The 115,343-nt window shown below is 64.3% G+C and carries 113 protein-coding genes (1 of these 113 running past the window's edge); 36 read left to right on the plus strand and 77 right to left on the minus strand.

Annotated features, from left to right (window positions below; all coding sequences use genetic code 11):
• Window positions 1-147 precede the first annotated feature (147 nt).
• On the minus strand, window positions 148-594 hold the full coding sequence (locus tag QM590_RS00005) for a hypothetical protein (protein ID WP_269593711.1): 447 nt from the start codon (window positions 592-594) through the stop codon (window positions 148-150).
• Between the two features lie 161 nt (window positions 595-755).
• Window positions 756-1,136: an HNH endonuclease gene (locus QM590_RS25890; RefSeq protein WP_411741273.1), complete on the minus strand. Its 381-nt coding sequence runs from the start codon at window positions 1,134-1,136 to the stop codon at window positions 756-758.
• Between the two features lie 102 nt (window positions 1,137-1,238).
• On the opposite strand from QM590_RS25890, the gene QM590_RS00010 reads away from it, so the two are divergent.
• Window positions 1,239-2,153, plus strand: a complete 915-nt coding sequence (locus QM590_RS00010; RefSeq protein ID WP_269593710.1) for a hypothetical protein — start codon at window positions 1,239-1,241, stop codon at window positions 2,151-2,153.
• Window positions 2,154-2,221: 68 nt separating this feature from the next.
• A complete protein-coding gene (locus tag QM590_RS00015) occupies window positions 2,222-3,244 on the plus strand; it encodes a hypothetical protein (RefSeq protein ID WP_269593709.1) in 1,023 nt (340 codons plus the stop codon).
• Between the two features lie 102 nt (window positions 3,245-3,346).
• Here the strand turns inward: QM590_RS00015 and QM590_RS00020 are convergent, their stop codons facing one another.
• The 3 genes from QM590_RS00020 to QM590_RS00030 form a co-directional block, all read right to left on the minus strand.
• A complete protein-coding gene (locus QM590_RS00020; protein ID WP_269593708.1) occupies window positions 3,347-3,553 on the minus strand; it encodes a hypothetical protein in 207 nt (68 codons plus the stop codon).
• A 1,695-nt stretch (window positions 3,554-5,248) separates the two neighbouring features.
• Entirely contained in the window at window positions 5,249-6,616 is a 1,368-nt protein-coding gene (locus QM590_RS00025; protein WP_269593707.1) for a recombinase family protein, read from the minus strand.
• A 21-nt stretch (window positions 6,617-6,637) separates the two neighbouring features.
• Window positions 6,638-7,183: a Pr6Pr family membrane protein gene (locus QM590_RS00030; protein ID WP_269593706.1), complete on the minus strand. Its 546-nt coding sequence runs from the start codon at window positions 7,181-7,183 to the stop codon at window positions 6,638-6,640.
• Between the two features lie 70 nt (window positions 7,184-7,253).
• Between QM590_RS00030 and hrpA the strand changes: the two genes are divergently transcribed.
• On the plus strand, window positions 7,254-11,150 hold the full coding sequence (hrpA, locus tag QM590_RS00035) for an ATP-dependent RNA helicase HrpA (RefSeq protein WP_269593705.1): 3,897 nt from the start codon (window positions 7,254-7,256) through the stop codon (window positions 11,148-11,150).
• 12 nt (window positions 11,151-11,162) lie between these two features.
• Here the strand turns inward: hrpA and nrdR are convergent, their stop codons facing one another.
• Window positions 11,163-11,627 carry a transcriptional regulator NrdR gene (gene nrdR / locus QM590_RS00040; protein WP_008716872.1) on the minus strand — a complete coding sequence of 155 codons (465 nt, stop codon included), beginning with the start codon at window positions 11,625-11,627 and terminating at the stop codon, window positions 11,163-11,165.
• Window positions 11,628-11,727: 100 nt separating this feature from the next.
• Window positions 11,728-12,141: a hypothetical protein gene (locus QM590_RS00045; protein ID WP_269593704.1), complete on the minus strand. Its 414-nt coding sequence runs from the start codon at window positions 12,139-12,141 to the stop codon at window positions 11,728-11,730.
• Window positions 12,142-12,526: 385 nt separating this feature from the next.
• On the opposite strand from QM590_RS00045, the gene lexA reads away from it, so the two are divergent.
• On the plus strand, window positions 12,527-13,210 hold the full coding sequence (gene lexA, locus QM590_RS00050; RefSeq protein ID WP_149406047.1) for a transcriptional repressor LexA: 684 nt from the start codon (window positions 12,527-12,529) through the stop codon (window positions 13,208-13,210).
• 75 nt (window positions 13,211-13,285) lie between these two features.
• On the opposite strand, the gene QM590_RS00055 is transcribed toward lexA, so the two are convergent.
• The 3 genes from QM590_RS00055 to ptsP form a co-directional block, all read right to left on the minus strand.
• The gene (locus tag QM590_RS00055) at window positions 13,286-14,428 is read right to left on the minus strand and encodes an acyl-CoA dehydrogenase family protein (protein ID WP_269593703.1); all 1,143 of its coding nucleotides are present in this window, start codon (window positions 14,426-14,428) and stop codon (window positions 13,286-13,288) included.
• A gap of 149 nt (window positions 14,429-14,577) precedes the next feature.
• Window positions 14,578-15,849, minus strand: a complete 1,272-nt coding sequence (locus QM590_RS00060; protein ID WP_269593702.1) for a uracil-xanthine permease family protein — start codon at window positions 15,847-15,849, stop codon at window positions 14,578-14,580.
• A gap of 22 nt (window positions 15,850-15,871) precedes the next feature.
• A complete protein-coding gene (gene ptsP / locus QM590_RS00065) occupies window positions 15,872-17,602 on the minus strand; it encodes a phosphoenolpyruvate--protein phosphotransferase (protein WP_269593701.1) in 1,731 nt (576 codons plus the stop codon).
• Window positions 17,603-17,773: 171 nt separating this feature from the next.
• Here ptsP and QM590_RS00070 point away from each other — a divergent pair, with 171 nt between their 5' ends.
• The 4 genes from QM590_RS00070 to QM590_RS00085 are packed head-to-tail and all read left to right on the plus strand — an operon-like array spanning window position 17,774 to window position 21,902.
• Window positions 17,774-18,541 carry a DeoR/GlpR family DNA-binding transcription regulator gene (locus QM590_RS00070; protein ID WP_068050675.1) on the plus strand — a complete coding sequence of 256 codons (768 nt, stop codon included), beginning with the start codon at window positions 17,774-17,776 and terminating at the stop codon, window positions 18,539-18,541.
• Window positions 18,538-19,548: a 1-phosphofructokinase family hexose kinase gene (locus QM590_RS00075; RefSeq protein WP_269593700.1), complete on the plus strand. Its 1,011-nt coding sequence runs from the start codon at window positions 18,538-18,540 to the stop codon at window positions 19,546-19,548. The genes QM590_RS00070 and QM590_RS00075 overlap by 4 nt, the downstream gene beginning before the upstream one ends.
• 9 nt (window positions 19,549-19,557) lie before the next feature.
• Entirely contained in the window at window positions 19,558-21,603 is a 2,046-nt protein-coding gene (locus QM590_RS00080) for a PTS fructose transporter subunit IIABC (RefSeq protein ID WP_269593699.1), read from the plus strand.
• A 41-nt stretch (window positions 21,604-21,644) separates the two neighbouring features.
• Window positions 21,645-21,902, plus strand: a complete 258-nt coding sequence (locus tag QM590_RS00085; protein ID WP_269593698.1) for an HPr family phosphocarrier protein — start codon at window positions 21,645-21,647, stop codon at window positions 21,900-21,902.
• A 64-nt stretch (window positions 21,903-21,966) separates the two neighbouring features.
• Here the strand turns inward: QM590_RS00085 and QM590_RS00090 are convergent, their stop codons facing one another.
• The 5 genes from QM590_RS00090 to QM590_RS00110 all read right to left on the minus strand — a co-directional run bounded on the left by QM590_RS00090 (window position 21,967) and on the right by QM590_RS00110 (window position 27,244).
• The gene (locus tag QM590_RS00090; protein WP_269593697.1) at window positions 21,967-23,070 is read right to left on the minus strand and encodes a hypothetical protein; all 1,104 of its coding nucleotides are present in this window, start codon (window positions 23,068-23,070) and stop codon (window positions 21,967-21,969) included.
• Between the two features lie 5 nt (window positions 23,071-23,075).
• Complete coding sequence (gene hflX, locus QM590_RS00095) at window positions 23,076-24,626, minus strand: GTPase HflX (RefSeq protein ID WP_411741272.1); 1,551 nt, start codon at window positions 24,624-24,626, stop codon at window positions 23,076-23,078.
• Between the two features lie 79 nt (window positions 24,627-24,705).
• Window positions 24,706-25,575 carry a diaminopimelate epimerase gene (gene dapF, locus QM590_RS00100; protein WP_269593696.1) on the minus strand — a complete coding sequence of 290 codons (870 nt, stop codon included), beginning with the start codon at window positions 25,573-25,575 and terminating at the stop codon, window positions 24,706-24,708.
• Window positions 25,576-25,599: 24 nt separating this feature from the next.
• A complete protein-coding gene (gene miaA / locus QM590_RS00105) occupies window positions 25,600-26,529 on the minus strand; it encodes a tRNA (adenosine(37)-N6)-dimethylallyltransferase MiaA (RefSeq protein ID WP_269593695.1) in 930 nt (309 codons plus the stop codon).
• Window positions 26,522-27,244 carry a class III extradiol dioxygenase subunit B-like domain-containing protein gene (locus QM590_RS00110; RefSeq protein ID WP_269593694.1) on the minus strand — a complete coding sequence of 241 codons (723 nt, stop codon included), beginning with the start codon at window positions 27,242-27,244 and terminating at the stop codon, window positions 26,522-26,524. Before QM590_RS00110 ends, miaA begins: the two co-directional genes overlap by 8 nt.
• Before the next feature lie 151 nt (window positions 27,245-27,395).
• Between QM590_RS00110 and QM590_RS00115 the strand changes: the two genes are divergently transcribed.
• The gene (locus QM590_RS00115; protein WP_269593693.1) at window positions 27,396-28,883 is read left to right on the plus strand and encodes a DUF349 domain-containing protein; all 1,488 of its coding nucleotides are present in this window, start codon (window positions 27,396-27,398) and stop codon (window positions 28,881-28,883) included.
• Window positions 28,884-28,926: 43 nt separating this feature from the next.
• Here the strand turns inward: QM590_RS00115 and QM590_RS00120 are convergent, their stop codons facing one another.
• Entirely contained in the window at window positions 28,927-29,514 is a 588-nt protein-coding gene (locus QM590_RS00120) for an Rv2732c family membrane protein (RefSeq protein ID WP_068050689.1), read from the minus strand.
• Entirely contained in the window at window positions 29,511-31,067 is a 1,557-nt protein-coding gene (miaB, locus tag QM590_RS00125) for a tRNA (N6-isopentenyl adenosine(37)-C2)-methylthiotransferase MiaB (protein ID WP_223145642.1), read from the minus strand. Before miaB ends, QM590_RS00120 begins: the two co-directional genes overlap by 4 nt.
• Before the next feature lie 243 nt (window positions 31,068-31,310).
• Between miaB and QM590_RS00130 the strand changes: the two genes are divergently transcribed.
• The 4 genes from QM590_RS00130 (at window position 31,311) to QM590_RS00145 (ending at window position 34,557) form a co-directional block, all read left to right on the plus strand.
• Entirely contained in the window at window positions 31,311-32,039 is a 729-nt protein-coding gene (locus QM590_RS00130; RefSeq protein WP_170944851.1) for an amino acid ABC transporter ATP-binding protein, read from the plus strand.
• 53 nt (window positions 32,040-32,092) lie between these two features.
• On the plus strand, window positions 32,093-32,923 hold the full coding sequence (locus tag QM590_RS00135; RefSeq protein ID WP_094688752.1) for a glutamate ABC transporter substrate-binding protein: 831 nt from the start codon (window positions 32,093-32,095) through the stop codon (window positions 32,921-32,923).
• A gap of 84 nt (window positions 32,924-33,007) precedes the next feature.
• Window positions 33,008-33,685, plus strand: coding sequence for an amino acid ABC transporter permease (locus QM590_RS00140; RefSeq protein WP_094688753.1), 678 nt, complete (start codon window positions 33,008-33,010; stop codon window positions 33,683-33,685).
• On the plus strand, window positions 33,685-34,557 hold the full coding sequence (locus tag QM590_RS00145) for an amino acid ABC transporter permease (protein ID WP_269593692.1): 873 nt from the start codon (window positions 33,685-33,687) through the stop codon (window positions 34,555-34,557). Before QM590_RS00140 ends, QM590_RS00145 begins: the two co-directional genes overlap by 1 nt.
• 107 nt (window positions 34,558-34,664) lie before the next feature.
• Here QM590_RS00145 and QM590_RS00150 read toward each other — a convergent pair whose 3' ends face one another.
• The 5 genes from QM590_RS00150 to QM590_RS00170 form a co-directional block, all read right to left on the minus strand.
• Window positions 34,665-35,216, minus strand: coding sequence for a regulatory protein RecX (locus QM590_RS00150; protein WP_269593691.1), 552 nt, complete (start codon window positions 35,214-35,216; stop codon window positions 34,665-34,667).
• A gap of 12 nt (window positions 35,217-35,228) precedes the next feature.
• Entirely contained in the window at window positions 35,229-36,266 is a 1,038-nt protein-coding gene (gene recA, locus QM590_RS00155; RefSeq protein ID WP_037189523.1) for a recombinase RecA, read from the minus strand.
• 197 nt (window positions 36,267-36,463) lie between these two features.
• A complete protein-coding gene (locus QM590_RS00160; protein ID WP_027496833.1) occupies window positions 36,464-36,655 on the minus strand; it encodes a DUF3046 domain-containing protein in 192 nt (63 codons plus the stop codon).
• Window positions 36,656-36,665: 10 nt separating this feature from the next.
• Entirely contained in the window at window positions 36,666-37,838 is a 1,173-nt protein-coding gene (locus QM590_RS00165; protein WP_269593690.1) for a glycosyltransferase, read from the minus strand.
• Window positions 37,839-37,928: 90 nt separating this feature from the next.
• Window positions 37,929-38,567, minus strand: coding sequence for a TetR/AcrR family transcriptional regulator (locus QM590_RS00170; protein ID WP_269593689.1), 639 nt, complete (start codon window positions 38,565-38,567; stop codon window positions 37,929-37,931).
• Window positions 38,568-38,790: 223 nt separating this feature from the next.
• Between QM590_RS00170 and QM590_RS00175 the strand changes: the two genes are divergently transcribed.
• Entirely contained in the window at window positions 38,791-39,687 is an 897-nt protein-coding gene (locus tag QM590_RS00175; RefSeq protein ID WP_269593688.1) for a diacylglycerol kinase, read from the plus strand.
• A 13-nt stretch (window positions 39,688-39,700) separates the two neighbouring features.
• Here the strand turns inward: QM590_RS00175 and QM590_RS00180 are convergent, their stop codons facing one another.
• The 5 genes from QM590_RS00180 to pgsA form a co-directional block, all read right to left on the minus strand.
• Complete coding sequence (locus tag QM590_RS00180; protein WP_179276638.1) at window positions 39,701-39,874, minus strand: hypothetical protein; 174 nt, start codon at window positions 39,872-39,874, stop codon at window positions 39,701-39,703.
• Between the two features lie 98 nt (window positions 39,875-39,972).
• On the minus strand, window positions 39,973-40,842 hold the full coding sequence (pspM, locus tag QM590_RS00185) for a phage shock envelope stress response protein PspM (RefSeq protein WP_269593687.1): 870 nt from the start codon (window positions 40,840-40,842) through the stop codon (window positions 39,973-39,975).
• Window positions 40,843-40,885: 43 nt separating this feature from the next.
• Window positions 40,886-41,695 carry a PspA/IM30 family protein gene (locus tag QM590_RS00190; protein ID WP_068050702.1) on the minus strand — a complete coding sequence of 270 codons (810 nt, stop codon included), beginning with the start codon at window positions 41,693-41,695 and terminating at the stop codon, window positions 40,886-40,888.
• 144 nt (window positions 41,696-41,839) lie between these two features.
• Window positions 41,840-42,181 carry a helix-turn-helix domain-containing protein gene (locus QM590_RS00195; protein ID WP_032397883.1) on the minus strand — a complete coding sequence of 114 codons (342 nt, stop codon included), beginning with the start codon at window positions 42,179-42,181 and terminating at the stop codon, window positions 41,840-41,842.
• A gap of 198 nt (window positions 42,182-42,379) precedes the next feature.
• Entirely contained in the window at window positions 42,380-43,069 is a 690-nt protein-coding gene (gene pgsA / locus QM590_RS00200; RefSeq protein ID WP_269593686.1) for a CDP-diacylglycerol--glycerol-3-phosphate 3-phosphatidyltransferase, read from the minus strand.
• A 140-nt stretch (window positions 43,070-43,209) separates the two neighbouring features.
• Between pgsA and QM590_RS00205 the strand changes: the two genes are divergently transcribed.
• Together QM590_RS00205 and QM590_RS00210 are read left to right on the plus strand one after the other, a co-directional pair.
• A complete protein-coding gene (locus QM590_RS00205) occupies window positions 43,210-43,797 on the plus strand; it encodes an amino-acid N-acetyltransferase (protein ID WP_262498345.1) in 588 nt (195 codons plus the stop codon).
• A 41-nt stretch (window positions 43,798-43,838) separates the two neighbouring features.
• On the plus strand, window positions 43,839-44,123 hold the full coding sequence (locus QM590_RS00210) for a YciI family protein (RefSeq protein ID WP_269593685.1): 285 nt from the start codon (window positions 43,839-43,841) through the stop codon (window positions 44,121-44,123).
• 86 nt (window positions 44,124-44,209) lie between these two features.
• Here the strand turns inward: QM590_RS00210 and QM590_RS00215 are convergent, their stop codons facing one another.
• On the minus strand, window positions 44,210-46,897 hold the full coding sequence (locus QM590_RS00215) for a DNA translocase FtsK (RefSeq protein ID WP_269593684.1): 2,688 nt from the start codon (window positions 46,895-46,897) through the stop codon (window positions 44,210-44,212).
• 69 nt (window positions 46,898-46,966) lie between these two features.
• Window positions 46,967-47,590: a TIGR03085 family metal-binding protein gene (locus QM590_RS00220; RefSeq protein WP_269593683.1), complete on the minus strand. Its 624-nt coding sequence runs from the start codon at window positions 47,588-47,590 to the stop codon at window positions 46,967-46,969.
• Window positions 47,591-47,685: 95 nt separating this feature from the next.
• Between QM590_RS00220 and QM590_RS00225 the strand changes: the two genes are divergently transcribed.
• Entirely contained in the window at window positions 47,686-48,465 is a 780-nt protein-coding gene (locus QM590_RS00225; RefSeq protein WP_094614466.1) for a sulfite exporter TauE/SafE family protein, read from the plus strand.
• 31 nt (window positions 48,466-48,496) lie between these two features.
• Here the strand turns inward: QM590_RS00225 and QM590_RS00230 are convergent, their stop codons facing one another.
• From QM590_RS00230 to thyX, 3 genes are all read right to left on the minus strand, one after another.
• The gene (locus QM590_RS00230) at window positions 48,497-50,251 is read right to left on the minus strand and encodes a ribonuclease J (RefSeq protein WP_037189531.1); all 1,755 of its coding nucleotides are present in this window, start codon (window positions 50,249-50,251) and stop codon (window positions 48,497-48,499) included.
• Window positions 50,252-50,358: 107 nt separating this feature from the next.
• Window positions 50,359-51,267, minus strand: coding sequence for a 4-hydroxy-tetrahydrodipicolinate synthase (gene dapA, locus QM590_RS00235; protein ID WP_032377140.1), 909 nt, complete (start codon window positions 51,265-51,267; stop codon window positions 50,359-50,361).
• A gap of 100 nt (window positions 51,268-51,367) precedes the next feature.
• Entirely contained in the window at window positions 51,368-52,120 is a 753-nt protein-coding gene (gene thyX, locus QM590_RS00240) for an FAD-dependent thymidylate synthase (RefSeq protein WP_068050707.1), read from the minus strand.
• 140 nt (window positions 52,121-52,260) lie between these two features.
• On the opposite strand from thyX, the gene QM590_RS00245 reads away from it, so the two are divergent.
• The gene (locus QM590_RS00245; RefSeq protein WP_149405926.1) at window positions 52,261-52,740 is read left to right on the plus strand and encodes a hypothetical protein; all 480 of its coding nucleotides are present in this window, start codon (window positions 52,261-52,263) and stop codon (window positions 52,738-52,740) included.
• A gap of 5 nt (window positions 52,741-52,745) precedes the next feature.
• On the opposite strand, the gene zwf is transcribed toward QM590_RS00245, so the two are convergent.
• The 4 genes from zwf to QM590_RS00260 all read right to left on the minus strand — a co-directional run bounded on the left by zwf (window position 52,746) and on the right by QM590_RS00260 (window position 56,983).
• Window positions 52,746-54,200: a glucose-6-phosphate dehydrogenase gene (zwf, locus tag QM590_RS00250; protein ID WP_269593682.1), complete on the minus strand. Its 1,455-nt coding sequence runs from the start codon at window positions 54,198-54,200 to the stop codon at window positions 52,746-52,748.
• A 64-nt stretch (window positions 54,201-54,264) separates the two neighbouring features.
• Entirely contained in the window at window positions 54,265-55,473 is a 1,209-nt protein-coding gene (locus QM590_RS00255) for a winged helix-turn-helix domain-containing protein (RefSeq protein WP_269593681.1), read from the minus strand.
• Window positions 55,474-55,508: 35 nt separating this feature from the next.
• The gene (locus tag QM590_RS25895; RefSeq protein WP_441344172.1) at window positions 55,509-55,625 is read right to left on the minus strand and encodes an MFS transporter small subunit; all 117 of its coding nucleotides are present in this window, start codon (window positions 55,623-55,625) and stop codon (window positions 55,509-55,511) included.
• A complete protein-coding gene (locus QM590_RS00260) occupies window positions 55,622-56,983 on the minus strand; it encodes an OFA family MFS transporter (RefSeq protein ID WP_068050714.1) in 1,362 nt (453 codons plus the stop codon). Before QM590_RS00260 ends, QM590_RS25895 begins: the two co-directional genes overlap by 4 nt.
• A 136-nt stretch (window positions 56,984-57,119) precedes the next feature.
• On the opposite strand from QM590_RS00260, the gene QM590_RS00265 reads away from it, so the two are divergent.
• Window positions 57,120-57,563 (plus strand): hypothetical protein, encoded by a 444-nt coding sequence (locus QM590_RS00265; RefSeq protein WP_269593680.1) that lies wholly within the window; start codon window positions 57,120-57,122, stop codon window positions 57,561-57,563.
• 96 nt (window positions 57,564-57,659) lie between these two features.
• Here the strand turns inward: QM590_RS00265 and QM590_RS00270 are convergent, their stop codons facing one another.
• The 3 genes from QM590_RS00270 to dapB are packed head-to-tail and all read right to left on the minus strand — an operon-like array spanning window position 57,660 to window position 59,347.
• Entirely contained in the window at window positions 57,660-58,112 is a 453-nt protein-coding gene (locus tag QM590_RS00270) for a flavodoxin family protein (protein WP_068050715.1), read from the minus strand.
• Between the two features lie 6 nt (window positions 58,113-58,118).
• Window positions 58,119-58,538, minus strand: coding sequence for a hypothetical protein (locus QM590_RS00275; protein WP_068050722.1), 420 nt, complete (start codon window positions 58,536-58,538; stop codon window positions 58,119-58,121).
• 50 nt (window positions 58,539-58,588) lie between these two features.
• Complete coding sequence (gene dapB, locus QM590_RS00280) at window positions 58,589-59,347, minus strand: 4-hydroxy-tetrahydrodipicolinate reductase (protein ID WP_068050716.1); 759 nt, start codon at window positions 59,345-59,347, stop codon at window positions 58,589-58,591.
• A 91-nt stretch (window positions 59,348-59,438) separates the two neighbouring features.
• Here dapB and QM590_RS00285 point away from each other — a divergent pair, with 91 nt between their 5' ends.
• The gene (locus QM590_RS00285) at window positions 59,439-60,227 is read left to right on the plus strand and encodes an ABC transporter ATP-binding protein (RefSeq protein ID WP_269593679.1); all 789 of its coding nucleotides are present in this window, start codon (window positions 59,439-59,441) and stop codon (window positions 60,225-60,227) included.
• 24 nt (window positions 60,228-60,251) lie between these two features.
• On the opposite strand, the gene QM590_RS00290 is transcribed toward QM590_RS00285, so the two are convergent.
• The 6 genes from QM590_RS00290 to QM590_RS00315 form a co-directional block, all read right to left on the minus strand.
• A complete protein-coding gene (locus QM590_RS00290) occupies window positions 60,252-61,358 on the minus strand; it encodes an alcohol dehydrogenase catalytic domain-containing protein (RefSeq protein ID WP_269593678.1) in 1,107 nt (368 codons plus the stop codon).
• 83 nt (window positions 61,359-61,441) lie between these two features.
• Entirely contained in the window at window positions 61,442-64,120 is a 2,679-nt protein-coding gene (locus QM590_RS00295) for an MGH1-like glycoside hydrolase domain-containing protein (protein ID WP_262498349.1), read from the minus strand.
• A 24-nt stretch (window positions 64,121-64,144) separates the two neighbouring features.
• A complete protein-coding gene (locus tag QM590_RS00300) occupies window positions 64,145-66,067 on the minus strand; it encodes a putative nucleotidyltransferase substrate binding domain-containing protein (RefSeq protein ID WP_269593677.1) in 1,923 nt (640 codons plus the stop codon).
• The gene (locus QM590_RS00305) at window positions 66,057-67,604 is read right to left on the minus strand and encodes a GMC family oxidoreductase (protein ID WP_269593676.1); all 1,548 of its coding nucleotides are present in this window, start codon (window positions 67,602-67,604) and stop codon (window positions 66,057-66,059) included. Before QM590_RS00305 ends, QM590_RS00300 begins: the two co-directional genes overlap by 11 nt.
• Window positions 67,605-67,616: 12 nt before the next feature.
• Window positions 67,617-69,128: an APC family permease gene (locus QM590_RS00310; protein ID WP_269593675.1), complete on the minus strand. Its 1,512-nt coding sequence runs from the start codon at window positions 69,126-69,128 to the stop codon at window positions 67,617-67,619.
• Window positions 69,129-69,153: 25 nt separating this feature from the next.
• Window positions 69,154-70,644: an aldehyde dehydrogenase family protein gene (locus QM590_RS00315; protein WP_373454832.1), complete on the minus strand. Its 1,491-nt coding sequence runs from the start codon at window positions 70,642-70,644 to the stop codon at window positions 69,154-69,156.
• 279 nt (window positions 70,645-70,923) lie between these two features.
• On the opposite strand from QM590_RS00315, the gene QM590_RS00320 reads away from it, so the two are divergent.
• The gene (locus QM590_RS00320) at window positions 70,924-71,178 is read left to right on the plus strand and encodes a hypothetical protein (protein ID WP_068050740.1); all 255 of its coding nucleotides are present in this window, start codon (window positions 70,924-70,926) and stop codon (window positions 71,176-71,178) included.
• A gap of 126 nt (window positions 71,179-71,304) precedes the next feature.
• Window positions 71,305-72,225: a YdcF family protein gene (locus QM590_RS00325; protein WP_269593674.1), complete on the plus strand. Its 921-nt coding sequence runs from the start codon at window positions 71,305-71,307 to the stop codon at window positions 72,223-72,225.
• On the opposite strand, the gene QM590_RS00330 is transcribed toward QM590_RS00325, so the two are convergent.
• On the minus strand, window positions 72,219-72,812 hold the full coding sequence (locus tag QM590_RS00330; protein ID WP_269593672.1) for a TetR/AcrR family transcriptional regulator: 594 nt from the start codon (window positions 72,810-72,812) through the stop codon (window positions 72,219-72,221). The genes QM590_RS00325 and QM590_RS00330 overlap by 7 nt on opposite strands.
• Window positions 72,813-72,888: 76 nt before the next feature.
• Here QM590_RS00330 and QM590_RS00335 point away from each other — a divergent pair, with 76 nt between their 5' ends.
• On the plus strand, window positions 72,889-73,449 hold the full coding sequence (locus tag QM590_RS00335) for a DUF4188 domain-containing protein (RefSeq protein ID WP_269593671.1): 561 nt from the start codon (window positions 72,889-72,891) through the stop codon (window positions 73,447-73,449).
• Here the strand turns inward: QM590_RS00335 and nuoN are convergent.
• The 14 genes from nuoN to QM590_RS00405 form a co-directional block, all read right to left on the minus strand.
• Entirely contained in the window at window positions 73,379-74,932 is a 1,554-nt protein-coding gene (gene nuoN, locus QM590_RS00340) for an NADH-quinone oxidoreductase subunit NuoN (protein WP_269593670.1), read from the minus strand. The genes QM590_RS00335 and nuoN overlap by 71 nt on opposite strands.
• Complete coding sequence (locus tag QM590_RS00345) at window positions 74,929-76,428, minus strand: NADH-quinone oxidoreductase subunit M (protein WP_411741279.1); 1,500 nt, start codon at window positions 76,426-76,428, stop codon at window positions 74,929-74,931. The genes nuoN and QM590_RS00345 overlap by 4 nt, the downstream gene beginning before the upstream one ends.
• 35 nt (window positions 76,429-76,463) lie before the next feature.
• Window positions 76,464-78,332, minus strand: a complete 1,869-nt coding sequence (nuoL, locus tag QM590_RS00350) for an NADH-quinone oxidoreductase subunit L (protein ID WP_269593668.1) — start codon at window positions 78,330-78,332, stop codon at window positions 76,464-76,466.
• A 13-nt stretch (window positions 78,333-78,345) separates the two neighbouring features.
• Window positions 78,346-78,645, minus strand: coding sequence for an NADH-quinone oxidoreductase subunit NuoK (gene nuoK / locus QM590_RS00355; RefSeq protein ID WP_008717020.1), 300 nt, complete (start codon window positions 78,643-78,645; stop codon window positions 78,346-78,348).
• A complete protein-coding gene (locus QM590_RS00360) occupies window positions 78,642-79,394 on the minus strand; it encodes an NADH-quinone oxidoreductase subunit J (RefSeq protein WP_269593667.1) in 753 nt (250 codons plus the stop codon). The genes nuoK and QM590_RS00360 overlap by 4 nt, the downstream gene beginning before the upstream one ends.
• Entirely contained in the window at window positions 79,391-79,936 is a 546-nt protein-coding gene (gene nuoI / locus QM590_RS00365) for an NADH-quinone oxidoreductase subunit NuoI (protein WP_068050732.1), read from the minus strand. Before nuoI ends, QM590_RS00360 begins: the two co-directional genes overlap by 4 nt.
• The gene (gene nuoH, locus QM590_RS00370; protein ID WP_269593740.1) at window positions 79,929-81,233 is read right to left on the minus strand and encodes an NADH-quinone oxidoreductase subunit NuoH; all 1,305 of its coding nucleotides are present in this window, start codon (window positions 81,231-81,233) and stop codon (window positions 79,929-79,931) included. Before nuoH ends, nuoI begins: the two co-directional genes overlap by 8 nt.
• A gap of 2 nt (window positions 81,234-81,235) precedes the next feature.
• A complete protein-coding gene (locus QM590_RS00375; protein ID WP_269593666.1) occupies window positions 81,236-83,704 on the minus strand; it encodes an NADH-quinone oxidoreductase subunit G in 2,469 nt (822 codons plus the stop codon).
• Window positions 83,701-85,002, minus strand: coding sequence for an NADH-quinone oxidoreductase subunit NuoF (gene nuoF, locus QM590_RS00380; protein WP_094642103.1), 1,302 nt, complete (start codon window positions 85,000-85,002; stop codon window positions 83,701-83,703). Before nuoF ends, QM590_RS00375 begins: the two co-directional genes overlap by 4 nt.
• Window position 85,003: 1 nt before the next feature.
• Window positions 85,004-85,897, minus strand: coding sequence for an NADH-quinone oxidoreductase subunit NuoE (nuoE, locus tag QM590_RS00385; RefSeq protein WP_094642105.1), 894 nt, complete (start codon window positions 85,895-85,897; stop codon window positions 85,004-85,006).
• On the minus strand, window positions 85,894-87,192 hold the full coding sequence (gene nuoD / locus QM590_RS00390) for an NADH dehydrogenase (quinone) subunit D (RefSeq protein WP_068050737.1): 1,299 nt from the start codon (window positions 87,190-87,192) through the stop codon (window positions 85,894-85,896). Before nuoD ends, nuoE begins: the two co-directional genes overlap by 4 nt.
• Window positions 87,192-87,854: an NADH-quinone oxidoreductase subunit C gene (locus QM590_RS00395; protein ID WP_269593665.1), complete on the minus strand. Its 663-nt coding sequence runs from the start codon at window positions 87,852-87,854 to the stop codon at window positions 87,192-87,194. Before QM590_RS00395 ends, nuoD begins: the two co-directional genes overlap by 1 nt.
• The gene (locus tag QM590_RS00400) at window positions 87,851-88,405 is read right to left on the minus strand and encodes a NuoB/complex I 20 kDa subunit family protein (protein WP_068050739.1); all 555 of its coding nucleotides are present in this window, start codon (window positions 88,403-88,405) and stop codon (window positions 87,851-87,853) included. The genes QM590_RS00395 and QM590_RS00400 overlap by 4 nt, the downstream gene beginning before the upstream one ends.
• Before the next feature lie 72 nt (window positions 88,406-88,477).
• Complete coding sequence (locus tag QM590_RS00405) at window positions 88,478-88,837, minus strand: NADH-quinone oxidoreductase subunit A (protein ID WP_032397854.1); 360 nt, start codon at window positions 88,835-88,837, stop codon at window positions 88,478-88,480.
• Window positions 88,838-88,930: 93 nt separating this feature from the next.
• Between QM590_RS00405 and QM590_RS00410 the strand changes: the two genes are divergently transcribed.
• Both QM590_RS00410 and QM590_RS00415 read left to right on the plus strand, forming a co-directional pair.
• Window positions 88,931-89,128: a hypothetical protein gene (locus QM590_RS00410; protein WP_269593664.1), complete on the plus strand. Its 198-nt coding sequence runs from the start codon at window positions 88,931-88,933 to the stop codon at window positions 89,126-89,128.
• Window positions 89,128-89,841 (plus strand): aquaporin, encoded by a 714-nt coding sequence (locus tag QM590_RS00415; protein WP_269593663.1) that lies wholly within the window; start codon window positions 89,128-89,130, stop codon window positions 89,839-89,841. The genes QM590_RS00410 and QM590_RS00415 overlap by 1 nt, the downstream gene beginning before the upstream one ends.
• 1 nt (window position 89,842) lies before the next feature.
• On the opposite strand, the gene QM590_RS00420 is transcribed toward QM590_RS00415, so the two are convergent.
• Both QM590_RS00420 and QM590_RS00425 read right to left on the minus strand, forming a co-directional pair.
• Window positions 89,843-90,292: a hypothetical protein gene (locus QM590_RS00420; RefSeq protein ID WP_269593662.1), complete on the minus strand. Its 450-nt coding sequence runs from the start codon at window positions 90,290-90,292 to the stop codon at window positions 89,843-89,845.
• Window positions 90,293-90,371: 79 nt separating this feature from the next.
• Window positions 90,372-91,013, minus strand: a complete 642-nt coding sequence (locus QM590_RS00425; RefSeq protein WP_269593661.1) for an AMIN-like domain-containing (lipo)protein — start codon at window positions 91,011-91,013, stop codon at window positions 90,372-90,374.
• Between the two features lie 100 nt (window positions 91,014-91,113).
• On the opposite strand from QM590_RS00425, the gene QM590_RS00430 reads away from it, so the two are divergent.
• The gene (locus tag QM590_RS00430; RefSeq protein WP_068050747.1) at window positions 91,114-91,389 is read left to right on the plus strand and encodes a hypothetical protein; all 276 of its coding nucleotides are present in this window, start codon (window positions 91,114-91,116) and stop codon (window positions 91,387-91,389) included.
• Window positions 91,390-91,398: 9 nt separating this feature from the next.
• Here QM590_RS00430 and QM590_RS25900 read toward each other — a convergent pair whose 3' ends face one another.
• Window positions 91,399-91,674 (minus strand): hypothetical protein, encoded by a 276-nt coding sequence (locus QM590_RS25900; protein ID WP_411741271.1) that lies wholly within the window; start codon window positions 91,672-91,674, stop codon window positions 91,399-91,401.
• Window positions 91,674-91,868: a hypothetical protein gene (locus tag QM590_RS25905; protein WP_411741270.1), complete on the minus strand. Its 195-nt coding sequence runs from the start codon at window positions 91,866-91,868 to the stop codon at window positions 91,674-91,676. The genes QM590_RS25900 and QM590_RS25905 overlap by 1 nt, the downstream gene beginning before the upstream one ends.
• Window positions 91,869-91,934: 66 nt before the next feature.
• On the opposite strand from QM590_RS25905, the gene QM590_RS00440 reads away from it, so the two are divergent.
• Together QM590_RS00440 and QM590_RS00445 are read left to right on the plus strand one after the other, a co-directional pair.
• A complete protein-coding gene (locus tag QM590_RS00440; protein ID WP_269593660.1) occupies window positions 91,935-92,699 on the plus strand; it encodes a 2-phosphosulfolactate phosphatase in 765 nt (254 codons plus the stop codon).
• A gap of 97 nt (window positions 92,700-92,796) precedes the next feature.
• Window positions 92,797-93,540 carry a polyprenol monophosphomannose synthase gene (locus tag QM590_RS00445; RefSeq protein WP_068050753.1) on the plus strand — a complete coding sequence of 248 codons (744 nt, stop codon included), beginning with the start codon at window positions 92,797-92,799 and terminating at the stop codon, window positions 93,538-93,540.
• An 8-nt stretch (window positions 93,541-93,548) separates the two neighbouring features.
• Here QM590_RS00445 and QM590_RS00450 read toward each other — a convergent pair whose 3' ends face one another.
• The 5 genes from QM590_RS00450 to QM590_RS00470 all read right to left on the minus strand — a co-directional run bounded on the left by QM590_RS00450 (window position 93,549) and on the right by QM590_RS00470 (window position 99,837).
• Window positions 93,549-94,334, minus strand: a complete 786-nt coding sequence (locus QM590_RS00450) for an SDR family oxidoreductase (RefSeq protein WP_269593659.1) — start codon at window positions 94,332-94,334, stop codon at window positions 93,549-93,551.
• 135 nt (window positions 94,335-94,469) lie between these two features.
• A complete protein-coding gene (locus QM590_RS00455) occupies window positions 94,470-95,756 on the minus strand; it encodes a M16 family metallopeptidase (RefSeq protein ID WP_269593739.1) in 1,287 nt (428 codons plus the stop codon).
• Window positions 95,757-95,823: 67 nt separating this feature from the next.
• Window positions 95,824-98,085, minus strand: coding sequence for a polyribonucleotide nucleotidyltransferase (locus QM590_RS00460; protein WP_094642123.1), 2,262 nt, complete (start codon window positions 98,083-98,085; stop codon window positions 95,824-95,826).
• Between the two features lie 392 nt (window positions 98,086-98,477).
• On the minus strand, window positions 98,478-98,747 hold the full coding sequence (gene rpsO / locus QM590_RS00465) for a 30S ribosomal protein S15 (protein WP_032397847.1): 270 nt from the start codon (window positions 98,745-98,747) through the stop codon (window positions 98,478-98,480).
• A gap of 121 nt (window positions 98,748-98,868) precedes the next feature.
• Entirely contained in the window at window positions 98,869-99,837 is a 969-nt protein-coding gene (locus tag QM590_RS00470) for a bifunctional riboflavin kinase/FAD synthetase (protein ID WP_094669994.1), read from the minus strand.
• 103 nt (window positions 99,838-99,940) lie between these two features.
• Here QM590_RS00470 and QM590_RS00475 point away from each other — a divergent pair, with 103 nt between their 5' ends.
• The 4 genes from QM590_RS00475 to QM590_RS00490 are packed head-to-tail and all read left to right on the plus strand — an operon-like array spanning window position 99,941 to window position 103,357.
• On the plus strand, window positions 99,941-100,903 hold the full coding sequence (locus tag QM590_RS00475) for a metal ABC transporter substrate-binding protein (RefSeq protein ID WP_411741269.1): 963 nt from the start codon (window positions 99,941-99,943) through the stop codon (window positions 100,901-100,903).
• A complete protein-coding gene (locus QM590_RS00480; RefSeq protein WP_269593658.1) occupies window positions 100,900-101,727 on the plus strand; it encodes a metal ABC transporter ATP-binding protein in 828 nt (275 codons plus the stop codon). The genes QM590_RS00475 and QM590_RS00480 overlap by 4 nt, the downstream gene beginning before the upstream one ends.
• A 3-nt stretch (window positions 101,728-101,730) precedes the next feature.
• Window positions 101,731-102,603 carry a metal ABC transporter permease gene (locus QM590_RS00485; protein WP_149405957.1) on the plus strand — a complete coding sequence of 291 codons (873 nt, stop codon included), beginning with the start codon at window positions 101,731-101,733 and terminating at the stop codon, window positions 102,601-102,603.
• A gap of 1 nt (window position 102,604) precedes the next feature.
• Window positions 102,605-103,357: a metal-dependent transcriptional regulator gene (locus tag QM590_RS00490; protein ID WP_373455154.1), complete on the plus strand. Its 753-nt coding sequence runs from the start codon at window positions 102,605-102,607 to the stop codon at window positions 103,355-103,357.
• Window positions 103,358-103,391: 34 nt separating this feature from the next.
• Here the strand turns inward: QM590_RS00490 and truB are convergent, their stop codons facing one another.
• From truB to QM590_RS00505, 3 genes are read right to left on the minus strand one after another with little or no spacing between them, the layout of a single operon-like run.
• Window positions 103,392-104,324, minus strand: coding sequence for a tRNA pseudouridine(55) synthase TruB (gene truB, locus QM590_RS00495; RefSeq protein WP_269593657.1), 933 nt, complete (start codon window positions 104,322-104,324; stop codon window positions 103,392-103,394).
• Window positions 104,325-104,359: 35 nt separating this feature from the next.
• Entirely contained in the window at window positions 104,360-105,025 is a 666-nt protein-coding gene (locus QM590_RS00500; RefSeq protein ID WP_149405959.1) for a 4'-phosphopantetheinyl transferase family protein, read from the minus strand.
• Complete coding sequence (locus QM590_RS00505) at window positions 105,022-105,945, minus strand: metallophosphoesterase family protein (protein ID WP_149405960.1); 924 nt, start codon at window positions 105,943-105,945, stop codon at window positions 105,022-105,024. Before QM590_RS00505 ends, QM590_RS00500 begins: the two co-directional genes overlap by 4 nt.
• A 242-nt stretch (window positions 105,946-106,187) precedes the next feature.
• Between QM590_RS00505 and QM590_RS00510 the strand changes: the two genes are divergently transcribed.
• The 4 genes from QM590_RS00510 to QM590_RS00525 are packed head-to-tail and all read left to right on the plus strand — an operon-like array spanning window position 106,188 to window position 109,294.
• Entirely contained in the window at window positions 106,188-106,586 is a 399-nt protein-coding gene (locus QM590_RS00510) for a TOBE domain-containing protein (protein ID WP_149405961.1), read from the plus strand.
• A 10-nt stretch (window positions 106,587-106,596) separates the two neighbouring features.
• Window positions 106,597-107,394, plus strand: a complete 798-nt coding sequence (gene modA, locus QM590_RS00515) for a molybdate ABC transporter substrate-binding protein (RefSeq protein WP_411741268.1) — start codon at window positions 106,597-106,599, stop codon at window positions 107,392-107,394.
• Window positions 107,395-107,396: 2 nt separating this feature from the next.
• Window positions 107,397-108,203, plus strand: coding sequence for an ABC transporter permease (locus QM590_RS00520; RefSeq protein WP_269593736.1), 807 nt, complete (start codon window positions 107,397-107,399; stop codon window positions 108,201-108,203).
• Window positions 108,200-109,294 (plus strand): sulfate/molybdate ABC transporter ATP-binding protein, encoded by a 1,095-nt coding sequence (locus QM590_RS00525; protein ID WP_269593656.1) that lies wholly within the window; start codon window positions 108,200-108,202, stop codon window positions 109,292-109,294. Before QM590_RS00520 ends, QM590_RS00525 begins: the two co-directional genes overlap by 4 nt.
• A gap of 3 nt (window positions 109,295-109,297) precedes the next feature.
• Here QM590_RS00525 and QM590_RS00530 read toward each other — a convergent pair whose 3' ends face one another.
• The 5 genes from QM590_RS00530 to infB form a co-directional block, all read right to left on the minus strand.
• A complete protein-coding gene (locus tag QM590_RS00530; RefSeq protein WP_269593655.1) occupies window positions 109,298-110,626 on the minus strand; it encodes an MATE family efflux transporter in 1,329 nt (442 codons plus the stop codon).
• Window positions 110,623-111,621, minus strand: a complete 999-nt coding sequence (locus QM590_RS00535; RefSeq protein ID WP_269593654.1) for a DHH family phosphoesterase — start codon at window positions 111,619-111,621, stop codon at window positions 110,623-110,625. The genes QM590_RS00530 and QM590_RS00535 overlap by 4 nt, the downstream gene beginning before the upstream one ends.
• A 1-nt stretch (window position 111,622) precedes the next feature.
• A complete protein-coding gene (gene rbfA, locus QM590_RS00540; protein ID WP_269593735.1) occupies window positions 111,623-112,156 on the minus strand; it encodes a 30S ribosome-binding factor RbfA in 534 nt (177 codons plus the stop codon).
• A 103-nt stretch (window positions 112,157-112,259) separates the two neighbouring features.
• Entirely contained in the window at window positions 112,260-112,550 is a 291-nt protein-coding gene (locus tag QM590_RS00545) for a DUF503 domain-containing protein (protein ID WP_068050194.1), read from the minus strand.
• A gap of 154 nt (window positions 112,551-112,704) precedes the next feature.
• Window positions 112,705-115,343, minus strand: partial view of a translation initiation factor IF-2 gene (infB, locus tag QM590_RS00550; RefSeq protein ID WP_269593653.1) — the 3' portion only. 259 nt of this gene lie beyond the right edge of the window; only the last 2,639 of its 2,898 coding nucleotides appear in the window; its start codon lies beyond the right edge, outside the window; its stop codon occupies window positions 112,705-112,707.

Raw genomic sequence — 115,343 nt, forward strand, 5'->3', positions numbered from 1 at the left:
CCGAACGGAAACTAACCGACGCCAAGGTCGGATCCACCGTTAATCTGACACTCCCCATTGGATCATCACGTGTGAGTAGCTTTCTACCGGCGGTGGTAGTCAGTAGCTCCCCCGGTACGTCGAGCTGTCTCATGTAGTCCAGTGGTGTCATGTTGAAGGATCAACCTTCGACTTGGTGTACTGGTCGAACAATGCCAGTGCCGCTGCATCGAGCGTGTCCTCTTTGGCTGTATGGCTGGTGGCCTTACCTCGGAGCATCTGTATCGAGTTGGTGATCTTGTTCATGCCGTTCACCAGCTTGTCGTAGTCGGCCGGTTTGAGGTCGCTCGACTCCATCAGCTCGATGCCGCGTGACAGTGCGTCCTGCATGGCTATACGTAGCTCGGTCTCCTCGTAGAACTGGTTGTATTGAGATGCCTTGGACTTGAGCGCGTCTAGCTCAACGGCAATGCCGAACTCCTCGCACCACTTCTTCCCCGTTGCCCAACTCTCGGGGTACTGCAACTCACGCTTCGCCTTGGGGATACCTACGTCCCCGGCCAGCTCGGCAAACGCTCGTCTTTCTTCTTCTGAATACTTAGCTATGTCAAACATTCCTTTCTGATTATGATTGTCATTCCCGGACTTGAGGCCGGCGTTGTGAGCCTGACTAACGACTCACACAACTTCGCTTCGCTCAGTTGTGTATTGCAAATCGAATCCGATTAAGCTCAGGCGCGGATTTGCAATATAACTAATCTTACGAATACCCACATCTACTTAACATTTCTCGCGGCTACTATTGCCCTACATATCTTGCATATCAATCTATTGTTGTACCTGAAACTGTTCGACTGATTCAGTGCATGACCTACTGCACATCGGACGATCTTGCGTTCTTCCCTGTCAGCTATGTTCTCTGCCTGAGTACCGAGTAGTAGATGCTTGGGATTGATACATGCTCTGTTATGACAGGTATGTCTTACTACCAGTCCCCCGGCAACCTCGCCCTTGTTCTGTAGAAACGAGAACTTGTGTGCACGGTAGGTCTTACCGTCGTACTTGACTACGCCGTAACCATCTTTATCCTTGGCCCCGGTAAAGTTCCAACAACCTTTATCGTCTAACTCATAGCTGAGTTCTTTGTCGTATTTCATATGATCATCTGCACTAGTGACTAAGTCACTAAATTGATATGACTTAATTGTATCAATTACTGAAGAATAATGTTGTCGTGAACCATCCGGTATGGTTCTCTCATGTTGACGACGATTCTCCCCGGCTTGCGCGACCTGCGGACGCCTCTGGCAACCGGCTATCTCTGGCTAGTAGCCCTCTTCCTTGCGTGCGCAGACATATTGCCAACTGCTGAATCTGAAAGCCAGCTGATCGGCCAGGTTTTCGATATCGCGAACGGCCTAGGAACGACAGCTGTGCTCGCAGTTCTCTCTTTTGTGGCGTATCTGCTCGGCTCGGCTCTTAGCACGGAAGAAATAAATCTGGACTCGTTGACTCGCACATTGCGCAGGTTCAAAGTAAAGCTAATAAAAGAAAAGTACGTCAGAAAACAACCACGTCCAACGGTAGACGTTCCGTATAGCGAACATCTACTCACTCATTTCGAGAAATATGCAAACGATACCGTCACCAACTACGAGTCGACTTTGGGTGCCTATGAGCAGGCCACTAACGGTCAAGACTACGGTTTGCCACCTTTCAAAGCATTTTTTCATGGAAGAGGATCATTGGGCAATACCGATATGATGCATCGGGAGAAACTGAACCAATTCCAATCGACCATTGACGACGAACGCGAGATCATCGCAAACAAACTCCATAGTGACGAGTCACCACTTTGGGATGATTACGACCGTGAAATGGCAGAAGGGAACTTTCGTGTTAGCATCACGCCTCCTCTGCTTGTCATCGCGATGATCCTGTCTATTAGATATTGCGCACACGTCGGGATTTCATGGCAGCTCGTAGTGGCGGTTCCCGCAACAGGCCTCGCCCTCTGGCTTATATATACAGTGTTCATACGCGGAATTAAGCGGCTTACTTCAGCATCTGCCATTATTCAGCTAGCCGTCGTAATCGATCCCACCCGGTCTCCGTTTTGCGTCAGTTTAGCTCAATATACTAAGGACATGGAAAGTATAATTAGTCGTCGTTAGCAGTATCTCAGAAAGTTGTATCGATGCGCTCGGTACGTCTTTCCTTAGAAGCGCAGTACTCGGCAACCGTGACCATCTCCACACCCGTTGAGCAACCAACAGCCGTTACTGTTGACGGTGCACTTCATTCTTCAAGAATAGAACTAATTTCTACTGGTAAAATCATCAATGAAGTCGTAGCGATTATGTTGCGCTTCCGTTTTCTAGACCAAAATAATCTGGTCAGCTTCCGGTATGGTTCTTCCATGTTGACGACGATTCTCCCCGGTCTACGTGACCTACGGACCCCGCTAGCCACCGGCTATTTGTGGCTAGTCGCCATGTTCATGCTGATTCTCGGTGGTGTACTACCGACCCGCGAGGGCGGTTTACCGTTCGTTCGGGAGCTTTACACCCTAAGTGATGGCGTGGGCGCAACCGCAATGCTGGGCGTTTTAACGTTCGTGGCGTACCTGATCGGGTCGGTTCTGACTGTCGAGAATATAGCGCCGAAAGTTAAGGCAGGAAGTAAAATTGGTTCAATAGCTCTCCATTTTATTCCCGGCATGATTCTAACTCGACTGACTACGAAAAACCCTGTAAGGAGACAACTCTACGAGGTAATAGAAATAGAGCTAAGCAGAGCGAAACAGCGAACCGTCTCGTCCGACTACATTGAGCTAATAAAGTCCATCTCTCCGTCATATCTGCAAGATCAAGTAATTCTAGAACGAAATGCTCCACGATTGGTCCAAGAGCAGATAGAGTTTGAGTCGTCTGTTGTAGAGAACGTCATCCACAACGACAAACTTGCTCTATGGGATGATTTCGACAGGGAGAGGTCAGAAGCGGAGTTTCGCCTTAGCGTGACCGCTCCCCTCACGATTATTGTCGCTACCTTCTACATCAAATATGTAGCTCCCGGGGCTGACCTTTCCAAGTGGTTAGCTGCAACTGGCGTACTAGTGCTTGGACTTCTAGGAATTGCCGTTCTCTACTATCGCGGCCTCAAGCGATTTGTGAAGTCTAGGGAAATTATTCAAATGGCTGTAGTACTCGATCCTTCACGCGCGCCGATCCTTGAGAAGTTTCGAAAACTGCCGCGCGGATAGCCCGAACTAGTCTAGGGTAGTTCAACTTTCTATCAGCACTTCCCTATCTACGGCTGCGATGCCAATCCTGATTTAGAAGGTGCATGTCTATATAGCTCCCATTCAGCCACTGTGGCTATCTTCCTCGATAGTTGTGTCGGTAGTGTTGGTTTCGTTCGTGGATTCGGCTACATGGCCCTCATAATCAACTGGTCTGAGTTGTCGATACTCTTCCAAGCTTGCCCAATTAGTCATATTTATATCGACCGGTCCCCTGGCCTTGATCAGTTGCTCTGTGGTGCGGATACGTAGCTGTTCTTTCTTCACCATGAATACTTCTTTCCGTACCCGGCTGGTACGTCTCTAGCGGGGTACGGGTCGATTCCTCGGCGCTGTAGTTCTTCGTAGATCTCCAGATGGATGCCAGACCAGTACTTGGCCTTCTCGTACCTCTTACGGCTCGTGTCATAGAGCTGTTCTGTCATAGCTAGACCGTCTCGTAGGTCCTCACTACTTGCTGTGTGAATCTGATTCAATTCTGTTTTCCTTTCTTCGTGCGTTCGTAGTACTTACGGCTACTTTCTCTTACTTTCTCTGGGTGACGTTCTCGATAGCGCTTAGCTCGTAGTCTGGCGTTCTCGCGCGCTCTGTCGGGATTCTCGGCCACCCACCGAGCTGATGCTTTTTTGCTCTTTTCAGGATCGGCTCGGTAGCTCTGTCGTCGGTAATCGTTTTCGCATTCCTTGCAGATATATCGCAGACCGTCCGGTGTCCCTTTTCTTTTACTAAATCTGTCTAGCGGTCTCCATTCTTTGCATGCTCCGTGGCATACCTTTCCCTCAGTCATATAGCTATCCTTTCTACGGTTAGTAATTCTTGGCTGTCTGCACACTTGTTCATTAAAGAACGTTTGTTCGTATTGTTCAATTGAAGCATATTATGAGAATCTGTGCGCTTATTCTCAGTATTGTCAGTATCGAATATTTGTCATGCATTTTAGACAAGCTGAGTTGCACGACTGGAGCGAAGCGACTGTATTGGTCATATTTGAAGTGTTGATTTAATTTGAATAGATTTGCTGGTACTTGTTTTGTCCCCCCTGCCTCACCTAGACACCCCGAATTAGAGTGTTCCGGTAAAGCAAGGGGGCTATTTGTCCGTGGCATAAGCGACGTCAAAGTACGACATAGGCTATTTCGTACACAGGGTGTTCAATCCTGCTGACCCAATATCGAGTGCCATTACAGCACCCAAAGAGCGGGGAACTTGTTTTGGACCGTCCGAATTCATACGGGCTTGGTGGTTGGTTACGGCAAAGCCGACTGAAGATTTGATACCAACTCTTGATTATCCTTCGTTCTGAGACATTCCAAGGTGAACTAGACTCTTGCTATCAGCCATGACAGAGGCTCTGCAATGTCGGTGAGGCTTTAGAATGAATGGCACTTTGTTGTAACTTCCCTGCTGTAAATGAATACCAGGGCGATACCCCACAACGGGCGATTAGTCTCGTGCCAGGAGATACCTATACGAAAGCAGACTCACAGTAGCTCTGGATTCCCTGTGAGTCTGCCTTCTTAGGTAAACTTTTGCGTACATTGGTTAGGCTTTTCCAGAGCTACTAACTTGTTTCCGTACCATAGTATTATAGCAAGAAATGGCACTAATTCGCAACTCTGTTCGAACAATATTAGATGATTTTGTTGCAGTGGTTGAACGCTTCTAGCTGCCCCGCGATTCATCGGTACGATATGCTCTAGCGATGACAAGCTATGAGATCGTCAACGTCGAGACTGGCGACGTGTTGAGACGGGTGGACAGCCGACTGGAAGCAACAAAGTGGATTGATAAACGCGTTGAGCTGTCGGGTCATGATCCATCGATCTACCGCGTAGATGAGGTCTAGCTGAAAACAATGCCCCCGACTTACATACCGGGGGCATTGTCGGCTGTGCTGCCTGGTAGGAATACATAGCCTTTGGTAGCAGGGAATTGGTCGAAACCGATTTTCCCTGCTACGGAGAATTATACTCGCTTTCGATCAGGCAGGTATTCCTCTAGCGGTTTTGGTAGCTCCAACTGATCGGCGTTGAACTTCACTCCCCTACCGGCAGTCTTGACACCGATAGCCGGGAAGAACTTGCGTATCGTTTCACGCTGTTCATCCATCGGTGCCGCCCTGAATTCCCTATCTCGGCCCGACAGAGTGACAATTACCGATGCCTTGTCCAGTTCGTCTATCAGTTTCGAGCGTTGTTTCTGTAGAGCCTCGTTCTGGTCTAGAAAGGTGACCATATCGATCCGGTGTGCTTTTCTGGCCTCGGCAAGTAGTTCGATATCGGACTCCACAGCATTGAGCTCGGTACGATCCACCATCGACGTTTCCATCGGTAGCTCACGAATCTGCAGCGCCGTAAGCATGATCAAGGCTTCATCGAGCTGGTGTTCGTTACGACTGACCTTGCCGCAACCCTTAGGAGTCGGGCATAGGTAGCTGTCGTACTTTCCGTTCTTCCCAGCAGCTAGCTTGGTATGACAGTTTGCGCAGTAGAGCAGACCGGACAGCAAGTGAGACGCCTTGGTGATCCGCTGTCTTCCCCGTCTACGGGTCAATTCGAGCTGTAGCCGCTCCCACACGTCCCGTTCGATGATCCTCGGCCACTGTCCTTCGGCAACGATCTCGCCTCGAAACTGGCGAAGTCCGGTGTAGGCAGGATTGGTCAGCATCCGACGTATGTCTTTTGGTTCCCACTTATTGCCAAGCTGTTTGGGTATGCCTCGATTATTCATATCGACAGCCAGCGCATACAACGGCATACCTCGAATGAAGTCCGTTGCTAGGTTCTGCACTACCTTGGCCTCGGCAGGATCGACAGCCGTCCGTTGCTTGTCCGCAAACCCGAACAGTCTGTAACGGCCTGGTGCAACCATCCCCTGTTCGGCCTGATACCGCTGTTTGGCTACGACACGCTCTGAGATCAGTTCGCGCTCGTAGGCACCGAACACACCCCTGATACCCGCGAACATGCGACCAGCGGCTGATTCAAGATCGATCTTGCCGCCCTCGGTAACGCTGTAGCTCGTTACTCCCCGGCTACGGATCAGACGATTGAACAACAGCAGGTCGAGCTGATCCCTACTCAGACGGTCGCTACGCCAGCAGATGACAGCGGCAGCGCTTCCAGCTTCTATATCGGACTTCAGACGCTCGAAACCTGGTCGGTGCACCCCCGCCTTGCCCGATATACCGTCATCAACGTAGAGGACGACAGAGCCTAGCTTCTGCTCGACAGCGAACTTACGACACGCGTCCTCTTGCACCTTGACGCCCGGTGCCTGGTCGTCCGCATCGTTCAACGTGGACTTACGGACATAGATAGCAGTGCTGGTCATGGCATCCTCGGCGTTCGGTCCCTAGGTACCCTTCGCCAGACTGTAATGGTCGAGGAAGGGATAGGGATACCAGTCGACGACGGGTCCACGGATCAGGGTGTAGATCCCGTAGACCAGAGGGAAGAGCAACCACGTCAGGCTGCGCGACTCGGAGATCTGCCGACGCGGTGGAGCGAGAATCCAGTCGAGCAGAAGGACCACGGGCATGATTCGATGCACCACGTTGTTGGTCCACGGATCCGCGACACCGACATCGATGTTCGCAAGCAACACCGCGTAGATGATCCCGGTGATCACCATGTAGAGCGTCACCGCTCCGCGAAAGAGCTGCCATCCCGAAGTCCGCGGATCGATCACGCCGCCGATCGTGAGGACCAGCACCGTCAGGACGTTGCTGATCACGGTGAAGTAGCTGAAGTAGTTGACCAACGAGAAAGTCGGGGCGGCAAGTCCGTCCAGGACGATCGAGACGAGCGCTGCGGCGGTGAGCGCGGCGAACAGCACCCGCAGCGTCCTGATCGGTACCGGCGTATGCGGTTCGGCAGTGACATCGTGCACGATGCTCATACGGCGATCCTGGCACAGTCTCGGCCGGCATTCACGGCGGTTGCGTCGATGCGGATATCCTGGAGCAAGTATGTCTAACTCGAATTTGTCCGGTCAGCGAAAATCTCTCGCCACACGTCTGGCAGACGTCACGATCCGGGACGAGAACCGGCTGCGGCGGCGACTGGACAAGGCTCGTACCGACGACGCGTTCGCCGCTCTCGAACGCGATGTCGCCCGCGCCGAGACGGTAGTGGCCAATCGCCGGGCGGCGGTGCCGACCCTCGAGTTCCCCGAGTCGCTTCCGGTCAGTCTGCGCAAGGACGACATCGCTGCCGCCATCGCCGAACACCAGGTCGTCATCGTCGCCGGTGAGACCGGTTCGGGTAAGACCACTCAGATTCCCAAGATCGCTCTCGCACTGGGCCGCGGAATTCGCGGTTCGATCGGCCACACTCAGCCTCGACGCCTCGCTGCCCGCACGGTGGCCGAACGCATCGCCGAGGAGGTGGGCGAGCCCCTGGGTGAATCCATCGGCTACAAGGTGAGATTCACCGACCAGTCCTCGGATTCGACCCTCGTCAAGCTGATGACCGACGGCATCCTGCTGGCGGAGATCCAGCGAGACAGACTGCTGCGACAGTACGACACCCTGATCATCGACGAAGCGCACGAGCGCAGCCTCAACATCGACTTCATCCTGGGTTACCTGGCGCAGCTTCTCCCCCGGCGTCCCGACCTCAAGATCGTCATCACCTCGGCGACGATCGACCCCGAACGGTTCGCCCAGCACTTCGCGCGGGACGGCGTGCCTGCCCCGATCATCGAGGTCTCCGGTCGCACTTTCCCGGTCGAGATGCGCTATCGGCCACTGACCGTCGACGCCGGGGACACCACGATCGATCTCGACCCCGTCGACGCGACCTGCCAGGCCGTCGACGAGCTGATGGCCGAGGGCGACGGCGACATTCTGGTGTTCCTGTCCGGTGAACGCGAGATTCGCGACACCGCCGACGCCCTGAACGATCGCAATCTCCGCAACACCGAGATCGTTCCTCTGTATGCGAGACTCTCTGCGGCCGAACAACACCGAGTGTTCTCCCCGCACTCGGGCCGACGCGTGGTGCTCTCGACGAACGTCGCGGAAACATCGCTGACGGTCCCCGGCATCCGGTACGTGGTCGACCCCGGTACCGCTCGAATCTCGCGATATTCGTTGCGCACCAAGGTGCAACGCCTCCCCATCGAGCCGATCTCCCAGGCGTCGGCGCGGCAGCGGGCCGGCCGCTGTGGCCGCGTCGCCGACGGCATCTGCATCCGGCTGTATTCCGAAGAGGATTTCGAGTCGCGTCCACAGTTCACCGAGCCGGAGATACTGCGCACCAACCTGGCGTCGGTCATCCTGCAGATGACCGCACTCGGGCTGGGCAAGATCGACGCGTTCCCGTTCGTCGAACCGCCCGATCCGCGCAGTATCAGGGACGGAATCGGACTGCTCGAGGAACTCGGGGCGCTGAAGCCGGCCACCAAGGACGGCACTGCAGAGCTGACCCCGATCGGCCGGGAACTCTCGGCACTGCCGGTCGATCCTCGGATGGCTCGGATGCTCGTCGAGGCCAACGGCAACGGCTCTCTTCGCGACGCGTTGGTGGTCGTGGCGGCCCTGTCGATTCAGGACGTTCGTGAGCGGCCCGCCGAGCATCAGCAGGCAGCGGACGAGAAGCATGCACGCTTCGCAGTGGAGAACTCCGACTTCCTGGCGTACGTGAAACTGTGGACGTATCTGCGCGAGCAGCGAAACGAATTGTCCTCCAACCAGTTCCGACGCATGTGCCGAACAGAGTTCCTGCACTACCTACGTATTCGCGAGTGGCAGGACCTGCACGGCCAACTGCGTCAGATCACCCGCGGGCTCGGGTGGACGGTGCCCGACGCCGATTCCACCGAGACCGCCCTGCATCAGTCGCTGCTGTCCGGGCTGCTCTCGCACGTCGGACTCCGGGAGGGGGACAAACGCGAGTTCCTCGGCGCGCGCGGAGCTCACTTTGCGATCTTCCCCGGTTCGGGTCTGTTCAAGAAGCCCCCGCGCTGGGTCATGGCCGCCGAGCTGGTCGAGACCGGGCGATTGTGGGGCCGCATGGCTGCTCGCATCGAACCGGAGTGGGCCGAGCGGTTGGCACCGCATCTGGTCAAGCGGACGTACTCGGAACCGCACTGGTCGATCAAGCGTGAATCGGCGATGGCCTACGAGCGGGTGACGCTGTACGGCATTCCGTTGGTGACGCAACGTCCGGTGAACTATCACCGTATCGACCCCGAGGCGTCCCGAGAGCTGTTCATCAGACATGCGCTGGTGGAGGGCGAGTGGAAGACCCAGCATGCCTTCTTCCACAAGAACAGGGCACTGCTCGACGACGTGGGTGAACTCGAACATCGCGCCCGACGGCGAGACATCGTCGTCGACGACGACGCTCTGTTCGACTTCTACGACGCCCGCATCGCCCCGGAGGCGGTGTCGGCACGGCACTTCGACACCTGGTGGAAGAAGGCCCGCAGACAGGACCCGGCGCTGCTCGACTTCACCACCGACACCGTCGTCAACTCCGACGCGGCCTCGGTACTGACCGGCGCGTATCCCGACGCATGGCGACAGGGCGAGATCCAGTTTCCCCTGACCTACCAGTTCGAGCCGGGCACGGCGGCCGACGGCGTCACCGCACGAATTCCGATCGCTCTGCTCGCTCAGGTACAGCCGGTGGGCTTCGACTGGCTGGTCCCGGGGATGCGCGGCGAGTTGGTGACCGCACTGATCAAGACGCTTCCGAAAGCGTTGCGCCGCAATGTCGTGCCGGCCCCCGACTTCGCAGCCGCGGCATTGGCGGTCATGCGGCCCCGCGCCGAAACGTTGGTGACGGCATTGGCCCGTGAGCTCTCGCGGGCGGCCCAGTGCCACATCACGGCGAAGGACTTCGATGTTGCGGCACTCCCCGAGCACCTGAGAATGACGTTCGCGGCCGTCGATCCGTCCGGAAAGGTGTTGGGCAGCAACAAGGATCTGACCGCTCTGCGTACCGGTTTGTCCGGTGAGGTCGGCCGTCAGGTGGCCAGCGCGGTGGGTGACGCCGAGCGTGCGCCCTCGCTGGCGTGGACCTCGAGCACGCTGGGACGGTTGGAGTCGACCGTCACCCGAGATGTGGGAGGCCAGAAGGTCACCGGCTATCCGGCTTTGGTGCCGGAAGGACCGGGCGTGGCGGTGCGAGTCCTGAGCACCCCTGCTCAGCAGCGGGCAGCGATGCGTTCCGGAACCAGGGCTCTGCTGCTGTCGACTGCGCCGAAGGGCACCAAAGCACTGTTGGCCGGATTACCGACGGCGGAACGGCTTGCCCTCGGCCAGAATCCGTACGGCGGAGTCGATGCACTACTCGAGGAATGCCGGGTTCTCGCGGTCGAGGAAGCAATGGACGCGCACGGTGGACCGGTACGAGATCCCGAGGCTTTCGACAAGCTCAGGGTGCTCGTGCACGCGGAGGTTCCGCAGCGTACCGCCGCGGTCCTCGCCCTGGTTCGTCCTGTGCTGACCGCTGCCCTGGCTTTGTCGGCGCAACTGCAATCAGCCTCCGGTGAGCCGGCAGACGATGTTCGGGAGCAGCTCGACGGCTTGATCTTTCGCGGATTCGTCACCGAGTTCGGTTCTCGCAGATTGGCGGACCTGCCGCGCTATCTCGCGGCGGCGACGAAGCGGTTGGCCACTCTGCCGAGCAGCGCAGGCCGTGACGCGGCGGCGATGGATGTACTCGATCGGGTGTACGCGTCGTACGGACGACTGCTGGATTCGCTTCCGGAGAGCAGAAAGAACAGTTCCGGGGTGCAGGAGTTGTTCTGGATGATCGAGGAGCTGCGCGTGGGACTGTTCGCCCAAGGGATTCGTACGGCGTATCCGGTCTCCGAGAAGCGCATCGAGAAGGCGATCTCGGACCAGAGCCGCTGACGGGCGGAACTGTCAGTCGATGTCGGCGGACTCGCGGTGCTTACGCAGTTCGTGGATTTCCTTCTCGAAGTCCTCGGCCGAACTGAACGAGCGGTACACGGAAGCGAAGCGCAGGTACGCCACTTCGTCCAGATCACGGAGCGGACCGAGAATGGCCAATCCCACTTCGTTGCTGGGGATCTCCGCTGATCCCGCTGCCCGGATGGCGTCCTCGACCTGCTGTGCCAGCAGGTTGAGCGCATCGTTGTCGACATCTCTGCCCTGGCACGCGCGCCGAACTCCCTTGACGACCTTCTCGCGGCTGAACGGCTCGGTCACGCCGCTGCGCTTCACGACTGCAAGCACTGCTGCCTCGACGGTCGTGAAACGACGACCGCACTCCGGGCAGGAGCGACGCCGCCGGATTGCCTGTCCCTCGTCCATCTCACGCGAGTCGACCACGCGTGAGTCGGGATGCCTGCAGAACGGGCAATGCATGAGGGACCCTCCGTCGTAGCCGATGCTCCGACGACGAGCACGCACATCGGGGCAGTCCACCGAGGATACTCAGCCTTCTCGAACCCGACGGGGGCGGTGGTCATCTGCCGGTCGTGTACTCGACGAGAGCTCCGTCGTGCACTTCGACCACACCGGCCGGCTGCACACCTGCATCGGGTGCAACTGCTCGCAGGTTCGCGATGCCGATCAGACCACCGGCCACGACGACCACTGCGAGCATCCACAACACCAGCGATCGCAGTCGAACCGGCTGGCTCGCGAAGTGCGTGGAGGTCGCGTCGAACTCGCGATCGGCATCCTCGCGGTCGGTGACGTCGGTCCACGACGGGTCGAGGACCGGAAGGCACGGTGCGCTCTGTGTGCGGGGCACCGTGGTGACGCCGTGCATCCCGAGGGGACTCCGCAGAACGGGACGGGCCCGGCGGCGACGCTCGACGACGGTGGACCGGGCACGGACACCGGCGGCGGTGGGGCGATCGGTGATGATGGTCATCGGAACCTCGACTTCGCTCGTTGGATCGATTGTTCGATCAGGCGTTCGATGGACGCTTGTTCGAAGTTCTATCACGAGCCTCCGACAAAGTCTGCAGAAAACGCGACACGAGTCGAACAGATGTTTGATTCAACAGCTGATACACGCTAGATTCGTGTCAGAAACCACACGCCACACGAGTCGACACCATCAACTCCAGTCCGCGCAGACCTACCCCGCAGACCGGATCCCAGGACACCAGCAGGAGGCCGACAGCATGAAGGACGAGACCTCGACGAGGTCGACCACGCGTTCCACGACGACGGGTTCCAGGACGACCGGAGCCAAGGCCACCGCCACCAAGGCCGCAGCAGGAAAGCCGGCCGCGGAACCCACGTCCAAGGCAATGGAGGTCGGCACCGACATCAGTGCGGGTCTGACCGAGCGGCAGCGGAAGGTACTCGAGGTCATTCGCGCGTCGGTCACCGAGCGCGGCTACCCGCCCAGCATCCGCGAGATCGGCGATGCGGTCGGTCTGACATCGACCTCTTCCGTTGCTCACCAGCTGCGCACCCTCGAGCGCAAGGGCTTCCTCCGGCGCGACGCCAACCGTCCCCGTGCCGTCGACGTCCGGGGTCTCGACGAGGTGCAGGCCGACCAGGCTGCCGCCGCGGTCGACGGTTCGCCCGCGTCCGAGGAACAGGATCGGCTGCCGACCCCGACGTTCGTGCCGGTGCTTGGCCGGATCGCCGCCGGCGGTCCGATTCTGGCCGAAGAGGCCGTCGAGGACGTGTTCCCGCTCCCCCGCGAGCTGGTCGGTCAGGGCTCTCTGTTTCTGCTGAAAGTGGTCGGCGAGTCGATGATCGACGCGGCCATCTGCGACGGCGACTGGGTGGTGGTTCGTCAGCAGTCCGTGGCCGACAACGGTGACATCGTCGCTGCGATGATCGACGGGGAGGCCACCGTCAAGACGTTCAAGCGGTCCAAGGGCGAGGTGTGGCTGCTGCCGCACAATCCGCTGTTCGAGCCCATTCCGGGCAACAACGCCGCGATCCTCGGCAAGGTCGTGACCGTGATGCGCAAGCTGTAGAGATCGTCACGGCAGTGACATGCGAAGGGCCGCAGCACATGTGCTGCGGCCCTTCGCGTGCTTCGGATCAGCGGATCACAGATTCAATCCGCGGCCGATGATCTCCTTCATGATCTCGGTGGTGCCGCCGTAGATGGTCTGCACACGGGAGTCCATGTACGCCTTGGCGATCGGGTATTCCTTCATGTAGCCGTAGCCACCGTGCAACTGCAGGCACCGGTCGATCAGTTTGACCTGGTTCTCGGTGGTCCACCATTTCGCCATGGCAGCTTCTTGGACGGTCAGCTTGTCTTCGTTGAGCAGTTCGATGAACTTGTCCACCATGATGCGGGTGGCGGTGGTCTCGGTGGCCAACTCCGCCAACACGAATCGGGTGTTCTGGAACTTGCCGATCGACTTCCCGAAGGCCTTGCGGTCGCGGCAGTACTGGATCGTCATCTCGAGCGCGGATTCCATCGCGGCGGCCGCGACGACGGCGATCGACAGGCGTTCCTGGGGCAGATTCTGCATGAGGTAGATGAAGCCCATGCCTTCCTCGCCCAGCAGGTTGGCGGCGGGCACGCGCACGTCGGTGAAGCTGAGTTCGGCGGTGTCCTGAGCCTTCATGCCGATCTTGTCGAGGTTGCGGCCGCGCTCGAATCCGGGCATGTCGCGTTCGACGACCAGCAGGCTGAAGCCCTGTGCGCCCTTCTCGGGGTCGGTGCAGGCCACGACGATGATCAGGTCGGCGTTGATTCCGTTGGTGATGAACGTCTTCGAGCCGTTGAGCACCCAGTCGTCGCCGTCACGGACGGCCTTGGTCTTGATGCCCTGCAGGTCGCTTCCGGTGCCGGGCTCGGTCATCGCGATCGCGGTGATCAGTTCGCCGGAGCAGAATCCGGGGAGCCAGCGCTGCTTCTGCTCGTCGTTGGCAAGGTCGATGAAGTACGGCGCGACGACGTCGTTGTGCAGGGTGAAGCCGATACCGCTGTATCCGCCGCGGGTGGTTTCCTCGGTGACGATGGCGTTGTAGCGGAAGTCCTTGACTCCGCCGCCACCGAATTCCTCGGGCGCTGCCGTTCCGAGGAAGCCCTGCTTACCGGCCTCGACCCAGACGTCGCGATCGACGATGTTCTGCTCTTCCCACTTCACGTGGTTCGGCGCTACGTGCTGATCGAGAAATTTCCGGTACGACTCCCGGAACAGCTCGTGCTCGGGCTCGAAAAGTGTGCGTTCCACGCAGATCTCCTTGTTCGGTGCATACCGACATCGACCTGTGAACGGTGTCATTCGCGGTCGTCGGTACGACTGACGTCACGCTCCAACAGTACGTTCGGGACGTCACGGAGGTCGATGACCAAAACGCGCGCGATTCGTGACCGACCCCGCTACCGTGCGCGTTTGCCCGCGCTTCTCGCGAGCGCCGAGACGATCGGGTACCCGAGAAGGATGCCGACCGAACCCCACGCGATACCGCCGAGCTCGACCGATCCGACGGACAGCGTCAGGTCACCGATTCCGGCGACGAGCGCGGCAGCGACGACCATGAGATTGACCGGATCGGTGAAGTCGACCTTGGCGTCGGTCCAGATGCGTACGCCCAGCAGCCCGATGAGGCCGTACAGAACCAGGGTTGCGCCGCCGATGACCCCGTCGGGCACGGTGAAGATCAGTGCACCGAACTTGGGCGAGAACGCGAGCACCGTCGCGGTGATCGATGCGACCCAGTACGCGGCGGTCGAGTAGACACGGGTGGCCGCCATGACGCCGATGTTCTCCGCGTAGGTGGTGGTTCCCGAACCGCCGCCTGCTCCGGCCAGCGTGGTCGCCAGCCCGTCGGCGATCAAGGCGTCGCCGGCCACATCGTCGAGGTTCTTGCCGGTCATCGCGGCGACGGCTTTGACGTGCCCCACGTTCTCGGCGACCAGGACGATCACCACCGGCAGCGCCACGAGGATCACCGACAGCTCGAACGACGGGCCACGAAACTCGGGCAGACCGATCCAGCTCGCAGCGCTCAGTGCGTCGAGTCGCGGTTGCGCGATCCCTCCGGTGACTGCGGCGAACACCCAACCCACGACGACTCCGAGCAGGATTCCGAGTCGCCCGATCAGGCCGGGTCCCACGGCTGTCGCCAGCAGAATCGCGACCAGGGTGATAGCTGCGATCAGCGGCTGTGCCTCGAACGACGTGGTAGCGGCCGGTGCCAGGTTCAGCCCGATGAGTACCACGACGGCTCCGGTCACGACGGGCGGCATCGCCGCGTCGAGTACCCGCTGCCCTGCGAACTTCACCACGAAGCCCACTGCTGCCAGTACGACGCCCACACACAGCACGGCTCCGAGCTGGGCGGCAGGTCCGTTGGCTTGGGTGGCACCGAGCGGGGCCAGAAACGCGAAGGAGGAACCCAGGTAGCTGGGCACCCGACCTCGGGTGATGACCAGGAACAGCGCCGTCCCTATGCCCGAGAACAGCAGCGTCGTCGACACCGGAAATCCGGTGATCGTCGGAACCAACAGAGTCGCGCCGAACATCGCGACCACATGCTGCATTCCGATACCGATGGTGCGGGGCCACGTCAATCGCTCATCGGGCGAGACCACCGCCCCGGCGTCGACGGTCTTTCCGTTTCCGTGCAGCGTCCAACCGAGAGTTCTCATGATGGAAGGCAACACTATTGGATCAGCCGAGAATCGCGCTCACTGCCTCGCGGGCAGCGGCGGTGCTGTCCGTTTTCAGCGCGGCCGCTGCCGCTTCCTTGCACTGAGCGAGTGTGACCGTTGCCAGTTTCGACCCCACGTGCGCGACGGCAGCCGACGCAGCCGAGAGCGAGGTGATGCCCAGCCCTACCAGCACGCAGGCCAGCAGCGGATCGGCCGCGGCCTCACCGCAGACTCCGACGGGCTTGCCCGCCTTGGCTCCCGCGGCCGCGGTGTGCGCCACCAGTGCCAGCACGGCCGGCTGCCACGGGTCGGTCAGGCCGGCGAGCTGAGCGGACATGCGGTCGGCGGCCATCGTGTACTGCGCCAGATCGTTGGTTCCGATGGATAGGAAGTCCACGTGCTCGAGGATGTGTTCGGCGAGCAGAGCGGCGGCGGGGATCTCGATCATGACCCCCGGAGTGAGTCCGCGCTCGCGGACGTCGGCAGCGAAATCCTTTGCCTCCAGCGCCGTCGCGATCATCGGAGCCATCACCCACGGGGAGGAATCGGTCGCCTTGGCGGCTGCTGCGATGCCGTCGAGCTGGCGGTACAGAATCCCTCGATCGGCCTCGGCGATGCGGATGCCGCGAATGCCCAGTGCCGGGTTGGCCTCGTCGGGATGAGTGGCGAACCGAAGTGGCTTGTCCGAGCCGGCGTCGAGAGTCCGAACGACAACCTTCTTGCCTGCGAACGCGTCGAGTACCTGTGCGTAGATCTGGGCCTGCTCGTCGACGGTGGGTTCGGAGTCGCGGTCCAGGAAGCACAGCTCGGTACGAAACAGACCGACGCCGTCCGCTGCGCTCGACCGCGCTGCGCGAGCACCGGCACCGTCCTGGACGTTGGCGAGAATGTCGACTGCGTGGCCGTCGGCGGTGGTTCCGGGACCGACCCACTGGGATACCCGGTCGAGCTCGTCGCGGGCAGACACGACGGCAGCGCGGGCCGAGTCGGCGTCGGGTTCGAGATCGATGCGGCCGCTGGTTCCGTCGACGGACGCGTTCGTACCCGCAGCGATGTCGTCGAGCCCAGCCACGGCGACGATGCACGGAATGCCCAGCTGACGCGCAATGATCGCGGTGTGGCTGGTCGGACCGCCCAGCGAGGTGGCGAGTCCGACGATCAGGGTGGGGTCCAGACCCGCGGTGTCGGCGGGCGCAAGATCGTCGGCGAACAGCACCGACGGTTGGTCCGGTACCGGAACACCGGGCTCCGGAACGCCGAGTATCTCGGCGATGACGCGATCGCGAATGTCGCGCAGATCGGTCACGCGCTCGGCCATCAGTCCGCCGAGCTGGGTGAACATCGCGGCGAACTTCTCCGTTGCCGCCGCCGTTGCCGTGACGGCAGAACTGCCCTTGGCGATCGAGGAGCGAGCGGCCCCGAGCCATCCGCGGTCGGTGGCCATCGCGGCGTTGGCAGACAGAACCTCCGAAGCAGCGCCGGTCGCGAGTTCCGCGCGACCGCGTAGTCGGGAGGCGACAGCATTCGCTGCGGCGTCGAAGACGGCCTTCTCGGCCTCCCGATCGGCCTCAGCGACCTCGCCGGTGTCGGCCGGGATGGACGGTCGGGCACCGGGACGAATGACGGGGCCGTATCCGACGCCGGGCACGACGGGTGTGCCGCGCAGCGTCGTCTGCGCTGCTCCGGCCCCGGCTGCATCGACTGTCGTGTCGGTGTGTCCGGTCGAAGCGGTGCTAACCGATCCCGTCATGTGGTCCTCCTCGGATCCTGCGTGAACAAAGGTCATCGCATCTGTTCGGCGAGCTGTGGCGTACTCACTCACTTGCCTGTGTTGTGACCGAGATTACTCCAAACCCTTGACATGTCAACACACACGGGCGTAAAACAACATAAAGCAACATCAACCGGGAAGGAGACGCAGGTGTACGCCGAAGAACGCCAACACGCCATCGCCGAACTGATCAGCACGCACGGCCGCGTCTCCGTCAACGATCTGTCGGCCACGTACGGCGTCACCACCGAAACCGTGCGACGCGATCTCGCCACCCTCGACCGAATGGGAGTCGTCCGCCGCGTCCACGGTGGAGCAGTACCCGCGTCCGCACTGACCACACTCGAGCCCGGCGTCTCCGAGCGAGAGTTCACCCGCGCCGACCAGAAGGACGCCATCGCAGCCGCGGCGTTGTCCTTCCTGCCACCGGTGGGCGGCAGTGCGGTGTTCGACGCGGGCACCACGACGGGCCGGTTGGCGGGCCTGCTTCCCCACGACCGCGAGCTGACTCTGGTGACCAACTCGGTGCCGATCGCCGCCCGGGCCGCAACCATGCCGAGCGTGAGTCTTCGACTGCTCGGCGGGCGGGTGCGCGGAACCACCCAGGCTGCCGTCGGCGACGAAGCACTGCGCGCCCTCGAATGGCTACGGGTGGACGTCGCGTTCATCGGTACCAATGCCATCAGCGTCGGGCACGGCCTGTCCACCCCGGACAGCGACGAGGCAGCCGTCAAGCGCGCGATGGTCGATGCAGCCAATCACGTTGTGGTGCTCGCAGATTCGTCGAAGATCGGACGCGAGCACCTGGTGAGCTTCGCCCGAGTGCAGTCCATCGACGTCATCGTCACCGACAGCGATATCTCGAACAACGACCGTAAGAAGCTCAGCGACAAAGGAATCGAGGTGGTGATCGCATGATGGTCACACTCACGGCCAACCCGAGCATCGACCGCACGGTCACGCTCGACACACCACTGGTTCGCGGGGGCGTGCACCGGGCATCGACGTCGGTCTCCGACCCGGGCGGCAAGGGCGTCAACGTCGCTCGTGTCCTCGGCGGATCCGGAATCGACGCGTTGGCGGTGCTCCCGGCCAATGTCGGAGACCCGCTGCTCGACGCGATGTCCGACAAGGGCGTGCGGTACTCCGCCGTTCCGACGTCGGGGCCGGCCCGCACCAACATCACGGTGAGCGAGGTCGGTGGCACCACCACCAAGATCAACGAGCCCGGTGCGACGGTGTCGGAGCAGACCCGCACCGAGCTGCGGGAGCGAATCCTCTCTCTCGCAGTCGATGCCGAATGGGTGGTGCTCTCCGGTTCGCTTCCGCCCGGTCTGCCCGTCGACTGGTACGCAGAGCTCGTGACGGCGCTGCGCGCCACGTCCGCGAAAGTTGCGGTGGATACCTCCGACGAGCCACTGCTCGCTCTCGCGGCGGCCTTCCCGGCGTCGGCACCCGATCTGATCAAACCCAATTCCGAGGAACTAGCCCAACTCACCGGGTACGATTCCGAAGAGCTGGAAAGCGCAGCGGCGAAGGGTGATCCGACGGCAGCGATTGCAGCCAGCACAATCCTTCTCGGCCGAGGCGTCGGCGCGGTGTTGGCCACTCTCGGCAGCGCCGGCGCCGTACTGGTCACCGAGGACGGATCCTGGTACGCCAGCCCGCCCCCGATCACCGCGGTCAGCACGGTCGGCGCAGGCGATTCCTCGCTCGCCGGCTACATCCTCGCCGACGCCGAGAACTGTTCCGACGCAGACAAACTTCGCCGCGCCGTCGCCTACGGAACGGCGGCAACCGCACTTCCAGGCACCACGCTTCCACTGCCCGAGCAGACCCACCCGAATTCGGTGACGGTCCGTGCGCTCGACATCCCCACCTCCGTCACCCCGTCCGCGCTCTCCCCTTCTTCGAATCGTCTCTAGGAGCCTGCAATGTCCACCCCCACCGAAGATCAGCAGATCATCGCCGAGGATCTGATCCTCCTCGACGCCGATCTCGGCGAATCCAAGGAAGCCGTCATCGAACGCCTCGCAGGCGTTCTGGCTTCCGCGGGTCGCGCAACCGAGACCGATGCTCTGCGCGACGCCGCTCTGGCCCGCGAAGCGCAGTCTGCAACAGGCCTGCCCGGCGGCATCGCCATCCCGCACTGCCGCTCCGAAGCGGTCACCTCGGCCTCGCTCGGATTCGCCCGACTGAACCCCAAGGTCGATTTCGGTGCCCCCGACGGCCCCGCCGACCTCGTGTTCCTCATCGCCGCGCCGGCCGGTGCCGGATCGGCACACATGAAGTTGCTCTCCAGCCTGGCGCGCGCCCTGGTCAAGCCGGAGTTCGTCACCTCGCTGCGCAACGCGTCCTCGGCAACCGAGATCGTCACGCTCGTCGACGGCGTCATCAACCCTGCTGCCAAGCCGGCCGCGACGACCACTGCGGCAGCTCCCGTGTCGACCGCCAAGCACAGCGCGGCCGCCACCCCGGCCGAAGCCACTGCCCCCAAGCACATCGTCGCAGTCACCGCCTGCCCCACCGGAATCGCGCACACCTACATGGCTGCCGATTCCCTCGTCGCCGCCGGTGAGCGCGCCGGAGTCACGGTGCACGTCGAGACCCAGGGCTCGAGCGGCAGCACGCCGCTGGACCCGAAGATCATCGCCGGAGCCGAGGCAGTCATCTTCGCCACCGATGTGGGCGTCAAGGGCCGCGAGCGTTTCGCCGGCAAGCCCGTCATCTCCTCGGGCGTCAAGCGCGCCATCAACGAGCCCGACGTCATGCTCACCGAAGCCCTACGCGCTGCACTGAACCCGGACTCAGCTCGCGTCGGCGGTACCGCAGTGGCTGCCGGCTCGAACGACTCCGCAGGTGAACTCGGCTGGGGCACCCGCATCCGCCAGATCCTGCTCACCGGTGTCAGCTACATGATCCCGTTCGTCGCTGCCGGTGGTCTGCTGATCGCTCTCGGCTTCCTGCTCGGCGGATACGAGATCTCCGGAGTTGCCGAGGACATCGTCGTCAACAACTCCATCACCTCACTGCCCGAGGGCGGAATCGCCGCCTACCTCGGTGCCGTGCTCTTCCAGATCGGCGCGCTGTCGTTCAGCTTCCTGGTGCCCGCGCTGGCCGGCTACATTTCCTACGCGATTGCCGACAGACCAGGTCTGGCACCGGGATTCACCGCAGGTGCGGTGGCCGTTCTGGTGGGTGCAGGCTTCATCGGCGGTCTCGTCGGTGGTCTGATCGCCGGCTTCGTCGCACTCTGGATCAGCAAGTGGAAGATTCCCGCAGTTCTGCGCGGCCTCATGCCGGTCGTCATCATTCCGCTGTTCGCCACACTCATCGTCGGCGCGATCATGTTCCTGCTGCTCGGCAAGCCACTTGCCGCGATCACCAGCGGACTCACCGACTGGCTCAACGGCCTCAGCGGTTCCTCGGTCATCATCCTCGGCATCATTCTCGGCCTGATGATGTGCTTCGACCTCGGCGGACCGGTCAACAAGGCAGCCTACGCATTCGCCACCGCAGGCCTGTCGGTCACCGACACCGCGTCGCTGCGCATCATGGCAGCGGTCATGGCCGCTGGAATGGTGCCGCCACTGGCCATGGCACTCGCCTCGACCGTTCGCGCACGCCTGTTCACCGAAGCCGAGCGCGAGAACGGCAAGGCAGCATGGTTCCTGGGAGCTGCATTCATCTCCGAGGGCGCAATTCCGTTCGCCGCGGCCGATCCGTTCCGCGTCATCCCCTCGATGATGGCCGGCGGCGCAGTGACCGGCGCGATGATCATGGCGTTCGACGTCACCCTCAGCGCACCCCACGGCGGCATCTTCGTCTTCTTCGCGATCGGAAACATCCTGTGGTTCGTCCTTTCGCTGGCAGCGGGCACCATCGTCTCCGCGTTCCTGGTCGTCTCGGCCAAGCAGTTCGTCAAGGGCAAGAACGCCCCGTCGGACGCCGAACTCGATCCCGCACTCGCCACCGTCTGACACTCGCTACGATCGCAACAACCCCACTACGAAGGAGCACCATGCCCAGCACCACAGTCGCCGTCGGATCCTCGATCGGTCTGCACGCCCGCCCCGCAGCCCTGATCGCCGACGCCGTCGCCGAAGCCGGCGTAGACGTCACCCTCGCAGTGGCCGACTCGGAGCCGGTGGATGCAGGTTCGGCCCTGATGATCATGACGCTCGGCGCCACCAAGGGCACCGAAGTCACCGTCAGCAGCGACGACCAGGCAGCACTCGACAACATAGTCGCCCTCGTCGAAGCAGACCTGGACGCATAGGTCGTTCCGCAGGCTCCACTCCTGCGACGCCTAGGTCGTTCCGCAGGCTCCACTCCTGCGACGCCTAACGAGAACGCATCGATCGCCGGACGGTGAATCCCACCGCTCCGGCGATCAGCACCACACCGGCAGCGACGGCCGCTCGGAATGACCATTCCGAGTCAGTCGCTGCTGGCGTTTGCGGCGACTGATCTGCGCTCGAGGTCGGCGACACCGACTCCGGCGCACTGGATTCGGCGGCGGTGGGCTCCGGAACAGCGAGCTCGAGAGACAACGCATCCGTGAATCGAAGAATCGGCGGAAGGCTTCCGTCCGTCGGAGCGAAACCCGCTTCCGATGCGAGGAGCAGACTTCCGTCGTCGAGGAACGCCAGTGCCTCGCCCTGCGGTTGATCGGGCAAAGCCGTCACTGCCCGCGGCGTGGCAGGATCGACCAGCGCGGACGCAATATCTCCATCGGAAAAATCGAACAGGTACGCGTCGGTGTACGTGCGCACCGCGGCGACGCTGCCGTCGGCGCTCACCGCTCCCCCGGTCGCCAGTATCGATCCGACCACGAACGGCGGCCCACCGACCGTGTCCGTTGCGGTGAACGCCAGATCTCCGACCTTGCGCATCGGCGTCGGCCCAGGGCTGCTCAGATCGCTGACGGATTCGTCGCCTGCAGGTACGTACACCCCGCTCACGCCCGAGAGTTCCTTGGTGACGATCACCGGTCTACCACCGGGCTCGATCAGGATCGCCTCGGCGTCGTGTGCGCCGTCCGGGTAGGTCAGCCGGTACAGTTCGCCCGCACCCGATGCCGGGTCCATGCGCGTCAATGCCACTGTGTCGCGTCGCATCTGGTTGTCCCCGATGTCGGCCAACCACAGCGAGCCGTCGTACGAGGTCAGGTCCTCGACGTCGTACGGGTCGACGGGAACGTCGATCCATCGCTCGACCGTGCAGTCGGCACCGAGCGCCGCGACCCGATCATCGGCTCCGCTGTCGCCGATTGCGTAGAGGACCCCGTCGATCGAGGTCAGGCCTGACAACTCGGCGAGACCAGGATCGGTTGGTCGACAATACGTTTCGGTCTCGATCGGAGCGGCGAAGGCAGGCACCGACAACGCGACCGTCGTGGCGACCGCAGCCGCGGCCGCTCCGCACACCACCAGCCGTGGCCCCACCGAGATCAGGCGGTGGGAACGGTTGCCGTGAACTCGACCAACGCTGCCGCGAGCGATTGCGGCACACGCGCTTCCACGCGCGTGCCCTCTTCCTCATGGGTGGATTTCACGATCCGGCCGTCGGTGTGGATGCGCGCGACCAGATCGCCACGGGTGTACGGCACGAGTACGTCGACCAACACGTCCGGCTCGGAGAGGATCTCGGCCAGGTGATCTCGCAGGGCGTCGATTCCCTCGCCGGTCTTGGCCGAGACGAACCGCGCACCGTCGAGCAATCCGCGCAGCTGGGTCAGCTGCACCGGATCGGCAGCGTCGATCTTGTTGACCACCAACAACTCCGGCGGCATCTTCGCATCCTGCTCGCGAACAACCTCGGTGATCACCTCGCGCACGGCCTTGATCTGATCGATCGGAAGAGGATCCGATCCGTCGACCACGTGCAGCAGCAGGGTTGCATCGGTGACTTCCTCGAGCGTCGAGCGGAACGCTTCGACCAACTGAGTCGGAAGGTGCCGAACGAAGCCGACGGTGTCGGTCAGCACGATCTCGCGGCCGTCTTCGAGGGTCGACTTCCGCGTGGTGGGATCGAGGGTGGCGAACAACGCGTTCTGGACCAGCACACCGGATCCGGTCAGTGCATTCAACAGACTCGACTTGCCCGCGTTCGTGTATCCCACGATCGCGATGGACGGCACCGTACCGCTCAGGCGCTGTTCGCGTTTGGTGTCGCGGGCCTGCTTCATGCCCTTGATCTCGCGGCGCAGCTTGGCCATTCGCTCACGAATGCGTCGACGGTCGGTCTCGATCTTCGTCTCACCCGGTCCGCGCAGACCCACACCACCGTTGCTGCCCGCACGTCCACCGGCCTGCCGCGACATGGATTCACCCCAGCCGCGGAGCCTGGGCAACATGTACTCCATCTGGGCGAAGGCGACCTGCGCCTTGCCTTCTCGCGAGGTCGCATGCTGGGCGAAGATGTCGAGGATCAGCGCGGTGCGGTCGATGACCTTGACCTTGACGACCTTCTCCAGCGCATTGAGCTGAGCAGGCGTCAGTTCACCGTCGCAGATCACCGTGTCGGCACCGGTCGCAAGGACGATGTCGCGCACTTCCTTGGCCTTGCCGGAACCGATGTACGTCGCGGCATCGGGCTTGTCGCGTCGCTGCATCAGCGCTTCGAGTACCTCCGAGCCGGCGGTCTCGGCCAGGGCAGCCAGTTCGGTCATGCTGGACTCGGCCTGCGCGGCCGTGCCGGTGGTCCAGACTCCGACCAACACGACGCGTTCGAGGCGCAGCTGCCGGTACTCGACCTCGCTGACGTCGGTGAGTTCGGTGGACAGTCCGGCCACTCGACGTAGCGCGGTGCGGTCTTCGAGCTGCATGTCGCCGGACGACGGGGAGTTCTCGTCGTTCAGCGGAGACCGAGCCAGTCGCCTCGACCACGCGTCGGACTCTTCGCGAGTCCAGGCGGATTCGGTTTCGGGAGCACCGTCGACCTCGTCGCGACTGTCGTCGACCGGTTCGCCCGCAGGGGATGTTTCATGTGAGTTCGTCATACGTCACCCATGATCCACGAAAAGCCCAGCGTATGCACGCGGGTTTCGGTCCGGGCGGATGCCGAGGCCGGTGCGATCGTCAGGACTGAGCCTTCAGCCACCGGTCGTCGATCTCGCCGCGGGCCAGCAGCACCGACGGTCCGCGCAGAGTGGCACCGACGTGATCGATGTTCACGCGCACCCGACCGCCGAGGACACCGACGCTCACCTCACCGGTCTCGAGACCCTCGTAGGACAACGCGGCCGCGGCCGCCGCCACGGTTCCGGTGCCACACGATCGTGTCTCCCCGACGCCACGCTCGAACACGCGCATCTCGACGGCGCCGTCGTCGAGCCTGGTCAGGATCTCGACGTTCGCGCCGTGGGGAAAGAACTCGGAGTCCAGTGTCGGCGGTGCGGACAGGTCGAGAGCGCCGAGAGATGCGCGCGTCAACGTCCCGTCGACACAGGCCAGGTGGGGATTTCCGACGTCGATTCCGACGCCCTCGTACGTTCCGCCCGCGAGGGTCACGGAGCTCGAGCCCATCAGAGTGACGTCACCCATCGCCACGGTGACATCGGCGTCGGTGTCGTCGAACGAGTGAACGGTCACAGCGCGTGCGCCCGCACGCGAACCCACCACGAACTGGTCGCGTTGCTCGAGGTCGTGTACCCGCAGGTAGTGCGCGAACACGCGGACGCCGTTGCCGCACATCTCGGCGATGGTGCCGTCTCCGTTGCGGTAGTCCATGAACCAGTCCTCGGGCTCGACACCCGATGGAATGCGATCGAGTACGCCTGCGTCGCGGAGCACCCCGGCCCGGGCGACGCGCAGAATGCCGTCGGCACCGAGGCCCTGGCGTCGATCACACAACACCGAGACCGCCGACCTGGTGAGTTCGAATTCGGCTGCCGGATCCGGCAGTACGACGAAGTCGTTCTGAGTTCCATGGCCTTTGGCGAAGTGCATGGCCGCGAGTCTACGGGGGTTCCGTTACGCGGGGTCGATCGCGGACAGGGCGTCCGACGTCAGCGTGGGCGAGGCACCGTCGAGCCAACGGACACGGTCGTCGCGGCGAAACCACGAGCGTTGGCGTCGCACGTAGCGTCTGGTTCCGATGAACGTCCGTTCGCGCGCGAACTCGACGTCGTACTCCCCCGCCAACACGTCGAGAGCCTGCGCGTACCCGATCGCGCGCGACGCGGTGACGCCCTGACGCAGCCCCAGACCGAGCAGCCCTTCCACTTCGTCGAGCAGTCCGGTCTCGAACATCTGTCGCGTGCGCTCGGCGATCCGCTCGTCCAGTTCGGCCGTGTCGCGGTCGACTCCGAGCACCACCGTGCCCCAGCGAGGTGCGCCGATCTTCGGAGCCGAGGCCGCGAACGGCTGCCCGGTCAGCTCCACCACCTCGAGCGCCCGGACCATGCGCCTGCCGTCGGTGGGCAGTATCGATGCGGCAGCCTCGGGATCGGCGGCCGTCAACGCGCGATGGATCTCCTCGACACCGTTGCTTTCGAGGACTGCTTCCCACTTCGCCCGCACGACGGGGTCGGTTGCCGGAAAGGCCCACTCGTCGAGCAACGATTGCACGTACATCATCGACCCCCCGACGATGATCGGTCGCAATCCGCGCGATCTGATGTCCTCGACGTCGGCGACCGCAGCCAATTGATACCGCGCGACGGTGGCGATGTCGGTGACCTCGAGCACATCGAGTTGATGGTGCGGAATCCCCCGCCGCTGAGCGACTGGCAGTTTTGCGGTCCCGATGTCCATTCCCCGGTATTGCTGCATCGCGTCGATATTGACGATTTCACCGCCGAATTTCTCGGCCAGATCGAGAGCCAGATCGGATTTGCCTGCGGCCGTCGGGCCGATGATCGCGACCGGAGTCGTGGCCGGATCGCTCGCCCCGTCAGTCACGAGACCAGGTCCCCACGAAGTATCCGACGCCGAAAGGGGCACCTCGGTAGAGCTCCGTCGTCGTCTTCGCATCGGCTCCGGCGAGTGCTGCCAGCACCTGCCACGCCGCTCGGCCGCCGACACCGAGCGATGCGCACAGGTCCGGTTCCAGACCGGCCAACGCGTCGACGTCCGCTGCCGCGAGGGCATCGTCGATCCGGCGCTGGACCTCCTGGGCGCGCTCGTCGAACGATCCGGGGGCCTTCGGAGTCAGCGTGTTCGCCCCGTCTGCCAGGACCAGCACGCCCCAGCTCTCCGCCGAGGCGTCGAACTCTCGGCGCAGCTCCTCGCCGAACTCCGCGCACCACTCGGGGCTCGCATCGGCCGGGATCGTGCGGACCTCGACCGCGTCGTCGGGCGCAGCCTGTCCTCGCAGCCACCCCGCGATCAGAACGGCCAGCGGCAGGTCCGGGTCTGCCGCAGTCTGATCTGCGGCGCCGGACAGGCTCACCACCACGTCGACTCCGAAGCCCCGAAACGTACCGACAGTGGCCTCGCCGAACGTGGAGGACGTGCGATCGACGCCGACGGCGATCCAGCGGTCGACCGTCGACGTCAGGTGTGTCGTCGCGCTGACGGCGGCGACCCGAAGATCTGCTGTCTCGGCCTCCCCCGCGCCCATCAGTTCGGGGACCAACAACGGCGGAGAGGGCACCAGGGCCGCGGCACGAAACACGAGCACCACGCTAGTCGCTGGTGCGACTTGGCCGGACGGGTCCACCTCGAGTCGTCTGAGCTGTTTCAATGGTCCGATCGGTCGTCACCTAGTTCAATGGTGTCCAGATCGCGATTGAGGCAGCCGTGACGCGCGGCAGAGATGAGGAACAATGACCGACCCGAACGCCGGTACCCCCACCACCCCCGAGGCTCCGTCCTCCGATGCACCCGCCCAGCCCCCCGGTGCCACCGCTCCCGATGCGGCGAACCACGGCGGACCCAAGCCCGGAGGTGGACCCAAGCCGGGCGGTGGACCGAAGCCCGGTGGTGGACCCAGGCCCGCGGGTCCCGGTACCGGTTCTCCTCGGCCCGGCGGTTCGGCCGGTGCCAAACCTCACCCCACGCCCTCCCACGTCCCCACGGCAATCCCGGCGGTCACGCCTGCGAGCGATCCCAGCAAGTTCGGCAGAGTCGACGACGACGGTACGGCGTGGGTGACCACCTCCGACGGCGAGCGGCAGATCGGGTCCTGGCAAGCCGGAGACGCAGCGGAAGGGCTCGCCCATTTCGGTCGGCGTTACGACGATCTGGCCACCGAGGTCGGTCTGCTCGAAGCTCGATTGACCTCCGGTACAGGCGATGCCAAGAAGACCAAGGCCGCAGCGTCCGCGCTGCTGGAGAGCCTGCCGACTGCGGCAGTGATCGGTGACCTCGATCTGCTCGCGAGGCGACTCGACGCGGTCGTCGAGCATTCGGACGCCGCAGCAGCGGTGGCCAAGCACGAGAAGGAGCTCGAACGCGCCGAACACACGGCACGCAAGGAAGCTCTCGCAGTCGAAGCCGAACAGATCGGCAGCGAATCGACCCAGTGGAAGCACGCGGGAGATCGGCTACGCGAAATCCTCGACGAGTGGAAGACGATTCGCGGGGTCGACCGCAAGATCGACGATGCCCTGTGGAAGCGGTACTCGAAGGCTCGGGAAAACTTCAATCGTCGCCGCGGCGCGCACTTCGCCGATCTCGATCGTGAGCGCGGTGCGGCCAAGACTCGCAAGGAAGAACTCGTCGAGCGGGCCAAAGCCCTGTCGTCGTCCACCGATTGGGGTCCCACCGCAGCTGCGTTCCGCGATCTGCTGGTGGAGTGGAAAGCATCCGGCCGTGCTCCTCGTGATGCCGACGACGCTCTGTGGAAGAATTTCAAGGCCGCACAGGACGTGTTCTTCGCCGCCCGTAACGCCGCGGCCTCCGAGCGGGACGCCGAGTTCGAGGCCAACGCCGAGGCCAAGGAAGCCCTGCTGGCCAAAACCCACATCGACCCGAGCAAGGACCTCGACGCTGCCCGCTCGGCGCTGCGCGATCTGCAGGACAAGTGGGATGCAATCGGCAAGGTCCCCCGCGAGAAGATGCAGGAACTCGAAGGCAAACTGCGCGCGATCGAGAAGTCGGTGCACGACGCGGTCGAGTCGCAGTGGCGTCGCTCCGACCCCGAGGCCGTTGCCCGCGCGGCCCAGTTCCGCGAACGGGTGGCTCAGTTCGAGGATCAGGCTGCGAAGGCGACCGCAGCAGGCAAGACCAAGGATGCCGAGCGTGCGTTGGCACAGGCCCAGCAGTGGCGCGAGTGGGCCGACGCAGCGGAGAGCGCCGTCGACGAGCTGTGAGTCGACGAACTGGGATTCGCTGACCGGGGACGGCCGTTCGGGCCTACGGGGCCGAGTGGCCGTCCCACAGTCGTAGCTTCTGCTCACCCGACGCGGCCGCGATGCGTCGCTGCTCCTGGGCGGCGAGTTGGGCGTTCGTCTTCTTCCACACGGCCTTGAGCCAGTGGAACGTCAGAGCGATGACGGTGATCCACGCGATGATCAGGCCGATTCCCGGTCCGGCACCCTGCACGTTGTCCGGCACGGTCTGCCGCGTCCAGATCGAGAACATTCCGTACACCGACGACACCGCGCACCCTGCCAGGGCAGCCCAGGCCAGCGCCCAGATGCGGGTGACGAGTGCGAGCACCGACATCACCACACCGAACGTGAGCACGAGCACGACGAAGACGCGCGACGGCAACGCGATCGATTCGGCAACTGCGGCATCGCTGCCCGTGAGCACGTCGAACCCGCTGGCCGATCCGGTGTGCGGCAACGCGAACGTGAACAGCAGGACCATGACCAGCCCGGCCACCACCATGGCCCGCGCGCCCGGATCCAGTTCGGTCATCACCGCCCTCTCGGTCCGTCCGAGTTCCTCTGCGGATCGAGAGGGTACGACGCGATCGGGTCCGTCTGTCTCTGTCATGCGGTGCATCCTGTCTCTGGCGTCAGCGGCGCCGGTGCGCCGATCGAGGGAAGTCCGAGGCCGACGCCGATCGGTGCCGTCTTCGGCATCACTCCGCGTTCGTGGGCATCGCCTGCTGCCGTACGCCTGTGGGTGAGCACGCCGGCATCGGCGATGAGGTGGTACGGGGCGGCTGCAGTGAGTGTGGTCGTGACGACGTCACCCGGACGAATCTCGCTCGCCCTGTCGGCGTCCACGGCGAAGTGGACGAGTCGGCCGTCCCTGGCTCGCCCGCTCATCCGATGGGTTGCTGCGTTCTTGCGACCTTCACCGGTGGCGACGAGCAGTTCGACCTCGGTACCGATCAGCGCCTGGTTGGCCGCGAGAACGATCTCCTCCTGCAACGCGATCAGCCGCAGATACCGTTCTTGCACAACCTCTTTGGGAACCTGGTCGGGCATGTCGGCCGCCGGGGTGCCCGGACGCTTCGAGTACTGGAACGTGTAGGCGTTGGCGAACTTCGCCCGTCGCACCACGTCGAGGGTCTGCTCGAAGTCCTCCTCGGTCTCGCCGGGGAAGCCGACGATGATGTCGGTGGTGACAGCCGCGTGCGGCATGGCCGCACGCACCTTGTCGATGATGCCCATGAACTTCGTCTGCCGGTAGGACCTGCGCATGGCCTTGAGGATTCGGTCCGATCCGGACTGCAGCGGCATGTGCAGGGTGGGGCAGATGTTCGGGGTCGACGCCATGGCCTCGATGACGTCGTCGGTGAACTCGGCCGGGTGCGGCGACGTGAAGCGCACCCGCTCCAGCCCCTCGATCGAGCCGCAAGCGGTCAGCAGCGAGGCGAACGCGCCGCGATCACGGGGCATGTCCGGATCGGCGAACGAGGCACCGTACGCATTGACGTTCTGGCCGAGCAGAGTTACCTCGAGGACGCCCTGATCCACCAAAGCCTGTACCTCGGCGAGGATGTCACCCGGCCTGCGGTCGATTTCCTTGCCGCGCAATGCGGGGACGATACAGAACGTGCAGGTGTTGTTGCAGCCCACCGAGATCGACACCCAGCCGGCGTAGGCGGATTCTCGCTTCGCGGGAAGGGTGGAGGGAAAGGCCTCGAGGGATTCGAGAATCTCGACCTGCGCCTGTTCGTTGTGCCGGGCGCGCTCGAGCAGAACCGGCAGCGACCCGATGTTGTGGGTGCCGAAGACGACGTCGACCCACGGTGCCTTCTCCACGACGGTGTTGCGGTCCTTCTGCGCCAGGCAGCCACCGACAGCGATCTGCATGTTGGGATTGCGCGTCTTCGCGGGCCGCAACATGCCCAGGTTGCCGTAGAGCTTGTTGTCGGCGTTCTCGCGCACCGCGCACGTGTTGAACACGACCAGATCCGCGTCGGTGCCCGAGTCCGCCGGCACGTAGCCCGCTTCCTCGAGCAGTCCGGACAGCCGCTCCGAATCGTGGACGTTCATCTGACAACCGTGCGTACGCACTTCGTAGCTGCGGGCACCTGCCGCCGACCCGTCGGTGAGCGGTACGGGCTCGGTAACCCCGCGTTCGGTCACGTCCATGGTCGGAAAAACACTCGTTTGCACCCCTCCAGGGTACGTCCATCGCACCGACCGACACGCCGGGGTCGAGGGCTCCACCGGAGACTGTCCAGGGCCGATGCAGACCGTCAGTAAAGTTTCCATTACATAATCGAAGATGACGGGCGAAAACACCGGTCGGCGAGGAAACTACGCATAGGGTTTCGATCTATGACGCACGCCACCGACGCGCCGGCATCGACTCCCCCGCCGGGCGCACCTTCGATGATCTCGCTCAAATCCGTCGACAAACATTTCGGTGATCTGCACGTCCTCAAGGACATCAACCTGGAAGTGCCGGCCGGACAGGTCGTCATCGTCGTTGGTCCTTCCGGATCGGGCAAGTCGACCCTGTGCCGGACGATCAATCGGTTGGAACCGATCGATTCCGGTGCCATCGAGGTGGACGGAGACCTGCTCCCCGCCGAGGGCAAGGCCCTGGCCGCACTGCGTGCCGACGTGGGCATGGTGTTCCAGTCGTTCAACCTGTTCGCGCACAAGACGATTCTGCAGAACGTCATGCTCGCGCCCATGAAGGTGCGCAAGCAGAAGAAGGACGAGGCAGAGAAGAGCGCATTGGCTCTGCTCGAACGCGTGGGCATCGCCAACCAGGCCGACAAGTACCCCGCCCAGTTGTCCGGTGGTCAGCAGCAGCGTGTCGCCATCGCTCGATCTCTCGCCATGAACCCCAAGGTGATGCTGTTCGACGAGCCCACCTCGGCCCTCGACCCCGAGATGGTCAACGAGGTACTCGACGTCATGACCTCGCTTGCCAAAGAGGGCATGACGATGCTCGTCGTCACCCACGAGATGGGCTTCGCTCGCAAGGCAGGCGACCGCGTCATCTTCATGGCCGACGGAGCCGTCGTCGAGGACACCGATCCGGAGACGTTCTTCAAATCCCCCAAGTCCGAACGAGCCAAGGACTTCCTCGGCAAGATTCTCGGCCACTGACCCGCTGCACCGTTCATTCCGTTCACCCCACCCGATCCTTAAGGACATTCACAGTGAGAATCACCCGCCCGATCCGCCTCGGAGTTGCCATTGCAGCTCTGTCCATCGTTGCGACCGCCTGCGGCGGCGGCGAGGAAGCTCGCACCATCTCGACCAGCGCCGAGTCCGGCAACCTCATCGTCGGCATCAAGTTCGACCAGCCCGGCCTCGGGCTGCGCAACCCCGACGGCACGTTCAGCGGATTCGACGTCGAGGTGGCCAAGTACGTTGCCGGTCAGCTGGGTGTCGACGAAGCCAACATCGAGTTCAAGGAATCCCCCTCGGCCCAGCGCGAGACGCTGATCGAGAACGGTGAGGTCGACTACATCGTCGCCACCTACTCGATCACCGATACGCGCAAGGAAAAGGTCGGTTTCGCCGGACCGTACTTCGTGGCGGGACAGTCACTGCTGGTGAGCCAGGACAACACCGACATCACCGGTGCCGATTCGCTCGAGGGCAAGCGTCTGTGCTCGGTCACCGGCTCCACCCCGGCCCAGAACATCGCCGACGAGTACCCGGGTGTGCAGCTCCAGCCCTTCGACACGTACTCCGCCTGCGTCGAGGCACTGCGCAACGGCACCGTCGATGCGGTGACGACGGACGACATCATCCTCGCCGGCTACGCCGCACAGTCTCCCGGACAGTTCAAGGTGGTCGGTGAGCCGTTCACCACGGAGAACTACGGCATCGGCCTGAACAAGGACGACACCGAAGGACGCAACCAGATCAACGACGCCATCGAAGAGATGGTCTCCAGCGGTGCCTGGGAGCAGGCCTTCAACGACACCGTCGGCGCATCGGGCTACCCGCTTCCCGCCGCGCCGACAGTCGACCGCTACTGATCGACTCGATCGTCGTGTCCCGCAAGCCTCGCTTGCGGGACACGACGGTTCGATCTCTCCGAGCCGTGAGGATCAACAAGCACCGTGAATCTATTGAGCAAGTACGGCGATCAACTGATCGAAGCATTCCTGACGACGATCTATCTGACATTGGCATCACTCGTCGGTGCGCTGATCATCGGAACCGTCGTCGCCGCCATGCGGGTATCTCCCATTCCGATCGCACGCGGAATCGCTGCCACGTACGTCACCATCTTCCGTAACACTCCGTTGACCCTGGTCATCCTGTTCACCTCGTTCGGCCTGTTTCAGACAATGGGCGTCTCTCTGGCGTCTCAGTCGTCCCCTACGGGCCTCGACGACAACAACTTTCGCCTGGCAATCCTCGGTCTGAGCATCTACACCGCGTCGTTCGTCGCCGAATCGCTGCGGTCCGGAATCAACACGGTCCCGGTCGGTCAGGCCGAAGCGGGTCGCTCACTCGGCATGACGTTCACACAGAACATCTCCATCGTCGTTCTGCCACAGGCATTCCGAGCCGTGATCGGACCTCTCGGCAGCGTCGTGATCGCGCTCACCAAGAATACGACCATCGCATCGGTGATCGGCGTCGCCGAGGCGTCGTTCCTGATGAAGAACATGATCGAGAACGAGGCCGCGATCTTCGTCGTCGGTGGCATCTTCGCACTCGGGTTCATGATCCTGACGCTCCCGACCGGGTTGCTGTTCGGCTACATCAGCAAGCGATTGGCGGTGTCATGATGAGTGATGCAGTAGCAGTTCTGTACGACGTCCCGGGCCCCAAAGCGGTACTGCGATACCGCATTCTGACCGCGGTCGTTGCAGTCGTCTCGCTGGGGATCGCGTTTCTGATCTACCGGGCGCTCGACTCGAAGGGGCAGTTGACCGCTGAGAAGTGGGATCCGTTCCTCGAATCGACCACGTGGACCACCTATCTGTTGCCCGGCATTCAGGGCACGCTGGTGGCAGCGGCCCTGTCGATCGTGTTCGCCCTGATCCTCGGTGCCGTACTCGGTATCGGCAGGTTGTCCGATCATCGAGTCGTCCGAGTGATCAGCGGCGCATTCGTCGAGGTGTTCCGCGCCGTTCCGGTGCTGATCCTAATGATCTTCCTGTACGCCGTCTACGCCGACTACGAGGTCTTCAAGGTCAAGTACCTGGCCTTGGCTGCGGTGGTCACGGGCCTGACCCTGTACAACGGTTCGGTCATTGCCGAGATCGTGCGTGCCGGCGTCAACTCCCTGCCCAAGGGCCAGCGCGAAGCCGCGTCGGCGTTGGGCATGCGCAAAAGCCAGGTCATGCTCCTGGTTCTGCTCCCCCAGGCCGTCACCGCCATGCTTCCGGCGATCATCTCGCAGATGGTGGTGGCACTGAAGGACTCGGCGCTGGGTTACGTCATCGGTTACGTCGAAGTCGTCCGTTCCGGGCAGCAGGTGGGCGCGTTCTACAGCAACTACCTGCCGTCGTTGGTGATTGTCGCCGTCATCATGATCATCATCAACTCCGCTTTGACGAAGCTGGCCACCGTGGTCGAACGTCGTCTGCGTTCTCGCAAGCGCAAGGCCGGCGCGACTGAAGTGGTTCCGGCTCTCGACGGTGGTCAGGCAGCCTGACCCACACGACACTGCAACTGGTCGAGGCCGTCGACAAGTAAGGCCCGCAACACCGATGGTGTTGCGGGCCTTACTGTTTCTCGACGGCACCGGCTCGAGGTGGACGATCACATCGAGTCGGGGCCGTCGAAGTCTTCGGTATCGGCACCTGCACGGTCGAGCTGCTCTTTGACCACTGCGAATGCCATCGACTGCGAGTAGCCGCGGCGGGCGAGCATGCCGACCAGCTTGCGCACAACCTTGTCTCGCTCGGTTCGAGCATCGGGTCCGCTGGGATCGGGCAACTGCAGCGTGCGGAATCGCTTGCGTATCAACTCGGCTGCGCGCTGACGCTCGTCGTCTGCATCGATCAGATCGAGTGCATGCACAGCGAGTTCGTTGCTGACTCCCTTGTTGCGGAGCTCCATGCTCAATGCACGTTTGCCCTTGCCGGAGTACTTGTGCCGGGACTGGACCCACTGCTGAGCGAAGGATTCGTCGTCGACCAGCTTGGCCTTCTCGAGCCGGTCGAGAACAGCGTTCGCGATTTCCGCGGTGAAGCCCTTCTTGGCCAGGCTCGCTTCGAGTTCGTGCCTACTGCGCGCTCGGTCGGTCAGCAACCGAAGGCAGACATCTTTCGCCTGCGCCTCGGTGCCGCCGCCTTCGTCTCGCTGCTGCACAGCGACAACAGGTTAGAAGTCGACCGGAGCAGCTGCGGGGTCCTCTGCGGTGACGTCCGCGCCGATCTGCAGCTTCTCCATGATCTTCTTCTCGATCTCGTCCCGTACGTCCGGGTTCTCGAGCATGAACTTGCGGGCGTTCTCCTTGCCCTGACCGAGCTGGTCACCTTCGTAGGTGAACCACGAACCCGACTTACGAATGAAGCCGTGCTCGACGCCCATGTCGATCAACGAGCCTTCGCGGCTGATGCCCTTGCCGTAGATGATGTCGAACTCGGCCTGCTTGAACGGCGGCGCAACCTTGTTCTTGACCACCTTGACCCGGGTACGGTTACCGATGGCATCGGTTCCGTCCTTCAGGGTCTCGATGCGGCGGATGTCGAGGCGAACCGAGGCGTAGAACTTCAATGCCTTACCACCGGTGGTGGTTTCGGGAGAGCCGAACATGACGCCGATCTTCTCGCGCAGCTGGTTGATGAAGATGACGGTGGTGCCCGAGTTGCTCATGGCACCGGTGATCTTGCGCAGCGCCTGGCTCATCAGGCGGGCCTGCAGACCCACGTGGCTGTCGCCCATCTCACCCTCGATCTCGGCGCGCGGCACCAGTGCCGCCACCGAGTCGATCACGAGGATGTCGAGAGCACCCGATCGGATCAGCATGTCGGCGATTTCGAGAGCCTGCTCACCGGTATCGGGCTGTGACACCAGCAATGCATCGGTGTCGACGCCGAGCTTCTTCGCGTAGTCCGGATCCAGAGCGTGCTCGGCGTCGATGAAGGCAGCGATGCCGCCGGCTCGCTGAGCACTGGCCACTGCATGGAGGGCGACGGTGGTCTTACCCGAGGATTCCGGACCGTAGACCTCGATTACACGTCCACGCGGCAACCCTCCGATGCCGAGTGCCACATCGAGCGCGATCGATCCCGTGGGGATGACGGCGATGGGCTGTCGGACCTCGTCACCGAGGCGCATCACCGAGCCCTTGCCGAAGTTCTTGTCGATCTGCGCAAGTGCGAGATCGAGCGCTTTGTCGCGATCGTATGCAGCCATCGTGAGCTCCCTGTGTCGTGTCGTTCAGCTGTGTCGTATCGATCAGCTTTGTCGTCGGTAACGCTAGAACGGGGTACCGACAAGAAGTTTCTCGAGACCGCTCAGCAACCGTTGACATCAGCATAGGGGAACACGTGTTCGAGTCAACTACCCCGGCTTTCGACACGCCGGAAAAGATCGACCGGACCGGTGCGGTACTACCAGCGCTCTTTCGGAACGTCGAACTCGTAACAGATCGAGCGCCACACTTCTCGCGGGTCGACGCCGTCCTCGATGGCCTGCGCTCCGGTGCGACCGATGCCGGACAACACATGATCGGCCAGCAGGGAGTTTCCTCGAACGGAGCCGAACTCCTCGGTGAGGAGTTCACGAAATTCGGTCAGACGCACAACGACAACCCTAGCGCCCGCTCCGTGGACCGCTGCGGGCGAGCACGTGACGACACACCGACACCGGATCCTCGACGGACTGCGACCCGTCCGCCGCCGCCCCCGCCGCCCGAGCGAAACGCGGATCGGACAGCACCGTGGCCACCGCGTCGGCGATCGAGGTCGGCGTCGGGGGACGTACGATGACCGCACTCCCCTGCCGGGCGGCCCGATTCGCCAGCTCCCACTGATCACCACCGCCGGGGACGGCCACCACCGGAACGCCGTGAACGAGAGACTTGGCCAGCATGCCGTGGCCACCGCCGCACACCACCACATCGGCACGGCGCAGCAGTTCGTCCTGGCGGCCGAGGCCTGCGTTCGCCCAGCTCGGGAGAGCGTCGGGACCTCCGTCGAGAACGGAGGCCACGACCCGCACCCCCTTGCCGTCCAACCCTTTCAGCGCCATCTCGAGCATTCCTTCCGCACCGGTGAAGGCGGTCGACGGCGCGACCATCACCAGCGGTGCCGAGCCGTCGGGGGCATCGAGCAGCTCGTCCGTCGGCTCCCACAGCAGCGGGCCGACCACGTGCGCCTCCGCCGGCCAGTCGGGTCGGTGCACCTCGAGCGCTGGAATAGTGGCGACCAGCCGAGCAGCGGGACCCGGGTCCTCGGCAGGCAACCCGATGCTCGTCCGTGCGCTGGAACGCTGTGTGCGCCCCTGAGCGATCGAGCGTGCCGTCAACGCGCGCATCACCACATCGCGCAGCCTGCCCCGAATCCCGATACCCGGAGCCAAGCCACTTCCGATGGGCGGCAACCCTTTCGAGGGCGAATACAGAGGATGGGGCGAGAGTTCGACCCAGGGGATACCGAGACGCTCGGCGGCCATGCCACCCCCTGCGGTGAGGATGTCGGACACGACGAGATCGACGTTCTCCCGCTCGAGGTCGGGTAGCAACTCGGTCGAGACGAACGCCGCCCGAGAGTGGATCCGTTGTCCGGCATCGAGATCGTCGTCTTCCGGCCGCGGTGCGAGTCCACCCAGCGGAAGCGCTCGCAGGCCCGCGGCGTGCGCAGCGGGTACCCAGCGGCTACCGGTGAAGAGGATCGGTTCGTCGCCGGCCGCGCGGAAGAGCAGAGACAGGGCGATCGCCGGAAAGGCATGCCCCGGATCGGGCCCGGCCACCACTGCTACTCGCACCGACCCAGCGTGCCACACTCGAGCCGTACCGCTCGACGTGTGCTGAGATCAGGTCGCGAGAGGGGCGGTCAGGTCAGGACGCAGCCTCGTTCACGCACCCTCGGGTCGCAAGTAACGGTCGACGGCGAACGCCATCTGGCGTGTCACCTCGGCACCGGACACCCGCTCGGACACCATCTCCGCGGACTGGACCGCAGACTGCACCATCAGCAATACCAACGTGGCCAGAGTGGTGGGATCCCCCGCACGAATCGAGGAATCACGTTGTCCGGCAACGACCAGAGAAGCCAGTGCATCGATGATCAACGCCTGACTGGTTCCGAGCCGATGCAGAATGTACGTGGCGAGCACGTCGGAATCGGAACGCAGAATCTTCACGAAAAGCGGATGGAGTCGAATGCGGTCGGCAACGTCACCCACGGCAGTCACGAGCTGATCACGAGCCGGTGCCGAAGCGTCGAAGCTCGGAATCAGGGCACCGATCTCTCGCGTGAGCAGGCTCGACACCACAGCTCGTGTATCGGCCCATCTTCGGTACACGGTGGGCCTGCTGACCTTGGCGCGACGCGCGATCTCGGCCAAGGTCGTGCGCTTGACTCCGTGTTCGAGGATGCAGGACCGCGCCGCGTCGAGAACGGTGTTCTCGACCGACTTCTCGGGAGCAACGGTCCCGGACGACGACTGCGGTTGCTCCGACGAGACAGGACTCGACGCCGGCTGCTCGATCACGTGCCACCTTTCTCGATTCGGACAAAAAGACCGTATTACGCGTAGTAACAGTCTATTTCGTTACAGTACCTCACGGTTACACGCACATCGGGTCCGAAGATCGCCAGTAACGCGCATGCGCAATCTGCGTCGGGCGCATTCGACCAGGAATCGCTTCGGTCACCACCACGGCAATCGTCGACCCTGGCAAGCTGATCGATGTGATCGAAAAATCGTTGCGAGCATGACCCGATCGGTGACGGTGTTGACCAATCCGATGGCCGGCGGTGGGCACGCGGGGCACGCCGGACGGTGCGCCGTGGCTCGACTGCGGGAGCGTGAACTTGACGTCACGGCCATCGAAGGCCGCACACCCGGGGATGCGTTGACTTTGCTCGAGAAGGCAGTCGGCAGCGGTACGGACGCGGTGGTCGCCGTCGGCGGCGACGGGCTAGTCAATCTCGTCGTCCAAGTACTGGCCGGCACCGACGTCCCGATGGGCCTGATCCCGGCCGGTACCGGCAACGATCTGGCACGGTCTCTGGGACTGCCTCGTGGCAATGCTGTTCACGCCGCCGACATCGTCGCCGACAACGTCACCCGCGCAATCGATCTCGGACGGATCGGCGAGCGCTGGTTCGCCACCGTCCTGTCCAGTGGTTTCGACTCGCTGGTCACCGAGAGGGCCAAGCGACTGCGCTGGCCACGCGGACCGCTGCGGTACAACGCAGCGATGATGCTTCAGCTGGCGTCCCTCCGAAAGCTGCCGTACGTCATCGAACTGGACGATGCCGAGCTTCGTCTCGACGCCACCTTGGTCGCTGTCGGAAACGGCAGAAGTTACGGTGGCGGGATGGTCGTGTGCCCCGCCGCGATCGTGGACGACGGCCTTCTCGACGTCACCGTCATCCGAGGGGTGAGCCGGACTCGACTGCTCGGACTGTCCCCCACGCTCTACCGGGGAACACACATCGACCGGCCCGAGGTGGACACCTACACCTCGACGCAGGTCACGCTGCGATGCGACGGAATCGTCGCCTATGCGGACGGTGAGCGAGTCGCCGAACTACCTGTCACCGCGCGTTGCGTGCCGCGGGCACTTCGGGTGTTCGTGAATCAGGATTCCATGGCTCGCGGGTGACCGAGCCGCCGCGTCAGAACTTCAGCGACGAGCGATCGTTGTCGGAGGAGATCGCCTTGTACAGCCATACCAGGCCCAACACGATCGCGCCGGCCACCACGAGCCAGAAGACACCCTTGATGATGGTGCCCAGAAGCGCGAGCGCAATCCAGATCAGAACGATGAATCCCAGTACTTTCCAGAACATGAGTGCTCCTACCGTGTCGCCGCGCACCGTGTCGTTTCGCGTACTTCGATACTGGCACTCCCGCGCGACGAACACATCGGGGTGAACCCTGAATTGTCTCAGCGGTGCCGCGACCGAATCTGGTCGAGTTCGGTGAGCGCCTCGGCCCACCCCTGCAGTCGATCCGTAGCCGACAGCAGCTCGCGTCGATGCGATTCCACGACCGTCGTCGACGCCGATCCTGCCGGTCCGGTCATCCGCGCGGCCGCGGCCACGAGCTGCTCGTACTGATCGACACCGGTGGCGAGTTCGGCTGCAGCCGAGGCTATTCCGCCCCGCAGGTGCTCGCGGGTCACAGCGCTTGCCGCCCCCGCACGTTCCAGAGCGGCGATGTCGACGGCGACTCCTTCGAGGCCGCGGGCTGCGTCGGAGGTCACCCCGATCATCTCCTCGACGTGCTCGGCACCGATCGTCTCGGATCTCGCCAGGATTCCCAGTAGCTCGAACAGACTCTGCTCGGCACCGGCCAGTCGGGTCATCGACTCGTACGCGGCAGATCCGCGCTGCGGCAACACGCGCTTGGTCGGTAGTCCCACCGGCACCGGTTGGGCTCGAAGTCGCCGCAACCGCGTCACCGCGAATGCGGCCGGTACGGCCATCAGCGCCGCACTACCGCCGCCCACGAACAGAGTCCACTCCGGTGCCGACAGCACGGCCATCCCCGCAGTTCCCACGGCCGTCGTCGTGGACGCGGCACCGAACCTGATTCCGCGTCGTCTGGCGCGGCGAATTTTCTTCAGGTGCTTGACGCGGGGATCCCTTCGGCGCCCTGCGGCGTCGAGAATCGAGGTCCCGACACTCCGAGCGGACTCCGCCAGCGATTTGACCACGGCACCGGACTCGGTGACGGCTGCGGTCACGGCCTCGCGATCGAGCGAAACGGCCGGCCGCTTACGCGACCGGCCGGCTTCGTGTTCTCTGCTGTTCATGTCGACGTTGCTGTCGGACGTCCGAGCTGTTCGCCGGCTCGATCTATGCCTGAGCCGGTGGCTCGGGCGTCGCGTCCGGGGACTTCGAGATCGAGGGCTTCGCCGCGGCATTGCCCGACGGCAACGAGTCACCTGCCATCGATGCACGAATCTGTTCGAGGCGGCTGTGACCCGCCATCTGCACCGACGCCTGCTGAACCTCCATCATGCGACCCGACACGGTGTTCTGGGCCAGCTCTGCCGATCCGAGGGCATCAGCGTAGCGACGTTCGATCTTGTCGCGCACCGCGTCGAGGCTCGGGGTGTTGCCGGGCGCGGACAGCGTGCTGTCCATAGACCGCAGGGATTCGCTGACCTTCTCCTGCATCTTCGCCTGCTCGAGCTGGCTCAGTAGCTTGGTGCGTTCTGCGACCTTCGACTGCAGAGCCATGGCGTTCTGCTCGACGGCCTTCTTCGCCTGGGTGGCCGCCTGCAAAGACTGGTCGTGCAGGACCTTGAGGTCCTCGACACTCTGCTCGGCGGTCACCAGCTGTGCTGCGAACGCCTCGGCTGCGTTCGTGTACTGCGTGGCCTTCTCGATGTCGCCTGCAGTGGCGGCCTGATCGGCCAGCGTCACCGCCTGCCGCGCGTTCGCGTTGAGCTTCTCGACCTCGTCCAGCTGACGGCTGAGCTTCATCTCTAGCTGGCGCTGATTACCGATGACCGACGCGGCCTGCTGGGACAGAGCCTGATGCTGTCGCTGTGCGTCTTCGATCGCCTGCTGAATCTGAACTTTGGGGTCGGCCTTCTCGTCGATCTTGGAATTGAAGAGCGCCATCATGTATTTCCAGGCCTTGACGAAAGGATTAGCCATGGGGTGGTCCTGCCTCCATCTGTTGCGCCGCGGTGGCCGCGTACGGGTCGGCTGCTCTCGCAGTGACCGAAATGAACCTGTCCGTGCTGTGAAAGTCGGGTGCGTGGTCTGGGTCAGGACTGGAAACTGGGTACTTTTCCGATCTTAGGCGGCGGCGAGTGCTCTGGCAGCAGGTGCCGGAATCACGACGCGAGTATCGCCGTCGATGCGGGTGGCGACCGCCGCCTCGTCGAGCCGCGCGGCGGCGGTCGAGGCGTCGGACAGTGTCACACTGACATCGCTCATGACGTCCGAGAGCGGGACGGCGAGGGCGTCGCAGATCGCAGCGAGGAGCTCGCTCGACGCTTCCTTGCGACCGCGTTCGACCTCGGAAAGGTATCCGAGGCTGACGCGTGCGGTGTTCGAGACTTCACGCAGGGTTCGGCTCTGTGCGACGCGAGTACGCCGCAAACTGTCGCCGAGTGCTTCACGCAATAGCAGCGCCATCTCGCTCCTCCTCGTTGGTGTTCGTGCCGACGGCTGTGCCGTCGAGACGACAACGTTCACATCTCGTTCGTCCGGAGCCGTCACGATGTTCAACGTCCCAGTCGGTCCGATTGGTTCCCGACCCTATATGCCCGTTCACTGCGACACGCGCCGAAACAGCTGCGACACGGCCACCACGACTGTAGCCCGCCGACGAGTTCACGCGGAGGACACGCCTCGGCGCAGACGAACGGCCTGCACCACGTAGTCCACACCGGTGTAGACGGTGAGCAGTACCGCCAGCGCCATCAAGGCGACCGCGACCGGGTCGAACACGCTCGGCAGCGGGCACAGGTACACCCCGATCGCGAACGTCTGCACCAGAGTCTTCACCTTGCCGCCGCGCCCTGCGGGGATCACTCCGTGGCGGATGACGGCGAACCGCACCGCGGTGATGCCGATCTCCCGCACACCGATTATCACCGTCACCCACCACGACAGGTCGCCCAACATCGACAGTCCGACGAGCGCAGCACCGATCAGAGCCTTGTCCGCGATGGGGTCGGCCATCTTCCCGAAATCTGTGACGAGACCGTACTTGCGGGCCAACTGGCCGTCGATCCGGTCGGTGATTGCAGCAGCAGCGAAGATTGCGGTTGCCGCCAGCCGCCAGGATGTGTCGTGGCCGTCACCGACGAACAGTGCGGCGAGAAAGACCGGAACCAGTGCGATTCGGAGCACCGTCAGGACGTTCGCGATATTGAGCAACGGCACTTCGTCCGGACCACCGGTGACAGCGTTGCCGTGAGGCAGGCCCGAATCACGTGGGGCCGAAGCCCCGGAGGGACGGTTGCCCGGAATCTCGCCACTGGATGGAACGCCGTGATCGGGCGTCACCGGCCCGCTCATCGGCAGAACCGCGCGCCGTCGACGACGTACCGGTCGGTGTGTCGGCTTCGGCGCAGCACCGATCCGCCGAGACGGGGACACAGCTCACTGAACGACACACGAAAAGTTTATCGGTTGCGGTACTGACTACTGTTCACCCCATGACTTCTGGGCCGAATCGGGCGAGTCGCGACATCGCAGACCCCGAATCCGACGTGCAATCCGACATCGCGGACCTCGGCTCCGCGAACGACGGCACCCTCGTCGTGCGTCGAGCCAGAACCTCCGACATCCCCGAGATCAAGCGTTTGATCGACATCTACGCCGGACGCATTCTGCTCGAGAAGAACCTCGTCACCCTGTACGAGGCGGTGCAGGAGTTCTGGATCGCCGAGCGTGACGGCGAGATCATCGGCTGCGGTGCGTTGCACGTGCTGTGGGCCGATCTGGGCGAGGTTCGCACGGTCGCCGTCGATCCCGCCGCCAAGGGGCACGGCGCAGGCCACCTGATCGTCGCCAAACTGATCGAGGTCGCTCGTGATCTGGCGTTGCAGAAAGTGTTCGTGCTGACCTTCGAGGTGGACTTCTTCTCTCGACACGGGTTCGCCGAGATCGACGGAACCCCCGTGACGGCCGAGGTCTATGCGGAAATGTGCCGTTCCTACGACACCGGCGTGGCGGAGTTCCTGGACCTGAGTTACGTCAAACCGAACACTCTGGGCAACACGCGGATGCTGCTGTCGCTCTGACAGAATTCCGGGATCACCCCTCGAATCCGGAAGAGAGCTCCATGCCCCTGATCGCCGTCAGCTACACCTACTCACCCGCCACCACAGACGGGCGCGACACTCACCGCGCAGCACATCGCGCCTGGTTGGCCGACCTGCTCGACCGGAAAACCCTGGTTTCGAGTGGACCGTACGCCGATGGCAGCGGTGCGCTCCTGCTGGTGGAGGGCACGGATGCTGCCACCGTCGAGACGCTGTTCGCGCAAGACCCGTTCGCGGTGGAGAACCTGATCGAGTCGGCGACGTTCCACGAATGGACGCCCGTCATGGGCACCTTCACGTCCTGATCTTCCCCGCTCACCCGGTTCGCGTGAATGGACCACTGCACCGCCGAGACGGCTGCAGTGGTCCATCCACCCAGGCCGGGAAGCGGTCAGAACTCCTCCGACGCGGGCTGCTCGTCCGGGTCGCCGCCCTTGATCGACCACAGCAGACCGTCGAGCTCGTCGGGCTTGACGAGTACCTCGCGGGCCTTCGAGCCTTCGCTCGGGCCGACGACTCCGCGGTTCTCCATCAGGTCCATCAATCGCCCGGCCTTGGCGAAGCCGACTCGAAGCTTGCGTTGCAGCATCGACGTCGAACCGAACTGACTCGTCACGACCAGTTCGACCGCCTGCAACAGCACGTCGAGGTCGTCGCCGATGTCCGGGTCGACGTCCTTCTTGTCCGAGACCTTCGCAGCGGTGACGGTCTCGTTGTACTCCGGCTCGGCCTGGTTCTTGGCGAAGTCGACGACGGCGGCGATTTCCTCGTCGGTGATGAACGCACCCTGCAGACGCGTCGGCTTGCCCGCACCCATCGGTAGGAAGAGCGCGTCTCCCATACCGATGAGCTTCTCCGCACCCGGCTGGTCCAGGATGACGCGGGAGTCGGTCAGAGACGACGTGGCGAAGGCCAGACGCGACGGCACGTTCGTCTTGATCAAGCCCGTCACGACGTCGACCGAAGGACGCTGGGTGGCGAGCACCAGGTGAATGCCGGCGGCGCGCGCCTTCTGAGTGATCCGCACGATCGCCTCTTCGACGTCACGCGGGGCGGTCATCATCAGGTCGGCCAGCTCGTCCACGATGGCCAGGATGTAGGGATACGGACGGTAGACGCGTTCGCTGCCCAGGGGCGCGGTGATCTCGCCGGACCGCACCTTCTTGTTGAAGTCGTCGATGTGACGGACCTTGTTGATCTGCATGTCCTGGTAACGCTGCTCCATCTCCTCGACGAGCCAGGCCAGCGCCGCGGCAGCCTTCTTGGGCTGCGTGATGATCGGGGTGATGAGGTGCGGAATTCCCTCGTAGGGCGTCAGCTCCACCATCTTCGGGTCGATCAGGATCATCCGAACCTCGTCCGGGGTCGCCCGTGCGAGCAGCGAGACGAGCATCGAGTTCACGAAACTGGACTTACCGGAACCGGTGGAACCGGCCACCAGCAAGTGCGGCATCTTCGCGAGGTTGGCGCTGACGAAGTCGCCCTCGATGTCCTTACCGAGTCCGATCACCAACGGATGGTGATCCTTACGCGTCGACGGCGCAGTGAGCACGTCCGCCAGACGGACCATCTCACGGTCCGAGTTGGGCACCTCGATACCGACCGCGGACTTGCCAGGGATGGGCGCGAGCAGGCGAACGTTGTCGGTGGCGACGGCGTAGGCGATGTTGCGTGCGAGTGCCGTGATCTTCTCGACCTTGACGCCGGGGCCCAGCTCCACCTCGTAGCGGGTGACCGTGGGGCCGCGGGTGAAACCGGTGACCGCGGCATCGATCTTGAACTGTTCGAGTACCTCGGAGATCGCCTCGATCATGGCGTCGTTGGCCTGGCTGCGGGTCTTGGGCGGATCTCCGTCGATCAGCAACGACAGCGACGGCAGCGTGTAATCCCCGTCGACGACGCGATCGACGACGATCTTGTCGTCCTCGGCCGGCTGTTTCGGTTCGGCCGCCTTCACGATCGGCTTGGGCTTCGGCCGCGGGGGCGCGACCGGCTCGGAAGCAGGTGCGGGGACAGCGGCGGCGGGTGCGATGACCTCGGTGGCAGCCTCGGGCGGCGGGGTCTTGCGCGCGCGTGGCGGCTTGACGACCGGGATGTATTCCTCGGTCGGGTAGTTGTCGTAGGGGTCCGCGCCTCCGTGGACCGGGTAGCCGTCGGCGTCGAAGTTGCTGTCGTAGTCGCCGTAGCCCTCGTCACCGAATTCGGAGCCGAAGTCGGCCGGGTCGTATTCGTCGTATTCGTCGCCGCGGCTGTCGGTGCCGAACAGTGCACGCATCCGATCGGGTACGTCGCGCACGGTGGTGCCGGTGAGCAGGAGTAGGCCGAACAGGCCGGCGAGCAGCAACAACGGCACGGCCAGCCATACGGTGAGGCCGTCGGCTATGGGTCCGCCTGCCACGTATCCGACGAAGCCTGCGCCCTCGGATCGTCCGGCGGCGTCGGTCGGTGAGCCTGCGGCCATGTGCCACAGGCCGAGGATCGGCAGGCCGAGCAGGATCGATCCCAGAACCAGTCGTGGCCGTACCTCGGGATGCGGTTCGGAGCGCATCAGAACGACGGCGATTGCGACACCGAGCACGGGTGCGACGTAGCCGGCTCCACCGATGACGGCGCGGATACCCACCTCGATCCATTCGCCGACCGGTCCCCCGGCGCTCAGCCACACACTCGCGGCGACGACGACACTGACGGCGATCAGTCCGAGGGCGATCCCGTCCCGGCGGTGGCCGTGCTCGATGTCGGCGGCTTTGCTCACCGTCCGCGTCGTGGCACCGACTCCGCGTGCTGCCATCGACCAGGTGGAGGCGATACCTCGCCCGATCGCGTCGAGGGCACCGCGTGACTTCTTCTTCGCCGCGGGCCGCCGAGACGTCGACGCACCCCTGGCAGGGGCCTTACCGCGGGAGGACGCGTTCGCACGCGACGTCGCGGGATTGCGCGGCGCTGTGGGCTTCTTCGGCGTCGTCACGGTGCGCGCAGTACGCCCGCCACCGGACTTACGGGCGGTGCCGGACGCGCGCGAGGAGCCGGATCCGCTGGATCCGGCTCTGGCGGTGGAGGTGCTGGTCTTTCCTGCCATGACCCCAGGCTAGTCGCAACAGCCCCGTCGAAACCATCCGCAACACCAGTAACAGCGGGGGTGAATGTGTCAGAAGCTCAGATCGAGTGCCTTCACGGCAGCCACGTCGTCCGCCGAACCCTCGTACAGCACCTCGATCTGATCGCGCCCGAACGCGTAGAGCAGCAGTTCCGACGGCTCCCCCACCACGGTCACGCCCGGGCCCGATCCACCCTTGAACGTGGCCATGCGGCCGTCCGGGGTGCGGACGTGAACCGGAATCGGCGCAGAACGGTGTCCGGCCCGGCCTATCAACCGAACCTGCGGCCACAGTCGCGTTTCCACCGCGGCCGGCAACACTCGTCGAGTCCAGCTCTCGCCTGCCCGCCGCAGATCCTCGTGATGAACGAACATCTCACCGAGATTGATCAGGGGGTCCAGCAGTGCGAACGGCGACCACATGGGCGGCCCCGTCCGTATGTCCTCGACCACCGTCGTGAACGGCTTGTTCGCAACGGATCGCTGGACGCGCTCCGTGTACCCCGCGAGCGGAGAGAGAAATATGCCGGGCGAGGCGTCCAGGCGTCGTTCCCGGACGACGAGATGCGCCGCCAGATCGGCTGCGGTCCACTCACCGCACAGCGTCGGCGCATCGGGACCCACGTCGAGAAGGGTCTGGACCAGTTGGGAACGTTCATCCTGGGCGAGGCTCACGCGGTCCACGGTACGTCCCGAGCGATCCGACGGCATCCCGCCGCCCCACACTCCCCGATGTTCGAGGCACCTGCGGCGTCGGTAGCCTCCCAACAGTGCCGGTATCGGAAATTCTCGTCATCCTGCTCGCCGGACTCGGAGCCGGAGCCATCAACGCCGTCGTCGGTTCCGGGACGCTGATCACGTTTCCGACGTTGGTCGCATTCGGCTATCCCCCGGTGGTCGCCACCATGTCCAATGCGGTGGGCCTGGTGGCGGGAAGCGTCTCGGGTACGTGGGGTTATCGCCGAGAGTTGCGTGGACAGTGGCATCGACTGCGGTGGCAGTTGCCTGCCTCGTTCTTGGGCGCGCTCGGCGGTGCCTGGCTGCTGCTCCATCTACCCGAAACCGTGTTCGCCGCAGTGGTTCCGGTGTTGCTCATCGGCGCGCTGATTCTCGTTGTCGCACAACCGAGAATCCAGGCCTGGGCCAAGCGGCGATCGGAAGCCGCTGGCAAGGCCGCGAACCACATCAGCCGTACCCGGATGGCCTTGGTCACCGGCGGCACTCTGCTGGTCGGCATCTACGGCGGCTATTTCACTGCCGCACAGGGCATTCTGCTCATCGGGGTGATGGGAGCGCTGCTCCCCGAGACCATGCAGCGGATGAACGCAGCCAAGAATCTTCTGTCATTGGTCGTCAATGTCGTTGCAGCGGTGACGTACACGATCTTTCGCTTCGACGACATCAGCTGGCAGGCAGCGGGACTGATCGCGGTCGGCTCGCTGATCGGTGGAGCCGTCGGAGCACGCTACGGCCGCCGGCTCTCGCCGGCGGCCCTGCGCGGTGCCATCGTCGTCCTCGGTCTGATCGGACTCTGGCGACTGCTCGTCTAGACGATCGCGTCCAGTTCGACTGTGGGAGCGCCTAGTTCGACTGCGGTTGCGGCTTGACCGCGATGATCGTCGGAACGATCATCGGCTTGCGGCGATACTTGTCCGCCACCCACCGACCGACGACACGACGCACTGCCTGCGCGATGCGGTGCGTATCGGACACGCCGTCGGACGCCAGACGCTGCAACTCCGACTCGACGAGTTGACCGGCTTCCTTGAGTGCAGCCGGATCGTCGGAGAATCCGCGACCGGATACCTCGGGTGCGGTCACCGCACGACCGGTGGCCGAATCGACGGCCACGCTGATCGCGATGAAACCGCCCTCGCCCAGCACCAGTCGGTCGGACAGCGTCGAATCGCCGACGTCACCGACAGAAAGGCCGTCGACGTAGACGTGCCCCACGGGCACCTGTCCGACGATCTCGGCGAGACCGTCGACCATGTCGACCACCACGCCGTCCTCGGCCAGCACCACTCGCTCCTCGGGTACACCCGTCGCCTTGGCCAGCGCCGCGTTGGCGCGCAGGTGACGCCACTCGCCGTGCACCGGCATGGCATTGGTGGGCCGAACAGCGTTGTACAGGTAGAGCAGCTCTCCCGCCGACGCATGGCCGGAGACGTGAACCTTCGCGTTCTGCTGCGTCACGACGGTCGCACCCCGCTTGGCGAGGCCGTTGACCACCGCGAAGACCGAGTTCTCGTTGCCGGGAATGAGTGAGGACGCCAGCACCACGAGATCGTTCGCCTTGACGTTGATCTGGCGATGCTCGCCGCGAGCCATTCGGGACAGCGCCGACAACGGCTCGCCCTGCGAACCGGTGGAGATCAGTACCAACCGGTCGTCGGGAAGCGTTGCGGCAGTGTCGACATTGACCTCGAGACCGTCGGGCACACGCAGGTAGCCGAGGTCCTGAGCGATCTGCATGTTGCGGACCATCGACCGGCCGACGAATGCCACGCGGCGGTTGTACCGCTCGGCGACGTCGATGACCTGCTGAATGCGGTGCACGTGACTGGCGAACGACGCAACGATGACGCGCTGCTTCGCCTTGCCGATGACGGTGTCGAGTACTCCGCCGATCTCGCGTTCCGGCGTGACGAATCCGGGCACCTCGGCATTGGTGGAGTCGACCAGAAAGAGGTCGACACCCTCGTCGCCGAGCCGGGAGAAGCCGGCCAAGTCGGTCAGACGACCGTCGAGCGGCAGCTGATCGAGCTTGATGTCACCGGTGTGCAGCACCAGCCCGGCATCGGTCCTGATGGCGATGGCGAGCGCATCGGGAATGGAGTGGTTCACCGCGAAGTATTCGCAATCGAAAGGGCCGTGCTGCGTGTGCTGGCCCTCGATGACCTCGACGAGGTTCGGCCGCAATCGGTGCTCACGGCACTTGGCCGCGACGAGCGCGAGGGTGAACTTGGATCCGACGACGGGTAGGTCGGGACGCAGGCGCAGCAGGAACGGGACAGCACCGATGTGGTCCTCGTGACCGTGCGTCAGGACCACGGCCTCGACGTCGGCCATGCGATTCTCGATGTGCCGGAAGTCGGGCAGGATCAAGTCGACACCCGGCTGCTGATCCTCGGGAAAGAGCACGCCGCAGTCGATGATCAGCATCTTGCCCTGGTGCTCGAACACCGTCATGTTGCGACCGATTTCGCCGATGCCACCGAGTGCGACCACTCGCAGGCCCTTGAACGGGGCCTTCGGCGGTGTGCCGAGACGCTCCGTCGGATCGAATTCACGACGCTTGTCGGGACGCTGAGTGCGCGCCGAGTTCTGCACCATCGGCTTTCCCTGCCGAGCCCCTGCCGGTTGGCCCTGCTTCGGGGCCGGACGCTCGGAGGGGGGTCCGGCGTTTCGGGTTGCGCGTCCGCGCGATCTGTTCGGTCGTGTCATACAAGAACTCCTGCCGCCCGCAGCTCTGCTGCGAGCAATTCGATGTGGTCGATGCTCGGTGGCACCTGGGGAAGTCGTGGTTCGCCGACATCGATTCCGATGAGGCGAAGGCCGGCCTTCGATGCGCTGACGCCGCCGAGGCGCGCGACCGAACGAATGACCGGGATGAGGCTGACGTTGATCGCCTGAGCACGCGCGATGTCGCCCATCATGAAGGCGGTGTGCAGCTCGCGGAGGCGCGCCGGAACGAGGTGGCCGATGACGCTGACGAAGCCGGTTGCTCCGACCGAGAGCCAGGGCAGGTTCAGCGGGTCGTCGCCGGAGTAGAACTGCAACCCGGTCGACGCGATCAGTTCGGCACCGGCGTTCAGATCGCCCTTGGCATCCTTGACCGCGAGGATCCGTGGATGCTCGGCGAGTCGACGCAACGTCTCGGTCTCGATGGGAACGACCGACCGCGGCGGAATGTCGTAGAGCATCACGGGCAGGTCGGTGGCGTTCGCGACCGCGGTGAAGTGCGCGTACAGACCGGCCTGCGGTGGCCGGGAGTAGTACGGGGTGACGACCAGAAGACCGTGTGCGCCTGCACGGGCGGCGTCACGGGCCAACTCGACGCTGTGTGCGGTGTCGTTGCTGCCGGCTCCGGCGATGATGCGTGCCCGATGACCGACCGCGGCGATCACCGCGCGAAGCAGTTCGAGCTTCTCGTTCTCGGTGGTGGTCGGCGACTCGCCCGTCGTGCCGGCCAGAACCAGTCCGTCGTTGCCCTGCTCGACGAGATGATGTGCCAGCCGAACGCCCGCATCGATATCCAACTTGCCGTCCGCTGTGAACGGGGTCACCATCGCGGTGAGCACCGTACCGAACACAGGCGCAACGGAAGGAGCGGCGTCACCGTAGGTCATGGCAGCAGATTACCCGGTGCTTTGCCCACTCTCGCGCAGCGGGACTCCCCGCCGACACCGTCCAGCCATACCCGGTCTGCGCCGCAACCGAACCTCGTACTCAGACCTCGGTCACGAACGGGCTGCGGGCGACTTCCGTGCCGTCCGGCAGCGTCGAGATCTCGAAGTCGCCGAACACGTCGGGAGCCACTCCCACGAGCTTACGCAGACATTCGACGGCAACGCGTCGAATCTCCACGTCCGCGTGCTCGGAGGCACGCATCGATACGAAATGCCGCCATGCGCGGTAGTTTCCGCTCACCACCACGCGTGTCTCGGTCGCGTTCGGCAACACCGACCGAGCCGCCTGCCGCGCCTGTTTGCCCCGGAGAGCAGCGTTGGTGACCGATTCCAGTTTCCCCTCCAGCGCACCGAGCAGTTCGGTGTAGGCCGCCCGACTCGCCTCGGTCGCAGACGCGAACAGCGCCTCGAGCTCGGGATCGCCTTCGACAGCCGGTGGAAGAACCACGTTGGCGTCGTGTTCGGGAACGAATCGCTGCGAGAGTTGCGAGTAGGAGAAGTGCCGGTGCCGGATCAGTTCGTGTGTGCACGATCGCGAGATTCCGGTGATGTAGAAACTCACGCTCGCGTGCTCGAGAACCGACAGGTGTCCGACGTCGAGCAGATGACGCAGATACGACGCATTGGTCGCGGTCCGAGGATTGGGCTTGGACCAGCTCTGGTAGCAGGCACGACCGGCGAACTCGACCAATGCCTGCCCGCCGTCCGCGTCGGTTTCCCAGGGAATGTCGACGGGCGGAACGAACTCGGTTCGGGCGACCAGTTGCACTTTCAGCGCAACCGTCCGCGGCACAGCTCTACCTTCGTTTTCTGCTGACACCGCACAACCCTAAACGCGGCACCGGTGCCCGGCGAACGATGGCGTCACGGTGCCGCCACATGACGTCACCAGGCGCGCTTGACCGGCGTCAACTATGACGCCACACTGGCGTCATGGAACTGGACAAGTACACCGCGTCGCTACGCACGGATCTACTCGCGGCGGCCGCTCTGGGCGACGAGCACACCCGCCAGACGGCCGAAGCTCTCGGCAAGACGGCGGAGGCGTCGGCCAGATTGATGCTGCTCACGGCACTGTCGGACTTCGCGGCAGAGGTATCGAACGACCTGGATGGTCATACGGTCACCGTTCGCCTCGACGGTACGCAGGCGCACGCCGATGTTCGACGCGACGGCCCGCTGCCCGGTCTGCACGACGGCGATCCGGCAGAGCCCGTCACCGAGGACTACCCGACCATGGACGACGTGTCCGGTGAGGTCCGACGGGTGACGCTGCGACTGGTCGAGCAGATCAAGGAACGGGCCGAGGACGCCGCGAACAACAGCGGAGTGTCGCTCAATTCGTGGTTGTCGCAGGCAGTTCAGGGCGCACTGCGCGATCAGATGCGCAAGGACCGTGGCTGGAACAACTGATCGGCCTACTTCTTCTCGCGCCACTCCCGCTCGAAGGGCAACCGCCACGCGTGTGGGGAGATGAGCTGATGAATTGCGTTGGGCCCCCACGACCCCGGTGCGTACGACCGGACCGGGGGTGGATCGGCCAGCAGCGGTTCGGAGACCTGCCACAGCCGCTCGATGCCCTCGGCCGTGGTGAACAGGGTGTGGTCGCCGTACATGGCGTCGAGGATCAGCCGTTCGTAGGCTTCGAGTACGTCTCCGACTCGTTCGGTTTCGTGAATCGCGAACTGCATGCTGAGTTTGTCGAGGTGCATACCGGGACCGGGCCGCTTGCCGTAGAACGACAGCGAGACCTTCGAGGCGTCCGCGAGGTCGAAGGTCAGATGGTCGGGACCTTGCGCTCCCACACCCGAGCCGGCCGGGAACATGCTCTTCGGTGGTTCCCTGAAGGCGATCGAGATGATGCGCTGCCCTTCGGCGAGTCGCTTACCGCTGCGCAGATAGAAGGGCACACCGGCCCAGCGCCAATTGTCGATTTCACACTTGAGAGCCACGAAGGTGTCGGTATCGGAGTCGGGGGCTACGCCCTCTTCTGATCGGTATCCCGAGTATTGCCCTCGCACAACGTTTTTCGGGTCCAGGGGTAGCATGGATCGGAAGACCTTGTTCTTCTCCTCACTGATGGCGCGGGGTTCGAGCGCCGTCGGCGGTTCCATGGCCATGAATGCCAGCACCTGGAACAGGTGCGTGACCACCATGTCCTTGTACGCGCCGGTGGATTCGTAGAATCCGGCTCGGCCGTCCAGTGCGAGTTTCTCAGGGATGTCGATCTGGACGTGATCGATGAAGTTGCGGTTCCAGATCGGCTCGAACAACCCGTTGGCGAACCGGAAGGCCAGGATGTTCTGAGCGGGTTCCTTGCCGAGGAAGTGATCGATCCGGAAGACCTGATCCTCGTCGAACGTTTGGTGAACCCGAGCGTTCAGCGCGATCGCGCTCTCGAGGTCGGTGCCGAACGGCTTCTCCATGATGATCCGTGAGCGCTTCACCAGATCTGCCGATGCGAGCGTATCCACCACTGCCAGAGCAGCTCTCGGCGGAACAGACAGGTAGTGCAGCCGTTCGGCGCTTCCTCCGAGGTCGATCTCGGCCTCGGCCACGGCCTCCCCCAACGCCGCCGGTCCTGCCTGCTGCGATACGTAGGTCAGTCGCGAGGCGAAACGACTCCATTGCTCGTCGCCGACTTTGCGACTCGAGTGGGTGTTGATCGATTCGCGAGCGAGAGCGCGGAATTCGTCGGTCGACATCTCTTCGAGGGATGTGCCGACGACCCGGATGTTCGGCGCGAGATCGGACAGCGCCAGATGCATCATCCCGGACAGCAGTTTTCGCTTGGCCAGGTCTCCTGTCGCCCCGAACAGGACGACGACCTGGGGTGGGAGTTCGGGGGCGGTGTCTGTCCGGCGCGAAGTCACACTGGAAATAGTGACACCGATTCTGCCGACCTGCACTTCGGCAGAATCGAACCCCCGACCGACGTCATCGCAGTGCGGCGACGAGGTCTCCCCGGTCCCCCACCACCACGCGTTCGAGTTCGAGCCAATCCGCCATCTCCCGCAGTACGTCTCGTAGTCGAGGCGCAATGTCACCGGCGTTGCGGTCGCCTTCGACGTAGGCCGCGATCACGTGCAGTTCGGACTGCGCTCGCACTGCCTTGAGATCGACGCGAGCCACCAGATGCCCGTCGAGCAGAAAGGGAAACACGTAGTAGCCGTGAACTCGCTTGTGCTGTGGGGTGTATATCTCGATTCGGTAGTGGAAGTCGAACATTCGCTGTACCCGGGGCCGAAAGAAGATCATCGGATCGAACGGGCACAGCAGTGCGGCAGCGGTGGCCGTTCGTGGTGTCCTGGCGTCGCGGTGCAGGTATGCCGGTGCGTTCCAGCCTCGGACGGTCACCTGTTCGAGTACGCCGTCCTCGACGAGATCGCCGATCGCCGCCTTGGCCTGCTTCTGCGAGAGCCGGTAGTAGTCCCTCAGATCCGGCTCGGTACCGATTCCCAATGCCCGAGAGGACTTTTCGATCAGTTGCCGTACTGCGTCCGGTTCGTCGACGCGCCTGTGCAGAACGTTCTCCGGGATCACCCGTTCGCTGAGCTCGTACCGGCGCACGAATCCCGTCCGTGTCGGCACGGTCACCACGCCGGCCGCGAACAGCTGTTCGCAGACGACCTTGACATCACTGCGATCCCACCAGGGACCTTTGCGACCGGGGGTGTCCAGTTCGAGGTGCTTCTCGATCTCAGCCGCGCTGGCCGCACCGATGTCGCCGATCACCGCGAGGACGTCGTCGACGAGAGCCGGTTCGCGATCGAGGATGTGAGCAGCTCCGCCCCACCGCCCGTTTCGGTACAGCTCCATTCGCCATCGCATGAGCGGCCAGTGCTCCACTGGCAGCAATGCGGCCTCGTGGGCCCAGTACTCCACCATTCGACGAGGTCGACGCGCAGTGTCGGTCCATGCGGCGTCGTCGACGACAGTGCGATCGTAGGCACCGACGCGGCTGAACACCGGCGCGTAGTGCGCGCGCACCACCACCGACACGGAGTCGATCTGCAACAGTCCGGTGGTGTCGATGGCTGCGTGAACCGCGGCCTTGCTCGCCGGCCGAGTACGCGACCGCCTCGACGCCAGCCCTTGGGCGGCCAGGGCGGTACGACGCGCGGCGGCGGCACTCATCTCCTGCATCGGACCAGCCTGTCACGGCCCACCGACACGTCGACTCACGTACTGAACAGGTTCGCCGCCTTGAGGATCAGTTCGTACAGTCCGTAGGCGAACGGCACGGCAACCCACGCCCATGCGACCGCCATCGTGACCTGCTTGCGTCCGCCGCTCATGCCTTCGCTCCTGTGGTCGTCGCGGCCTTCGCCGGATCGGCTTCGTGGTACTTCGATGCGACCGGCTTGATCGCCTCGTTGGCAAGGAAGCCGACCACGAGCAGACCGATCATCACGTAGAACGCCGGTAGGTATCGGCCGGTGGTTCCGGGTTCTCCGGCGTCGGCGATGGCGTTGACGATCAGCGGCCCCAGGACACCGGCCACCGACCACGCGGTGAGGAGTCGTCCGTGGATCGCGCCCACCTGATACGTACCGAAGAGGTCCTTGAGATAGGCCGGAACCGTGGCGAATCCCGCACCGTAGAACGAGAGAATGAGCAAAGCCGAAACCATGAACAGGATCTTGTTGGTGTTGGTGAACAACGCGATGTACAGGTACAGCAGAGCGCCGACACCGAGGTACATCCGGTAGATGTTCTTACGCCCCACCACGTCGGACACCGAAGACCAGACGAACCGTCCGATCATGTTGGTCAGGGAGAGGAACGCGACGAAACCGGCAGCCGCAGCGGCGAGAGATTCGGGCGAGGTCGCGTCGGGAAAGAAGTCCTGATAGATGCCCGATCCGCGCTCGAGAATGCCGATTCCGGCAGTGACGTTGAAGCACAGGACGACCCACAGCAGCCAGAACTGGGGAGTCTTCACTGCGTTCGCGGCCGAGACGTTGTGCGTCGAGATCATCGCCGAGGACGCGGGCGGGGTCCATCCGGCCGGGGTCCATCCCTCGGCCGGCACTCTTATCAGCACGACTCCCAGTGCCATGAACACCGCGTATCCGACGCCGAGCGTGAGGAACGTCTTGGCGATGGACCCGTCGGTGAACCCGCCGAAGTTCACCATCAGCTGGCTGGTGAGGGGCGAGGCGATGAGTGCGCCGCCGCCGAAGCCCATGATGGCGATACCGGTGGCCATACCCGGCCGGTCCGGGAACCACTTCATCAAGGTCGAGACCGGTGAGATGTAGCCGATTCCGAGGCCGATACCGCCGACGAACCCGTAGCCGAAGATCACCAGCCAGAACTGTCCGAGGGCCATGCCGAGCGCGGACAGCAGCAGTCCCGAGACGAAGAAGACCAGGGAGACGGCCATAGCCCACCGCGGACCGTTCTTCTCGACGCGGGTTCCGAAGATCGCCGCGGACAGGCCGAGCATCACGATGGCGAGCTGAAACGGAATGGCAGTGACGGTGCCGCTGAGCCCGAGTGCGTCGGGCTGCGAGATGGCGTTCTTGAACACGCTCCACGCGTAGGCGGATCCGATCGCGAGGTGAATGGACAGCGCGGCCGGGGGTATCAACCAGCGGCTCCACTCGGGTGTCGCGACGATGGCGGAGCGATCGAGAATGCGGAGGGTCATCGAAATCCCTTGAGATAGAAAGCGGTACAAGCGTGCAGTATCTCCTGCAGTCAAACACGTGTACCGCCCTGCTCGCTCACAACTGCCAATAGTTTCTTCACCGAACTCACTTTTCTTACCGCGTATCCTCGCGGCAGTGGATATCGAGCGGTGGCGCAGCAGATTGCCGGTGAGACGAGCCTCCGACGGTGAGGTGATCGGGTGGACCGTCGCCCACGACACGAGTGCACAGGACGAATCCGACGACGGTTACACCGTCGATGCCGTCAATCCCGCCGGCATCACCGTTGCGCACGGCGTGCCGATCGAGACTGCGATCGCCCAGCTCGAGGATCGCGGTCTGGCATCGCTGTCGGCTCCACATTGGACCAAGGCACCCCTGCCACTCGAATCCGAGACCGATCTGAGTGCACCGCAGGAGGACTGGCCGTGGCGGCGGGTGCTGATGACGCAACTCGACGACAATCGAGTGTGGATCAGGCCCGCGTATCCGAGTTGGCCGGAGCGCCTGCTCGAGATTCCGCTGCCGATCCCGGCCGACGACATCCTGCGCCCGGACTCCCCCGCCGACTCCGACTGAATCAGTGACGCGCCACTAGGGACCTCAGCGCGTCGGCTACGTCGTAGCTCTCGGGTCGGGTGTGCGAGCAACCCGAAGGAGCTCGCGAGGAAGTCCTCAGATCGACAACCCCGCCGCAACGGTTCCGCCGAGCTCGTAGCAGCGTTCACGTGCAGGTTTGCCGCTCTCGGCGACGTGCAGGGTGCCGAACACCTTCTCCAGACCCCAGCCCGACGCGATCTTCTCGATCGCCCGTCCGGCACCCACGGTGTCGTCGTTGCCGTGAACCCAAGCAGCGTAGGGCTTTCCGGCAACGGCACCGAGGCATGGGTAGTACACGGTGTCGAAGAAGTGTTTCAGAGCCCCGCTCATGTATCCGAAATTCGCCGGTGTTCCGAAGAGAAAGCCGTCGGCACCGAGTACGTCGGGAACGGTCGCGCCGAGAGCAGGCACACTGCGCACGTCCACGCCGGTGATCTCGGGGTCGTGAGCGCCGTCGAGAACTGCCTCGAGCAGCTCGTGCGTGAGCGGGCTCGGGGTGTGATGAACGACCAGCAGGGTGCGCGGCATCGAAGGTCAGTTCTCGTCCCGTTCGAGTGCCACAGCACGCTTCATCGTCTCGCGGGCGCGTCCACGGTCACCGGCGTAATCGTAGGCACGAGCCAGTCGGTAGGAGTTGCGCCAGTTGTCCGGATCCTTCTCCCACTCGGTCTTGACCTGTTGGAACAACTCGTCCGCCGCATCGCGTTCGATTCGTCCCGACGGCCTGCGCGGAAGATCCGCGACGTCGAGTTCGAGGCCCTCCTCGTGAATGCGCGAGGCCAGCCGCTGGTGGTCGAAGCCGGCTTTGAGGGTGGCCCACACGATCCACAACCCGAGTATCGGCAGCAGCAGGACCCCGATCCCCAGGGAGATGCTCGCCACGCCACCGTTCTGGATCAGCGTCACACCGCGCTGGCCGAGCAGAAAGAAGTAGAAGCCGAGAATCAGCACCATCACCGCAAGGATGGCGAGCACCTTCGTCGTCTTGTTCACCGTCGATCAGCTCACAGATCCAGCAGAGGATCGAGGCCGACGGTCAACCCCGGTCGTCCGGCGATCTCGCGGACTCCGAGAAGCACACCGGGCGCGAACGACGTGCGATCGAGCGAATCGTGCCGAATGCTCAGTGTCTCACCCTGCGTGCCGAGCAGAACCTCTTGGTGCGCAACCAGTCCCGCGAGCCGGATCGAGTGCACACGCACTCCGTCCACATCGGCACCACGTGCGCCGTCGAGTTCGGTCGTCGTCGCATCGGGGCTCGCCGGAGTGCCTGCGGCGGCGCGTGCCTCGGCAATCAGCGCGGCGGTTCGGTACGCCGTGCCCGACGGCGCATCGGCCTTGTTGGGGTGGTGCAGTTCGATCACCTCGACCGAGTCGAAGAACCGGGCGGCCTGCTGCGCGAATCGCATCGACAGCACCGCGCCGATGGCGAAGTTCGGTGCAATCAGTACACCCGTCTGCGGCGATCCCGCCAGCCATTCGCGAACCTGCTCGAGCCGCCGTTCGTCGAATCCGGTGGTGCCGACCACTGCATGGATACCCTGCTCGATCAGGAACTGCAGGTTGTCCATCACCACGTCGGGGTGCGTGAAATCGACGACCACCTGGGCGTTCGCATCGACGAAGTTCGCCAGCGGATCGCCCTGGTCGACGGTCGCCACGAGCTCGAGATCCTCGGCTGCCTCGACGGCGGCACAGATGGCCTGCCCTACCTTGCCGCGTGACCCCAGTACCCCTACTCGAACAGGTGCCGTTGCACTCACGTCGTACCCACACTCGTTTCGTCGTCTTGTCGGTTCTACCGACCTCAGAGCCTACTTCTCCACGATCCGTCCCAGCAGTTACGGTCGTCCGGTGCCATCCAGCGTCCTGTTCGCCGATCGAGTCGATCTCGTCCGTGGCGGGCGATACCTGCTCAGCGATGCCTCGCTGCGGGTCGAGGAGGGTGAGCACTGGGTGCTGCTCGGTGCCAACGGCGCGGGCAAATCCACCTTGCTCAGCTTGCTCGGCGCGCTCGTCCATCCAACGCACGGCGCAGTGCACGTTCTGGGCCATCGCCTCGGACGAGTGGACATGCGCGAATTGCGGACGCACATCGGCCACGTCGACCCGCGGTTGAAGATCGAGGCTCCGCTGACGCTGTTCCAGGTGGTGCTGACCGGGCTGACCAACACTCCGGATCTGATCCCGAGATGGTCGGCCGACAACCACCAGATCGCCCGCGCTCACCGTCTGATCGAGTCCCTCGGCGTCGCCCATCGCACCGACGCGTCGTGGCACACGCTCTCGCAGGGCGAGCGAGGGCGAGCGCTCATCGCGCGCGCCCTACTTCCCGACCCGGCGCTGCTGTTGCTCGACGAGCCTGCCACCGGGCTCGATCTTGCTGCCCGCGAACAACTTCTGAGTGCACTCGACTCGTTGCGGGCCGAACACCCGACCCTGGCCAGCATTCTGGTGACTCATCACCTCGAGGAAATCCCGACCTCGACCACCCATGCCCTCCTCGTCCGCGACGGAAGAGTGCAGACGCAAGGAGCCGTCGACGTAGTACTGACCACCGACAACATCAGTGAGTGTTTCGACCATCCCATCGAGATCTCGAAGCAACGCGGGCGGTGGGTCGCCACGGCGGCCCACCGCTGATGCTCGGTCGAAGACAGCTGAAACTCAGTCGAATACGATGACCTGACGGATCGCGTTGCCGTCGGCCAATTCGTCCATGCCGCGGTTGATCTCGTCCAACGTGATTCTCGACGAGATCAGCTTCTCGACGGGAAGCCGTCCCTCACGCCACATCTGTGCGTAGGTCGGGATGTCGCGAGCCGGTACAGCGGAGCCCAGGTAGCTGCCGATGATCGTGCGGGCTTCGGCCACCAGGCCCAGCGGTGAGATGGACGAGCGGGCGTCGGGTGCGGGGAGACCGACGGTGATGGTCTTGCCGCCGGGAGCCGTTGCAGCGACTGCAGTTTCGAAGGCTCGCGCGTTGCCTGCCGCCTCGATGACGATGTCGGCCTTGATTCCCTTCTCGGCGAGCTCGGCCGGCGAATACACCTGCGTTGCGCCCAGATCGGTTGCGGTGGACAGCTTGTCCGGGACCCCGTCGACTCCGATCACTTCACCGGCACCCACCGAGACGGCCGTAAGGACAGCTGCCGTGCCGACTCCGCCGAGGCCCACCACCATCACCGACTGTCCGGGCTTCGGAGTACCAGCGTTGAGCACCGCGCCGCCGCCGGTCAGTACCGCACAACCGAGGACTGCTGCGATATCGGCGGGGATGTCGTCCTCGACCGGAACCACCGACTTTCGGCTCACCACAGCGTGTGTGGCGAATCCGGAAACTCCGAGGTGATGCTTGACCTCTTCCCCGTCACGGTGCAACTTGATGCCTCCGCCGAGCAGTGTCCCGGCATTGTTCGACGCGCTGCCGGTGACGCACGGCATCTGGCCGTCGGTGGCGCACCCGGCGCATTCGCCGCAGCGCGGCAGGAATGTCATGACGACGCGGGTGCCGACCGCGATGTCGTCGACGCCGGGGCCGACTTCCTCGACGCGGCCTGCGGCCTCGTGGCCGAGCAGCATCGGGACCGGACGAACTCGATTGCCGTCGACCACCGACAGATCCGAATGACACAGGCCCGCGGCTTCGATTCTGATCAGCAGCTCCCCCTCGCCCGGCGAACCGAGCTCGAGGTCGGAGACGGTGATGGGATGCGAGTCCGCGAAGGGACGAGATCGGCCGATTTCTTCGAGTACTGCGCCGCGAATCTTCATCCCGCCAGACTATGCGGCTCCGCCGCATGTGCGTGGAACTTCGTAGTGGGCTACGAGTTTCCGCGCACATGGGCCGCAGGCCCTCACAACGGCAGACGGGGCCTGAGCAGGTGCGCAACCAGTGCCGTCCACCCGGTTTGGTGCGTGGCCCCGAGTCCCTCGCCGGTGTCTCCGTCGAAGTACTCGTTGAAGCTGGGGTGCACGCTCCACAGCGGGTCGAGGCTGGATTCGATGCGCTCGCCGTCGGCGGGTCTCTTGCCGTCCACCGGTCGGAACAGTCCGGCGAGACCGTTGTCGATGAGATCGGCGGCATCGGTGAGGGTGCGATGGTTGCCCGAGCCGGTGGGGATCTCGATGGTGAACGAGTCGCCGTAGTACCGGCCGTAGGCGCGCAGCTTGTCGGCCAGCAGGACGTTGACCGGGAACCACACCGGACCGCGCCAGTTGGAGTTGCCCCCGAACATTCCGGTGCGCGACTCCCCCGGCTCGTATTCGATGGACAGGCTCCGGCCGTCCACGTCGAACGTGACCGGTTCGCGGTACGAGGCCGAGAGCGATCGAATCCCGAAGTGCGACAGAAACTCTTCGGAGTCGAACATGCGAGCCAGGATGCGCTTGAGCCGTTCGGGTTGAACGAGTGTCAGCAGCATGCGCACCTCGCCGCCCTCACGCCGAGCCAGCAGCGGGCTGACCATCTCCGGTCGCCTGCGTTGAATCCAACGCAGTCGAGCGGTGAGATCGGGACATTCCTCCTCGACCCACGGCGGAATCTCGGTGGCACCGAGAATGGGCAGCAGTCCCACCATCGACCGCACCCGCATCGGGACCGCATCGCCCTCGGGCTGAACCAGGACGTCGTAGAAGAACCCGTCCTCCTCGTGCCACAGCGAAATATGCTGCGATCCGAAGGAGTTCACTGCCTTGGCGATCGAGAGGAAGTGCGAGAAGAACTTGGTCGCGACGTCGTCCCAGGCGCTGTCGTGTCGCGCGAGTTCCAGCGCGATCTTGAACATCTGCTGGCAGTAGAACGCCATCCAACTCGTCGCGTCCGACTGTTCGAGCCGAAATCCGGGTGGCAGTGGGGCAGATCGATTGAACAGTCCGATGTTGTCCATGCCGAGGAATCCACCCTCGAAGATGTTCGAGCCCTCGGAGTCCTTTCGGTTGACCCACCAGGCGAAGTTGAGCAGCAGCTTGGTGAACACCCGCACCAGGAATTCGCGATCGCGGTAGCCGTCGATGCGATAGACGTGCCATGCCGCCCACGCGTGCACGGGTGGGTTGACGTCACCGAACTCCCACTCGTACGCGGGCAGTTGGCCGTTGGGGTGCATGGCCCATTCCCGGCACATGAGCACCAACTGTTCCTTGGCGAAATCGGCGTCCACGTGCGCCAACGGAATCGCGTGGAAAGCCAGGTCCCAGGCCGCGAACCACGGGTACTCCCACTCGTCGGGCATCGAGATCACATCGGCCAACGCCAGGTGACGCCAGTGCGCATTGCGTCCACCCGGGTCCTGCCTCGAGTCCGGAGCCGGAGCGCCGACCTTGTCGCCCTCGATCCACTCCTCCACGTCGTATCGGTAGAGCTGTTTGGTCCACAGCAAACCGGCGTAGGCGCGCCGCGCGACATGCCGGTCGACATCGGTGAGGTCGGCTCCGATCACGGCACCGTAGAACTCGTCGGCCTCGGCCTGCCGGTCGGCGTGGACGGCATCGAATCCGGCCCCGAACGTCTGCTCGTCCGGCCGGTTGGGCGACAACCGCAATCGGACCGATTCCGTTGCACCGGGGGCGATATCGTCGAAGCGGTACCAGAACGCAGCCTTCGTACCGGTCTGCTCGGGGTTGACCGCATCGAGCTCCCCGTCGACGACTCGGCGGCCGATGCCGTCCTTGGGGTACGCCGAGATGTTCTCCTGCCCCCACAGAGCCTCGGCATTGGTTTCGTTGTCGCAGAACAGAACTGCCGGTGTTCCCTCGGCACTGAGGTAGTAGCGACCGAGAAATCCGTGGTCGACGGCGATGGCTTCGAGTCCACCTGCCATCAGGTCCGGTGGGCTCAGCTGCGCCAGCGTGCCGCCCCGGTCGTCGCGTCCCCACGACCAGGTGTTGCGCAGCCACAGGTGCGGCAGTAGATCGACCGACGCCGCCTCGGGGCCGTGGTTGGTGATCGAGATGGTGATGCAGATGTCGTCGGGTGAGGCCTTGGCGTACGTGACCTGGACGTCGAAGAATCTGTTCTCGTCGAGGATGCCGGTGTCGGCCAGCTCGTATTCGCGGTCGTCACGTCCGCGTCGAGCATTCTCTTCCCGCAGGCGGGCGTACGGATACTCCGCGTGCGGATAGCGGTAGAGCCACTGCATCCAGCTGTGCGTCGGTGTTCCGTCGACGGCCCAGAAGTATTCCTTGACGTCTTCGCCGTGATTGCCCTCCTCGTTGGCGAGGCCGAACAACCGTTCCTTGAGGATCGGGTCCTTTCGATTCCACAGTGCGAACGAGAAGTTCAGGAACCCGAAGCGGTCGCAGATTCCGCCGATACCGTCCTCGCCCCAGCGGTAGGCGCGCTTGTGCGCCTGATCGAACGGAAACGACGCCCAGGCATTGCCGTCCTCCGAGTAGTCCTCGCGCACGGTGCCCCACTGGCGCCCCGCCAGGTACGGGCCCCACTGACGCCACGGTCCGCTGACCCCGGGCGATTCCGCCAACCGATGGTGTTCGACGGTCGACGGGATGGGAACGCTCACGGGATTGGTGGTCACGGCACACAGTCTGGTCGTTGCCGGTCATCGATGCACGCCGACGTTGGCCGCCAGATACCCGACGCGTCGTTGCACCGCGGCGATCTCGCGGATGCCGTCGGTGAGCAGACTCCGCTCCAGAGGTGACAGATCTGCCATGATCAGCACGTCACCGGGTCGGTGGCCGGCCGTGATCTGGTCGATCTGATGCGACAGTCGGAGCCGCTGCAGCAGCTCGAACACCTCGGACAGTGCAGCGACATCACGTTCGGAGAGCATGCCGTTGCCCGACGCCGACGCGAGCCGCGCGGGGGTCGAGGCCGATGCCATGCCGACCGACAGCCCACCCCACCGAGCGAGGTTGACGATGGGCGTCAGGGCATGGGCCTTGAGGTCGAACGTGCCGCCGCGCCGAGCCAACACGTCTCGCAGCGATCGCAGCCGAGCCCGTCCGGCGAGAGCGTCCCGCAGTTGTAACCGCAGGGCGTCGGGGTGATCGACCAGTAGTCGCCGGTAGGCCTCGGGCACCGTGTGCAGTTCTTTCGGGCCCCACACCACTCTGCCGTCGATCATCAACGAGGACATGATGAGGCCGGAGTCTTCCGCCGGATTGCCACGTTCGCCGAACGGGTTGCTGAGCCAATGGGCCGCGGCCCTTTCCCATTGACCGGCCGAGCGTGCGAATCGGGGCGAGCTCGCGACCGCGCCGTTGGTGTCCGACGGCAATCCGGCACCGTCGAGGCTCACGTGCACACGTGCGGCCAAGTCCATCAACGCCTCGTCGCGGGTCCACGACACCGCGTTCGATGTCCCTCGCACATCGGGATCTGCGGTGGCATCCGCCCAGCTCAATGCACTGTCGACGTCCGAGGAGGGCATGGCTTCTCGACGCGCCACGCTGCCGAGAGTGATCCACGCGAAATGGTCACGGGGCACGTCCGGACGTGCGGTCCATTCGATCTCGACGGCCCGGCGGACGAGGCTGTCGACCACGACGGAGAGGATCGCGCTGACCGCCATCGCATCGGTTCCGCCCTGGAACAGATCCACCACCAGGCGGGGCACGAGCCTGCCTGCGTCGGCGAGTTCGGCGGCGGTCGAGGCCGATGCCACAGCTCGGCGGACCACGAAACTGCGCCGGGTGGACGCGGCATGCAGATCCGAATCCTCGACGACGCCGAGTACCTCACCGCGGGTCGACACCACCGGCATGTGCCGCAGGCCTCGCTCGAGCATGTCCATCAGCACCGTGCCGGCCAACCGGTCCGCCGTCACGGTCTCGGCAGGCGAGGTCACGACCTGTTCGATCGGAGTATCGACGCCGATCCCGGCGGCCACCACCCGAATTCGGAGGTCGCGGTCGGTGAAGATACCGTGGCGAGAACCACGCAGCGGAACCAGAACATAGGAGCTGCCCTGCTCGGTCATGTGCCGGACGGCATCTCGAACGGTGGTGCCGACGGGCGTGAACACCGGTGGAGCCGAGAGCAGTTCACCGACGGTGCGGCCCGCACTCCCCTCGACCGGCCCGCCGCGGTGCGCGGTGGCCGAGGTGACGGCGTCGGCCAGGAACGCCAGGCCGGTCGGCGTCGCGAACAACGGTCGAATCAGCTCGCCGGGCAATCGAATTACGATGCTCGGTTCCGTTGCCCGCGCACGGAATTCGACGGTTCCGCCGGACAGCAGAGCCGAGAAGCCGAAGACACCACCGGGACCGATGGTGTCGATCGGCACCTCGGTGGGAGAGGTCGCGTCCGGGTGCGTGATCACCACGCGCCCGGTGCGCACCACCCATACGGTGTCGGCAGCTGCCGAGACGTCGGTCCGCGGAGGGTCCACAACCCATGCCCCACCGCCGTACTCGCGTTCGACGGCCGAGGCAGCCAGCTCGGCCAGGACTGCCGGTGGCGCGCCCTGAAACGGTGGATGCGCGCCGAGAAAATCGGCCAGCTCCGATCTATCCGCCACGGATCAGGTCGGCGCATTTCTCCGCCATGGTCATCACCGTGATGTTGGGATTGACGTACGGCAGCTTCGGCATCGCCGACGCGTCGACCACGCGCAGGTGCGCGATGCCCTTGACGCGCAGCTCGGGATCCAGCACGGCCATGGTGTCGTCCACCGATCCCATCCGCGCCGTGCCTGCCGGGTGATAGACCGTGTTGTGGGTCTTGTGCACGTAGTCCAGCAGGTCGTCGTCGGTGACAGCATCGGGTCCGGGAGCAAGCTCACGTTCGATCCAGCCTGCGAGCGGTCCGTCCGCGGCAATCCGACGAGCGAGCTTCAGACCGGCGAGCATCACCGCGTCGTCGTGGCCGTCGGGGTCGGTGAAGTAGCGAGGATCCACCTTTGCCCGATCGCGAAAATCCCTGCTGCGCAACCGAACAGTGCCCCGGGAGCGCCCCTGGGTGACGTTGGGCGTGAGACAGAAACCGTTGTCGGTGGTCGGGTAGCCCCAGAGAAGGGTGTTCATGTCGAACGGCACGGTGCCGTAATGCATCATGATGTCCGGGTAGTTCAGCGACTCGTCGGTCTGCGCGAACACTCCGATCTCCCACCACTGCGAGGACGTGGTGACCATCGGCTTGCTCGCCTCCCAGAACACCAGCCCCTCGACGTGGTCGTCGAGATTCTCGCCCACTCCGGGTGAATCGACCCGAACGGTGATCCCCATCTCCCGCAACTGTGCCGCCGGTCCGATTCCGGAGAGCATCAACAACTTCGGCGTGTCGATGGCACCGGCGGTGACGATCACCTCGCGACGCGCCGAGACGGTGTCGTAACCGGTGAGATCGGGGCGTTGGTACCGCACTCCGGTCGCGGTCAGCGATTCGTCGATCAGAATCTCGCTGATCCAGCAGTCCGTTCGCACCTCCAGGTTGGGACGCGTGCCGATGATCGGATGCAGGTAGGCGTGTGAGGTCGACATACGCAAGCCGTCTTCGCCCGCATTGATCTGGAACCAGCCGGCACCGTTGAGTACCGGCGTTCCGCGGTTGAATGCGACCGTGGGAAGACCTATCCCGGCGGCCGATTCGAGCACTGCCGCACCGCACGGATCGTTCGGTGGCACGTCGCGAATCCGCACCGGCCCGGCCTGTCCGCGTCCGGTGTCGTTGCTCTCGACTCGCGCGACGAGCGGAAGGATGTCCGACGCGCCCCATCCCGTCGCGCCCGCAGCCGCCCAATCGTCGAGGGTTTCCGCCGGCGGGTGAAAGGCGATGCAGGAGTTGTGCGAGGAGCAGCCACCGAGCACTTTCGCCCGCGCGTGCCGCATGAGGCTGTTGCCGCGCTCCTGCGGTTCGACGGGATAGTCCCAGTCGTAGCCGGAGTCGAGTAGATGCATCCACTCCGCCAGTTCGAGAATTGCCTTGTCACCGACGTCGGTCGGCCCTGCTTCGACGAGGCAGACACTGACTGAGGGGTCCTCGCTGAGCCGAGCAGCGAGGACACACCCCGCCGTCCCGCCACCTGCGACGACGTAATCGAACTGGGTGTCTGTCACTGCACGCTCCTTCTAGTCGCCCGTGGAGGCATGTGATTTCAGAGTGCCGATGTGCTTGCGTCCCTTGACTGCGTACCACAGCAGGCCGACGCCCAGAATGCCGCCGATGTAGACGAACGCACCGAACGTGTTGTACCAGGGGGTTCCGTACACGGCCTCGCGCGGCCAGGCGAGGTTGATCGCCATCCCTGCGCCCCACACCACTGCCGCGATGTTCACCGGCAGGCCCCACCTGCCCATCGTGAAGTACCCGCCGGGCTTCAGGTCCTCCGGCGGCCACTCACCCTTGACTCGCTTGACCAACAGCGGCCCGGTGACCATCAGATACGCGAGGTAGATCATGATGATCGCGATCGACGTGAGGACGGTGAAGATCTGCGGCTGACCGATGTTGACGACGAGAATGACGATGGCCAGCACGCCGATGGTCACTGCGGGCACCACCGGGGTCTGGGTCTTCGGGTTCACCTTGGCCAGACTCTCGCGGAAGGGCAACGCGTTGTCTCGCGCCATGGCGAACGTGAGCCGGATCGCCGCGGTGTGCACCGCCAGCGAGCAGACGAAGACCGCGATGACGATGCAGATGAGGAAGACGGTGCCCAGCGGGCCCCACATCACGGCTTCGACGATGGACTGCAAGCTACCGTCCGGGCTGCCGAGCGACGGATCGTCCAGATCGGGCGCGGCCATGACGGCGAACACCAGGATGGCTCCACCGATGACGAACGACGCGAGGATGGCGCGCAGGATGGCCTTCGGCGCGGTACGCCGAGGTTCGACGGTCTCCTCTCCGAGCGAGCTCGCAGTGTCGAAGCCGTACATCACGTAGCCCGACGCCAACGACGCCACCAGGAAGGCTCCGAGGTAGCCGCCGCTCTCACCGGCACCGTAGCCGTTGGTGGAGAAGAACACCTCGGGGCCGCGGTTGATGTTGGCCGCGAGCAGAATCGCGATCAACACGGCCGCGATGAGCTCGATGAACACTCCTGCGCTGTTGATCATCGCCATCAGCCGGACCCCGAGCGCATTGATCGTCGTGGTGATGGCGATGAGGATCGCACCGAGCAGCACCGCGTTGGCCGCGAAATCACTGGCGCCGGAACCGTCACCGATGATCTGGAATCCGCTCCAGATACGGGGCAGATTCAGCTGCAATGCCAGCGCCACGGCGGACAGCGTCACGATCGAGGCCGTCAGCATCAACCAGCCCGCAGACCATCCGACGATTCTGCGGCCCAACAACTTCGCCCAGTTGTACACCGAACCCGCTACCGGATACTTCGCGGCCAGTTCCATGAAGCACAGTGCCACGCAGAGCTGACCGACGAACACTGCAGGCCACGACCACAGATACGCCGGTCCAGCCGCACCGAATCCGAAATAGAACAGCTGGAACGTACCGGTGAGAATGGAAATGTAGCTGACGCCCGCGGCGAAGCTGGCGAATTTGCCGAGGCTTCGATCGAGTGACTCCTTGTAGCCGAAGTCGTCCATTCCGCTCGAACTGTCGTTCAGTAGTGCCATGCGCCTGGCCTTTCCGATCTTTTCTTTATCGGGTGCCGAACCACCCCGCCGCCGTGGGCGAGGTGTTGTGCCAAATATGCTTCGCCTCTTGATATTCAGACATTCCGGACGGACCGAGTTCGCGGCCGTTGCCGGATTGCTTGAAACCGCCCCATTCTGCGGCCGCGGTGTAGACACCGAAGTCGTTGAGCCACACCGTTCCATGGCGAAGCCCACGCACCATTCTTTCGCCTCGCGCGGCGTCGGATGTCCGAACTCCCGCGGCGAGACCGTAATTCGTATCGTTGCCCAGCAGGAGTGCTTCGGCCTCGGTGTCGAAGCGTTCCACAGTGAGTATGGGCCCGAATGTCTCCTCCTGCACGATATTCATCGACCGATCGCAATGGTCGAAAATCGTGGGCAGAAAGTAGCTGCCGGCATCCAGTTCCGGATTGTCCGGTTCGGTGCCACCGATGACCAACGTCGCACCTTCTTCGATTCCGCCCGCGACGAAGGCTGCGATCTTCTCTCGCTGAGCCTGCGACACGAGCGGTCCGGTCTCGCTGGCCGGGTCCATACCCGGGCCGATCACGATGGTCTTCGCACGTTCGGCAACGGCAGCAACGAAACGGTCGGCGACCGATTCTTCGATGATGAGCCGGGTGCCTGCCGAACACACCTGACCCGAATGCAGAAAGACTCCGGTCAGGACGTTGTCGACCGAGTCGGCGAATGCCTGATCGTCGGCCACCGCGTCGGCGAACACGATATGTGGATTCTTGCCACCGAGCTCGACGGCCACCTTGGTGACGTTCTCGGCCGCCGCGGCCAAGATGTGCCTACCTGTCGCCAGCCCACCGGTGAAGGAAATGAAGTCGACGTCGCGGTTCCTGGTGAGCGCGTCCCCGAGAACCGCGCCGCTGCCCTGCAGCAGGTTGACCACACCGGCCGGCACTCCGGCTTCTTCCACCAACTTGGTGAACGCGATGGTGCTGAGCGGAGTCACCTCGCTCGGCTTGAGCACCATCGTGCAGCCGGCCGCCAGCGCCGGGGCGATCTTCCACGAGATCTGCAGCAGCGGATAGTTCCACGGCGCGATCATGACGCAGACGCCGATCGGTTCGTGCACCACTCGGCTGATGATTTCGGGTCGGTCGACGTCGATCAGACGATCGGCCTCGACCACTGCGAGATCGGCATAGAAGCGAAAGACCGACGTCACGTCGTCGATGTCGATTTCACTCTCGCCGAACGTTTTTCCGGTATCGAGAGTCTCGATACGCGCGAGCTCGGCCTTGTCTCTCTGGAGCAGATCTGCGATGCGATTCAACAGATTGCTGCGCTCACCCACCGTCACCGACCGCCACGGCCCGTCGTCGAACGCCGCCCGCGCCGAGGCCACCGCGCGCAGAGCATCGTCCGGAGTTGCCTCGTCCACGACGGCGACCGTGCTGCCGTCCGCGGGGTTCACGATGTCTCGGGTTCCGCCGTCACCGGATCCCTGCCACTGCCCGTCGACGAACAACGAGGGCCGCAGCGCGGTCGGGTCGAATCCTGCATCGGAGTCGGTCACCGAAACACCTTCTTCCGTATGGGGGGGCCGTGTCGTGTGTCTACGCTATGCCCTCAGCGCCCGGCGGTCCCGTCGATCCGTTCGTGAACCTCGTCTTCCCGCGGACCGATGCGCGAACATACCGTCCTCCCCGCTGAGAGGCATTGGCCTCCGCCCTTTTCCTGCTGCGATTGTCGAACATGCGACGGCACTGTGTCGGACATGCAACAGCACTGCGCAGCGCAGCGCATTACGGTGGGAATCATGACTATCGAAGATGTGGGCGGCAGACGAACGGTGACGGCGGACGAGCTTCTTCTCCTGGTGGGTGATCACCTGCTCATAGAGGAGGGTGTCGCGACCGGGTTCATCGAGAGCGCGGGCCAGGTTGCCGAGAGCGTGGCGGTGACGGTGACCGACGGCGTCGACGGAACCACGACGACCGAACGGGTGTTCCTTCCCGATGCCGAGGTGACCATCGAACCCGCCGATCGCGGACGCGCCCCCGTCACGATGTGAGGGCAGGACAATCCCTGCTCAGAAGTACATTCGTGTAACTCGAACAACTCTGCGCACACCAGTCACACTGGCACCGAACTGAGCTAGGGTGTCGGAAACCCGTCACCGTTCGGAAGGACGTCAGCAGTGCGACAAGGCCGAGGACACCCGACCGTTCGCGTTGCCGTCGTGTCCTGTGCCGCTGCCCTCGCCGTCGGTTTCGGCTCGTTCACGGCAGTGGCCGATCCCGAGGCGTCGGCCCCGGCAACCGCCGCCGAGTCGGTCCGCTCGGCCGACGCAGATCAGTACAACGGCGCGCAGGACGCACTGGTGAAGGGGCGCTACGACGACGGTTTCGCTGCCCTCGACGCACTCGTACTCGCCGCCCCGGACGACGCCAACGTGGCAGCGCTGCAAACGTTCTATGCCAACGCGACCGCCGATACCGATGCGCGTGCGCAACACTCGGCTCGCCTGCACACGCTGTCTCCCGCCCTCGCCGATGCAGTCGACCGGGCCATCGCCGTCATCGACGAAGCCGCGACGGAGACAATCGACTTCGACCCGATCACCGACGGACCCCGCACCGCGATCGTGGTACTCGGTCTGGGCCTGAACGGCGACGGCAGCACGACCCAGGAGTTGGTGGAGCGTCTCCGCTCGGCCGTCGTCGCGGCGGAGCGCTCCCCCGAGTCCCCCATCATCGTCACCGGCGGAAATCCGCAGAGCGGCGTCACCGAGGCCGAGGCGATGCAGCGATGGCTCGTCGAGGAAGGCATCGCGGCCGACCGCATTCACACCGAATCGACCGCGAATTCGACGGTGCAGAACGCACAGCGCGCCACCGCACTGGCCGCCGAGATCGGCGTCGACGATCTCGTGCTGGCGACGACCCCCAGTCATCTTCGACGAGCGATCTCCGACTTCGAGATCGCGGGCGGCGCTGTGATCGGCGCTGCGACAGCAACTCCCGACGATCTTCCGGATCTGCCTGCACTCGCTCCGACGGCACGGTTGGGCATGACCGTCGATGCCACCAAGATCCTCGGGATCCCGCGCACCTACTGACGCGTCCACCCTCGCAGCACCGACTCCGTTCCGGCTTCGAACATCGCCCGACGGGTCTCGTCGTCGGAGTTCGTCGGCATCGCCAGTTCCAACGACACCAGACCGTGCACGATCGCCCAGAACGAGTGGCTGATCAACTCGACCGGCGCCCCGGCCATGATGCCGTCCGCAACGGCGCTTGCCACCGCCGCCCGGAGCGGGTCCATAGCCGCGGATGCGAGTTGCGCCTCGTCGGATACATCGATCGAACCGAGTACTCCGCCGAACATCACCGCGTACAGATGCGGATTGCGTAGCGCCCAGTCTCGGTACGCGATAGCCAGTGCACGCAGATCGACCTCGGGATCGCCGGTGACCGGAACCTCGCGCTGAGCGTCCCCGAAACTCGAGAACGACGTGGCGAACAGTGCCACGAGCAGCTCGGCGCGACCACCGAACAGTGAGTAGATCGCGGTGGTCGAGGTGCTCTGCGCAGCCGCGAGTTTACGTAGTGACAACGAGTCGACGCCTTGCTGCGCAACGGTTTCCGCCGCGGCCTCGAGTAGCCGGGTCCGCAACTCGGCGTCGTGAATTCTTGGTCTCGCCACTTGCGAAACCTACCACAACGGTGTTTTATAACAGTGTCACACAACGCTTCGATCATCGAAAGGACCGGAACAAGTCATGCCAACCATCATCGACGGCCGCACCACGGTCGAATCCGAACGAGACACCGTCACGGTCTTCCTCATCGGAATGCGCATCAACAATCCCCTTGCCGTTCGCTCCTGGTTACCCGCGGTGCGGGCGATGCCGCGGATGCTCGGCCATCTCGAGCGGGATCCCGCATCCGGGCTGCTCGGCTACCACTCGTGGTTGGGACGCACCACCATGCTGGTCAGCTATTGGCGCAACGCCGAGGACCTCACCCGGTTCGCCTCCGACCCCGACGCACCACATGCACCCGCCTGGCGCGCCTTCAATCGATCGGTAGCCGCAACCCGCCATGTCGGTGTGTGGCACGAAACCTATACCGCGACAGCACAGAACAGTGAGGCGATCTACGTCAACATGCCTACGTTCGGACTCGCGGGAGCCATCGGTGGACTCCCGGTCGGTACCGGCTCGCACACGTGGAAGCAGCGAATGAGTCTCCGAACTGATTGCTCGACGGCTACAGGAAGTTCCCGGCACGCGCAGCGAGATCGAGAACGGGCTGCGGGAAGACTCCGAGGGCCACGGTGACCACCACCGAGACCCCGATCGCGCACGACACCGACGCCGTCGGCCGCACGATCGTGGCGGTCCGCTCTCCCGGATCGGTGAAGAACATGAGCACGATAACCCGCACGTAGAAGAACGCTGCAATCGCGCTGCACACCACTCCGACCACGACCAGTGCCGCTCCCCCAGCGCCCGAGGCAGCGCTGAACACCGCGAACTTGCCGATGAACCCACTGGTGAGTGGAATGCCGGCGAACGAGAGCAGGAACAACCCGAACACTGCCGCGACCAGCGGTGAGCGACGGCCGATTCCGGCCCACCGATCCAGATCACTCACTTCACCGCGCTCGTCGCGCGCCAACCCGATGATCGCGAACCCTCCGAGAGTGCTGAAGGCGTAGGCCAGCAGATAGAACATCGTGGCCGACACACCGGAATCACCCGAATCACCCAGTGCCGTCACTCCGGTGAGGATGAATCCGGTGTGCGCGACGGACGAGTACGCCAGCATCCGTTTGACATCGGTCTGCGTCACCGCGACAACCGAACCCAGCACCATGGTCGCGATGGCCACGACCCACAGCATCGGCCGCCAACTCGATTCGAGACCGGGAAGCGCCACCCCGAAGATGCGAAGAATCGCACCGAACGCCGCGACCTTGGTCACCGTGGCCATCAGAGCTGTCACTGGAGTGGGGGCACCCTGGTAGACGTCGGGAATCCACGAATGAAACGGCACAGCACCGACCTTGAACAACAGACCCACTGCGAGCAGGGCGGTTCCGATCAGCGCGAGCGATCTGCCCTGACCGTCCACCGCGATGGCGTCGGCGATGCCGTCCAACCGAACGGTTCCGGCGTACCCGTACAGGAAGGCAACCCCGAACAGGAAGAATGCGGACGAGAACGCGCCCAGCAGAAAATATTTGAGGGCAGCTTCCTGCGAGAGCAACCGACGTCGTCGGGCCAGTCCGCAGAGCAGATACAGCGGCAAGGACAGCACTTCAAGCGCCACGAACATCGTCAACAGATCCGTGGACGCCGGAAACAGCAACATGCCGCCGATCGCGAACATCGCCAGAGGAAACACCTCGGTCTGGGCGACGCCTGCGTCTATCGCCTCCTTCTCCGCCACGCTGCCCGGAGTGGTCGATGCCTGCGGGGTGAACGAATCGATGCGACGCTCGGCACCGGCCCCGGTGACTGCAACGGTGCGCTCCGCCAACAGCGCGATCGCCGGAATCGACACCAGCACAATGGTTCCCTGCAGAAACAGCGTCGGCCCGTCGATCGCGACCGCGCCGGACATCGCCGACGCCTCGGTGCCTGCCAGACCCAGGATGGCCGCCAGCGCCGCCACCAGTCCCGCGAGAGCGAGACCCACATGCGTGATCCGACGGGCCCGCAGCGGCACGAACGCCTCGACGAGAACACCGAGAACTGCGACCGAGAACACGATCAGCATCGGTGCCAGCAGACCGTACTGCACCTCGGGTGTGGTCATCGCTGACCTCCTGAACTGTCGACGATCGTGGATTGCACTGCCGGAGTGATGACATCGAGCGCGGGTTTCGGATACACCCCGAGCACGATCAGCAACGCGATCAACGGCACCACCACGGCCAGCTCGCGGCGAACGAGATCGGGCACCGTCTCGTTGCCCTCCCGGACCGGCCCGGTCATGACGCGTTGGTAGAGCCACAGTATGTAGATCGCCGACAGCACGAGGGCTCCGGCGGCCACTATCGCGGCGACTCCGTATCGACCGAACGTGCCGATCAGCACGAGGAATTCGCTCACGAACGGGGCGAGGCCCGGTAGCGAGAGCGTGGCGAGTCCCGAGATCAGGAACGTTCCGGCGAGCACCGGTGCCACCTTCTGCACACCGCCGTAGTCGGCGATCGCTCGTGATCCTCGACGCGACACGAGGAAGCCTGCGATCAAGAACAGTGCGGCCGTGGAGATTCCATGGTTGACCATGTACAGCGTGGCACCGGCCTGACTCTGACCGGTCATGGCGAAGATACCGAGGATGATGAATCCGAAGTGCGAAATCGACGTGTAGGCAATCAGTCTCATCATGTCGGTCTGGCCGATCGCCAGTATCGCGCCGTAGACGATGCCGATGACCGCGAGAGTGATGATCCACGGCGCGAACGTCTGCGACGAGCCGGGAAAGAGTTCGAGACAGAACCGCAGCATCGCGAACGTGCCGACCTTGTCCACCACCGACATCATCAGCACCGCAGTCGCGGGCGTGGACTGCACTGCGGCGTCGGGTAGCCACGAGTGGAACGGCCACAACGGTGCCTTGATAGCGAACGCGAACATGAAGCCGAGGAACAGTGCGTTCAGAACCATCGGATCCACACCGAGTCCGCCCGATGCCGCCGCGTCGGCAATCACGCGCAGATCGAATGTCCCGCCGTCGAAAGGCCCGTCGGGTCGCGCGGTCACCCCGTACAGGCCGATGACGGCAGCCAACATGATCAGACCGCCGAACAGGTTGTACAACAGGAATTTCACCGCGGCGCGCGTTCGATGCACTCCCCCGAAACCACCGATGAGGAAGTACATCGGAATCAGCATCGCCTCGAAGAAGATGTAGAACAACAAAACGTCCAACGCGAGGAACGACACGAGCACCATCGACTCGACCACAAGGATCAACGCCATGTACGTGTGCGACACCCGACGGGAGCCGTAATTCGCGACGCGACTGCCGTCGTACCAGCCCGCGACGAGCAGCAGGGGCGTCAGAACGGTGGTGAGCAACACCAGGACCAGGCCGATTCCGTCAAGTCCGAGGGTGTACCGCGCACCGAAAGCCGCTATCCACGAGTGGTCTTCGACGAATTGGTACCGATCACCACCGGAGTCGAACGACACCGCCAGGGCGACCGACACGGCCAGTGTTCCGGCAGCGAAACCCACTGCGACACTGCGCGCGACGGTCGGGCGAGCGGCGGGCACAAGGGCGACGACGATCGCTCCGAGCATCGGGAGCACCCACAGGACGGTCAACCAGGGAGTCGTCACAGAGCCACCACCATCAGTACCACGAGAACGGCTCCCGCGAACATCGCCAACGCGTACGAGCGCACATAGCCCGTCTGCAGCCGTCCGGACCGCGTCGATGCGCCACCGATCGAGCTCCCCACCCCGTCCACGACGGCGTCGATACCGTTGTCGGCGTGCACCAGTGCGCGCGTGAGTGTCTGTCCTGGCCGCATGAATGCCGCCTCGTTGACGGCATCGCCGTAGAGATCGGCACGTGCAGCTCGGGTCAGGGGCGAAACATCCTCGGGTGGTGTCGGCGGAACCTCGTTCGCGATGTACTTGCGGTACGCGATGCTCGCACCGGCCAGCACGACCACCAGGACGGCGACGGTGACCACCCAGGCCGGAATCGCGTGCTCCTCGTGTTCCGATCCCACCACCGGTTCCAGCCATGCCTCGAGGCGCCCACCAACCGCGAGGAAGGCTCCCGACGCCACCGAGCCGACGGCCAACACGATCATCGGGACGGTCATCGTCGCCGTCGCCTCGTGCGGATGTGCCTGCGCTGACCAGCGTTTCGGACCGAAGAACGTCAACAGCATCACCCGAGTCATGTAGAAGGCCGTCAGCCCTGCACCGAGCAATGTCACGCAGCCGAGAATCGGACCAGCCGCTCCCTCCGCGGCGAATGCGACCTCGATGATCGGATCCTTGGCGAAGAAGCCGGAGAACGGCGGCAGTCCGATGATCGCGAGATAGCCGAGGCCGAACGTGACGAACGTGATCGGCATCGCGGCGCGGAGTCCTCCGAACTTTCGCATGTCGGTCTCGTCGTTCATCGCGTGCATCACCGAGCCCGCGCCCAGGAACAAGCCCGCTTTGAAGAATCCGTGCGAGATCAACAGCACGATGGCGTAGGCGTAACCGGAGGGGCCGAGCCCGGCCGCGAGCACCATGTACCCGATCTGACTCATAGTCGACGCCGCGAGCGCCTTCTTGATGTCGTCCTTCGCACAACCGATGACGGCACCGAACAGCAAGGTGACCGCACCGACGGTGACGGTGGCCGTGCGGGCGGTGGGCGACGCCTCGAACACCGGTCCGGAGCGCACGATGAGATACACCCCGGCCGTGACCATCGTGGCCGCGTGAATCAATGCCGACACCGGTGTCGGGCCCTCCATGGCGTCACCGAGCCACGACTGCAGCGGCACCTGCGCAGACTTTCCACACGCCGCCAACAGCAACATCAGCGCCATGGCGGTCGCCACCGACTCGCTCGCCTCGCCGATTCCGGCGAACACGTCGTCGTACTGCACGGAGCCGAAGTTCACGAACATGATCATCAGCGCAACGGCCAGGCCGATATCGCCGACTCGGTTGACCACGAACGCTTTTCGGGCAGCCGATGCAGCCGACGGCTTGTGCTGCCAGAAGCCGATCAGCAGATACGACGCCAGACCGACTCCCTCCCACCCCAGATAGAGGCCGAGGAAGTTGTCGGCCAGAACCAGCAGCAGCATGGCGGCGAGAAACAGGTTGAGGTACGCGAAGAAGCGCCGCCGCTCGGCGTCGTGGCTCATGTAGCCGATGGAGTACACGTGAATGAGCGACCCGACTCCGGTGATCAGCAGGACGAAGCAAATCGACAGTTGATCTGCGCGCAAGCCGAAGTCGACCTGCAGTTCGTCGACCGGAACCCACCGGAACAGGGTCTGGGTGAGCGTCCTGTTCGACTCGTCACGCCCGAGCATCGAGGCGAACACCACCGCGGCCACCACGAACGACGACACCGCTGCCGCCGTCGCGACCAGATGTCCCCAGGAGTTGCAGCGCCGGCCACCGAGCAACAGGAACGCCGCACCGAACGCCGGCAGAGCCGGAAGAAGCCACAGGATCGACATCGTTGTTCCCCCGTCAGTTCTTCATCAGTGAGTTCTCGTCCATGGAGATAGAACGACGAGAACGGAAGATGGCCATGATGATGGCCAGGCCCACCACCACCTCGGCAGCGGCGACCACCATGGTGAAGAACGCGAACAACTGCCCGTCGAGATTGCCGTGCATGCGGGAGAACGTCACGAACGCGAGATTGACTGCGTTGAGCATCAATTCGATGCACATGAACACGATGATGGCGTTGCGCCTGACGATGACGCCTGCCGCGCCGATCGTGAACAGCAGAACGGACAGGTAGAGATAGTTCTCCGGATTCATCGCTCGTCACGCTCGATCCGAGGATCGGCGAACATGGCGTTGACGGAGGACTCGGATTCGGTTCCGTCGGGCAACAGAGCGCGGCGATCCACCCCGTTGTGGCGGGCGTACACCCCTGGACTCGGCAGCGGTGTCACCCTCGAACCATCGCGGAATCGATCCCGGGCCATTTCTCGCTGACCCTTGACCGGCCCCAGAGCTTCCCGGTGCGCCAGAATCATCGCCCCGATGGTGGCAGTGATCAGCAGTGCCCCGGTCAACTCGAACGCCCACACGTACTCGACGAAGATCAGCTCGGCCAGGCCCTCGACGTTTCCGGTGGAGTTGACGGCGTCGAGACCGGCGAAGTCGAGCCGACCGCTCCGGACCGAATCGCGCAGCAGCACCCCGATGATCAACAGCCCGAAGCCGATTCCGATGACGACGGCCGCGATGCGGTGCCCGCGCAGGGTTTCGGTCAGCGACTCCGAGGTGTCGACTCCGACGAGCATCAGCACGAACAGGAACAGCATCATGACCGCGCCGGTGTAGACGACGATCTGCACGACACCGAGGAACAACGCCCCCTGCGCCATGTAGAAGGTCGCCAGCACCACCATAGTTGCGGCGAGGAACAATGCCGAGTAGACGGCTTTGGTACTCATCACCACCCCGAGCGCACCGATGACGGCTACGACGCCGAGGGTCCAGAACTGCATTGCCTCACCGGTGGACGTGGCCTCGAGGGCGAGCTGAGCGATGGCAGTCATCGAACCGGACCGCCCTCGGTTTCGTTTGTTTTCTCATCGCCGGTGACGATGCCGCGGTAGTAGTCCTCCGCCGAACGGCCCGGAGCCATCGCGTGCGGCGGGGCCACCATGTCCGGCTCGAGCGGAGCCAGCAGGGAGTCCTTCTCGTAGATCAGATCGGCTCGGTTGTCACCGGCGAGTTCGTACTCGTTGGTCATCGTGAGAGCCCTGGTCGGGCAGGCCTCCACACACAATCCACACCCGATGCACCGCAGGTAATTGATCTGATAGACCCCGCCGTAGCGCTCACCCGGAGAGAACCTCTCGGTCTCGGTGTTGTCGGCTCCTTCGACGTAGATGGCGTCGGCCGGGCAGGCCCACGCGCACAGTTCGCAACCGATGCACTTCTCGAGACCGTCGGCGTACCGATTGAGTTGATGACGACCGTGGTAGCGAACCTCCGTCGGCTTCTTCTCCTCCGGATACAACTCCGTCTCGGCCTTCTTGAACATCGTCGCGAAGGTGACTCCGAAACCGGCTATGGGACCGAGAAATTCAGGCATCGGCGTTCTCCTTCGGTGACCTGGCGGCGGATGAGCGCACACCGGCGTGCCGGCTCGGGAAAGTCGAGCCCTGGGTGGGAATGGGAGGTATCGGGAATCCGCCTGCCACAGCGTCGAACTCGGCAACGGGCACACCAGGCGGCACGTTCCGCTCCCGCGCACGCCTGCGCACCATCAGCAGCAGTGAACCCAGTACGGCCACCGCGAAGATCATCGACACGACAAACGTGACCAGCGGTACGTCGTAACGATCGGCCCCGAGTACCCGCACCGTCGCGATCACCATCACCCAGATCAGCGCAACGGGAATGAGAATCTTCCAGCCGAAGCTCATGAACTGGTCGTAGCGCAGCCTCGGCAGCGTCGAACGCAGCCAGATGAACACGAACAGGAACACCCAGACCTTGAGGGTGAACCACAGCACCGGCCACCACCCTGAATTGGCACCGCTCCACAGACTCAACGGGATCGGAGCCTGCCAGCCGCCGAGGAACAGCGTGGTCGCGAGCGCCGAGACGGTCACCATGTTGATGTACTCGGCGAGCATGAACATGGCGAAACGAAGAGACGAGTACTCGGTGTGGAATCCGCCCACCAACTCACCCTCAGCCTCGGGCAGATCGAACGGAGCGCGGTTGGTCTCGCCGACCATCGCCGTCACGTACACCAGGAACGACGGCAGCAGCAGGAAGATGTACCAGGTGTTCTGTTGCGCAGCAACGATTCCGGAAGTCGACATGGTCCCGGCGTACAGGAAGACCGCCGCGAACGACAGGCCCATCGCGACCTCGTAGGAAATCACCTGCGCCGTCGAACGCAGCGCACCGAGCAGCGGATACGTCGAACCCGACGCCCACCCCGCCAACACGATCCCGTACACACCCACCGACGTGACCGCGAGAATGTACAGAACACCCACCGGCAGGTCGGTCATCTGCAGCGGCGTCGTCGTACCGAACACCGACACCTCGGGACCGAACGGAATCACCGCGAAGGCCATGAACGCAGGAACCACCGAAATGATCGGAGCCAGAACGTAGATCGGCTTGTCGACACCGGTCGGAGTGATCCCCTCCTTCAATGCCAGCTTGATCCCGTCCATCAGCGACTGCAACAGCCCCCACGGGCCCACCCGGTTGGGTCCCACCCGCATCTGCATCCACGCCATGATCTTGCGTTCGGCGTAGATCGCAACCAGCGGTGTCAGCACCAGGAAGACGAAGACCGCCAAAGCTTTACCGACAACCAACCACCACGGATCGTTGCCGAACATCGACAGATCGGTCGGCGCGGCCATGATCATGACTGCCTACCTTGGGGTCGTTCCGCAGAACCATGCCGAATACTCACCACTGCGCCCGACTGCACCCCCAGCGAGCGATACACCGTCGAACCGGGCGAGTTCATCGGTATCCACACCACGGTGTCGGGCAGATCGGTGATCGTCAGCGGCAACGTGATCGAGCCACGGTCCGTCGCAACACTCACCAGATCGCCGGTCTCGGCTCCGGTCGCCGAGGCCGTTGCCGCAGACAGCCGAACGGTAGGTGCGCGACCGGTCGCGGCGAGATTGTCCTCCCCGTCCTGCATTCGTCCCGCATCGATGAGCATCCGCCACGTGGCCAGAATCGCCTGCCCCGGACCGAGGGTCGGAACGTCCGCGCGGGGTGCCACCCGGGCCACCGCGGTGCGCGGGCCGTTCCACACACCGAGGCGAGCCATCTCGGCGCGTACCGCTGCCGCGTCGGGCACGGCCAGTTCGACGCCCATCTGCGCGGCGATGGCGTCGAGGATGCGTTGATCCGGCATCACCGCGCCTGCACCGAGTGCAGTGTCGAACGTACGGGGTCGGCCTTCCCAGTCGACGAAAGTTCCCGACTTGTCGACCACCGGTGCCACTGGGAACACCACGTCGGCCCGCTCGGTGACCGCGCTGTGGCGCAGTTCGAGGCTCACCACGAACGCCGATCGGTCCAATGCGTCGAGTGCCTCCCGGGGGTCCGGCAGATCGTCGAGATCGATTCCCGCAGTGACCAGAGCGCGATCCGGTCCTGCGTCGGCCAGGATCGCTGCGGTGTCGCGGCCCACCTCCGCCGGCAACTCGGGCACTCCCCAGACCGCGGCCACCTCGGCGCGCGCAGCCGCATCGGCAACAGGACGCCCGCCGGGCAGGACGTTCGGCAGCGCCCCTGCGTCGAGCGCACCGCGTTCGCCGGCGCGTCGAGGAATCCAGGCCAGGCTCGCGCCGGTGTCGTCCGCCAGTTTCGATGCCGCCGCCAGACCACCGGGAACGCAGCCGAGCCGCTCGCCCACGAGAACGATCGCACCGGGCTCCCGGAGGAGGTGTGCAATCGATTCGGTGCCGCGATCGCCGACGTGCAACGCATCGAGCCAGACCGGCTCCTCGCCGGGAACCGACTGCAGCAGGACGCCGTCCAGCTTCCGTAGGCCCCTGGTGGAGAACGGCGCGATCGATGCCACCACCACTGCGCTCGTGCGGTGCGCCTTACGTAGCCTCAGGAACACCAGGGGTGACTCTTCCTCGGGCTCGAAGCCGACCAGTAACACCACGGGGGCGTTCTCGAGATCGGAGTAGGTGACCCCCAACCCGGTCGCCGCGATACGACCGGCCAGGAAACTTGCTTCCTCGGCGCTGTGATCCCGATTGCGGAAGTCGATGTCGTTGGTGGCCAGAACTTTTCGGGCGAACTTGGCATAGGCGTAGGAGTCTTCGAGAGTCGATCGTCCGCCCACGAGCACCGCGGCACGTCCGACCGATGCGGCCAACCCCGTTGCTGCAGCTGCCAATGCAGCCGACCACGACGTTTCGATCAGCTCCCCGGATTCGTCGCGGATCATCGGCGCGGTGATGCGATCGGGTTCGGTGGCGTACTTGACTGCCCACCGGCCTTTGTCGCAGTTCCATTCCTCGTTGACCTGGGGATCGTCACCGGCCAGCCGTCGCAGGACCTTGCCGCGTCGATGGTCCGTGCGTTGAGCACAGCCCCCTGCGCAGTGCTCGCACACGCTCGGCGACGAGGTGAGGTCGTACGGGCGCGCCCGGAACCGATACTCGGTGTTGGTCAGCGCACCCACTGGACAGATCTGCACGGTGTTGCCCGAGAAGTAGGAGTCGAACGGCTCGTCGCCGAAGATCCCCACCTGTTGAATCGCACCACGTTCGAGTAGCTCGATGGACGGATCCCCGGCCACTTGAGCTGCGAAGCGAGTGCATCGCGCACACAGGACGCACCGTTCGCGGTCCAGCAACACCTCGGCCGACAGCGGAATCGGCTTGGGGTACGTGCGTTTGGTCTCGACGAACCTGGACTCGGCCCGGCCCGCAGCCATCGCCTGGTTCTGCAGTGGGCACTCACCGCCTTTGTCGCACACCGGGCAGTCGAGCGGATGGTTGATCAGCAGCAGCTCCATGACGCCGCGTTGCGCCTTCTCCGCCGACTCCGATGTCACCTGGGTGCGCACGATCATGCCCTCGGCCACTGTCGTGGTGCAGGACGCCAACGGCTTGCGCTGCCCTTCGACGTCGACCAGGCATTGCCGGCACGCCCCCACCGGATCGAGCAGCGGGTGATCGCAGAAGCGCGGAATCTGCACGCCCATCAGCTCGGCGGCGCGAATCACCAACGTGCCCTTGGGAACACTGATCTCGTGGTCGTCGATGGTCAGTGTCACCATGTCGACCGGAGTGACCGACTGGTCAGGAGCAGGAGTGGAGCCTGCGGAATGACCATGTGCTGGTGCCGTCATGACGTCAGCTCCTCTGCCATCAGGGTCGATCGGTGTGGATCGAATGGGCATGCTTGTTCGGTGACGTGTCGGATGTATTCGTCGCGGAAGTACTTCAGCGAGGACACGATCGGGCTTGCGGCTCCGTCTCCCAACGCGCAGAACGATTTTCCGGCGATGCCGTCCGCGATGTCGAGCAGTGTCGTGAGGTCGGCTTCGGTACCGGTTCCGCCGTCGAGGCGGCGCAGTATCTGCACCAACCAGTAGGTTCCTTCTCGGCACGGCGTGCATTTGCCGCAGGATTCGTGAGCGTAGAACTCCGTCCATCGCAACACTGCTCGCACGACGCAGGTCGTGTCGTCGAAGATCTGCAAGGCCTTGGTACCCAACATCGATCCGGCGGCACCGACGCCCTCGTAGTCGAGCGGCACGTCCAGGTGTTCGCCGGTGAACATCGGTGTCGACGATCCTCCCGGTGTCCAGAACTTGAGCTCGTGACCGGTCCGGATACCGCCCGCGTAGTCCAGCAGTTCCCGCAGGGTGATGCCCAGCGGGGCCTCGTACTGGCCGGGCCGACACACGTGGCCGGAGATCGAGTAGAGGGTGAACCCGGGTGATTTCTCGCTTCCCATCGACCGGAACCATTCGATGCCCTTGCGCAGGATCACCGGGACGCTGGCGATGGATTCGACGTTGTTGACCACCGTCGGCCGCGCGTACAGGCCTGCCACCGCGGGGAACGGTGGACGCAGTCGGGGTTGACCTCGTCGCCCCTCCAGCGAGTCGAGCAGCGCCGTCTCCTCGCCGCAGATGTAGGCCCCGGCCCCGGCATGGATCACCAGCTCGAGGTCGAACCCCGATCCGAGGAGGTTCTTGCCCAGGTAGCCGGCGGCGTAGGCCTCGGCAACTGCGGCCTGTAGTCTGCGCAGCACCGGTACCACTTCGCCGCGAACGTAGACGAATGCGTGCGATGCACGTATTGCGTAGGCCGCGATGATGATTCCTTCGATCAACGTGTGCGGGCTCGCCATCATCAAGGGCATGTCCTTGCAGGTGCCCGGCTCCGACTCGTCGGCGTTGACCACCAGATAGTGAGCTTTCCCGTCACCCTGTGGAATGAAGCTCCACTTCGTTCCGGTGGGGAATCCCGCCCCGCCACGGCCGCGCAGGCCGGAGTCCTTGACGAACGCGATGAGATCGTCGGGGTCCATGGCGAGGGCCTTCTCGAGCCCCCGATAGCCGTCGTGACTGCGGTAGGTGTCGAGTGTCCACGAGTCCTTCTCGCCCCAGAACTCGCTCAGCACCGGCGTCAGGGCCATGTCATTTCCCCTTCGTCGGTGGATCGGTTTCGGTGGTGTTCGGCTGCGGTGGAACGGTCGCCGAAGGAGCCGGAGCCGGTTTCTCGCGCACCGTTTCCGCCACTGCTTCGGCACCGAGATCGGGATGATCGTCCGAAGAGCCGGTGACGGCCCGGGGAGCCGTCATCGAGTGCTCACGGGCGTACCGCAGACCCGCGAGACTGGCTTCGCCTGCGCTGCCGGAGGATTCGAGTGCACCCAGCCGATCGTCGGCGAACCCGGCAAGAATTCGCTCGGTCTCGCGGAACGTGCACAGCGGAGCGCCGCGGGTCGGGGTCACCTGCGCACCGGATCGAAGCGCATCGACCAGTTCCCGTGCCGACGCCGGAGTTCTGTTGTCGAAGAACTCCCAGTTGACCATCATCACCGGTGCGAAGTCGCACGCGGCGTTGCACTCGATGTGCTCGAGGGTGATCGCACCGTCGGCGGTGGTCTCGCCGTGGTCGATATCGAGGTGATCCCGCAGCGCGTCCATGATGGCGTCGCCGCCCATGACGGCGCACAGGGTGTTGGTGCACACTCCGACGCGATAGTTTCCGGTGGGCTCGCGGCGGTACATCGAGTAGAAGGTCGCGACCGCGGTGACCTCTGCTCCGGTGAGATCGATTACGTCCGAACAGAATTCGATTCCGGCCGGCGTGAGATATCCGTCCTCGGATTGCACCAGGTGCAGCAGCGGTAGCAACGCCGATCGGGCCTGGGGATAACGACTCAGGATGATCTCGGCGTCGGCGCGCAGGCGAGCACGCACGTCGGCGGGATAGGACGCACGGGCGTCGGGGCCGACCAGCTGGACTGCTTCCTCGGGGCGAGCTCCGAGTTGGACGAGCACCGGCTCCGAGCGTGGCGTGGTCATCGGTCCACCCCGCCCATCACCGGATCGATACTGGCGACGGCAGCGATGACATCGGAGATCATGCCGCCCTCGCACATCGCGGCAACCGCCTGCAGGTTGGTGAACGAGGGGTCTCTGAAATGCACTCGGTACGGCCGAGTTCCACCGTCACTGACGATGTGCACACCCAGTTCGCCTCGCGGCGATTCCACCGTGGACAGAACTTGGCCCGCCGGCACACGCATGCCCTCGGTCACCAATTTGAAGTGGTGGATCAACGACTCCATCGAGGTGTCCATGATGGTGCGCACGTGGTCCTGAGAATTGCCGAGACCATCGGGTCCGGAGACGAGTTCGGCCGGCCAGGCGATCTTCTTGTCGTCGATGACCACCGGTCCGGGCCGAAGACGATCGAGAGTCTGCTCGACGATCTTGAGCGATTCCTTCATCTCTTCGACGCGAATCAGATAGCGCCCGTAGCAGTCGCATCCGGTGTCGGTGACGACATCGAACTCGTAGTTCTCGTACCCGCAGTAGGGGTCGGACCGGCGCAGATCGTAGGGAAGTCCGGTCGATCGAAGCACCGGCCCGGTGACGCCGAGGGCCATGCACCCGGTGAGGTCCAGGTAGCCGACGTTCTCGGTTCTGGCCTTCCAGATCGGGTTGTCGTTGAGCATGAGTTCGAGATCGCGTAGCCGTCCGGGAAGAACCCGCAGCAACTCGCGGACCTTGTCGATCGCATCGGCGGGCAGGTCCTGAGACAAGCCGCCGGGACGGATGTAGGCGTGGTTCATTCGAAGTCCGGTGATGGCCTCGAAGACGTCGAGAATCAGTTCGCGTTCCCGGAAGCCGAACAGCATCGCCGTCACGGCACCCAATTCCATTCCACCCGTGGCCAATGCCACGAGGTGCGACGAGATCCGATTGAGCTCCATCAGCATCACCCGGATCACCGTCGCGCGCTCGGGAATGTCGTCGGTGATGTCGAGCAGCTTCTCCACCCCGAGGCAGTACGCGGTCTCGTTGAAGAAGGGCGAGAGATAGTCCATCCGAGTGACGAACGTGACGCCCTGAGTCCAGTTGCGATACTCGAGATTCTTCTCGATACCGGTGTGCAGGTATCCGATTCCACACCGGGCCTCGGTGACGGTCTCGCCTTCGATCTCGAGAATCAACCGCAGCACACCATGGGTGGACGGGTGCTGCGGACCCATGTTGACCACGATGCGTTCCGTGGTCGACCCGCGCGCAAGTTCGACCACGTCGTCCCAGTCCTGGCCCGACACTGCATAGATGGTTTCGTCCGTTGCGCTCATCAGTTGTACGACCTGCGCTCGTTGGGAGGCGCGACCCGAGCGCCCTTGTACTCGATGGGAATTCCGCCCAGGGGATAGTCCTTGCGTTGCGGGTGTCCGATCCAGTCGTCCGGCATCTCGATCCGCGTCAGTGCGGGATGACCGTCGAACACGATGCCGAAGAAGTCGTAGACCTCGCGTTCGTGCCAGTCGTTGGTCGGATAGACCGCGCAGAGCGACGGTGTGTGCGGATCCGCATCGGGCACAGCGACTTCGAGTCGCAGGCGGCGTCCGTGGGTGATGGACACCAGATGGTAGACCGCGCGCAGTTCCCGGCCGACCTGATCCGGGTAGTGCACACCCGATGCCCCCGTGCACAATTCGAATCTCAGTTCCTCGTCGTCACGGAGAGCGCGGGCCACGGCGGGCACGTGTTCTCGCGAGAGATGCAGCGTCAGTTCGTCGCGAAAGATCACGGCACGCTCGACGGCGTCCTCGAACGGCACGGCCGCGTCACCGGTGTCGAGAACCGCGGCCAATCGGTCGACCACGGCGTCGAAGTAGCTGCCGTAGGGCCGGACAGCCGTGTCCACCGATGCCACCGGCGGCTGCAACCGGCCGTAGCCGGAGGTGTCACCGCTCCCCCGGACGCCGAACATCCCGCGGGGTCCGTGCGCCGTCATCGCAGCAGCCCCTTCAGATCGATGGTCGGGGTGGACGCCAACGCCGCAGCCTCGGCGGCCGCGCGCACCTGCTCGCGATTGACACCCAGCGGCATCTGCTGAATCTTTTTGTGCAGCTCCAAGATTGCGTTGAGCAGCATCTCGGGTCGGGGCGGACAACCGGGTAGATAGATGTCGACGGGAACGATGTGGTCGACGCCCTGCACCACCGCATAGTTGTTGAACATTCCGCCCGAGGACGCGCAAACGCCCATGGCCAGGACCCATTTCGGTTCCGCCATCTGGTCGTACACCTGCCGCAGCACAGGTGCCATCTTCTGGCTGACACGGCCGGCCACGATCATCAGGTCTGCCTGGCGCGGAGACGCACGGAACGCTTCCATGCCGAATCGTGCGAGATCGAACCGACCGGAGGTGGTGGCCATCATCTCGATCGCGCAGCACGCGAGACCGAAGGTCGCGGGCCACAACGAGCCCTTACGGGCATATCCGGCCAACCCCTCTACGGTGGTCAGCAGAAATCCGCTGGGTAGCTTCTCTTCGAGTCCCATCGATCACACTCTTTCCGCATCCGTTCGAGGTGAGAACCATGCATCGTGCCGTCGCCGATCAGTGGTTGGACGTCAGTCCCATCCGAGTCCGCCTCGCCGCCACTCGTAGACGTAGGCCACCGACACGTTGACGACGAACAGTGCCATGGCAACCAGTCCGAACGCGCCCAGCACATCGAGATGGACGGCCCACGGATACAGGAAGACGATCTCGATGTCGAAGATGATGAACAGCATCGCGGTCAGGTAGAACTTCACCGGAAATCGTTGTCCCGTCGGCGCATGCATCGTGGGCTCGATGCCGCACTCGTACGCGTCGAACTTCGCTCGGTTGTACCGCGCGGGTCCCACCATGGTGCCGACCATCACCGAGAACACCGCGAACACGACCGCAATGGCACCGAGAACGAGGATCGGAACGTAGGCGTTCATCCCGGCATCTGCTCCCTCGATCGACTACCGCGCCGGCGCGTAGTAAATGCGACGGCCGTACCAATGTGACCTGAACCACACAGTATGGGTTCGGTGTCGATCTCGCGGGATTTCGACGAGTCCAGTTTTCGTAAAGCGTTGACGCGCATGGATCACCCGACTTCGTCCGCCCCATGCAGTGTGACTCAGATCACGTGTCAGCCCCATGCGATCCGCACCGACGAAAACGACAAACCTCCCGACGATCTCGGCCGGCCGAACCAGGCTGCCGACATGGAACAGGAGAAATGATGAAATCGATTTCCGTCTCGGCGCTCGCCGCCGAGGGACTGGGAACTGCCCTGCTCGTGATCTTCGGCGTCGGCACCGCCGTGATCGCGGGCGACACCGTCGGAACCCCGGGCATCGCCCTGGCATTCGGCCTCACGCTGCTCGCGCTGGTCTATGCGATCGGACCGATCTCGGGATGCCACATCAACCCGGCTGTGACGATCGGAGCCCTGATCGCTCGCGCCATCACCCCGATCAAGGCTGTGTTCTACATCGTCGCTCAGGCCGTCGGTGCACTGATCGGCGCGCTGATCGTACTGTTCGTCGCGTCCGGCCGTCCCGGATACGACTTGGCGTCGGACGGTCTGGGCACCAATGGATTCGGCAGCGCCTCGCCCGGAGGGTACGGGCTGGCGTCGGTCGCGGTGTTCGAGACGGTCGCGACCGGACTGCTCGTCCTCGTCGTTCTGGCCACCACGGCCCCCACCGTTCACCCCGTGGTGGCGGCCGGCATTCCGATCGGCCTGACCCTGACTGTGGTTCACCTGCTGGGCATCGGAATCGACTCGACGTCGGTCAACCCTGCTCGGTCCTTCGGCCCGGCCCTCCTCGCCGGCGGACCTGCCCTGTCCCAGCTGTGGGTGTTCGTGGTGTTCCCCGTGCTCGGAGCTGTCGTCGCCGGCGTGATCCATCGGTTCGTGCTGACGGTGCCCGCATCGGAGAAAACGGTCTGATCTAGCGCGATCGAGAGACCCGGGCACCGACGCGTTCCGAGTGCTGCTTCAGCAGATCGACCACCGCTCGACCCAGCCGGATCGGATCCAGCGGGTGCGGAACGGCAGCCTCGGCGCGCGACCATTCGGCCAACCACGCATCGTCCGGACGTCCGATGAGTACCAACACCGGTGGGCAGTCGAGGATCTCGTCCTTCAACTGCTTCGCCAGACCCAGACCACCGACAGGTGAGGACTCGCCGTCGAGAATCGCCAACGCGACATCGCCTGCATCCATGTGCTCGATGACGACGGCTGCCGTGGCGATGTCGACGTACTCGATGTCACCGAGTGCGGGATCCGGTCGAGTTCCGACGGCAGACCGCACCTGGGCCCGGGTCGCGGCATTGCTGCTGTACACGAGCACGCGGACACGACCGGATGGACTCGCTCCCGCTGTGGCGTCGGACACATCGCGATGCTACCGCGCGGTCCCCGGCAAACGGATCGAAACAGCCACGGCCGACGTCCATTCGAGGTTGCTGCGCCGGTCAGTTCTCGACGGTGACGACGACCGCGGCAGGTTCTTCGGTGGTTGTCACCGTGAACGCGGGTCGATCGGCCGCAACTCCGATGAAAGCCTGCGAGATTCCGCCGGGATCAGCCAGGAAATCGACCGAGGCGATCGCAGATTCCGCACCACCTCGCACCCGTTCCGGCCCGGCATACGAAGAGAAGGTGTCGTCGGAGTCCGTCGACGTACCCGACAGGTCCACCTGCAACACCGATCTCCCCGGCACTGCCAGCGGTTCACTGGTGCCGTAGCGAATGGCCTCGTCGACGTACCGCACCGTATAGGACACGGGGCCGTTGCCTGCCAACCCGAACTCGACCGAAAACTCCTCCACCAGCACGTCGGTGACACCGACCGGCGACGCACCAGGGAATCGCGCGCCATCGAGGATCGGAGGAAGCTCTGTCACCGCGGGCGGCAGCGCTTCGACGGTCGGCCTGGGATTGGACATGGGATCACCGACGACCAGTGATCCCGTGACCGTGGTGTAGTTCGTGTCGGCCGAGACCTCGTCGACCGGGCCGCTGCCCCCTGCGCCGGCACAGCCCGCGGCCAAACCGAGCATCAGTGATCCGACGGCCGAGAGCGCGACCGGAGCCCTGCGGTGGCCGTCGTACATCGCCTCACCGTACTGAAGAAACCCATCGGTTCGGTAGTGCTGCCTCGACGCGATTCGGTCACGATTGCACCGACCTCCGATCCTGCTAGCGTCAGAGGGTATGGACCCGAAGAGCTATTCGTCCGGTGAGCGTGTGTTCGGTCCGCCCAACGGGACTTTCGACGCGGATTGGGCTGCGACCGCACTGCGATCGAACCGTCCCGAGTTGGACCACCCCACCTCGGTGCGCCTGGTGGAACAGGCCTGGGACCTACTCCGAACGCAAGGGCTGCGCGGAGAACGTCTCGCCACTGCGCTGGACCTCGAGCCCGGTCTTGCTGCTGCCGTGTCAGCGGTCGCCACCGAGACCGCCGAGCTGTACCTGGACCCTCGATAGCTCCAGGTCTCAGCTCCGTCCGAACTGCTCCCACGCGAACCCGGCCACGAGCACCGCTGTACCGCCGATTTCGGCGACGATCAACGACACCATGAACAGGTGCGTCCCCGGGACGGGATCGACGAACTGGTTTTTGGTGTCTCGCCGAAATCCGTGGACGGTGTAGCTCACCACGGCAGCGACGAAGAACACCAGCACCACCGACGCGGCGATCAGATCCACCGTGACCGACCAGGCGCTGAACTGCGCCAGCACTGCGAGCACCAGGGCTGCGAACGAGTACATCAATGATGCCCGATGGGCGATGTCGACATAACGATGCGCAGTGCCAGCGGAAGACCACACGGAGGGTTGAACGTCCTCGGATTATCCGGCGACGTCGACATCTGGTGATACTTGATCACCCCCAACCCCAGTGCCCACAGCAGCAGGAGACCGGCCACGAGGACGATCACCTTGGTGTCCAGGTCCAGCTGCATGTCTTCCTCCCCCACTCGATCCCGCGCCGAAGGTATCACCGGCACCGGAGTTGATACCGTTCCGCAATGCCGGCCGACCCCGTACTGTCCCAGAACGCTTTCGGGCTCCGCTTCGACTGGGGTCTGTCCGGTGCCGACGCCATCGTCGACGGCGCAGACGTCGCCGTCGTCGTGGACGTCCTGTCCTTCACCACCACTCTCACGGTTGCTGTGGACGCAGGCATCGACGTCATCCCCAGTCGATGGCGCGACGACCGGGCCACGCAGTTGGCCGAGCAGTTCGACGCGGTTCTCGCCGTGGGGCGGTCGGCCGCCTCACCGGGCCTGATCAGCTTGTGTCCGGCGACCGTACGGGCCGCGCCTGCTCCGGCACGGCTGGTGCTGCCGTCACCGAACGGATCCACCATCGCCCACGAGCTCGCGAGCACGGCCCCGCTGTGCGTGGGCGCGTCGCTCAGAAACGCATCGGCCGTAGCGCAGTGGATACGCGCCAGGAACCCAAACGCAGTGACAGCGGTCATAGCGGGCGGTGAAAAGTGGCCGGACGGATCCCTACGGCCTGCCGTCGAGGATCTGTGGGGTGCCGGTGCAGTCATCGCTGCCCTCGTCGACGCCGGAGCTGCCGATGTCTCCCCGGAGGCGCGCGCAGCCGCGGCCGCGTGGCGAGCCGTCGAGCGAGACGTCGGCTCCGAGCTGCGGCAATGCGGCTCCGGTCGCGAACTGGCCGGGATAGGACACCCGGAAGACGTGGACATCGCAGCCGAGGTCGATTCGAGTTCGAGCGTTCCGATTCTGCGCGACGGCGTATTCGTCGACGCGACTCGGGCATGAGTCGACCGGCGCTCGAAAACGACCCACGATGCCGACCCGACACGGCCGGTTGTGTCCGATATTTGGATCGGAACCCCGAATCACGGATCATACGGTGGTGAGTACGGAACGAGTCGCCCCGAAGACCACCGTCGTTGTACCGACGTACAACGAACGTGAGAACCTCCCCAAGCTCGTCGAGCTGCTGGCGGGGTTGCAGGTGGAGGGGCTCGGTGTGTTGGTCGTCGACGACAATTCGCCCGACGGCACCGGCGACGTCGCCGACAAGTTGGCCATCGACGGCCCCATCGAGGTCAGCGTTCTGCACCGCACGGAGAAGAACGGGCTCGGACGCGCATACGTCGCAGGCATGACGAGGGCTCTCGACGAGGGTGCAGACATCGTCATTCAGATGGACGCCGATCTGTCGCACCCCACCGAGGTGATCCCGGCGATGATCGACAAACTGAACACCACCGACGCGGCCGTGGTCCTCGGATCGCGATACGTACCGGGCGGAGCAGTAGCCGCCGATTGGCCCTGGCACCGCAAGGCCCTGTCCGCATGGGCGAACTTCTACGTCAACACGATCCTGCGCCTCGGCGTCAAGGATGCGACAGCGGGATTCAAGGCGTGGCACGCGCGCACCCTGCGCACCATCGATGTTGCCTCGGTCGAGAGCAACGGGTACGCATTCCAGGTCGAGATGAACTACCGAACCGTCAAGCACGGCCTCACTCTCGCCGAAGTGCCGATCACCTTCGAGGAGCGCAGCGAGGGCGAATCCAAGATGAGCCTGTCGGTTCAGCTCGAGTCGGCATTGGTGCCCTGGAAACTGTTGCTGCGCAAGAAGAAGCTCTGACCGAAGCGTCACGGCGTGAAGCGTCGGAATCCGCCTTCGGCACCGATGACCTGACCGGTGATCGAGCCCGAATCCGGCGAGAGCAGCATCGCCACGACCGCCGCGGCCTCGTCCGGAGAGTTCCACCGACCCCGCGGCATGTGGCGCAAGACGAACGCGTCCAGATCGGCACTCGCCCAACCGGTATCGGTCGGACCAGGATTGATCGTATTGACGGTGATACCCCGTTCGATCAGCGAATCGGCCAAGGTCGGTGTGATCGCGGCGATCGCGCCCTTGGTCACCGCGTAGGGAATCTCGGTCGGCATCGGCCCCTCCCCCTGCCCGGACGTGAACAGCACGACGCGTCCGCCGTCGCGGTGATCGACGTACCGTTGCGCAAATTCCTGCACCAGAAGTAACGACGCACGCACGTTCACCGCCCACGTCAGGTCGAGGTTCTCTGCCGTCAGGGACCCCAGGTCGCCCAGCTGTGACCGGGCATGGTTGATCACCAACGAGTCGACGGCACCGAACCTGGATTCGGCAGCATCGAACAGGGCGGCAGGTGCTTCGGGATCGGAGAGATCGACGTCGAGATGCCCGAGTCTGCCTGGCGCGGTGGACAACTCGGCGAGCACCTGCACCGCCCCCGGTGTCCCTGCTCCCCACGGCTCGCTCACGTCGTAGGCATCGCAGGATTGCGCGAAGACGCGGGAGCGCTCATCCTGCAGCAACCTACGGGTGATGGCGTAGCCGATACCAAGGCGTCGACCCACACCGGTGACGAGGACGGTACGCCCATCGCTGTTCATGCTGCATTGTCGACCGTAGCGGCATACACGTCAACGCCGAGAGCACGGTTGGTACCGTCGCACCGGAGAATCCACAGTCCACCGCCCTGCGACTGTGGACCTCCGTGCACGGAAACAGCGACGTGATCGCCGACGCTACCGAACCAGAGACTTGACCGACGCCGGTAGCTGGCGAACGTTTTTGTAGGGGCCGACCACCGCGGCACCGAAAGGACGGTCGAGCAACACGGCAGCGACCTCGCGTACCTCGTCGTTGCCGACACTGTCGATCCGCGCCAACGTATCGGTGATGTCGCGGTGATTGCCGTAGTTCAGTTCGCTACGACCGATCCGGTTCATCCGAGAGCCCGAATCTTCGAGTCCCAGAACCAATCCGCCGCGCAACGAACCCTTGGCCCGCGCACACTCCGCGTCGGTGATGCCCTCGGAGGCGACCTTGGCGAGCACTTCCCTGATCACCGTGGTCACTTCGCCCAGGTTCTCCGGCTGACAACCCGCGTAGACGGAGAACGCACCGCTGTCGGCAAACGTGTCCACCGAGGAGTACACCGAGTACGCCAGTCCGCGCTCTTCCCTGATCTCCTGGAACAGACGAGAACTGAGCCCGCCGCCCACTGCCGAGTTCAGCACGGACAACGCCCAGCGATGCCCTTCGTGTCGACCGAACGCACGTACGCCGAGGCACAGGTGCGCTTGCTCGCTGTCACGAGTGGTCAGGCTCAATGTGGGGGCGTTACGCAATCGCGCTGTGCCGCTTCGCCTTTCGGCCGGTCGCAGGCCCTTTTCCAGATGGCCCGCGAAAGCGCGACGCACCAACGACACAATCTGCTTGTGATCGACGTTGCCCGCGACAGCAACGACCATGCGCTGCGGCGTGTAGCGGCGAACGTGGAACGAGTGCAATTGCGCACGGGTCATCGACTCGATGGATTCGACGGAGCCGATGATCGGGCGCCCGATCGGATGATCACCGAACATGGCTTCCAGGAAGGCATCTCCCAGCAAATCCTCGGGATCGTCGTCGCGCATGGAGATCTCTTCGAGGACCACCTGACGCTCGACGTCGACATCTGCCGATCGGCAGCGGCCGCGAAGCACCACATCGCTGACGAGATCGATGGCGAGCGCCGCGTCCTCGTCGAGCACGTGCGCGTAGAAGCACGTGCTCTCCTTCGAGGTGAACGCGTTCAGCTCTCCCCCGACACCGTCCATCACCTGGGCGATCTCGAGCGCACTGCGCGTGGGCGTCGATTTGAACAGCAGATGTTCGAGGAAGTGTGCTGCACCGGCAACACTGGGTTGCTCGTCGCGCGAGCCGACTCCGACCCACACACCGACCGAGGCCGAGCGAACGCCTGGCACGAACTCGGTGACGACCCGAAGACCGCCGGGCAGAGTGGTGCGTTGCACGCCCGTGTCGATGCCGGTGCTCTCTGGAACGGCCGAACGGTACGTCCCGAGGGGACGTACCGTTCGACTCGGTTGCTTCTTACTCAGCGCTGACCTCGGCGGGTGCCTCGGGAGCGTCGGCGGGAGCAGCAGCGTTGTCGTCTTCGACGGGAACGAGGCTGATCTTGCCGCGGTTGTCGATATCGGCGATCTCGACGCGCAACTTGGATCCGACGCTCACGACGTCCTCGACCTTGTTGATGCGCTTGCCGTTACCGAGCTTGGAGATGTGCACCAGTCCGTCGCGGCCCGGGAGCAGCGAGACGAATGCACCGAAAGCCGTTGTCTTGACGACGGTTCCGAGGAATCGCTCGCCGACCTTCGGCAGCTGCGGGTTGGCGATGGCGTTGATCATGTCGATCGCGGCCTGTGCGGACGGGCCGTCCGCTGCACCGACGTAGACAGTGCCGTCATCTTCGATCGAGATGTTGGCACCGGTCTGCTCGGTGATGGAGTTGATCATCTTGCCCTTGGGCCCGATGACCTCACCGATCTTGTCGACCGGCACCTTGATCGCGGTGACGCGAGGTGCGTACGGGCTCATCTCGTCCGGGGTGTCGATGGCCTCGGCCATGACCTCGAGGATCGTCGTGCGCGCATCCTTGGCCTGCGACAGCGCGCCGGCGAGCACCTTGGAGGGGATGCCGTCGAGCTTGGTGTCGAGCTGCAGTGCGGTGACGAAGTCCTTGGTTCCGGCGACCTTGAAGTCCATGTCGCCGAAGGCGTCCTCAGCACCGAGGATGTCGGTGAGGGCGACGTAGCGGGTCTCACCGTCGACCTCGTCGGACACGAGGCCCATTGCGATTCCGGCGACCGGGGCACGCAGTGGCACACCGGCATTGAGCAGCGACAGCGTCGATGCACACACCGAGCCCATCGAGGTCGAGCCGTTGGAGCTCAGTGCCTCGGAGACCTGGCGGATGGCGTACGGGAACTCTGCCTGGCTGGGCAGAACCGGCAGCAGAGCGCGCTCGGCGAGTGCGCCGTGGCCGATCTCGCGACGCTTCGGCGAACCGACGCGGCCGGTCTCTCCGGTGGAGTAGGGCGGGAAGTTGTAGTGGTGCATGTAGCGCTTGGACGTCTCGGGCCCGAGCGAGTCGACCTGCTGCGCCATCTTGACCATGTCGAGGGTGGTGACGCCCAGGATCTGGGTCTCGCCGCGCTCGAACAGGGCGGATCCGTGGGTACGCGGGATGATCGCGACCTCGGCGGACAGCGACCGGATGTCTGTGATGCCGCGGCCGTCGATGCGGAAGTGATCGGTGAGGATGCGCTGGCGAACCGACTTCTTGGTCAGTGCGCGGAATGCGGCACCGATCTCCTTCTCGCGGCCGGCGAAGCTGTCTCCGACCGAGGTGAGGACCTGAGCCTTGACCTCGTCGAGCTTGCTCTCACGCTCGGCCTTGCCTGCGATGGTCAGTGCCTCGTTGAGCGGGATCTTCGCGGCGTTCTCGACGGCCTCGAAGACGTCCGACTGGTACGCCGGGAAAACCGGGTAGTCGCCGGTGGGCTTTGCTGCCTTGGACGCGAGCTCCTGCTGTGCGGTGCACAGGGCTGCGATGAAGGGCTTCGATGCCTCGAGTCCCTCGGCGACGACCGCTTCGTTGGGGGCGGTAGCGCCACCCTCGATGAGCTCGATGACGTTCTCGGTGGCTTCGGCTTCGACCATCATGATCGCGACGTCTGCGTCGGCACCGGAGCCGGAGACGATGCGGCCGGCGACGACCATGTTGAACACGGCCTTCTCGAGCTGCTCGTTGGTCGGGAACGCGACCCACTGCTTGTCGATCAGTGCGACGCGAACGCCGCCGATCGGACCGGAGAACGGCAGTCCGGCGATCTGCGTCGAGGCCGATGCCGCGTTGATCGCGACGACGTCGTACAGATCGGCCGGGTTGAGGCTCATGACCGTGATGACGACCTGGATCTCGTTGCGCAGTCCGTCGACGAACGTCGGACGCAGCGGCCGGTCGATCAGGCGGCAGGTGAGGATGGCGTCGGTGGACGGACGGCCCTCGCGGCGGAAGAACGATCCGGGGATACGGCCCGCGGCGTACATGCGCTCTTCGACGTCGACCGTCAGCGGGAAGAAATCGAAGCCCTCACGGGGGTGCTTGCCGGCGGTCGTTGCCGACAGCAGCATGGTGTCCTCGTCGAGGTACGCAGCGACTGCGCCTGCGGCCTGCTGTGCGAGGCGGCCGGTCTCGAAGCGGATGGTCCGCTTGCCGAACGTGCCGTTGTCGATGATCGCAGTTGCTTCGTAGACGCCTTCTTCGACGTCCAAAGTTGTGGTTTCCGACATGTGTTCTGTTCTCGTCCTCTCGTCTTTGCCGTGCCCGCGTGGACACACCACCAGCCCTCCTGGCTGTGGCGGCATACCTGTGCCGTCCATCTCCGAGCTTCTCTCGGGACGCGGCTGCGCGGAGGCGGCCATCGATCGAAGCCCACCGGATCTCGTATCCGAAAGGCCACTACCGAAGACCGTCACCACGGCGTGACAGGCATACACGGCGGTGTGCGAATGCTGCGCATCCGCTTTCTCGTGCTGGCGTAGCTGTTCTTGCGGTACAAACACAGATAGCCAACGAGGAACAGTCTAAGCACTGCCTCGTTGGCTACTGCACTATTGCTGCGAGTCGGGTGCGCACCGGCGCGTCGAACCGTGCATCGGTGACATCCTCGCGTCGTTATGAATTATCGACGCAGACCCAGACGCTCGATGAGCGAGCGGTAGCGGGTGACGTCGACCTTCGCGATGTACTTGAGCAGACGACGACGACGTCCGACCAGCAGCAGCAGGCCGCGGCGGGAGTGGTGGTCGTGCTTGTGCGTCTTGAGGTGCTCGGTCAAGTCGACGATGCGCTTGGTGAGCATTGCAACCTGCGCCTCGGGTGAGCCCGTGTCGGTGGGGTGCAAGCCGTACTCGCCGAGAACGGCCTTCTTCTGTTCGGTGGTCAATGCCACTGGTACTACTCCTGATCAATGACGTCCGCGTGAAAGGAAGCTACGCGCCCGGTGTCGAGACAACGGGATCGAAGCCGGTACAGCCGCCGCGGACCGCAGCGAGCACCGAGGGGTCAGCCTATCAGGCCGTGCTGGCCGCCAGGATCGTCCGGGCCCGCTCGGCGTCGCGGCCCATTTCCTCCACGAGGGCTTCCATCGAGTCGAACTTCTCCATGCCGCGCAGTCGGTCGACGAAGTCGACTGCCACGTGCTGGCCGTACAGGTCGGCCTCACCGTCGAGGACGAATGCCTCGACGGTCCTGGTACGACCCGAGAACGTGGGATTGGTGCCCACCGACACGGCAGCCGGATGCCGCTCCCCCGGAGTGACCGTCCCCATGATCGGACCCGGCCCGAGCACTGTGAACCATGCCGCGTACACACCGTCGGCGGGAATGGCCGAGTACATGGGTGGTGCGACATTGGCTGTGGGATAACCCATTTGGCGACCTCGGCCGTCTCCGTGCACGACGACTCCTTCGACGCGATGCGGTCGCCCGAGCGCGGCGGTGGCTGCAGCGACGTCACCGGCGTCCACGCACGATCTGATGTACGTCGAGGAGAACGTCACGGCGTGCTCGGCGAGCAGGTTGACTCCGTCGACTGCGAAACCGGACCGTTCGCCGATCTTGCGCAGCATGGGCACGGTGCCGAGCGCCTTCTTCCCGTAGGTGAAGTTCTCGCCGACGACGACCTCGGCAACGTGCAGACGTTCGATCAGGATCTCGTGCACGTATCGCTCGGGAGTGAGCTTCATCAACTCCGGCGTGAACGGCATGACGCAGAAGACGTCGATACCCAATTCCTCTGCGAGTTCGGCTCGTCTCGTCAGGGTCGTCAACTGAGCAGGATGGCTTCCCGGTCGCACGACCTCCATCGGATGGGGATCGAACGTCATGAGCACGCTGGGAACGCCGCGCTTCTTCGCAGCGGCCACCGCTCGCCCGATCAGTTGTGCGTGTCCGCGATGAACGCCGTCGAAGACGCCGATCGTGAGCACGCACCGACCCCAGTCGGCAGGTACATCGTCGAGACCTCGCCATCTCTGCACACCGCGAAGCCTACGGCCCGACGGCCGCTCGGTCACTCTCGGACAGGCGTGTCGCGCGCGGCACGTATGGACAAATAGGTATCCCCACGGTAAATATTTCGGTGTGCCTAACTTTTTTCTTCGCCGGTGTGGATCGCGCCGTGGGCGGATTCTCGCGAGCTGGGCCGTGGTGGGACTACTGGTGGCAGCCTCGAGCGGCTGCGCCCGTGCCGTCGGGGACGACGATCCGGCGATGCTCGACGACGGCAGACCCCTGGTTCTGACGACCTTCACCGTCCTCGCCGACATGGCCGCCAATGTCGCCGGCGATCACCTCCGAGTGGAATCGATCACAAAAGCCGGAGCCGAGATCCACGGCTACGAGCCGACCCCAGGAGACCTACGCACCGCAGAGCAGGCGGAGCTGATCCTGGACAACGGGCTCGGGCTGGAGGCCTGGTTCGAGAAATTCGTCGAGCGCATCCCCGCACCCCACGCCGTGGTGAGTGCGAACGTGGACCCGATCTACATTCGCGACGACGCCTACGCGGGCAAAGCGAACCCTCACGCATGGATGTCGCCCGTCGTGGCCGAGACGTACGTCGAGAACATCGCCGACGCGTTCGTCGCGCTCGATCCCGCCAACACCGACGACTACCGCGCGAACGCAGCCGCATACGTGGGACAACTACGTGAGGTCGGTGCCGAACTGGCCGCGGATCTCTCCGGGCTGCCGGCTCGCCAGCGCGCGCTCGTCACCTGCGAGGGCGCATTCGGCTATCTGGCCCGCGACTTCGATCTGCAGGAGGCCTACCTGTGGCCGGTCAACGCCGAGCAGGAAGGAACGCCGAAGCAGGTGGTACGCACCATCGACTTCGTTCGCGACAACGACGTACCCGCCGTGTTCTGCGAGTCGACGGTCTCGGACAAGGCGCAGCTGCAGGTCGCCGAGGACACCGGCGCGCGCTTCGGCGGACAGCTCTACGTCGATTCTCTGAGCGACGCCACCGGACCGGTCCCCACGTATCTGGATCTACTGCGCTACGACGCACGGTTGATCGCCGACGCACTGGTAGGAGCACGATGACCCAGCACACTGGTGACCCTCACTACAAGGCCCCGCACGAAAAGGGTGCGGCGCTGACGGTGGACGCCGTCAGCGTTCGATACCGCGACGTCGTAGCCCTCACCGATGCCAGCCTGACCCTCGCACCCGGCCGGGTGTGCGGGTTGGTCGGAATGAACGGATCGGGCAAGTCGACGCTGTTCAAAGCCGTCATGGGAGTGGTCAAGCCCAACTCCGGCTCGATCACCGTGTTCGGCGGAGACCCGGCGCAGGCACGCAAGGCCGGCACGGTCAGCTACGTGCCCCAGGCGGAATCCGTCGACTGGACGTTCCCGATCAGCGTGCGCGACGTGGTGATGATGGGCCGATACGGGAAACAGAACTTTCTCCGCACTCCCCGAGCCGCCGATCGACTGGCCGTCGACGAGGCTCTGCAGCGCGTCGACCTCGCCGAACTGGCGAACCGACAGATCGGCCAGCTCTCCGGCGGTCAACGCAAGCGTGCGTTCGTCGCCCGCGCCATCGCCCAGGAGGCATCGCTGCTGTTGCTCGACGAGCCCTTCGCCGGTGTGGACAAGAAAACCGAGGCCACCATCACCAGGCTTCTCCGCGAACTCGCAGCACAGGGTGCGTCGGTTCTGGTGTCCACACACGATCTTCACGCCCTGCCGGAACTGTGCGACGAAGCGATCCTGCTGCAGCAGCGCGTGCTGATGCACGGCAGTCCGATCGACGTACTGCGCCCGGAGAACCTGGCGCTGGCCTTCGGCATCGACCCGTCGAAGGTCGACGAGTTGGGTGCGGGCACTCGAACTCCGTCCACCCGAACCACGGAAGCGAGCTGAACCGTGTATCTGATCGATTTTCTCGTGGACCCACTCGAATACACCTTCATGCAGCGGGCCCTTCTGGTCACCGTCACCGCCTCGATAGTGTGCGCGGTACTGAGCTGCTGGCTCGTCCTCATCGGGTGGTCGCTGATGGGCGACGCGGTCTCGCACGCAGTTCTTCCCGGCGTCGCGCTGTCGTACCTGTTCGGGGCACCGTTCGCGATCGGAGCGCTGCTGTTCGCGCTCATCGCGGTCGGTGCCATCGGAGTGGTCCGCAACACCACCATCGTCAAGGAGGACGCCGCTATCGGCGTCGTCTTCACCACCTTGTTCGCGCTCGGCGTCGTCCTGATCTCCAAGTTTCCGAGTCAGATAGACCTCAACCACATCCTGTTCGGCAATCTGCTGGGAGTCTCGCAGGCAGACATGGTCCAAGTGTTCGTCCTCGGCGGTATCGCGCTGGTCGTCATGATCGTCAAGCGTCGCGACTTCACTCTCTTCGCCTTCGACCGCACCCAGGCCCGCGCCGTGGGCATCAACCCGACGGTGATCTCGGCCGTCATGCTGACCCTGCTCGCCCTGACGACCGTGGTCGCGCTCCAGGCCGTCGGCGTCATCCTCGTGGTGGCGATGCTGATCACTCCCGGTGCGTCCGCCTATCTGCTCACGCACAGCTTCGGCCGCATGCTCGTGCTGGCACCGCTCATTTCGGTGGGTTGCGCGCTGGTGGGGATCTACGCCAGCTTCTACCTCGACGTGTCCTCCGGCGGCAGCGTCGTGCTCACCCAGGGACTGGTCTTCGTCCTTGCCTACCTCTTCAGCCCCTCACAGGGCATCGTCGTCCGCGCTCTGCGACAACGCGGACAGGTGCCGGTGGCTCCGGCCGGGTGAGATGTCTTTTTCCATTGGATTGCCTAAGCTCGGCGACGTGGCGCTACGAAAAGACGATCCCGCACCGGCCGACGAGGGCGTCCAGCTGTCCGCGGTTGCGCAGGACTATCTCAAGGTCATCTGGACGGCCAGTGAGTGGAGCGAGGACTCGGTCAGCACCAAGATGCTCTCCGAGCGCATCGGTGTTTCCGCCTCGACGGTGTCCGAGGCGATTCGCAAGCTCGCAGACCAAGGCATGGTCGACCACGCCCGCTACGGAGCCATCTCACTGACCGAGAAGGGTCGTCTCGCTGCCATCGGTATGGTGCGTCGGCATCGACTGATCGAGACCTATCTGGTCCGAGAGCTGGGTTACGGCTGGGACGAAGTGCACGACGAGGCGGAGATCCTCGAACATGCCGTCTCGGATCTGATGATGGATCGAATCGACGCCAAACTGGGCCACCCCGAACGCGATCCGCACGGCGACCCGATTCCGTCCGTCGACGGTGCGATCGAGGCCCCGTCCGCGACCCGCCTGAGCGACTACCTCGACGGACAGTCCGGCCGAGTCGCCAGAATTTCCGACTCCGACCCGGCGATGCTCCGCTACTTCGACTCCGTCGGCATCACGCTGGACCTGCCGATCACGGTGGTCGAACGACGCGACTACGCCGGCACCGTCGCCATCGAGCTGGCCCGCACCGACGCCACTGATTCCATCGATCTCGGCCACCGCGCCGCAGAGGCGATCTGGATGGTTCCGGCGACCTGATCGCCGGGCCGGTGCCGCATCCGTGCCGAATGTTTCAGTGCCCGCGCAAGGTCGCAGGCCGCACGACCATGACCGAACTGGCGCGCTTGCCCTTCTCCTGGAGCAGAGCGATGGTGTGCCCGGTGGGATCGACCGCCGCGTACACCCCGTCGATTCCGATCGGATCCAGCCACCGTCCCTGGCTCAACGATTCCGCCTCACTCGCGTCGATCTGCCGGTGCGGGAACGCCGTTCGGGCCGCCTGATCGATGTCCAGGCTCACGGCCGGGTCCTCTGCCAGTTCTTCGAGTGTCCGTGCGTGGTCGAGGGTGAAGGGTCCGACGCGGGTGCGGCGCAGCACGGTCAGGTGGCCGCCGACGCCGAGCGCCGCGCCGAGGTCGCGCGCCAGGGCCCGAACGTACGTCCCCGACGTGCAGTCGACCTCGACATCGAGGTCGACGAACGCCGATTCGCCCTCCGCCACGTCGCGCCTGGTCGTCACGTCGAATCGGGTGACGCTGACCTTGCGCGGGGCGAGTGTGAATTCCTCACCTGCGCGGGACAGTTTGTGGGCGCGTTGCCCGTCGACCTTGATGGCGCTGACACTGGCAGGAACCTGCTCGATGTCACCGGTCAGGGCGGCAATCGCGGTCGAGATCTCGGTGTCGGAGACATGCGCGGCCGAAACATGGGCCAGGACGTCGCCCTCGGCGTCGTCGGTCGTCGTGCTCCGGCCGAGCCGGATGGTGGCGGTGTACGACTTGGTGGTCAGCGAGAGCAGTCCCAGCATCTTGGTCGCACGCTCCACGCCGAGCACGAGCACGCCGGTCGCCATGGGGTCCAGGGTCCCCGCATGGCCGACTTTTCTGGTGCGCAACAGTTTTCGGCACGACGCCACCACATCGTGGCTCGTCACTCCCGGCCCCTTGTCGACCACCAGCAGGCCGGCACCGACGAGACCGGACGAAATCTTTTCGCGAGCACTCACGAGAGAGCATTGTGCCAGGCTCGCGGAGCAGGTCGTCACATCACCGAGATCGCGGTCATCACCAGACCGCCCGCCACCATCCATCGACCGTCGAAGGCCCGCAGCGGCGGACCGGACATCGTGTCTCCTGGCACCAGCAGCTCGGACCGGAACGTTCCCGAAATGTCGTCACCGGAGCCGGTGCGCTCGAAGGTGATGTGTGCGTCCTCGAAGCCGAGCCAGCGTCCGGTCAACGGCTCCCAGGCCTTGTACGTCGCTTCCTTGGCGCAGAACAACACTCGATCCCAGTGCACGTCCTCGCGGCCCGCGGTCGCGAGCCACTCCCGTTCGGCCTCGAGACTCACTGCCTCGAGCACTCCATCGGGCAGGGGTCCGTGCGGCTCGGCGTCGATTCCCACCGAACGCACCTGCATCGAGTAGGCCAACACCGCACCGCGATAACCGTCGCAGTGCGTCAACGATCCGACCACACCCTTCGGCCACTGCGGGGCGCCGGACTTGCCACGCATGATCGGCGCAGGCTCGACACCCAGCTTCTCCATCGCCACCCGCGCACAGTGTCGAGCCGAGGTGAACTCACGCTTGCGCTTGTCCACCGCCTTGGCCACCAGCGGGGCCTCGAGCGGATGCGGCGTCAAACCCGGTGGGTCCGCGAACAATTCGGCCGAGACGACGCCGTTGGGAAGTATCGATTCGATCACTTGCCTGCCCTCATCTTCTCTACCTCTGCCTCCATCTCGGGCGTCACCGTGAAGTGCCCGCCCCACTTGTTCAACGCGCCCGGCGGATACTCGGGGACCGGAAGAATCTGTCGCAGAACGTTCTTCGGTAGGCCGCGCCGCTGCCATTCGCGCGGATAGCCCACCGACACCTCCTCGAAGCGAACGCCGTCGTAATAGGTGGTCCGCGGAATGTGCAGGTGCCCGTACACCGAGCAGATCGCGTTGTACCGCGTGTGCCAATCCGCCGTCAGTGTGGACCCACACCACAGCGCGAACTCCGGGTAGAACAGCACCTCGGTCGGCTGCCGAACCATCGGGAAATGGTTGATCAACACGGTCGGAACGGAGGTGTCGAGCGCATCGAGACGCTCCCGGGTGGCGTCGATCCGCGCATGGCACCAGGCATCGCGCGTCGCGTACGGCTGCGAGGACAGCAGGAATTCGTCGGTGGCGACGACGTTCTTCTCACGTGCGATCGCCAGTCCGTGTTCCTTGTCTCTCGCTCCCTGCGGCAGGAACGTGTAGTCGTAGAGCAGGAACATCGGCACGATCGTCGCCGGGCCACCCTCACCCTCCCACCGCAGATAAGGGTCCTCCGGGGTGACGACGTCGATCTCGCGGCACAGGTTGACCAGGTACTCGTATCGAGCCGCCCCGTGGATCTGGACGGGATCTTTCACCGTCGTCCACAGCTCGTGGTTTCCGGGAACCCAGATGACTTTCGCGAAACGGCTACGGAGCAGTTCGAGCGCCCACTTGATGTCGTCGGTCTTCTCCGACACGTCACCGGCGACGATCAGCCAGTCCTCGGGCGATTCGGGAAAGATGTCCTCGGTCACGGGCCGGTTGCCCCGATGTCCGACGTGAATGTCGCTCACTGCCCACAGCTTCGCTGCCACTGAAAATTCCTTCCGATGCGCTCGGCCGCCGGCGTCGAATCGCCAGAACCGTCCGAGAACGTACCAACGCCCAATACTCCCCGCAGATTCCGCGGCGTATCCGGGCGGGGTGAGGCGGCAACTCGGTCGACGGTGGGGCGGGAGTACGCGCAGAAAACGAAATCGAGGCCGTTCACCCGCAGATTCGGGTATATGGTGCCTTTCATGACTTGTTTGCGGATGTCTGCTGTGGTGGCATCACGATGACGGTGCCCCCGATCCGCGTCCGAGACGCCGCGGCGCTACTCGGTGTCAGTGACGACACCGTCCGCAGATGGATCGACAGCGGAGCGCTCCCCTCGCTCGAGGACGAGAACGGACGCAAGGTCATCGCCGGCCGGGACCTGGCCGACTACGCGCGCGAACATGCTGTCCCTCCGCCGGAGATCGCGTCGGGCGGAAGCTCTGCACGCAACCGACTCGTGGGGTTGGTCACCGAGGTCGTCTCGGATGCGGTGATGAGCGAGGTGAGCATGCAGTGCGGGCCGTTCACGATCGTGTCCCTGATGAGCACCCGCTCGGTTCGCGAACTGGGGCTGGAGCCCGGCAAGGTCACCGTCGCTGTGGTCAAGGCCACGACCGTCATCGTCGAGACACCGTAGGACACAGGAGATGTTCGTGAAGACACTGCGACCGGTATCCGCGCTCGTCATCGCAGCCACCCTCGTGCTCGTCGGGTGCAGCTCGAAGTCCGATTCGACCGCGCCCGATGGACCCTCGGACGGCAGCGCGGTCCGAGGCGAGATCACGGTCTTCGCCGCAGCATCGCTTCGTGCGACGTTCACCGAGCTCGGTGATCGATTCGAGGCCGAACACCCCGGCACCTCGGTGGAGTTCAGCTTCGCGGGCTCATCCGATCTGGCCGCGCAGCTGATCTCCGGCGCCCCTGCCGACGTCTTCGCCTCCGCGGATACGAAGAACATGACCGAGACGGTCGACGAGGGCCTGGTTGCGGATGACCCCGTCGACTTCGCGTCCAACACGCTGACCATCGTGACCGCCCCCGGAAACCCGGACGGCATCGCATCGTTCGCCGATCTGGCAAACCCCGACGTTCTCACGGTGATCTGCGCGCCCCAGGTGCCGTGCGGCGCGGCGACGGCCTCGGTCGAGGCCGCTACCGGCACGCAGATCCCGGCCGTGAGCGAGGAATCCTCGGTCACCGACGTGTTGGGCAAGGTGACCTCGGGGCAGGCCGATGCCGGACTGGTCTACGTGACCGACGCTGCCGGGGCAGGAGAGGCCGTGACCGCGGTGCCCTTCGAGGAGTCGAGCGAGGCCGTCAACACCTACCCGATCGCGACACTGAGCGGGTCCGACAACGAGGGCACCGCTCGCGCATTCACCGAGTTCGTCACCGGACCCGTCGGGCAGGACGTACTCGGTCGAGCCGGCTTCGCAGCTCCGTGACCGTGCGAGTCGCACACGACGGGCGGTCGACCGTCGGTGTGCCGGTGTGGATTTTCGTTCCGGCGGCCATCGGTGCACTCCTCGTGGTGGCACCGCTGGCCGCGATGTTCACCCGAATCGACTGGTCCAATTTTCTCGGACTCATCACCTCCGAATCCGCTGTCGCGGCGTTGATCCTGAGCCTGAAGACGGCGACGGCCAGCACCGCAGTGTGCGTGGTTCTGGGCGTGCCGATGGCAATCGTGCTCTCGCGCAGCTCGATTCGCGGGCTCTCGATCCTTCGCTCTCTCGTCGTACTGCCCTTGGTTCTGCCCCCGGTGGTCGGGGGCATCGCGCTGCTCTACACCTTCGGGCGACAAGGCCTGTTGGGCGAGCACCTCGACGCCTTCGGGATTCGAATAGCGTTCACCACCTCGGCCGTGGTGCTGGCACAGGTGTTCGTGTCGCTGCCTTTCCTGGTCGTCAGCGTCGAGGGCGCACTGCGTACGGCCGGCGACCGGTACGACGTGGTGGCCGCGACTCTGGGGGCCACACCCACGACCGTCCTACGGCGCGTCACCGTTCCGCTGATACTTCCCGGACTGATATCGGGAACCGTCCTCGCCTTCGCGCGCGCGCTCGGAGAATTCGGAGCGACCTTGACCTTCGCCGGATCCCTCGAAGGCGTGACCAGGACACTGCCGCTGGAAATCTATCTGCAGCGCGAGAGCGACCCCGATGCCGCGGTGGCGCTGTCGCTGGTGCTGATTCTCGTGGCGGCACTCGTCGTCGTGACCGCACGCGGCACTCGGTCGTCGGGAACGCTGTGAACTCACTGCACCTGCGGGCCACACTCGGCGTCCGCGGCATCGATCTCGAGCTGGACGTCCCCGACGGCGAGACGGTCGCCATCCTCGGACCGAACGGGGCAGGCAAATCGACACTGCTGCAGCTCGTCTCGGGCGTGGTGGCACCCGACGAAGGAATCGTCCGACTCGGCGAGGACGTGCTGACCGATACCGTCTCGAACACCGTCGTGCCGATTCACGCCCGAGGCGTCGCGACCCTCTCTCAGGAAGCTCTGCTGTTTCCTCACATGGACGCTCGCACGAACGTGGCCTTCGCACCGCGTAGCGCCGGCGCGAACCGCGTCGCCGCGCGTGCCGTCGCCGATACCTGGCTCGACGCGGTCGGAGCCTCCCACCTGGCCGATCGCCGCCCCGGCCAGCTGTCCGGCGGTCAGGCTCAACGAATAGCCATCGCGCGCGCTCTTGCGGCCGACCCGCGCCTGCTGCTGCTCGACGAACCCCTCGCGGCGCTGGATGTGGACACGGCACCGAGCATTCGACGAGTACTGCGCACGGTGCTGCGCGAGAGCGGTCGCACGGCCTTGATCGTCACCCACGATCTGCTCGACGTCGTCGCGCTCGCCGATTCCGTCGCGGTCGTCGACGTCGGACGCGTCGTCGAGCGAGGCTCGGTCACCGAGGTCCTGACCGCACCTCGCAGCGAATTCGGTGCCCGCATCGCGGGGGTGAACCTGCTCTCGGGACGGGCTGTCGACGCCGACGACTCGACGTCCCTGACCACGAACTGGGGACTGACGGTCCACGGCTCCGGGCGGTACACCACCGGAACCGCACTGGTGGCGGTGTTCTCCCCCGCCGCCGTCTCGGTACACCCGACGGCCCCGCACGCCAGCCCGAGAAACGTGTTCGAGGTGGTGATCGAGGAGATGGAGGTGCAGGGCTCCGGCATTCGTGTTCGGTCTCGCCCGCAACCCGACGGGTCTCCGGGCATGGCTGCAGACATCACCCCTGCCGCGGTGTCGGATCTCGGGCTCGAGCCCGGCGGCACCGTCTTCTTCGTCGTCAAGAGCCGTGAGGTGGCATTGCACCCCGCGTTGCCGTCGCAACCCTGACGGCTATCGGCGGAGTTGGCGATCGCTGCCGATCACCAGCCACTTTCCGGACAGTACTCGGCCCGCGACTGCAAGCATCCGCAGTGCGACGAAGACGCCGAGCCCTGTCCAGATCCCTACCAGTCCCCAGTCGAACACCAGAGCCGACCAGATGAACGGCAGAAAGCCCACGACGGCGCAGGCCATGGTCGCGTTTCTCAGAAATGCAGCGTCGCCGCTGCCGAGCAGCACACCGTCCAACGCGAACACCACGCCGGCAATGGGGATGATCGCGACGAAGATCCACCAGATCGCATGCATCTCGTCGATGACCGATGCGTCGGTGGTGAACAGATCCGGCACGAACGAACGCCCGACGGCGAACACGCCGGCGAGAACGACCGCGAACACCGTCGACCATGCCGTCAATCGCCACGCCAGGGCGCGCGCATCGTCGATCCTGCTCGCACCCAGGGCGGCTCCGACCAGGGTCTGAGCGGCGATTGCCAGTGAATCGAGCATCAACGACACCAAGTTCCACATGTGCAGAACCACCTGGTTTGCGGCGACCGAGGCGGCACCGAACCTCGACGCGACCGCAGCGGCGGACAGAAAACAGGCCTGGAACGCCAGACTGCGCACGATCAGGTCGCGGCCCAGCACCAGTTGTGCGCGCATCACCGACCAATGCGGGCGCAATTCGGTGCTCGCCCGCACGACTGCGCCGACGAACAGCGCACCGGCGACGCCCTGGCCGATCACGTTCGCCACGGCCGATCCCACCAGCCCGAGCCGTGGGAATCCCAGCAACCCGTGGACCAGGAGGGGGCACAACACCGCTGATACACCGAAGCCGAACACGACGAAACGCAGTGGCGTCACCGTGTTCTGAACCCCACGCATCCATCCGTTTCCGGCCAGCGACACCAGGATGAACGGCACACCGAGCAGAGCTACGCGCAGCCACGCGACGGCCTCGGCAGCGATGTCCCCGCCGCCGGTCAGCACCGAGACCAGGGGCTCGGCGGCGAGCTGCATCACCGCGACGATGGCGATACCGATCGCAAAGGCCAACCAGGTTGCCTGCACACCCTCACCGACGGCGTCGCGTTCGCGGCCTGCACCGTGCATGCGAGCCGCTCGCGCGGTCGTGCCGTAGGACAGGAACGTCAGCTGCGTGCTGACCTGGGCCAACACGAGCCCACCGATGGCCAGGCCGGCGAGGGCGAGCGCGCCGAGCCGGCCGACCACGGCGGCGTCGAACAACAGGTACAGGGGCTCGGCTGCGAGGACGCCGAGCGAGGGCAACGACAGACCTAGGATCTTTCGAGCCGTGACCGGGGTGGAACTCACGACGCCGACAGGGCCTCACGCAGCGCATCGATCACGTCGGGCAGGTCGCCGGTCGCGGTGTAGCCGGCTGCATTGCGGTGCCCGCCACCGCCGAGCACGCACGCCACCGCCGACACGTCGACCTCGGTCTTCGAGCGCAGAGAGACCACCCAGACCGACCCGAAGTCCTGTTGCTTGAGCACCGCGGCGACCTCGGCCTCGGAGGTGGTGCGCACGATGTCGATCACGCTCTCGATCTCCTCGGACCGCAGTCCGGCCGAATCCTCGCTCCTGATGACGGCGTACACCAGCCCTCGCCCGTCGGCCGCGTCGGGAAGCAACGATGCCGAACCGAGCACCGACCCGAGCATCGGCAACCAGTCGAACGGGTGAGTGTCGAGCAGCTTGCGGGCGATGTGAGCCCCGTCGATCCCCGTGGCCAACAGTCTCTCCGCCAACAGATGAGAACCCGGGCGAACCCAGCGGAACGAACCGGTGTCGGTGACCAGACCCGCGAACAGCAGGTGGGCCAGATCGGCATCGATCTCGACGCCCCACCGATCGAACAGCCGCGCGATGACGGCGGTGGTGGACTCAGCAGACGCGTGCACCACGTTCAGTGTTCCGAATCGTGTGTTGCTGCGGTGATGATCGATGACGAGGCTGGCCGGCGCCGTATCGAGTCGGTCGCCCAGCGAACCCAGCCGACCCCTGCTTCCGGCGTCGACCGTGACCACCAGGTCGACGGACTCGCTGACCTCGTCTGCGCCGACGAGAAGGTGTCTACCCGGTAATTCGTCCATCGACTCGGGCAGGGACGCCGGTGCTGCGAACGCCACCTGGACGGACGCGCCGCGACGTTCGAGCACCGAACCGAGTGCAAGCCCACTACCGATCGTGTCGGCATCGGGTTGAACGTGACACAGCACGGTCACCGAGGATGCACGTTCGAGCATCTCGATCGCCCGCGCCAGATCCTGGTCGGCCTCCGACACTGCCCCCGAATCGTCGGACATGTCAGTCGGCTTCGGCGGGCTCGACGTCTGCAGGAGTGGAGCCTGCGGAATGACCATCCAGTGCAGGAGTGGAGCCTGCGGAATGACCATCTGTGTCTGCGACTTCGCGTGGAGCTTTGTACGGGTCCGGATCCCCGGCCGGCTTGGCGTTCGCACGCGCGCGGGCCAGTTCTTCGTCGGCCACGCGGGCGCGTTCGAGCAGGTCTTCCATGTGGCGTGCGGTGTCGGGCACCGTGTCGGTCACGAACGTCAACGTCGGCGTGTACCGCACACCCGTTCCGGCTCCGACCTTCGAGCGGAGCACGCCCTTGGCCTTCTCCAGTCCTGCCGCAGCGGCCTGAAGATCGGGCGGCGTATCGAGGTCTTCACCCATCACGGTGTAATACACCGTGGCGTCGTGCAGGTCAGCAGTCACCTTGGTATCGGTGATGGTCACGAATGCCAGCCGTGGATCCTTGATCTCGTGATCGATCGCCGTTGCAACGATGGCGGCGATTCGCTTGGACAACTTTCGAGCCCTGGCCTGATCCACCACGACAATCACACTCCTCTTTCATGGCCGAACGTCGATTCTGTTCCGACGTGGCGGCGGTTGTGCACTTCTCGTCCGCCGAGCAGCGCTCGGCGGACTTCCCGGATCAATCCTCGGGTCCGAAGATTCTCCGGCGTACTGCCAACAGTTCCAGATCGTGGCGTTCGGCGACATGCCGTTCGCACTCGTCCAGTTTGTCGTGCAGTAGGTCGACGTCGGTACCGGCCGCGGCAACCCCCAGCAGGGATCGCCGAATACGTTCTCGCTCACCGGTTTCGGCAGCCGAGACTCCCAGCCGTTGCAGATCACCGAGCACCGGTTCCACCATCGACCGTTTCTCGGCGAGCGAACGCACATCCCCCAACAACACGTCCAACTCCAGAGCACCCAGATACACGCTGACGTCCTTCGATCAGCTTCGACGACAAAGCCGGTGGCGGTACATCTGTCGTACCGCCACCGGCTCGAAAGTCGGAGCGCAGTGTCACTCCCCTGGCTTCACCACCGAGCCGACGCGACCGGGTGCGGAGCCGAAAGGCTCCGCATCCGTTCTAGTCGCGCGGCTTTTCACGGAGCTCGTACGCCTCGATGACATCGCCCACCTTGATGTCGGAGTACGTCACCGTCAAACCACATTCGTAGCCCTCGCGGACCTCCGTCGCGTCGTCCTTCTCGCGACGGAGCGAGGAGATCGTGACGGTTTCCGCGACAACGGCGCTGTCTCGGATGAGTCGCGCCTTGGCGTTGCGACGGATCGTACCGGAGGTGACGAGGCAACCGGCGATGTTTCCGACCTTGGAGGAACGGAACAGCGCGCGGATCTCGGCCTGCCCGAGGGCAACCTCTTCGTACACCGGCTTGAGCATGCCCTTGAGGGCCTTCTCGATCTCGTCGATGGCCTGGTAGATCACCGAGTAGTACCGGATGTCGACGCCTTCACGGTTGGCCAGCTCGGTGGCTTTGCCCTCCGCTCGAACGTTGAAGCCGATGATGATCGCGTTGGATGCCGATGCCAGGTTGACGTTGGTCTCCGTGACGCCACCGACACCGCGGTCGATGACGCGCAGTTCGACCTCGTCGTCGATCTCGATCCCGAGCAGCGCCTCTTCGAGCGCTTCCACGGTTCCCGAGTTGTCACCCTTGAGGATCAAGTTCAGCTGCGAAGTCTCCTTCAGAGCTGCATCGAGATCGTCGAGGCTGATGCGCTTGCGGCTCTTGGCTGCCAGAGCGTTGCGCTTGCGCGCATTTCGACGGTCGGCGATCTGTCGAGCGATTCGGTCCTCGTCGACCACCAGAAGGTTGTCGCCTGCACCGGGCACCGACGTGAAGCCGATGACCTGCACGGGACGAGACGGCATCGCTTCGGTGACGTCCTCGCCGTGCTCGTCGACCATGCGACGAACGCGTCCGTATGCGTCACCGGCGACGATCGAGTCACCGACACGCAAGGTTCCGCGAGCGATGAGCACGGTCGCGACCGGGCCGCGACCACGGTCGAGGTGTGCCTCGATGGCGACACCCTGAGCGTCCATGTCCGGGTTGGCGCGCAGATCGAGCGACGCGTCGGCCGTCAGCAGCACCGCTTCGAGGAGGGCATCGATGTTGGTGCCCTGCTTGGCGGAGATGTCGACGAACATCGTCTCGCCGCCGTATTCCTCGGCGACCAGACCGTATTCGGTGAGCTGCTGCCGGATCTTGTCCGGGTTCGCGCCCTCCTTGTCGATCTTGTTCACCGCGACCACGATCGGCACGTCGGCTGCCTGTGCGTGGTTGATGGCCTCCACCGTCTGCGGCATGACGCCGTCGTCGGCTGCGACCACCAGGATCGCGAGGTCGGTGGCCTTGGCACCACGGGCACGCATGGCCGTGAAGGCCTCGTGACCGGGGGTGTCGATGAACGTCACGAGACGCTCGTTGCCTTCGAGCTCGGTCAGCACCTGGTACGCACCGATGTGCTGCGTGATTCCGCCGGCCTCGCCTTCGCGCACCGTGGTGTTGCGAATCGAGTCCAACAGTCGTGTCTTACCGTGATCGACGTGGCCCATGACTGTGACCACCGGGGGACGCTGCTCCAGATCGTCCTCGCCGCCGGCATCCTCGCCGTAGGTGAGATCGAACGAGTCCAGCAGCTCACGATCTTCGTCCTCGGGACTGACGACCTGAACGACGTAGTTCATCTCGCCGCCGAGAAGCTCCAGCGTCTCGTCGTTGACGGACTGCGTCGCAGTGACCATCTCACCGAGGTTGAACAGGGCTTGCACCAGTGCAGCCGGGTTCGCGTCGATCTTGTCCGCGAAGTCCGACAGCGATGCGCCGCGGGCGAGACGAATGGTCTCACCGTTGCCGCGGGGCAGCCTGACGCCGCCGACTGCGGGAGCCTGCATGCTCTCGTACTCGGCGCGCTTCGCCCGCTTCGACTTGCGGCCACGACGAACTGCTCCGCCGGGACGACCGAATGCACCTGCTGCTGCGCCGCGCTGACCGGGGCGTCCACCGCCACCGGGACGACCGCGGAAACCACCTGCGGGAGCGCCGCCTGCGGGGGCACCACCGGGAGCGCCGGGAGCGCCGCCGCCGCGGTAGCCACCGCCACCGCCGCCGCCCGGGCGTCCGCCCGGAGCGCCACCGGGACGACCGGGACGACCTGCTGCGGGGCCGGGACGTGCCGAACGGGTCGGCATGGCACCGGGGTTGGGGCGAGGAGGCATCGAGCCGGGGCTCGGACGAGGTCCGGCCTGGCCCGGTGCGGGACGGGGCCCACCCTGCCCTGGAGCCGGACGACTGCCACCGGACGGTGTTGCGGGACGAGGCCCACCTTGTCCGGGAGCGGGGCGTCCGCCACCGGGGCGCGGAGCACCGGGAGCGGGCCGAGGAGCAGGGCGCTCCACGGGAGCCGAGGAGTACGGGTTGTTACCGACACGCGGAGCCTTGGGGCCGGGCTTGGGGCCGGGACCTGCGGGCTTCGGTGCGGCCGGGGCAGCGTCGCTGGTGGCAGCCGACGCGGCGGGAGCCTGCTCGACCGGAGCGGCCGGAGCTGCAGGCTCGGGGGTAGGCGCTGCGGGGGCCGGAGCCGGCGCGGCGGCCGGAGTCGCGGGTGCAGCGGGTGCTGCCTCCACGGGAGCCTGCGCTGCGGGTGCTTCCGGCTCTGTCGGACGCGGTGCCGGCTTGGGGCCGGGACGGGGTCCGCCCG

Origin of the sequence: Rhodococcus sp. IEGM 1372 (genome assembly GCF_030056835.1) — a bacterium.
Lineage (GTDB): Bacteria > Actinomycetota > Actinomycetes > Mycobacteriales > Mycobacteriaceae > Rhodococcoides.

What these genes read in the sequence shown, in the direction of transcription:
- pspM (WP_269593687.1), bottom strand. Translation starts at nt 40,842, where the DNA reads ATGAACAGCAGAGAACACGAAGCCGGCCGGTCGCGTAAGCGGCCGGCC.
- QM590_RS00345 (WP_411741279.1), bottom strand. Translation starts at nt 76,428, where the DNA reads ATGCTCGGAGCGATCGTCGTCGCCCTTGTGCCCGCCGCTCGCCCGACC.
- QM590_RS00425 (WP_269593661.1), bottom strand. Translation starts at nt 91,013, where the DNA reads ATGTACGACGGCCACCGCAGGGCTCCGGTCGCGCTCTCGGCCGTCGGA.
- QM590_RS00275 (WP_068050722.1), bottom strand. Translation starts at nt 58,538, where the DNA reads ATGGTGCTGATTCTCGGCTTCTACTTCTTTCTGCTCGGCCAGCGCGGT.
- QM590_RS00085 (WP_269593698.1), top strand. Translation starts at nt 21,645, where the DNA reads ATGCCCAGCACCACAGTCGCCGTCGGATCCTCGATCGGTCTGCACGCC.
- miaB (WP_223145642.1), bottom strand. Translation starts at nt 31,067, where the DNA reads ATGGACGTGACCGAACGCGGGGTTACCGAGCCCGTACCGCTCACCGAC.
- QM590_RS00310 (WP_269593675.1), bottom strand. Translation starts at nt 69,128, where the DNA reads ATGGCACTACTGAACGACAGTTCGAGCGGAATGGACGACTTCGGCTAC.
- QM590_RS00205 (WP_262498345.1), top strand. Translation starts at nt 43,210, where the DNA reads ATGACTTCTGGGCCGAATCGGGCGAGTCGCGACATCGCAGACCCCGAA.
- hflX (WP_411741272.1), bottom strand. Translation starts at nt 24,626, where the DNA reads ATGACGAACTCACATGAAACATCCCCTGCGGGCGAACCGGTCGACGAC.
- nrdR (WP_008716872.1), bottom strand. Translation starts at nt 11,627, where the DNA reads ATGCATTGCCCGTTCTGCAGGCATCCCGACTCACGCGTGGTCGACTCG.
- ptsP (WP_269593701.1), bottom strand. Translation starts at nt 17,602, where the DNA reads ATGACGGGATCGGTTAGCACCGCTTCGACCGGACACACCGACACGACA.
- QM590_RS00360 (WP_269593667.1), bottom strand. Translation starts at nt 79,394, where the DNA reads ATGACTGCCATCGCTCAGCTCGCCCTCGAGGCCACGTCCACCGGTGAG.
- QM590_RS00130 (WP_170944851.1), top strand. Translation starts at nt 31,311, where the DNA reads ATGATCTCGCTCAAATCCGTCGACAAACATTTCGGTGATCTGCACGTC.
- QM590_RS00230 (WP_037189531.1), bottom strand. Translation starts at nt 50,251, where the DNA reads ATGGTGCAGAACTCGGCGCGCACTCAGCGTCCCGACAAGCGTCGTGAA.
- lexA (WP_149406047.1), top strand. Translation starts at nt 12,527, where the DNA reads ATGGAGGTCGGCACCGACATCAGTGCGGGTCTGACCGAGCGGCAGCGG.
- QM590_RS00535 (WP_269593654.1), bottom strand. Translation starts at nt 111,621, where the DNA reads ATGTCCGACGATTCGGGGGCAGTGTCGGAGGCCGACCAGGATCTGGCG.
- nuoL (WP_269593668.1), bottom strand. Translation starts at nt 78,332, where the DNA reads ATGTCGATCCTGTGGCTTCTTCCGGCTCTGCCGGCGTTCGGTGCGGCG.
- dapF (WP_269593696.1), bottom strand. Translation starts at nt 25,575, where the DNA reads ATGCACTTCGCCAAAGGCCATGGAACTCAGAACGACTTCGTCGTACTG.
- QM590_RS25895 (WP_441344172.1), bottom strand. Translation starts at nt 55,625, where the DNA reads ATGAGCGGCGGACGCAAGCAGGTCACGATGGCGGTCGCATGGGCGTGG.
- QM590_RS00190 (WP_068050702.1), bottom strand. Translation starts at nt 41,695, where the DNA reads ATGGCTAATCCTTTCGTCAAGGCCTGGAAATACATGATGGCGCTCTTC.
- QM590_RS00195 (WP_032397883.1), bottom strand. Translation starts at nt 42,181, where the DNA reads ATGGCGCTGCTATTGCGTGAAGCACTCGGCGACAGTTTGCGGCGTACT.
- QM590_RS00005 (WP_269593711.1), bottom strand. Translation starts at nt 594, where the DNA reads ATGTTTGACATAGCTAAGTATTCAGAAGAAGAAAGACGAGCGTTTGCC.
- QM590_RS00080 (WP_269593699.1), top strand. Translation starts at nt 19,558, where the DNA reads ATGTCCACCCCCACCGAAGATCAGCAGATCATCGCCGAGGATCTGATC.
- QM590_RS00510 (WP_149405961.1), top strand. Translation starts at nt 106,188, where the DNA reads ATGACGGTGCCCCCGATCCGCGTCCGAGACGCCGCGGCGCTACTCGGT.
- QM590_RS00405 (WP_032397854.1), bottom strand. Translation starts at nt 88,837, where the DNA reads ATGAACGCCTACGTTCCGATCCTCGTTCTCGGTGCCATTGCGGTCGTG.
- QM590_RS00025 (WP_269593707.1), bottom strand. Translation starts at nt 6,616, where the DNA reads ATGACCAGCACTGCTATCTATGTCCGTAAGTCCACGTTGAACGATGCG.
- QM590_RS00450 (WP_269593659.1), bottom strand. Translation starts at nt 94,334, where the DNA reads ATGAACAGCGATGGGCGTACCGTCCTCGTCACCGGTGTGGGTCGACGC.
- QM590_RS00440 (WP_269593660.1), top strand. Translation starts at nt 91,935, where the DNA reads ATGCCGGCCGACCCCGTACTGTCCCAGAACGCTTTCGGGCTCCGCTTC.
- QM590_RS00175 (WP_269593688.1), top strand. Translation starts at nt 38,791, where the DNA reads ATGACCCGATCGGTGACGGTGTTGACCAATCCGATGGCCGGCGGTGGG.
- QM590_RS00460 (WP_094642123.1), bottom strand. Translation starts at nt 98,085, where the DNA reads ATGTCGGAAACCACAACTTTGGACGTCGAAGAAGGCGTCTACGAAGCA.
- QM590_RS00320 (WP_068050740.1), top strand. Translation starts at nt 70,924, where the DNA reads ATGACTATCGAAGATGTGGGCGGCAGACGAACGGTGACGGCGGACGAG.
- QM590_RS00215 (WP_269593684.1), bottom strand. Translation starts at nt 46,897, where the DNA reads ATGGCAGGAAAGACCAGCACCTCCACCGCCAGAGCCGGATCCAGCGGA.
- QM590_RS00060 (WP_269593702.1), bottom strand. Translation starts at nt 15,849, where the DNA reads ATGAGAACTCTCGGTTGGACGCTGCACGGAAACGGAAAGACCGTCGAC.
- QM590_RS00020 (WP_269593708.1), bottom strand. Translation starts at nt 3,553, where the DNA reads ATGGTGAAGAAAGAACAGCTACGTATCCGCACCACAGAGCAACTGATC.
- nuoD (WP_068050737.1), bottom strand. Translation starts at nt 87,192, where the DNA reads ATGAGCGCAACGGACGAAACCATCTATGCAGTGTCGGGCCAGGACTGG.
- QM590_RS00270 (WP_068050715.1), bottom strand. Translation starts at nt 58,112, where the DNA reads ATGCCGCGCACCCTGCTGGTCGTTCATCACACCCCGAGCCCGCTCACG.
- QM590_RS25890 (WP_411741273.1), bottom strand. Translation starts at nt 1,136, where the DNA reads ATGAAATACGACAAAGAACTCAGCTATGAGTTAGACGATAAAGGTTGT.
- nuoF (WP_094642103.1), bottom strand. Translation starts at nt 85,002, where the DNA reads ATGGCCCTGACGCCGGTGCTGAGCGAGTTCTGGGGCGAGAAGGACTCG.
- QM590_RS00480 (WP_269593658.1), top strand. Translation starts at nt 100,900, where the DNA reads ATGACCCAGCACACTGGTGACCCTCACTACAAGGCCCCGCACGAAAAG.
- QM590_RS00290 (WP_269593678.1), bottom strand. Translation starts at nt 61,358, where the DNA reads ATGAAGATTCGCGGCGCAGTACTCGAAGAAATCGGCCGATCTCGTCCC.
- hrpA (WP_269593705.1), top strand. Translation starts at nt 7,254, where the DNA reads ATGTCTAACTCGAATTTGTCCGGTCAGCGAAAATCTCTCGCCACACGT.
- QM590_RS00045 (WP_269593704.1), bottom strand. Translation starts at nt 12,141, where the DNA reads ATGACCATCATCACCGATCGCCCCACCGCCGCCGGTGTCCGTGCCCGG.
- QM590_RS00400 (WP_068050739.1), bottom strand. Translation starts at nt 88,405, where the DNA reads ATGGGACTCGAAGAGAAGCTACCCAGCGGATTTCTGCTGACCACCGTA.
- QM590_RS00210 (WP_269593685.1), top strand. Translation starts at nt 43,839, where the DNA reads ATGCCCCTGATCGCCGTCAGCTACACCTACTCACCCGCCACCACAGAC.
- QM590_RS00115 (WP_269593693.1), top strand. Translation starts at nt 27,396, where the DNA reads ATGACCGACCCGAACGCCGGTACCCCCACCACCCCCGAGGCTCCGTCC.
- nuoH (WP_269593740.1), bottom strand. Translation starts at nt 81,233, where the DNA reads ATGGCCGCGCCGACCGATCTGTCGATGTTCGGCAACGATCCGTGGTGG.
- QM590_RS25905 (WP_411741270.1), bottom strand. Translation starts at nt 91,868, where the DNA reads ATGCAGCTGGACCTGGACACCAAGGTGATCGTCCTCGTGGCCGGTCTC.
- QM590_RS00145 (WP_269593692.1), top strand. Translation starts at nt 33,685, where the DNA reads ATGAGTGATGCAGTAGCAGTTCTGTACGACGTCCCGGGCCCCAAAGCG.
- QM590_RS00120 (WP_068050689.1), bottom strand. Translation starts at nt 29,514, where the DNA reads ATGACAGAGACAGACGGACCCGATCGCGTCGTACCCTCTCGATCCGCA.
- QM590_RS00335 (WP_269593671.1), top strand. Translation starts at nt 72,889, where the DNA reads ATGCCAACCATCATCGACGGCCGCACCACGGTCGAATCCGAACGAGAC.
- QM590_RS25900 (WP_411741271.1), bottom strand. Translation starts at nt 91,674, where the DNA reads ATGTACTCGTTCGCAGCCCTGGTGCTCGCAGTGCTGGCGCAGTTCAGC.
- QM590_RS00490 (WP_373455154.1), top strand. Translation starts at nt 102,605, where the DNA reads ATGTCTTTTTCCATTGGATTGCCTAAGCTCGGCGACGTGGCGCTACGA.
- QM590_RS00075 (WP_269593700.1), top strand. Translation starts at nt 18,538, where the DNA reads ATGATGGTCACACTCACGGCCAACCCGAGCATCGACCGCACGGTCACG.
- nuoI (WP_068050732.1), bottom strand. Translation starts at nt 79,936, where the DNA reads ATGCCTGAATTTCTCGGTCCCATAGCCGGTTTCGGAGTCACCTTCGCG.
- QM590_RS00010 (WP_269593710.1), top strand. Translation starts at nt 1,239, where the DNA reads ATGTTGACGACGATTCTCCCCGGCTTGCGCGACCTGCGGACGCCTCTG.
- QM590_RS00180 (WP_179276638.1), bottom strand. Translation starts at nt 39,874, where the DNA reads ATGTTCTGGAAAGTACTGGGATTCATCGTTCTGATCTGGATTGCGCTC.
- recA (WP_037189523.1), bottom strand. Translation starts at nt 36,266, where the DNA reads ATGGCTGCATACGATCGCGACAAAGCGCTCGATCTCGCACTTGCGCAG.
- QM590_RS00430 (WP_068050747.1), top strand. Translation starts at nt 91,114, where the DNA reads ATGGACCCGAAGAGCTATTCGTCCGGTGAGCGTGTGTTCGGTCCGCCC.
- QM590_RS00245 (WP_149405926.1), top strand. Translation starts at nt 52,261, where the DNA reads ATGGAACTGGACAAGTACACCGCGTCGCTACGCACGGATCTACTCGCG.
- QM590_RS00395 (WP_269593665.1), bottom strand. Translation starts at nt 87,854, where the DNA reads ATGACGGCGCACGGACCCCGCGGGATGTTCGGCGTCCGGGGGAGCGGT.
- QM590_RS00375 (WP_269593666.1), bottom strand. Translation starts at nt 83,704, where the DNA reads ATGACGGCACCAGCACATGGTCATTCCGCAGGCTCCACTCCTGCTCCT.
- nuoK (WP_008717020.1), bottom strand. Translation starts at nt 78,645, where the DNA reads ATGAATCCGGAGAACTATCTCTACCTGTCCGTTCTGCTGTTCACGATC.
- nuoN (WP_269593670.1), bottom strand. Translation starts at nt 74,932, where the DNA reads ATGACCACACCCGAGGTGCAGTACGGTCTGCTGGCACCGATGCTGATC.
- pgsA (WP_269593686.1), bottom strand. Translation starts at nt 43,069, where the DNA reads ATGAGCGGGCCGGTGACGCCCGATCACGGCGTTCCATCCAGTGGCGAG.
- dapA (WP_032377140.1), bottom strand. Translation starts at nt 51,267, where the DNA reads ATGACCTACGGTGACGCCGCTCCTTCCGTTGCGCCTGTGTTCGGTACG.
- QM590_RS00255 (WP_269593681.1), bottom strand. Translation starts at nt 55,473, where the DNA reads ATGCAGGAGATGAGTGCCGCCGCCGCGCGTCGTACCGCCCTGGCCGCC.
- QM590_RS00030 (WP_269593706.1), bottom strand. Translation starts at nt 7,183, where the DNA reads ATGAGCATCGTGCACGATGTCACTGCCGAACCGCATACGCCGGTACCG.
- modA (WP_411741268.1), top strand. Translation starts at nt 106,597, where the DNA reads ATGTTCGTGAAGACACTGCGACCGGTATCCGCGCTCGTCATCGCAGCC.
- QM590_RS00415 (WP_269593663.1), top strand. Translation starts at nt 89,128, where the DNA reads ATGAAATCGATTTCCGTCTCGGCGCTCGCCGCCGAGGGACTGGGAACT.
- QM590_RS00260 (WP_068050714.1), bottom strand. Translation starts at nt 56,983, where the DNA reads ATGACCCTCCGCATTCTCGATCGCTCCGCCATCGTCGCGACACCCGAG.
- nuoE (WP_094642105.1), bottom strand. Translation starts at nt 85,897, where the DNA reads ATGACCACGCCACGCTCGGAGCCGGTGCTCGTCCAACTCGGAGCTCGC.